General features: G+C 48.6%; 124 protein-coding genes and 4 pseudogenes (1 of these 128 cut by a window edge). 11 read left to right on the forward strand and 117 right to left on the reverse strand.

Annotation, left to right across the window (positions count from 1 at the left end; genetic code table 11):
* Positions 1–121: 121 nt before the first annotated feature.
* The 11 genes and pseudogenes from NE473_RS11140 to NE473_RS11190 form a co-directional block, all read right to left on the reverse strand.
* Positions 122–1,702: pseudogene (locus NE473_RS11140) on the reverse strand (LPD28 domain-containing protein); the annotation flags it as partial.
* Between the two features lie 6 nt (positions 1,703–1,708).
* Positions 1,709–1,987, reverse strand: a complete 279-nt coding sequence (locus NE473_RS11145) for an immunoglobulin (protein WP_256265250.1) — start codon at positions 1,985–1,987, stop codon at positions 1,709–1,711.
* Positions 1,984–4,092: a type IA DNA topoisomerase gene (locus NE473_RS11150; protein WP_256265252.1), complete on the reverse strand. Its 2,109-nt coding sequence runs from the start codon at positions 4,090–4,092 to the stop codon at positions 1,984–1,986. The genes NE473_RS11145 and NE473_RS11150 overlap by 4 nt, the downstream gene beginning before the upstream one ends.
* A complete protein-coding gene (locus tag NE473_RS11155) occupies positions 4,079–4,282 on the reverse strand; it encodes a hypothetical protein (RefSeq protein WP_081453903.1) in 204 nt (67 codons plus the stop codon). The genes NE473_RS11150 and NE473_RS11155 overlap by 14 nt, the downstream gene beginning before the upstream one ends.
* Positions 4,279–5,043: a DUF4366 domain-containing protein gene (locus tag NE473_RS11160; protein ID WP_256265253.1), complete on the reverse strand. Its 765-nt coding sequence runs from the start codon at positions 5,041–5,043 to the stop codon at positions 4,279–4,281. Before NE473_RS11160 ends, NE473_RS11155 begins: the two co-directional genes overlap by 4 nt.
* The gene (locus NE473_RS11165) at positions 5,033–5,290 is read right to left on the reverse strand and encodes a DUF4315 family protein (protein WP_002576231.1); all 258 of its coding nucleotides are present in this window, start codon (positions 5,288–5,290) and stop codon (positions 5,033–5,035) included. Before NE473_RS11165 ends, NE473_RS11160 begins: the two co-directional genes overlap by 11 nt.
* A gap of 28 nt (positions 5,291–5,318) precedes the next feature.
* Entirely contained in the window at positions 5,319–7,055 is a 1,737-nt protein-coding gene (locus NE473_RS11170) for a C40 family peptidase (RefSeq protein WP_256265254.1), read from the reverse strand.
* Positions 7,048–7,431: a DUF3851 domain-containing protein gene (locus NE473_RS11175; protein WP_256265255.1), complete on the reverse strand. Its 384-nt coding sequence runs from the start codon at positions 7,429–7,431 to the stop codon at positions 7,048–7,050. The genes NE473_RS11170 and NE473_RS11175 overlap by 8 nt, the downstream gene beginning before the upstream one ends.
* Positions 7,428–9,827, reverse strand: a complete 2,400-nt coding sequence (locus NE473_RS11180; RefSeq protein WP_256265256.1) for a VirB4-like conjugal transfer ATPase, CD1110 family — start codon at positions 9,825–9,827, stop codon at positions 7,428–7,430. Before NE473_RS11180 ends, NE473_RS11175 begins: the two co-directional genes overlap by 4 nt.
* A complete protein-coding gene (locus NE473_RS11185; RefSeq protein WP_009322013.1) occupies positions 9,784–10,239 on the reverse strand; it encodes a PrgI family protein in 456 nt (151 codons plus the stop codon). The genes NE473_RS11180 and NE473_RS11185 overlap by 44 nt, the downstream gene beginning before the upstream one ends.
* Positions 10,240–10,259: 20 nt before the next feature.
* Positions 10,260–11,129, reverse strand: a complete 870-nt coding sequence (locus tag NE473_RS11190; protein WP_002576236.1) for a VirB6/TrbL-like conjugal transfer protein, CD1112 family — start codon at positions 11,127–11,129, stop codon at positions 10,260–10,262.
* Positions 11,130–11,132: 3 nt separating this feature from the next.
* Between NE473_RS11190 and NE473_RS33125 the strand changes: the two genes are divergently transcribed.
* Positions 11,133–11,387: a hypothetical protein gene (locus NE473_RS33125; RefSeq protein ID WP_502802825.1), complete on the forward strand. Its 255-nt coding sequence runs from the start codon at positions 11,133–11,135 to the stop codon at positions 11,385–11,387.
* On the opposite strand, the gene NE473_RS11200 is transcribed toward NE473_RS33125, so the two are convergent.
* The 10 genes from NE473_RS11200 to NE473_RS11245 form a co-directional block, all read right to left on the reverse strand.
* The gene (locus NE473_RS11200) at positions 11,377–13,047 is read right to left on the reverse strand and encodes a recombinase family protein (RefSeq protein WP_005335872.1); all 1,671 of its coding nucleotides are present in this window, start codon (positions 13,045–13,047) and stop codon (positions 11,377–11,379) included. The two genes, NE473_RS33125 and NE473_RS11200, sit on opposite strands and share 11 nt — an antisense overlap.
* A complete protein-coding gene (locus tag NE473_RS11205; protein ID WP_002595102.1) occupies positions 13,048–13,245 on the reverse strand; it encodes a hypothetical protein in 198 nt (65 codons plus the stop codon).
* 241 nt (positions 13,246–13,486) lie between these two features.
* Positions 13,487–14,824: a virulence-associated E family protein gene (locus NE473_RS11210; RefSeq protein WP_007047420.1), complete on the reverse strand. Its 1,338-nt coding sequence runs from the start codon at positions 14,822–14,824 to the stop codon at positions 13,487–13,489.
* On the reverse strand, positions 14,793–15,437 hold the full coding sequence (locus tag NE473_RS11215) for a CHC2 zinc finger domain-containing protein (protein ID WP_002595104.1): 645 nt from the start codon (positions 15,435–15,437) through the stop codon (positions 14,793–14,795). Before NE473_RS11215 ends, NE473_RS11210 begins: the two co-directional genes overlap by 32 nt.
* 66 nt (positions 15,438–15,503) lie before the next feature.
* Positions 15,504–17,078: a MobQ family relaxase gene (gene mobQ / locus NE473_RS11220; RefSeq protein WP_002595105.1), complete on the reverse strand. Its 1,575-nt coding sequence runs from the start codon at positions 17,076–17,078 to the stop codon at positions 15,504–15,506.
* Between the two features lie 103 nt (positions 17,079–17,181).
* The gene (locus NE473_RS11225; protein WP_256265257.1) at positions 17,182–17,598 is read right to left on the reverse strand and encodes a hypothetical protein; all 417 of its coding nucleotides are present in this window, start codon (positions 17,596–17,598) and stop codon (positions 17,182–17,184) included.
* Between the two features lie 2 nt (positions 17,599–17,600).
* Positions 17,601–17,798: a helix-turn-helix transcriptional regulator gene (locus NE473_RS11230; RefSeq protein ID WP_002595107.1), complete on the reverse strand. Its 198-nt coding sequence runs from the start codon at positions 17,796–17,798 to the stop codon at positions 17,601–17,603.
* Positions 17,799–18,115: 317 nt separating this feature from the next.
* Complete coding sequence (locus NE473_RS11235) at positions 18,116–18,412, reverse strand: DUF3847 domain-containing protein (protein ID WP_002592121.1); 297 nt, start codon at positions 18,410–18,412, stop codon at positions 18,116–18,118.
* Positions 18,405–18,746: a replication initiator protein A gene (locus NE473_RS11240; RefSeq protein WP_002595108.1), complete on the reverse strand. Its 342-nt coding sequence runs from the start codon at positions 18,744–18,746 to the stop codon at positions 18,405–18,407. Before NE473_RS11240 ends, NE473_RS11235 begins: the two co-directional genes overlap by 8 nt.
* Positions 18,743–18,931, reverse strand: a complete 189-nt coding sequence (locus NE473_RS11245) for a hypothetical protein (RefSeq protein WP_002592123.1) — start codon at positions 18,929–18,931, stop codon at positions 18,743–18,745. Before NE473_RS11245 ends, NE473_RS11240 begins: the two co-directional genes overlap by 4 nt.
* Positions 18,932–19,413: 482 nt before the next feature.
* Between NE473_RS11245 and NE473_RS11250 the strand changes: the two genes are divergently transcribed.
* On the forward strand, positions 19,414–20,220 hold the full coding sequence (locus NE473_RS11250; protein ID WP_008372835.1) for a helix-turn-helix domain-containing protein: 807 nt from the start codon (positions 19,414–19,416) through the stop codon (positions 20,218–20,220).
* A gap of 61 nt (positions 20,221–20,281) precedes the next feature.
* On the opposite strand, the gene NE473_RS11255 is transcribed toward NE473_RS11250, so the two are convergent.
* From NE473_RS11255 to NE473_RS11275, 5 genes and pseudogenes are all read right to left on the reverse strand, one after another.
* Positions 20,282–21,244, reverse strand: a complete 963-nt coding sequence (locus NE473_RS11255; RefSeq protein WP_005601707.1) for a DUF3658 domain-containing protein — start codon at positions 21,242–21,244, stop codon at positions 20,282–20,284.
* A gap of 29 nt (positions 21,245–21,273) precedes the next feature.
* Positions 21,274–21,651, reverse strand: a complete 378-nt coding sequence (locus tag NE473_RS11260; protein WP_256265258.1) for a TnpV protein — start codon at positions 21,649–21,651, stop codon at positions 21,274–21,276.
* A complete protein-coding gene (locus tag NE473_RS11265; protein ID WP_007047427.1) occupies positions 21,611–21,883 on the reverse strand; it encodes a helix-turn-helix domain-containing protein in 273 nt (90 codons plus the stop codon). The genes NE473_RS11260 and NE473_RS11265 overlap by 41 nt, the downstream gene beginning before the upstream one ends.
* Positions 21,884–22,044: 161 nt before the next feature.
* The gene (locus tag NE473_RS11270) at positions 22,045–22,203 is read right to left on the reverse strand and encodes a Maff2 family mobile element protein (protein WP_004798086.1); all 159 of its coding nucleotides are present in this window, start codon (positions 22,201–22,203) and stop codon (positions 22,045–22,047) included.
* Positions 22,204–22,420: 217 nt separating this feature from the next.
* A pseudogene (locus tag NE473_RS11275) lies at positions 22,421–22,666 on the reverse strand (VirD4-like conjugal transfer protein, CD1115 family); the annotation flags it as partial.
* Between the two features lie 735 nt (positions 22,667–23,401).
* Between NE473_RS11275 and NE473_RS33130 the strand changes: the two are divergent.
* Together NE473_RS33130 and NE473_RS11280 are read left to right on the forward strand one after the other, a co-directional pair.
* Positions 23,402–23,608 (forward strand): DUF6199 family natural product biosynthesis protein, encoded by a 207-nt coding sequence (locus NE473_RS33130; RefSeq protein WP_334291862.1) that lies wholly within the window; start codon positions 23,402–23,404, stop codon positions 23,606–23,608.
* Positions 23,609–23,751: 143 nt separating this feature from the next.
* Positions 23,752–24,648 (forward strand): hypothetical protein, encoded by an 897-nt coding sequence (locus NE473_RS11280; protein WP_256265259.1) that lies wholly within the window; start codon positions 23,752–23,754, stop codon positions 24,646–24,648.
* Between the two features lie 198 nt (positions 24,649–24,846).
* Here the strand turns inward: NE473_RS11280 and NE473_RS11285 are convergent, their stop codons facing one another.
* From NE473_RS11285 to NE473_RS11315, 7 genes are all read right to left on the reverse strand, one after another.
* Entirely contained in the window at positions 24,847–26,487 is a 1,641-nt protein-coding gene (locus NE473_RS11285; RefSeq protein WP_055221983.1) for a recombinase family protein, read from the reverse strand.
* Positions 26,488–26,559: 72 nt separating this feature from the next.
* On the reverse strand, positions 26,560–26,727 hold the full coding sequence (locus NE473_RS11290) for a hypothetical protein (protein ID WP_171027916.1): 168 nt from the start codon (positions 26,725–26,727) through the stop codon (positions 26,560–26,562).
* A 267-nt stretch (positions 26,728–26,994) separates the two neighbouring features.
* Complete coding sequence (locus tag NE473_RS11295) at positions 26,995–28,353, reverse strand: virulence-associated E family protein (protein ID WP_055221981.1); 1,359 nt, start codon at positions 28,351–28,353, stop codon at positions 26,995–26,997.
* Positions 28,313–29,017: a CHC2 zinc finger domain-containing protein gene (locus NE473_RS11300; protein ID WP_055266766.1), complete on the reverse strand. Its 705-nt coding sequence runs from the start codon at positions 29,015–29,017 to the stop codon at positions 28,313–28,315. The genes NE473_RS11295 and NE473_RS11300 overlap by 41 nt, the downstream gene beginning before the upstream one ends.
* On the reverse strand, positions 29,014–30,258 hold the full coding sequence (locus NE473_RS11305; protein WP_117760454.1) for a plasmid recombination protein: 1,245 nt from the start codon (positions 30,256–30,258) through the stop codon (positions 29,014–29,016). Before NE473_RS11305 ends, NE473_RS11300 begins: the two co-directional genes overlap by 4 nt.
* A 474-nt stretch (positions 30,259–30,732) precedes the next feature.
* Positions 30,733–31,038, reverse strand: coding sequence for a hypothetical protein (locus tag NE473_RS11310; RefSeq protein WP_055222220.1), 306 nt, complete (start codon positions 31,036–31,038; stop codon positions 30,733–30,735).
* On the reverse strand, positions 31,022–31,501 hold the full coding sequence (locus NE473_RS11315) for a hypothetical protein (RefSeq protein WP_226906287.1): 480 nt from the start codon (positions 31,499–31,501) through the stop codon (positions 31,022–31,024). Before NE473_RS11315 ends, NE473_RS11310 begins: the two co-directional genes overlap by 17 nt.
* A 175-nt stretch (positions 31,502–31,676) precedes the next feature.
* Here NE473_RS11315 and NE473_RS11320 point away from each other — a divergent pair, with 175 nt between their 5' ends.
* On the forward strand, positions 31,677–32,525 hold the full coding sequence (locus NE473_RS11320; protein WP_055266762.1) for a helix-turn-helix domain-containing protein: 849 nt from the start codon (positions 31,677–31,679) through the stop codon (positions 32,523–32,525).
* A gap of 80 nt (positions 32,526–32,605) precedes the next feature.
* Here NE473_RS11320 and NE473_RS11325 read toward each other — a convergent pair whose 3' ends face one another.
* From NE473_RS11325 to NE473_RS11590, 54 genes and pseudogenes are all read right to left on the reverse strand, one after another.
* Positions 32,606–32,908 (reverse strand): hypothetical protein, encoded by a 303-nt coding sequence (locus NE473_RS11325; RefSeq protein WP_055219875.1) that lies wholly within the window; start codon positions 32,906–32,908, stop codon positions 32,606–32,608.
* A gap of 12 nt (positions 32,909–32,920) precedes the next feature.
* Positions 32,921–33,103: a hypothetical protein gene (locus tag NE473_RS11330; RefSeq protein WP_055219873.1), complete on the reverse strand. Its 183-nt coding sequence runs from the start codon at positions 33,101–33,103 to the stop codon at positions 32,921–32,923.
* A gap of 14 nt (positions 33,104–33,117) precedes the next feature.
* Entirely contained in the window at positions 33,118–33,495 is a 378-nt protein-coding gene (locus NE473_RS11335) for a TnpV protein (protein ID WP_055219871.1), read from the reverse strand.
* 97 nt (positions 33,496–33,592) lie between these two features.
* Positions 33,593–35,188 (reverse strand): annotated as a pseudogene (locus NE473_RS11340) (VirD4-like conjugal transfer protein, CD1115 family); the annotation flags it as partial.
* Complete coding sequence (locus NE473_RS11345) at positions 35,185–35,685, reverse strand: PcfB family protein (RefSeq protein WP_007886614.1); 501 nt, start codon at positions 35,683–35,685, stop codon at positions 35,185–35,187. The pseudogene NE473_RS11340 and the gene NE473_RS11345, both read right to left, overlap by 4 nt.
* A gap of 98 nt (positions 35,686–35,783) precedes the next feature.
* Complete coding sequence (locus NE473_RS11350) at positions 35,784–36,095, reverse strand: DUF5720 family protein (protein WP_044024580.1); 312 nt, start codon at positions 36,093–36,095, stop codon at positions 35,784–35,786.
* A 50-nt stretch (positions 36,096–36,145) separates the two neighbouring features.
* A complete protein-coding gene (locus tag NE473_RS11355; protein WP_147571870.1) occupies positions 36,146–37,006 on the reverse strand; it encodes a DUF6017 domain-containing protein in 861 nt (286 codons plus the stop codon).
* A 67-nt stretch (positions 37,007–37,073) separates the two neighbouring features.
* A complete protein-coding gene (locus tag NE473_RS11360; RefSeq protein ID WP_005335946.1) occupies positions 37,074–37,265 on the reverse strand; it encodes a hypothetical protein in 192 nt (63 codons plus the stop codon).
* 23 nt (positions 37,266–37,288) lie between these two features.
* Positions 37,289–37,564: a DUF5720 family protein gene (locus NE473_RS11365; RefSeq protein ID WP_005335947.1), complete on the reverse strand. Its 276-nt coding sequence runs from the start codon at positions 37,562–37,564 to the stop codon at positions 37,289–37,291.
* A gap of 12 nt (positions 37,565–37,576) precedes the next feature.
* Positions 37,577–38,512: a ParB/RepB/Spo0J family partition protein gene (locus NE473_RS11370; RefSeq protein WP_147571871.1), complete on the reverse strand. Its 936-nt coding sequence runs from the start codon at positions 38,510–38,512 to the stop codon at positions 37,577–37,579.
* Positions 38,469–39,290, reverse strand: coding sequence for a ParA family protein (locus NE473_RS11375; RefSeq protein ID WP_005335951.1), 822 nt, complete (start codon positions 39,288–39,290; stop codon positions 38,469–38,471). The genes NE473_RS11370 and NE473_RS11375 overlap by 44 nt, the downstream gene beginning before the upstream one ends.
* 464 nt (positions 39,291–39,754) lie before the next feature.
* Positions 39,755–40,147 carry a 30S ribosomal protein S9 gene (gene rpsI, locus NE473_RS11380; RefSeq protein WP_006771840.1) on the reverse strand — a complete coding sequence of 131 codons (393 nt, stop codon included), beginning with the start codon at positions 40,145–40,147 and terminating at the stop codon, positions 39,755–39,757.
* 26 nt (positions 40,148–40,173) lie between these two features.
* Entirely contained in the window at positions 40,174–40,608 is a 435-nt protein-coding gene (gene rplM / locus NE473_RS11385; protein ID WP_006771841.1) for a 50S ribosomal protein L13, read from the reverse strand.
* A 501-nt stretch (positions 40,609–41,109) separates the two neighbouring features.
* Positions 41,110–41,844 (reverse strand): annotated as a pseudogene (gene truA, locus NE473_RS11390) (tRNA pseudouridine(38-40) synthase TruA); the annotation flags it as partial.
* 16 nt (positions 41,845–41,860) lie between these two features.
* A complete protein-coding gene (locus tag NE473_RS11395) occupies positions 41,861–42,661 on the reverse strand; it encodes an energy-coupling factor transporter transmembrane component T family protein (protein ID WP_022031117.1) in 801 nt (266 codons plus the stop codon).
* A complete protein-coding gene (locus NE473_RS11400) occupies positions 42,655–43,554 on the reverse strand; it encodes an energy-coupling factor transporter ATPase (protein ID WP_055650446.1) in 900 nt (299 codons plus the stop codon). The genes NE473_RS11395 and NE473_RS11400 overlap by 7 nt, the downstream gene beginning before the upstream one ends.
* The gene (locus NE473_RS11405; RefSeq protein WP_006771845.1) at positions 43,544–44,449 is read right to left on the reverse strand and encodes an energy-coupling factor transporter ATPase; all 906 of its coding nucleotides are present in this window, start codon (positions 44,447–44,449) and stop codon (positions 43,544–43,546) included. Before NE473_RS11405 ends, NE473_RS11400 begins: the two co-directional genes overlap by 11 nt.
* A gap of 234 nt (positions 44,450–44,683) precedes the next feature.
* The gene (locus tag NE473_RS11410; protein WP_055650445.1) at positions 44,684–45,703 is read right to left on the reverse strand and encodes an N-acetylmuramoyl-L-alanine amidase family protein; all 1,020 of its coding nucleotides are present in this window, start codon (positions 45,701–45,703) and stop codon (positions 44,684–44,686) included.
* Between the two features lie 26 nt (positions 45,704–45,729).
* Positions 45,730–46,962: a PspC-like choline-binding domain-containing protein gene (locus tag NE473_RS11415; RefSeq protein ID WP_022031114.1), complete on the reverse strand. Its 1,233-nt coding sequence runs from the start codon at positions 46,960–46,962 to the stop codon at positions 45,730–45,732.
* Between the two features lie 182 nt (positions 46,963–47,144).
* Positions 47,145–48,212, reverse strand: a complete 1,068-nt coding sequence (locus NE473_RS11420) for a 5'-3' exonuclease (RefSeq protein WP_055650444.1) — start codon at positions 48,210–48,212, stop codon at positions 47,145–47,147.
* Between the two features lie 42 nt (positions 48,213–48,254).
* Complete coding sequence (locus NE473_RS11425; RefSeq protein WP_022031112.1) at positions 48,255–48,749, reverse strand: macro domain-containing protein; 495 nt, start codon at positions 48,747–48,749, stop codon at positions 48,255–48,257.
* 309 nt (positions 48,750–49,058) lie between these two features.
* Positions 49,059–49,595, reverse strand: coding sequence for a bL17 family ribosomal protein (locus tag NE473_RS11430; RefSeq protein WP_006771852.1), 537 nt, complete (start codon positions 49,593–49,595; stop codon positions 49,059–49,061).
* 94 nt (positions 49,596–49,689) lie between these two features.
* Entirely contained in the window at positions 49,690–50,658 is a 969-nt protein-coding gene (locus NE473_RS11435; RefSeq protein WP_022031111.1) for a DNA-directed RNA polymerase subunit alpha, read from the reverse strand.
* A 117-nt stretch (positions 50,659–50,775) separates the two neighbouring features.
* Positions 50,776–51,369, reverse strand: coding sequence for a 30S ribosomal protein S4 (gene rpsD, locus NE473_RS11440; protein ID WP_006771854.1), 594 nt, complete (start codon positions 51,367–51,369; stop codon positions 50,776–50,778).
* 16 nt (positions 51,370–51,385) lie between these two features.
* Positions 51,386–51,787, reverse strand: a complete 402-nt coding sequence (gene rpsK / locus NE473_RS11445) for a 30S ribosomal protein S11 (RefSeq protein ID WP_006771855.1) — start codon at positions 51,785–51,787, stop codon at positions 51,386–51,388.
* A gap of 119 nt (positions 51,788–51,906) precedes the next feature.
* On the reverse strand, positions 51,907–52,275 hold the full coding sequence (rpsM, locus tag NE473_RS11450) for a 30S ribosomal protein S13 (RefSeq protein ID WP_006771856.1): 369 nt from the start codon (positions 52,273–52,275) through the stop codon (positions 51,907–51,909).
* Positions 52,276–52,303: 28 nt separating this feature from the next.
* Positions 52,304–52,417: a 50S ribosomal protein L36 gene (rpmJ, locus tag NE473_RS11455; RefSeq protein WP_003497809.1), complete on the reverse strand. Its 114-nt coding sequence runs from the start codon at positions 52,415–52,417 to the stop codon at positions 52,304–52,306.
* 184 nt (positions 52,418–52,601) lie between these two features.
* Positions 52,602–52,820: a translation initiation factor IF-1 gene (gene infA / locus NE473_RS11460; protein ID WP_002604680.1), complete on the reverse strand. Its 219-nt coding sequence runs from the start codon at positions 52,818–52,820 to the stop codon at positions 52,602–52,604.
* A gap of 29 nt (positions 52,821–52,849) precedes the next feature.
* Positions 52,850–53,119 carry a KOW domain-containing RNA-binding protein gene (locus tag NE473_RS11465; protein WP_055650443.1) on the reverse strand — a complete coding sequence of 90 codons (270 nt, stop codon included), beginning with the start codon at positions 53,117–53,119 and terminating at the stop codon, positions 52,850–52,852.
* Between the two features lie 20 nt (positions 53,120–53,139).
* Positions 53,140–53,904 (reverse strand): type I methionyl aminopeptidase, encoded by a 765-nt coding sequence (gene map, locus NE473_RS11470; protein WP_006771858.1) that lies wholly within the window; start codon positions 53,902–53,904, stop codon positions 53,140–53,142.
* Between the two features lie 3 nt (positions 53,905–53,907).
* On the reverse strand, positions 53,908–54,552 hold the full coding sequence (locus NE473_RS11475; RefSeq protein ID WP_006771859.1) for an adenylate kinase: 645 nt from the start codon (positions 54,550–54,552) through the stop codon (positions 53,908–53,910).
* A gap of 83 nt (positions 54,553–54,635) precedes the next feature.
* Positions 54,636–55,958: a preprotein translocase subunit SecY gene (gene secY, locus NE473_RS11480; protein WP_006771860.1), complete on the reverse strand. Its 1,323-nt coding sequence runs from the start codon at positions 55,956–55,958 to the stop codon at positions 54,636–54,638.
* A 1-nt stretch (position 55,959) separates the two neighbouring features.
* A complete protein-coding gene (gene rplO, locus NE473_RS11485; protein WP_022031109.1) occupies positions 55,960–56,400 on the reverse strand; it encodes a 50S ribosomal protein L15 in 441 nt (146 codons plus the stop codon).
* Between the two features lie 25 nt (positions 56,401–56,425).
* Complete coding sequence (gene rpmD / locus NE473_RS11490; protein ID WP_006771862.1) at positions 56,426–56,608, reverse strand: 50S ribosomal protein L30; 183 nt, start codon at positions 56,606–56,608, stop codon at positions 56,426–56,428.
* Between the two features lie 13 nt (positions 56,609–56,621).
* Positions 56,622–57,131 (reverse strand): 30S ribosomal protein S5, encoded by a 510-nt coding sequence (rpsE, locus tag NE473_RS11495; RefSeq protein WP_006771863.1) that lies wholly within the window; start codon positions 57,129–57,131, stop codon positions 56,622–56,624.
* 19 nt (positions 57,132–57,150) lie between these two features.
* Positions 57,151–57,519, reverse strand: coding sequence for a 50S ribosomal protein L18 (gene rplR / locus NE473_RS11500; RefSeq protein WP_006771864.1), 369 nt, complete (start codon positions 57,517–57,519; stop codon positions 57,151–57,153).
* 18 nt (positions 57,520–57,537) lie between these two features.
* Entirely contained in the window at positions 57,538–58,080 is a 543-nt protein-coding gene (rplF, locus tag NE473_RS11505; RefSeq protein WP_022031108.1) for a 50S ribosomal protein L6, read from the reverse strand.
* Between the two features lie 66 nt (positions 58,081–58,146).
* On the reverse strand, positions 58,147–58,548 hold the full coding sequence (gene rpsH, locus NE473_RS11510) for a 30S ribosomal protein S8 (RefSeq protein WP_022031107.1): 402 nt from the start codon (positions 58,546–58,548) through the stop codon (positions 58,147–58,149).
* Positions 58,549–58,571: 23 nt separating this feature from the next.
* Positions 58,572–58,757, reverse strand: a complete 186-nt coding sequence (locus NE473_RS11515; protein ID WP_002566501.1) for a type Z 30S ribosomal protein S14 — start codon at positions 58,755–58,757, stop codon at positions 58,572–58,574.
* Between the two features lie 15 nt (positions 58,758–58,772).
* The gene (gene rplE, locus NE473_RS11520; protein WP_006771868.1) at positions 58,773–59,312 is read right to left on the reverse strand and encodes a 50S ribosomal protein L5; all 540 of its coding nucleotides are present in this window, start codon (positions 59,310–59,312) and stop codon (positions 58,773–58,775) included.
* A gap of 21 nt (positions 59,313–59,333) precedes the next feature.
* The gene (gene rplX / locus NE473_RS11525; protein ID WP_006771869.1) at positions 59,334–59,639 is read right to left on the reverse strand and encodes a 50S ribosomal protein L24; all 306 of its coding nucleotides are present in this window, start codon (positions 59,637–59,639) and stop codon (positions 59,334–59,336) included.
* Positions 59,640–59,652: 13 nt separating this feature from the next.
* Complete coding sequence (gene rplN / locus NE473_RS11530) at positions 59,653–60,021, reverse strand: 50S ribosomal protein L14 (protein ID WP_006771871.1); 369 nt, start codon at positions 60,019–60,021, stop codon at positions 59,653–59,655.
* Between the two features lie 26 nt (positions 60,022–60,047).
* Positions 60,048–60,302, reverse strand: a complete 255-nt coding sequence (rpsQ, locus tag NE473_RS11535) for a 30S ribosomal protein S17 (RefSeq protein ID WP_002604695.1) — start codon at positions 60,300–60,302, stop codon at positions 60,048–60,050.
* Between the two features lie 122 nt (positions 60,303–60,424).
* Complete coding sequence (gene rpmC, locus NE473_RS11540) at positions 60,425–60,631, reverse strand: 50S ribosomal protein L29 (RefSeq protein WP_006771873.1); 207 nt, start codon at positions 60,629–60,631, stop codon at positions 60,425–60,427.
* On the reverse strand, positions 60,621–61,058 hold the full coding sequence (rplP, locus tag NE473_RS11545) for a 50S ribosomal protein L16 (RefSeq protein WP_006771874.1): 438 nt from the start codon (positions 61,056–61,058) through the stop codon (positions 60,621–60,623). Before rplP ends, rpmC begins: the two co-directional genes overlap by 11 nt.
* Entirely contained in the window at positions 61,058–61,714 is a 657-nt protein-coding gene (gene rpsC / locus NE473_RS11550; RefSeq protein ID WP_006771875.1) for a 30S ribosomal protein S3, read from the reverse strand. Before rpsC ends, rplP begins: the two co-directional genes overlap by 1 nt.
* 11 nt (positions 61,715–61,725) lie before the next feature.
* On the reverse strand, positions 61,726–62,112 hold the full coding sequence (gene rplV, locus NE473_RS11555; RefSeq protein WP_006771876.1) for a 50S ribosomal protein L22: 387 nt from the start codon (positions 62,110–62,112) through the stop codon (positions 61,726–61,728).
* A 31-nt stretch (positions 62,113–62,143) separates the two neighbouring features.
* Complete coding sequence (gene rpsS, locus NE473_RS11560; protein ID WP_002604700.1) at positions 62,144–62,425, reverse strand: 30S ribosomal protein S19; 282 nt, start codon at positions 62,423–62,425, stop codon at positions 62,144–62,146.
* Between the two features lie 19 nt (positions 62,426–62,444).
* Complete coding sequence (gene rplB, locus NE473_RS11565; RefSeq protein WP_022031106.1) at positions 62,445–63,293, reverse strand: 50S ribosomal protein L2; 849 nt, start codon at positions 63,291–63,293, stop codon at positions 62,445–62,447.
* A gap of 124 nt (positions 63,294–63,417) precedes the next feature.
* Complete coding sequence (rplW, locus tag NE473_RS11570; protein WP_006771878.1) at positions 63,418–63,717, reverse strand: 50S ribosomal protein L23; 300 nt, start codon at positions 63,715–63,717, stop codon at positions 63,418–63,420.
* Entirely contained in the window at positions 63,717–64,337 is a 621-nt protein-coding gene (gene rplD, locus NE473_RS11575; protein WP_256265260.1) for a 50S ribosomal protein L4, read from the reverse strand. Before rplD ends, rplW begins: the two co-directional genes overlap by 1 nt.
* A gap of 29 nt (positions 64,338–64,366) precedes the next feature.
* The gene (rplC, locus tag NE473_RS11580; protein WP_006771880.1) at positions 64,367–65,002 is read right to left on the reverse strand and encodes a 50S ribosomal protein L3; all 636 of its coding nucleotides are present in this window, start codon (positions 65,000–65,002) and stop codon (positions 64,367–64,369) included.
* A 266-nt stretch (positions 65,003–65,268) separates the two neighbouring features.
* Positions 65,269–65,586: a 30S ribosomal protein S10 gene (rpsJ, locus tag NE473_RS11585; protein ID WP_002604705.1), complete on the reverse strand. Its 318-nt coding sequence runs from the start codon at positions 65,584–65,586 to the stop codon at positions 65,269–65,271.
* Positions 65,587–66,181: 595 nt separating this feature from the next.
* The gene (locus NE473_RS11590; protein WP_022031104.1) at positions 66,182–67,540 is read right to left on the reverse strand and encodes a cell wall-binding repeat domain protein; all 1,359 of its coding nucleotides are present in this window, start codon (positions 67,538–67,540) and stop codon (positions 66,182–66,184) included.
* 257 nt (positions 67,541–67,797) lie between these two features.
* Between NE473_RS11590 and NE473_RS11595 the strand changes: the two genes are divergently transcribed.
* A complete protein-coding gene (locus NE473_RS11595) occupies positions 67,798–68,667 on the forward strand; it encodes a class I SAM-dependent methyltransferase (RefSeq protein ID WP_055650441.1) in 870 nt (289 codons plus the stop codon).
* On the opposite strand, the gene NE473_RS11600 is transcribed toward NE473_RS11595, so the two are convergent.
* The 13 genes from NE473_RS11600 to NE473_RS11660 all read right to left on the reverse strand — a co-directional run bounded on the left by NE473_RS11600 (position 68,650) and on the right by NE473_RS11660 (position 83,757).
* Complete coding sequence (locus tag NE473_RS11600) at positions 68,650–69,687, reverse strand: acyltransferase family protein (protein ID WP_055650440.1); 1,038 nt, start codon at positions 69,685–69,687, stop codon at positions 68,650–68,652. The genes NE473_RS11595 and NE473_RS11600 overlap by 18 nt on opposite strands.
* A gap of 227 nt (positions 69,688–69,914) precedes the next feature.
* Positions 69,915–70,799 carry a carbohydrate ABC transporter permease gene (locus NE473_RS11605; protein WP_006771888.1) on the reverse strand — a complete coding sequence of 295 codons (885 nt, stop codon included), beginning with the start codon at positions 70,797–70,799 and terminating at the stop codon, positions 69,915–69,917.
* Positions 70,800–70,813: 14 nt separating this feature from the next.
* Positions 70,814–71,770, reverse strand: a complete 957-nt coding sequence (locus NE473_RS11610; RefSeq protein ID WP_006771889.1) for a carbohydrate ABC transporter permease — start codon at positions 71,768–71,770, stop codon at positions 70,814–70,816.
* 96 nt (positions 71,771–71,866) lie between these two features.
* A complete protein-coding gene (locus NE473_RS11615) occupies positions 71,867–73,201 on the reverse strand; it encodes an ABC transporter substrate-binding protein (protein ID WP_006771890.1) in 1,335 nt (444 codons plus the stop codon).
* A gap of 177 nt (positions 73,202–73,378) precedes the next feature.
* Positions 73,379–74,233, reverse strand: coding sequence for a MurR/RpiR family transcriptional regulator (locus NE473_RS11620; RefSeq protein WP_055650439.1), 855 nt, complete (start codon positions 74,231–74,233; stop codon positions 73,379–73,381).
* A 255-nt stretch (positions 74,234–74,488) separates the two neighbouring features.
* Positions 74,489–76,117, reverse strand: a complete 1,629-nt coding sequence (locus NE473_RS11625; RefSeq protein ID WP_055650438.1) for an FAD-binding protein — start codon at positions 76,115–76,117, stop codon at positions 74,489–74,491.
* Positions 76,089–77,141, reverse strand: a complete 1,053-nt coding sequence (locus NE473_RS11630; protein WP_055650471.1) for an ABC transporter ATP-binding protein — start codon at positions 77,139–77,141, stop codon at positions 76,089–76,091. Before NE473_RS11630 ends, NE473_RS11625 begins: the two co-directional genes overlap by 29 nt.
* The gene (locus NE473_RS11635) at positions 77,131–78,150 is read right to left on the reverse strand and encodes an ABC transporter ATP-binding protein (RefSeq protein ID WP_006771896.1); all 1,020 of its coding nucleotides are present in this window, start codon (positions 78,148–78,150) and stop codon (positions 77,131–77,133) included. The genes NE473_RS11630 and NE473_RS11635 overlap by 11 nt, the downstream gene beginning before the upstream one ends.
* Before the next feature lie 10 nt (positions 78,151–78,160).
* A complete protein-coding gene (locus tag NE473_RS11640) occupies positions 78,161–79,090 on the reverse strand; it encodes an ABC transporter permease (protein WP_006771897.1) in 930 nt (309 codons plus the stop codon).
* A 12-nt stretch (positions 79,091–79,102) separates the two neighbouring features.
* On the reverse strand, positions 79,103–80,065 hold the full coding sequence (locus NE473_RS11645) for an ABC transporter permease (protein ID WP_006771898.1): 963 nt from the start codon (positions 80,063–80,065) through the stop codon (positions 79,103–79,105).
* A 90-nt stretch (positions 80,066–80,155) separates the two neighbouring features.
* A complete protein-coding gene (locus tag NE473_RS11650) occupies positions 80,156–81,862 on the reverse strand; it encodes an ABC transporter substrate-binding protein (RefSeq protein ID WP_055650437.1) in 1,707 nt (568 codons plus the stop codon).
* 240 nt (positions 81,863–82,102) lie between these two features.
* Positions 82,103–82,996, reverse strand: a complete 894-nt coding sequence (locus tag NE473_RS11655) for an ROK family protein (protein WP_022031097.1) — start codon at positions 82,994–82,996, stop codon at positions 82,103–82,105.
* A gap of 77 nt (positions 82,997–83,073) precedes the next feature.
* Positions 83,074–83,757 carry an N-acetylmannosamine-6-phosphate 2-epimerase gene (locus tag NE473_RS11660; protein ID WP_055650436.1) on the reverse strand — a complete coding sequence of 228 codons (684 nt, stop codon included), beginning with the start codon at positions 83,755–83,757 and terminating at the stop codon, positions 83,074–83,076.
* A 199-nt stretch (positions 83,758–83,956) separates the two neighbouring features.
* On the opposite strand from NE473_RS11660, the gene NE473_RS11665 reads away from it, so the two are divergent.
* From NE473_RS11665 to NE473_RS11675, 3 genes are all read left to right on the forward strand, one after another.
* Complete coding sequence (locus NE473_RS11665) at positions 83,957–84,874, forward strand: dihydrodipicolinate synthase family protein (RefSeq protein WP_055650435.1); 918 nt, start codon at positions 83,957–83,959, stop codon at positions 84,872–84,874.
* Positions 84,875–84,948: 74 nt separating this feature from the next.
* Complete coding sequence (locus NE473_RS11670) at positions 84,949–85,587, forward strand: SGNH/GDSL hydrolase family protein (protein WP_172682267.1); 639 nt, start codon at positions 84,949–84,951, stop codon at positions 85,585–85,587.
* 149 nt (positions 85,588–85,736) lie between these two features.
* Positions 85,737–87,059 carry a S8 family peptidase gene (locus NE473_RS11675; protein ID WP_055650433.1) on the forward strand — a complete coding sequence of 441 codons (1,323 nt, stop codon included), beginning with the start codon at positions 85,737–85,739 and terminating at the stop codon, positions 87,057–87,059.
* Between the two features lie 54 nt (positions 87,060–87,113).
* On the opposite strand, the gene NE473_RS11680 is transcribed toward NE473_RS11675, so the two are convergent.
* The 11 genes from NE473_RS11680 to rpoB form a co-directional block, all read right to left on the reverse strand.
* Entirely contained in the window at positions 87,114–87,659 is a 546-nt protein-coding gene (locus NE473_RS11680) for a GNAT family N-acetyltransferase (protein WP_242866149.1), read from the reverse strand.
* Between the two features lie 201 nt (positions 87,660–87,860).
* Positions 87,861–89,567 carry a DUF5722 domain-containing protein gene (locus NE473_RS11685; RefSeq protein WP_055650432.1) on the reverse strand — a complete coding sequence of 569 codons (1,707 nt, stop codon included), beginning with the start codon at positions 89,565–89,567 and terminating at the stop codon, positions 87,861–87,863.
* A 124-nt stretch (positions 89,568–89,691) separates the two neighbouring features.
* Positions 89,692–90,498, reverse strand: a complete 807-nt coding sequence (locus NE473_RS11690; RefSeq protein ID WP_055650431.1) for a M55 family metallopeptidase — start codon at positions 90,496–90,498, stop codon at positions 89,692–89,694.
* A gap of 177 nt (positions 90,499–90,675) precedes the next feature.
* A complete protein-coding gene (gene tuf, locus NE473_RS11695; protein ID WP_055650430.1) occupies positions 90,676–91,869 on the reverse strand; it encodes an elongation factor Tu in 1,194 nt (397 codons plus the stop codon).
* A gap of 188 nt (positions 91,870–92,057) precedes the next feature.
* The gene (gene fusA, locus NE473_RS11700; protein ID WP_055650429.1) at positions 92,058–94,178 is read right to left on the reverse strand and encodes an elongation factor G; all 2,121 of its coding nucleotides are present in this window, start codon (positions 94,176–94,178) and stop codon (positions 92,058–92,060) included.
* 15 nt (positions 94,179–94,193) lie between these two features.
* On the reverse strand, positions 94,194–94,664 hold the full coding sequence (gene rpsG / locus NE473_RS11705; RefSeq protein ID WP_006771912.1) for a 30S ribosomal protein S7: 471 nt from the start codon (positions 94,662–94,664) through the stop codon (positions 94,194–94,196).
* Positions 94,665–94,852: 188 nt separating this feature from the next.
* A complete protein-coding gene (gene rpsL / locus NE473_RS11710; RefSeq protein ID WP_002604732.1) occupies positions 94,853–95,272 on the reverse strand; it encodes a 30S ribosomal protein S12 in 420 nt (139 codons plus the stop codon).
* A gap of 289 nt (positions 95,273–95,561) precedes the next feature.
* Positions 95,562–95,921 carry a hypothetical protein gene (locus tag NE473_RS11715; RefSeq protein WP_055650428.1) on the reverse strand — a complete coding sequence of 120 codons (360 nt, stop codon included), beginning with the start codon at positions 95,919–95,921 and terminating at the stop codon, positions 95,562–95,564.
* Between the two features lie 253 nt (positions 95,922–96,174).
* A complete protein-coding gene (locus NE473_RS11720; RefSeq protein WP_055650427.1) occupies positions 96,175–96,357 on the reverse strand; it encodes a FeoB-associated Cys-rich membrane protein in 183 nt (60 codons plus the stop codon).
* Positions 96,358–96,553: 196 nt separating this feature from the next.
* Positions 96,554–100,213 (reverse strand): DNA-directed RNA polymerase subunit beta', encoded by a 3,660-nt coding sequence (rpoC, locus tag NE473_RS11725; protein ID WP_006771731.1) that lies wholly within the window; start codon positions 100,211–100,213, stop codon positions 96,554–96,556.
* A gap of 28 nt (positions 100,214–100,241) precedes the next feature.
* Positions 100,242–104,108 (reverse strand): DNA-directed RNA polymerase subunit beta, encoded by a 3,867-nt coding sequence (gene rpoB, locus NE473_RS11730; RefSeq protein WP_006771730.1) that lies wholly within the window; start codon positions 104,106–104,108, stop codon positions 100,242–100,244.
* 207 nt (positions 104,109–104,315) lie between these two features.
* On the opposite strand from rpoB, the gene NE473_RS11735 reads away from it, so the two are divergent.
* A complete protein-coding gene (locus NE473_RS11735; protein ID WP_002604737.1) occupies positions 104,316–104,783 on the forward strand; it encodes a hypothetical protein in 468 nt (155 codons plus the stop codon).
* Between the two features lie 803 nt (positions 104,784–105,586).
* Here the strand turns inward: NE473_RS11735 and NE473_RS11740 are convergent.
* From NE473_RS11740 to NE473_RS11750, 3 genes are read right to left on the reverse strand one after another with little or no spacing between them, the layout of a single operon-like run.
* Positions 105,587–106,027, reverse strand: a complete 441-nt coding sequence (locus NE473_RS11740; protein WP_006771727.1) for a YwiB family protein — start codon at positions 106,025–106,027, stop codon at positions 105,587–105,589.
* 1 nt (position 106,028) lies between these two features.
* Positions 106,029–106,847, reverse strand: a complete 819-nt coding sequence (gene murI / locus NE473_RS11745) for a glutamate racemase (RefSeq protein ID WP_055650426.1) — start codon at positions 106,845–106,847, stop codon at positions 106,029–106,031.
* A gap of 30 nt (positions 106,848–106,877) precedes the next feature.
* Complete coding sequence (locus NE473_RS11750; RefSeq protein WP_055650425.1) at positions 106,878–107,942, reverse strand: D-alanine--D-alanine ligase family protein; 1,065 nt, start codon at positions 107,940–107,942, stop codon at positions 106,878–106,880.
* Between the two features lie 156 nt (positions 107,943–108,098).
* On the opposite strand from NE473_RS11750, the gene spoIIR reads away from it, so the two are divergent.
* Positions 108,099–108,764 (forward strand): stage II sporulation protein R, encoded by a 666-nt coding sequence (gene spoIIR, locus NE473_RS11755; protein WP_006771723.1) that lies wholly within the window; start codon positions 108,099–108,101, stop codon positions 108,762–108,764.
* 65 nt (positions 108,765–108,829) lie between these two features.
* Here the strand turns inward: spoIIR and NE473_RS11760 are convergent, their stop codons facing one another.
* From NE473_RS11760 to NE473_RS11770, 3 genes are all read right to left on the reverse strand, one after another.
* Entirely contained in the window at positions 108,830–110,026 is a 1,197-nt protein-coding gene (locus tag NE473_RS11760; RefSeq protein ID WP_006771722.1) for a TolC family protein, read from the reverse strand.
* A gap of 42 nt (positions 110,027–110,068) precedes the next feature.
* The gene (locus tag NE473_RS11765) at positions 110,069–111,226 is read right to left on the reverse strand and encodes a TolC family protein (RefSeq protein WP_055650424.1); all 1,158 of its coding nucleotides are present in this window, start codon (positions 111,224–111,226) and stop codon (positions 110,069–110,071) included.
* Between the two features lie 166 nt (positions 111,227–111,392).
* Positions 111,393–114,139 carry the 3' portion of an efflux RND transporter permease subunit gene (locus NE473_RS11770; protein WP_055650423.1) on the reverse strand. It continues 292 nt past the right edge of the window, so 2,747 of the gene's 3,039 nt are visible here — the last part of the coding sequence; its start codon lies beyond the right edge, outside the window; it ends in the stop codon at positions 111,393–111,395.

Here is a 114,139-nt window from a genome sequence, read left to right on the forward strand (position 1 = left end):
TTTCCCATTCGAGGGGAAAACCTGATAATAGCGTATCTGATAATGCTCATCTTTTTTACAAGAAAGTGAGGATTTATGGAAAATAATTTAAAAAATCAACATTATAAAAATATGAGTATAAAGCCTCCACTTCCTCCGTGTGGCGATCTTTCCTCTGTTTCTGCAAAAACTGGGAGAGGGTAGAAAAGCCACCGGTAAAATTCAGCCCTTTTTCCTCGGTCAGCATCAAGCGTCCATCTTCCGTCAGTTCCAACGGCTCTGTCATCAGAACGGAGCCTGCATGGTTTACAACCACTCGTTCTTCCACACAGACCGGATCTCCAGGATCGTAGTCAGAACCGCGCAGGTCATAGCAATAAACGCCCTCTGGCAGATTATCGCGAGCAATCCGTCCGTTGGAGAACAGACCAAGTTTATCAAACAGCTCGATCTCCTGATATTGCTCGTCATTGGCAATCTGGATCTTTTCCTGATTGTGGAGCTTGCTGTGAGCAATCTCGTGAACCGTGGCCGAAACCGTCTGCACCTCGCTCATGCCCTGACGAATGGCAATTTTCTGATGATCGGCAGAAAAATAGCCGTCCGTATCGGCGGCCATTGCTTCAAAAGTAATCGGCACCGGTGCGCTGCGGCGCAGGGCCTCCATGAATGCCTCATAATTTGGCACATTGCCGGAAAGGGAGGAAGCAAGCTCCGGCAAAGGTTTACCGTCGGTCTGACTCACATCAAAGACCTTGACAGGGCGAAACATGGGAATCTCGATTTCTTTTTCCTCTGTGACGATCTTTCCGTCTTTATCCAGAATCGGAGCCTTGGTATCTGGGTCCAGCTTCTGCTCCTCGATTTTCTTCTTATACGGTGTGGGAGCGATGATGGTAATGCCATGCTCGCCTTTTTTTACATGACGCTCAAACTGGTCTTTCCACTTATTGTATCCGGCTACCAATGTGGCGTCCGGCTTCTGCATATAGATGAGCATGGTGTTGTTTACCGAATAGCGGTGGAAGCGGGACATGACGGACAGATAGCGCATATACTTTTCACTCTCAAACAGTTCTTTGATGCCCTGCTCGATGCCATCTGTGATTTCCCTTAGCCGTTCTCGGTTGGTGGGTTTGTTCTCAGCCATGATTTTCAATCTCCTTTCCAAGTGTGTGATTTCTGCTGTGTGTTCTGCAATCCATGCCTTTTGTTCTTCTTCACTTTCATAAAGAAAAAGGTCCAGCAGGTACTCTACATAGGATTTCTTCTGGATTGCTTCCACAAAGCGGGGGTGCGGTTCTTCCTCCGGTGTCCTTGGAGAACGGTCGGCTTCCCATTTTTTCAGCAGATAGTAGTAATCGGACAGTACGCGGTAACAGCGCTGTCGATCCTCCCGAAACTTCTGTGCCTCAGTTTTTTGCCGGACATATCTCCTGCGGGGCGGGGCCTGACTGTCATAGATCAGGCCAAAGTCCTGTGCCAGTTTCTCCGCCGCTTCTTTTGGGGAGAGGTTAAAGAGCTTTGCGGTAAAGTCGATCACATCCCCATCTTCACCGCAGCCAAAGCAGTGGAATCGCTGGTCTACCTTCATGCTGGGGTTCTTATCATCGTGGAAGGGACAGCAGGCCATGCCATTTCGTTTGACCTCGATCCCATAAAACTCTGCCGCTTCTCTGGTGCTGACCGACTGCTTGACTGCTTCAAATACATTCTCTGCCATGTGCCTTTAACTGCCGGACTTTCGCATAGGAGGCTGGTATCCGGCGGCTTTCGCCCGTTCACTGGCAGCTTTGCGACGCTCGGCGCTGTATGGCTCCCGGACTAATACACACCGCTTTGGAACGGTAAAGTTATGGGCATCCTTTCGGGTGATCTGGTCGGGGTGCTTTTTTGCCAGCAGTTCCAGCTTCTCCATCAGACGGGGATCGTGGGTGTAGACCTCAGCCATTGGTTCTGCCTGGTTATAGAGGAGAATGGTTTCCCGTTCCACTAAAGAGAGCTTCATCGGCTGCCTCCTTTCCGCTGGTCAAATTCCAGCTTGAAGTTGGCATACTGTCCATCGTCCTCCAAAACCACAGTGGCATCGTAGGTCTTGCCGGTTTTCTCCGAATATAGCCCCGTCACACGGACACAGCCATCGTTCAGCAGCGCAGACACCACAGCTTTGGTCGGCTGTTTTTTCTTGGCAGCCCACCATTTGTTGTTTTTCCAGATTGCAAATTTACAAGAATCATTCTGACAGAAGAAACCTTTTTGCAGTTCTGCAACTTCACCGCCGCAGCGAGGGCATTTGCCCACCACCTCACGGGGCGGAGTAAACAGGTACTCGGTTCCCTTGATGACCTGATAAGTTCCCACCAGATCTTTCAGCATGGTGCTGATCCCGTCCAGAAACTCCTCTGGTGCAAGCTGCCCGCGCTCGATCTCGCCCAGGCGATACTCCCACTCGGCAGTCAGAAGCGGCGATTGCAGCTGTTCCGGCAGGACGGTGATCAGGGAAACTGCATCGTGGGAAGGAAGAAGCTGCACCGTTTTCCTGCTCTTTTTTCGTTCCAGAAAGCCGGCAGATACCAGCTTTTCCAAAATACCGGCACGGGTGGCCGGTGTCCCCAGACCTTTTCGCTCGGCGTCCTCCGGCATATTCTCTTTTCCGGCAGTCTCCATTGCGGACAACAAGGTATCCTCCGTAAAGTGCTGAGGCGGACTGCTTTTGCCTTCTTTGACGATTGCCGCAGAAACCGAAAGGGTCTGTCCTTCGGTCAGCTCCGGCAGGGCTTTCTCTGCGCCCTCTTTTTTCGGCTCTGCATCCTTCATTTTGGCACGGTAAGTGTCCTCCAGTGCTTTCCATCCGAGGTGCTTCACCGTTTTTCCTTTGGCGGTAAACTCCCCATCGGCACACGCTGCAATCACAACGGTTTCCGAATAGATATAGGGCTGGGCTACGGCGCACAGCAGACGCAGGGCCACCAGCTCCAGCACCGCTTTTTCTCCCGCTGGAAGTGCAGAAAGATCTGCATCCTTGAGGTTTCTGGTAGGGATTACTGCGTGGTGGTCAGTTACTTTCTTATCGTTGATGACCGTATGCGGATCACAGGTAATGGCGATCCCTTTGCGAAACGGCATAGCACTGGCAACCAGATTCACCAGCACCGGCAGGCTGTCTGCCATATCACCAGTCAGATAGCGGCTGTCAGTACGGGGATAGGTGCAGAGCTTCTTTTCATACAGGCTTTGTAGATAGTCCAGGGTCTGCTGGGCTGTAAATCCAAGCAGGCGGTTGGCATCTCTTTGCAGGGTAGTCAGGTCATAGAGGGAAGGCGGCTTTTCGGACTTTTCCTTGCACTCCACCTTTTTGATTGTGACATTTGCACCCTGACAGGCTTCTTTCAGCTGCTCGGCAGCGGCCTTATTCGCCATGCGCTCCCCGGATACGGTAAGACCGGGCAGCTCCAGCGCCACGGTATAAAAGGGAACCGGCTGAAAGGTGTCGATCTCAGCTTCTCGCTGAACAATAAGCGCCAGCGTCGGGGACATCACGCGCCCGATGTTGAGGGTTCGGTGATACAGCACGGAAAAAAGCCTTGTCGCATTGATCCCCACCAGCCAGTCGGCCTTGGCACGGCAGAGGGCAGCATCTCGAAGTCCGTCATAGTCCGCACTGGGGCGCAGGTTTGCAAAGCCTTCCCTTATGGCGGAGTCTTCCATCGAAGAAATCCAGAGCCTTTTCATCGGCTTCTTGCAACCTGCCAGCTCATAGACGCTACGGAAGATCAACTCGCCCTCGCGTCCGGCATCGCAGGCATTTACCACCTCCGAAACATCCGGGGCATTCATCAGCTTTTTGAGAATATCAAACTGCTTTTTCTTATCCTTTCCCACCACCATCTGCCAATGCTCCGGCAGAATAGGCAGGTCATCATATCGCCACTTGGCATACTTGGGGTCATAACTGTCTGCATCCGCAAGACCGGCCAGATGGCCCACACACCAGCTGACACGCCAGCCATTACCCTCCAGATACCCGTCCTTACGAACGGTTGCGCCGATCACCGCCGACAAACTCTGGGCAACCGATGGTTTTTCGGCAATTACCAATTTATGTTGAGCCATGATGGTTCCTCCTCTCTTTGAGCCATCGGGACATTTCCCGGTGACAGATACCTACGCAGGGTCTTCCATAATTCCCGCAACCATAGCAGGGGTGGCTGTTGGGTAAAGAAGGAGGACGGGAAGTTTCCTTCCCGCCCTCCGGCCTGCGTGTCATCATGCGTTCATAGGGACTGTCTGTGAAACGGGTCATTTCACACTGTCCTCATCATCTTCTTCTGTGCTGCCCCCGTCAGCATCCGGTTCTTCCGACTCCTCATCCTCGGTTTCCCATTCCTCGGAATCTTCCTCGCCATAATCATAATCGTCCAGACTGTCATTGCCCTTGGTCTTAGGCTTGTTCTTAACGAGCTTCAAGTAGGCAAATACGCCACCGCCTCCCAGCAGAGCCAGCAAAAGGACTATCGCAGCCGGGTTTAATACGGCAGCCTTCTCTTTTTCCGGCTCCGATGTTTCTGCCGGAGGTTCCGGTGCTTTGCCCGTACATTTACTCTTATCAGTTGCGCAGACCAGGCAGGCCGTATTGACTGCCCCTGCTTCACATTTTGTTGAACAGCTGCATACCGCAGGCATCTCCTCTTTGGGTTTTCCATCTTCCATCAGCGCCGCAAGGTCTGCATCGTCCACCTGATTCAGAAAGTGAACAGCAGTCTCCTTGTCCTCATTAGCCCTGTCGATCAAAATGTAAAAATAGTTGCCAGCCTTGGTGGTAACGGTAATGAGCTGCTTATTGCCACCAAAATCATCCACCAGAGCGGCATTGCCATCTGGTGTAAGTGCCGGTGCCGGTTCTGCTTCTTCCACAATCACATTGCTGTCATTGGTAGAATCCTCTACCGGTGCCGCCGGAGCCTGTTCTGCCCCCTGTGCGAAAGCAGGGATCGTAAAGCCAAATGCCACAACCATTGTCAGGCAAAGGGCGGAAAGTGTTTTGCAAATCCTTTTATTCTTCATAAGCGGTAGCCTCCTGATTATTTGATTCCGACAGTGCTGTATCTCTGCCGTGGTTCATTCCACCGGAAAGCATAGCGTTCAGCTGTGCTGGAGTCATGCGTAACGCACGAACCATCTGAACGATTTCCAGATTCTCTGCCTCCGTTTTCTGTGCTTCCAGGGTCTTGAGCTTTTCCTGATATTCCGCAATCTTCTCACGGGTTTTCTCAATTTCCTGGTCGATACGTTCAATTTTGTTTTTTGCCATAACCGTTCACTCCTTTCCACAAAGTCTGTTACCAGTTCATCAGGCCGTAGCCCTTAATACTTTGATAATTCAGGTCATAACTTTTGATCTTGCAGGCATCGCCGGAATTTCCCTCCACCGTATAAACACGGCTGCCATCCGTACCGATCACGATACCCACATGGTCTGCTGTCCCATCCAAATCCCAATCAAAGAAAATTGCATCTCCGGGAGCCAGATTGTTATAGCCTCTTGCACCCCATTGTCCATGAGACTGGAACCACGGAACGCCCTGCCACTCACAGCCTGCAAAGCGCGGTTCACTTTTTCCAGCCTGGTTATAACACCAGGATACAAAGCAGGCGCACCACTCCACGCGGCTGTCAAAGCCATACCAGCTCCAATAAGGATAGCCGCCCACATTGCCCACCTGACGCTTGGCCAGTTCCACCAGCTGAGGATTGCCGGGGCGGGTACCGTTAATGAACTGCACACCGGACAGATCTTCCGAGCCGCTGGTATCAGGGGAACCGCCGCCAAACAACAGCGGCTTATTGCCCATGGTCTGCCGGTAAACCTGATACATTTCCATCTGCTCCGGGGTCAGAATCTCCGACGCCACAGCGGAAATGGGCTTGCTGGTGAGTTTCACATTCAAAATGTAATACTCATAGGGGACTTCTTCTGAGGTGGTCTCGCCGGTCTCCGGGTCGGTGGAGGTCTCCGTGCGGTAGCGAATCTCCACTTCCTCAGTAAGCGTCAGCTGATACTGTGCTGCAAACACACGCGCCAGCTCTGCCTGAGCGCTCTGCCGGGTGTAGCCTTGCAAAACGGCAGACAGAAATGCTGCCAGCTCATGAGGGTCATGACCGATCATACCAAGGTCATAGCGATACTCGTCATACCCTGGGTGGCTGCTTTCTATGTTGTCGATTTCCTCCTGCAACTGGGCTTCTCTGGCTGCATAATCTGCCTCCACCGCCAGCATTTCCGGGTCATCCGACGGATAGGTGGTGCCGGAGAGAACGGAACCGATGCTCTGCGCCATCATGGAGCAGGAGGACATGGTATTCATCAGCATACAGGTAATGAGGAACAAAACCCCTGCCATCAGGAAACCCTTCTTGTGGCGCATGACGAATGCCCCTGCCTGCTGTACCTTTTCTTTTACCGTCCTTGCGGCTTTTCCGGTTTTGGATGCAGCCTGGGCGGTATTTCCGGCAGTCTGACCGGCGTGTTTGGCGGCGGCATACTGCTTTTTAATGGCCTGCTTTTGCTGCCAGCGGGAAAACGGATTGCTGGCAAACTGGGGATTTTCCTGCAAAGATTTCTGGTACAGAACATTTATATTTGCCTTTTCCAGTTGGCGCTCTGCTTGGGCTGCTTTGCGATACGGCTTCAGCTTGTGGCTGCGATAGCCCTCCCGCACCAGATAAGCGCCGGTCTCCACCGCCTCCTCGGACTTGTGGGCGCTTTCCACGCCCACATTGTCCTGCTCTGTTTCCTGGATCTCTTTGTGGAGCTTGCCCGCAACCAGATGGACGGGAGCTTCCCTGACTCCTTGAGAAACTTTGGAAGGTGGCTTTTTCTTGTCCTCAAAGGTCAGCTTCGAGGTCTTTTTTCCGGTATCCGGGTCAATGACCCTCTGCCTGACCTTTTTCTTTGGGATATTGGCCTGCGCCTTATCTGCTCTGGCCGCAGCTTTCTCCGCTTTACGGATCGGCTTTTCCAGTGCAGGGTCAGACCGTTCCTCATCAGTAAAGCGCAGGCGCGGTTCCTTATTCAAACCATTCTCCCAGCATGAGGGAGGACATCATGTAGTGCAGCTCTGCATAAATGGCCATTCCCACCGGATCGTTGAACATACAGCCGGACAGGTAGGCATAAAACTGTGCCACCACATCGGACAGAATCTTCGCTTCGGTTCCTTCCAGAACCAGACCCCCCATACCTTCTTTGGCACGGATGGTGCTCCACACCTCTGCCAAACGGAGCAGCCCCACCTGACCGGTCTCATTCAGTTCGACTGCCTGATCTGCCGCCGTGCGGCACTCACTTACCGCATCAGCCATGACCGTAAGCAGCTGGCTGCGCTGGGCATTTACCGCCCTGTCAAAAAACATCAGCGGATTTTTATTCAAAATGTTGAGATTCATAATCATTCATCCTCCTTTTTCAATTCTTGAGGTTTGGTGGTCATAATGCGGTAAAGCTCGGTGTTCTTCGGGAAGTGATCCACGAAAGGCAGGATCGTGGAGCCATAGAACAGCAGGCCCTCGCCCTCACCGGAGTGGGTCACATAGCTAAGCTGGTGCGTGGAAATCCCCAGTTGCTTCGCCAAAATCTGGCGGTCTCCGCCTGCCTGGTTAAGCATATACACGAAGTCCGAGTTTTCAAAGATGTTCTCTACCTCGCGGCTGCTCAAAAGGTCTTTGACATTCTGGGTGATACCTGTCGGAATACCGCCCCATTTTCTGAATCGCTTCCAGATTTCCACCGTATAGGCGGCGGTCTGCTCCTCCTTCAAAAGCAGGTGCATCTCGTCGATGTAGTAGCGGGTAGACTTGTGAGCGGCACGGTTGATGGTAACGCGGTTCCACACCTGATCCTGTACCACCAGCATACCGATTTTCTTGAGCTGCTTGCCCAGTTCCTTGATGTCATAGCAGACAATCCGGTTATCAATGTCCACATTGCTCTGATGATTGAACACATTCAAAGAACCCGTTACATAGATTTCCAATGCCGTTGCAATGTATTGAGCTTCTTTTTCTTCCTGCTCCCGCAGCAAGTTATAAAGGTCCTCCAAAATCGGCATATTCTCCGGCTTTGGGTCATTGAGATATTCGTTGTAAACCAGCCGTACACAACGGTCAATAATGGTTTTCTGCACCGGCTGCAAGCCCTCCTTACCGCCCACGATCAGCTCACACAAGCTGAGGATAAAGTCAGACTTGAGTGACAGCGGGCTTTCATCATCCGAATAGTCCAGATTCAGATCCATCGGATTGATATAGTTGGTTGAAGTAGGTGAGATCTTGATGACCTGCCCATGCAGACGCTCAACAAGAGGTGCGTACTCCGCTTCCGGGTCACAGATAATAACATCATCACTGGTAAGCAAAAAGCAGTTGGCAATTTCTCGTTTTGCGCTGAAGGACTTACCGGAACCCGGCGTACCCAGAATCAGGCCGTTGGGGTTTTTCAGCAGCTTTCTGTCCACCATGATGAGGTTGTTGGACAGAGCATTGATGCCGTAGTACAGGGCTTCTTTCCCGTTCTGGAACAGTTCCTGCGTAGTGAAGGGCACAAAGATAGCTGTGGAACTGGTGGTCAGTCCTCGCTGGATCTCAATCTGATTAAGACCCAGAGGCAGACAGCTCATCAGCCCTTCTTCCTGCTGGAAGTCCAGCCTGGTCAGCTGACAGTTATACTTCTGGGCAATAGAGCCTGCCTGAAAGATGTTGTTGCCAAGCTGACGGGGATTGTCCGCTGTGTTCAGCACCAGAAAGGTCAAAAGGAACATTCTCTCGTTGCGGCTCTGCAAATCCTGCAAGAGTTTTTTCGCTTCACTGCCGTAGGTGGCAAGGTCAGATGGAATGATGTCCATGTCGTATCCGGCACGGACTGCTTTTTTCTGTTCCTCGATCTTGCTGCGGTCCAGGTCGGTAATCTTCCGCTTTACCGTTTTGATGGCTTTCACCTGATCCACCGACTGAATGTGCATACTCACAATAAGCGAGCTTTCCATATCCAGAAAATCAGCCAGCAAACGGTCATTCAGCTCCGGTGCGAGAATCTGCAAAAAAGAAACAGTCCCGTATTTCTTACCCATACGGAACTGCTTGCCGGTGCGGAACTCAAAGGAGCTTGGTGCAATAAAATCCTTTGTGGACAGACCGGAAGGAGCCAGCCAGTCCCATTCAAACTGAAACGGGAGTTGTTCATCCATGTGGAATACCGCATGAAGCTGAAAAAGCCTTTCTTTACCGTCCAGCGTTCTGGCAGCTACACCAAGACGCTTGAAGTTATTAAGTATATCGGTCTCAATACGCTCCAGACGGGGCTTGGCGGCTTTGATGCTGTCCGCGTCGATACCAAAGGTCAGGTATTTGGTCTTGATAAGACCGTTGTTACCTCTGGCCAGCTGATTTTGCAGCATTGTGGTGTATTCCTCGCGGATACTGTCAAAGGCGTCCCTCTGGGGCGGGATGGAAATGGAGTTAGCAAAGGTCTCCTCCGATGCCGCAAGGTTCAAAAAAGACAGCTGGAAATGAATCGAGCTGTCAAAATAATTGAGGAAATCACACCACCCCTCAAAGATTGCCGTCTTATCTTCGTTTTGGGAGAGCTGATAGTTGATGTCCTGAAACTGGATGGTCTTTGTGTAGTGGCTGTCCGATATGCGACAGATTCCGTCCGGCCACATCCGTTCATAAGGGATACTGTCCTGCGCAGATTTTCCTTTTTTGTCCGTGCGGTTAGCGCGGGCAATGGCCGCTTCGATCTGCTTCTTATCGGTGCGGGACAGTTTTTTCTTTGTCTTTACCGGCTGCACAGTTTTTTCCTCGGTTTTTCCGAACATCCGATGCAGCCATTTTTTTATTGCGGTGAACAATGTCATACACCTCCTTATCGAGCATTTCCTGCCGCTTTAATACGGCATAAAAGTTGTTGGTCTGGTAAGGTCGCTGCTTTGGACGGATCACAGCTACTTTGAGAATGTTGCCCACGATCTTTTCCAGAGGCTGTCCATGCTTTTCGTACATAGCCAGCATAAAGAAGGGCAGCATAACCAGCATCATACACATAGCCGCTACACTGTTTCCGGTAGGTTTTCTGAGCAAAAAGAAAAGCGGTACGCCAATAAGCGCTCCGCCCGTGAAGCAGATAAGCTGCCGCTTGGTCAGATTGAACATGACCTTTGTTTTGACTTTTGTTAAGTCCTTGGGTACGGGTACATAAGCCAATGTAGAAACCTCCTTCCGTTTTAGTGTGCCTGAAAGACTGATTTGGCGAGACTGCCGGTTTTGAACAGCGTAAAACATAGCAGTACGGTGTAGCCCACGCAGCTCCAGATTGCCATGATGATGTCATCTTCCAGAGCGATGTTCTGCACCAGCACAGCATAAATTGCCACGCAGACGATAATGAGAAACGCCTGAAAGCCCAGTGCCAGCAGAGATCGGAGGTAATTCTGTCCCATACCGCCCCATTCCTTGCCCATCATTGCAGCCATTGGAACGGGAGCCACCGAAGTTACAAGGTAGATCTCGATCATACGGCCATAAATAACGATAAAGATACAGATATACAACGCCCACATGGTAATGCCAATAAAGAGGGATTGGAACCACAGTCCGAACAGCGGTCCCAAATCCATTTCCATCAGCCTCGGTTCCAGATCGGTCATAACTGAGGAAATGTCAATGGACGCATCCGAATTGATAATCCCTGCCGCCTGCGCCACCACGCTCTGCGCCATATCAAAGACGCCCATCACGATATTCCATGTGTTTGTGACAATGAGGATGGCGGCAGCTGATTTGAACACCCACTTGAAAATCATCCAGGTATCCACATCATGCAGGTTGTTCTTGTCTGCAATCATCTGGATCAGGTCTACGGTCATCACGATAGCCAGGATCACACCTGCAATCGGCACCATGATGGAGTTTGACAGATTCTCAATCATATTGAAAATACTGCCATTCCATCCCTGTGGGGTCTGTCCTACCTGTACGGATATATCCGCGACCTGTTGGTTTACGCTGTCAAACATCCCCGAAAGGTTGCTCATAATACCGCCCACCAGCATTTCTTTCAGCCAATTTGTCAGGGCTTCAAGTAAGAAATCCATACGGTGTCAACCTCCTTTCCGCCGCCCCCGCAGAACTGCGGGAGCGGCAAGGATTTCATACAGGAACGCTTAGACAGAGAACAGCCCGGAGAGCAGAGGTACAAGGACCATGCCAACTACGGCTACACCAGCGCCGGCCATGAGCTGTTTTATCCCCAATTAGGTGTAAAACTCTGCTCGATGGCGGGCGGCGGCGTACAAAAAATCTATATGGTATTTTTTAAGAGAACCGTCCCGGCGGGACAGGTCAGGCAGTGACCTGTTCCACCTCCGGGATGGGTTTGAGATTAAAATGAATTTCGATAGAAATGTGTCTTGTTTTATCTTCGTCAATGCGCTCATGCACGACGATTTCTTTGATTAAGCGGTTGAGGGTGGCTGCGTCCAGCTCTGTGATGTTGGCGTATTCCTGAATGGCTTCCACCCATTGTTTTGCGTCATTGGCAAGCTGGACTTCATCGGACAGCCGCTTTCTGCCCTCGGACACTTTTGTTTTAAGCTCCGTCTGCTCGGTCTGTGTCTTTTCCAGCATGGTGTTGAAATTCTGCTCACTGATACGCCCTGCAATCATATCCTCATAAAGCCGCATGACCATTTTGTCCAGAACCTCAATCCGTTCCTCGTCCCTTGTAAGGGAGCGTTCCATTGCTTCCCGCTGTTCCCGCTGCTCGGCTTCACAGGTATTGGTCAGGCGGTCAGCAACCGCTTCCCCGTCCATCAGGGCAGCTCTGGCACATTCCCGGATTTTCCGCAGCACATGGCTGTAAAGGGTGTCATAGTCAATCCGGTGCTGGGTGCAGTGGTTCTTTCCAAAGGCATTGTAGGTCTTGCAGGAGTAAATCCGCTGGGGATGTTTTGCGTTTGTGTAGCGTATCGTCAGCGACTTCCCACACTCGCCGCATTTTATCAGTCCGGCAAACAGGCTGATTTCATTGGTCTGCCCCGGACGCTGGCGGGATTTCAGCTTGTTCTGCACAATATCAAAGCTCATGCGGTCAATCAGCGGTTCGTGCTGTCCCTCAACCACAACCCAGTCCTCCGGTTTCTTTTCCCCAATCGTGCCGATTTTGAAGCGGTAGTCTTTTTTCTGGGAAGCAATCGCCCCGGTGTAGACGGGATTCATCAAAAGGTCTTTGATAACGGAGAAGTCCCACATATACCGCCCGTTTTCCGGGTCTTTCTTTTCCCATTTGGTGCGGGTATTGCGAAGCCCCCGTTCCCGGTTCCACCATGTGGGGCAGGGGATTTTTTCTTCCTCCAGCCGTCTGCGGATATAGTTCGGACCATGACCGTTTAGGGCATATCCGAAAATCAGCCGCACAATCGGGGCGGTTTCCTCGTCAATGAGCAGATGGTTTTTGTCCTCCGGGTCTTTCCGATACCCAAACGGGGCAAGACACCCGGTAAACTGTCCTTTCTGCGCTTTCAGAAGATAAGAGGAATGGACTTTCTTGGAAATATCCTTGCTGTACATCTCGTTCAGGATATTCTTGAACGGGGCAATGTCGTTGTTATCCCGTAAGGTGTCGATACCGTCATTCATGGCGATATAGCGCACCCCGTTTCTTGGGAAAAAGTCCTCAATCAAATGCCCGGTTTGCAGATAGTTACGCCCCAGTCGGCTGAGGTCTTTCGTGATAACAAGGTTGATTTGCCTGCGCTCAATGGATCTCAACATTCTCTGTAAATCAGGACGCTCCATATTAAGACCTGTGAAGCCATCGTCCTGATAGACTGCCACAACCTCCCATCCCTGCTTTTCGCAGTATTTTTCCAGCATATCACGCTGGTTTGCGATACTGGCACTTTCGCCTTGCAGGTCATCGTCCTTTGACAGTCTGCAATAGACCGCTGCACGATAGCCCCCGGCAAGTGCCGAACCGATTGTTCTGTATTCCATTTCGTTCATCATAGCCATTTACCCACACAATCCAGACGGTATCCGGCTCTTTTGAACCTCATCTTCATTATACTTCAATTCTTTCTTTTTAGCAAGATATTCTTTTGTATTTGTCTTGCCGTATTTCTGGGAAATCAGGCTGACGAACACATCGGTGGCGTCCAGCTCCCCGTCAAATACAGTGGTCACATGAATCTCTGTTTTGTTTTTTGCCATAGGCAGTTATCCTCCATACATGAAAATAGCCAGACAGAGGGTGTCGGCAACGAAGTCCGGCAACGGGCTTCAAAAGACCTTGCAAACAATCTCAATCTGGCGGTGGTTACTATTTATACTTTTCTTTTATTTTTCTGTTGTTTTGGTTGTCATAGGGGAGAAAAGCCCGCAGTTATGGGTTTTTCCCCGGCAACCGGCTCGGCAACGGGATAGCAACGAAGTCGGCAACGGGCTGTCATTTTCAGAATGGAAGCTCCATCTGCTCCGTGACCTCCACAAAACCGTCCATAGATTTTTCGGGCGGGTTGTCGGTGTCCGTTGCCGGGATTTCACGCTCCCAGCCCTTTTGTCTGCCATATTCCGCAAACATTCTTGGATTGGAAAAGTAGTTCCACCCGGTAATGCACTGGTTCATTATCTCGTTGATTTCCCGGATTTCCCATTGCTTCGGCTCGTCAAAGGTGTGATTTAAGGCTTCCTTGTAGAGCTGCTTGGAACAGACCGTTTCCCCGGTGTACTTATCAAGGTAAGCCTGTATCATCCCGGCTTTGGTGTCCTCCGGCATAAAATCCCGCTGGTGTTCTTTGAGATACCGCTGCATGGCTGGGCTGAATGACAGCTTGTACCTGCCGCTTCGGTAAATCTCCATTGCTTCCGCCCACATCTGGCTGATATAGGCTCTGGAAGCGGCTTCGTCCTCCAAAATGTGAACCTCGGCTTGCTCCGGGTACACCATGACCGGGATAAATCGGCGGTTGCCGGAACGGTCAAGGGGGAGAAAGTCAAGGGCGTTGGAAGTACCGCCGAACACGCACTGACGGGGACGGTCTGCCGGGTGGGTTTCATAGGGTATCTTATAAACCTCTTTCTGTCGGCTTAGAAAAGACTTGATTTCCTCAATGCTCTTGGCATTGGCGGTTGCCATCATTTCCGACATTTCAATTATCCAGTGACCTTGCAGCTTGCGGTACACGTTATCATCGTCCAGCTTCCGCAAATCATCGGAAAACCACTCGTCCCGGACTGCCAGCAGACGGAAGAAGGTGGACTTGCCAGCCCCCTGACCGCCTACCAGACACAGCATGATTTCAAACTTGCTTCCGGGCTTAAATGCCCTTGTAATCGCCCCCAAAAGAAACAGCTTTAGGGCTTCATAGGTGTAATCGTCCACATCCGCCCCCAGAAAGTGCCGCAGACAGAAGCGGATGCGCTCCGTCCCGTCCCATGCAAGGCTGTTCAGAAAATCCCGGATGGGGTGGTACTTATTCTCATTCGCCACAATCCCGATGGCAGTTTCAATCTTTTTCTCACTGGTCAGCCCGTAGGTTTCCTCCAGATAGAGAAGCAGATACTTCATGTCTGTATCGGTCAGGGCTGTGCTTTCTCTGTGAAAACCGATGGGCTTTATGATGTCCTTTCGGTCGGTCAGGATGTTATAGGCGATTGCCCCGGCAAGCACCGGGTCACGCTGGAATACGGTCAGGCAGTTCCGTATGCTCTGGCGGACACCGCCTTTCTCGGTGGTTTCCAGAGTTGCCTTTACTTCCTCAACGCTCTGGGGCGGCTGCATGGCGTTCATGGTGTTTTTTAGTTCTTGCTGCGTCTGCGGCGGCAAGCTCTGCCATTCGCTGTTCAAGCTGTATCACATCCTTTCCATGTTCCGTAATCAGTGAAGCGATTTCCTCCGTATCCCCAAACAGCAGCACATCCAGCAGATATTCCACATGGGCTTGCTTCTGCAAGGCTTCCACGAACCGGGGATGAAACGCTTCCTCCGGGGAGTGCGGGGCATAGTCGGTTTTCCATACCCGTAAGAGGTGTAGATAATCGGCAAGGACACGGAAGCAATGTGCCTTTGCTTCCCGGAACTGTTCTTCCGGGGATTTCTGCCGGGGCTTGGGCTTCCTTGCCCTGCCCGGTGGCTTCCAGTCCTCATAGGCAAGCCCGAAGTCACTCGCCAACTGTGCGGCGGCTTCCTTTTTCCCCAGCCCGTACAGGGCAGCTACAAAATCAATCACATCCCCATCTGCACCACATCCGAAGCAGTGGAAACGCTTGTCCAGCTTCATGCTGGGGGTCTTATCGTTGTGGAACGGGCAGCAAGCCATCCCGTTTCTGTTTACCCGGATTCCGTAATGCTCCGCAGCCTGTCTTGTCGTAACGGACTGCTTCACAGCTTCAAATACATTCAAATCAATTCCTCCTTGTAAAAAAGAAAAGGCACTTATCATTCTCAATCTGAAAATGGCAAGTGCCTGTTAAAGTTCCATATCCTGTTGTTTGTGTTTCGTCTGCGCCGGGGCGTTTTTCTGTGCTCTCTTCTCGTCAGCCTTATCCTGCAAGACTTCTTTGAGGGGCTGCTTCTTGGGCGGCTCTTTGCTTTCCTCTGTGCCGGGTGTGGCTTTCCGTACCCAGTAGCGGATGTCCCACAGCTTCTTCAAATCTTCCTGCACCTCGGTCAACGGTACTTTCAAGTCTGCGATTTCGTCCACAAGCTTCGCCTGTTCCTGCAAAAGCTCCTTTTTCGTGCTGTCCTTATCGTCCGGGTGCTTGGCAAGGTAGGCACTGGCTTTCTCAAACCGGGCAACCTCCGGGTGTTCCAGCTTGAATTTTTCCTTAGTTTTCTTGAAAAATATCTTCTGGTATTTCTCATAAACGGGCTTACATTCCTTACAGTCCGTCCGGGCGGCAAGGATAGCGTCAATCACGTTGCTGCGGGTTTCCTTTGGCTTCATCTGCTTTCGGTAGTCGGCGGCAGATTTCCCGGACGTTTCTATAAAGTTTTCCAAATCCTCCACGGTGGAAAGTCCCTTTCTCTGGAGATAGGACAGGGCTTCGCTGACTGCCTTTAAGTCTTTGGAAGTCCCCCGGCTTTGTCCCGCCCGTGTCCAGCTGCTCCGTTCTGCCTTTCGTATCTCCATATACTTCATCAGCAGATTGGGAAGAAAGACCGCTTCCTCCGCAGCTTTTTGGGCAAGCAGTTCATTCCGCTTTTCGCTAAGCTCCGCAATCCAGCCTTTGAGATTTTTAATAAGCTGCCGGATGGACTTCATCAAACTATTGGCGGCTTTGATTTCTCGGTTCAGGTTGCCGATGTTCGTCTGAATCCCACGCTTTTCCATCTGCCGGACAGCAGCCCCTTCATGGACGGTAGGGATAATATCAAGCCCCTGTCTTTCGTAAGAACGGAGATCTACTCGTTCCGGGCGGTTGTTGGCTTCCAGATAGCGGTTTTGGATGACCTCCCATTCATGCCGCCAGATTTCGCCATATTTGCGGTCGTTCCAGTCAACCGTATCTTCCTTGTGGCTTTTCCACCTGCCGGACGGGAGCTTGATTCGTTCCCCGTTCTTATCAAGTTCATAGACCTTGCGGCTCTTGGGAAGCCATTTCCCACGCTCATCCATTGCCCGCATGGTCAGCATGACATGGGCGTGTGGGTTTCCGTCCCCTTTGTCATGGATGGCAAAATCCACGCACATTCCTTTGGAAACAAACTGCTGGCGGCAGAAATCCCGTACAAGGGCGGCGTACTGGTCGGGCGGTATCTCTCTGGGAATGGAAAGCACCCACCGCCTTGCAAGCTGGGAGTTCCATTGCTTCTCAACAGCTTCGGCAGCGTTCCAGAGGGTGTTGCGGTCTGTGTACTCCAGGGGAGCGTTTGCCGGGAGCAGGATTTCATTGTGGACGATACCACGCTTTTCCGGGTAGTGTTTTACTTCCTGGTCATATTCACAGAACAGCTTTTCGCCGCTCTGGTAAGCAGCGGCGGCAACCGCAGACTGGCGGTGGCTGCGCTGCACAATAGAGATTTCGTTGTGTGGACAGGGCATTTTGTGTTCCTCCTTTCCGTTTTTGGACATAGAAAAAGCAGGATACCTTTTCAGATTTCCTGCTTGTTGTGCCGCTGGGGGCGGCGGGTATTTAGTAATACATTTACATAGTTTTGTGCAAGTACCAAAGTCGCACAATAAATACAATTTGTCCAATAGCATAAGCCCCAATAATAGTGAAACATGGGACTACTGTCATATATCCGGTGAAAATCAAAGCAAAAATAGAAACAGCAATCGTAACATTCATTACCTTGAAGCCACTTGCCATAGCAGCATTACTAAGCGAAATATTTCTCTCGTCATTTTCCTCTATTTCCATTTCTTTGGTTTTCTTAACGAACAAGTCGCACACACCAGATACAATCAGCAAAATTTCAATGAGAGATGTACCTACTACTATTAAGTCGGGACGTGGCACAGGTATTATTTCATGTACTCCCAAACCGTATGTTAGCAATCCTCCCAGTAGAATAATCATTCCTGTAACTGTCATTAAAATCAACAACCTTTTTTTCATAATCAATCCTCCTCGTAAATAAAAATTTCTTCAATACTCATGTTGAAATATCTGGCAATCTTAAATGCCAACTGAATAGATGGGTTATAGCGTCCGTTTTCCAAAGAGCCGATGGTCTGTCGTGATACTTCCAATGCATTTGCTAAATCTTCTTGCTTTATGCCTCGTTGCTTTCGTAATTCTTCCAGGCGATTTTTCATGTCATCCTCCTCTCTTATGGAAAGTTAACTTTCCATGCTTCCATTATATCACATAGTTCTTTTATGTCAAGTTAGCTTTCCATTTGCATTATATTTTATGAAACTTATCGGCTGGGAACAGCTTGCAACGCAAGGTGTCCCCAGATGGCAAGTCCACAAAAGGGTAGCTGGCGGCAGCCAGCGCAGGGGAAGCGTAGCGTCCCCTGTATGATTTGGAGCAGACCTTGACTGCGGAAAATCACAGCCCTCCGGCAAGGAGCCTTCGGAGAACGCAATGCACCAACCTCTGGGTGGTGTATAATTGCGCCCTTAGTAAACTAAGGGGTTTCCGGCTTCTCCCGTTCCAGCAGTTTTTTCAATAGTTCCTGCGTGTCCTGCCTGTGAAAAATGAGTTTCAACAACAGCATGACATCATCATCTGTCAGGCGTTCCGGCTCTTGCAGAAAACTTTCCAGCATACCGCCACGGGTACAGAGCCGGTGCGTTCGTTCCTTTCGGGTAAGCTGCTTTAACTGGTACTGCAATGCCTTTTCATCATTGATGGCTTTCCGCAGTTTCTTTTCGCTTTTCTCCAGCTCCCAGTTGAGTTTTTCCAGCTTTGAGGTCTCAGGCAAGGGCAGCGTCCTCCTTTCCCGGTATCAGCACATAAATCCGGTTTGGTTCTCCCACGCCCTGACGCACCCGCATGATAAGCCCAGCGGTTTCCAGTTCATTCAGAGAACGCTTGACCGTCATGGAGTTGCGGGACAGGACTGTAGCAATGGCTGTGACAGGGAAGCAGACAAACAGGATTCCGTTTTCGTCCTCCTGCCCTTTGGATAGCATAGCGTCCAGCATCCGGCAGTACATGACCTTTGCGGTGCTGCTGACTGGAAATCCTGTCAACGCTATGGGAAATGGCATACACGGCGGCAATGGTGTGTCTATCGTCATAAATTCAAAATTCATTCGGTGTGTTCCTCCTTTTTCTTTGCTCGTTTGGATAAATAACGGGGGCAGTCAACCACAACCGCCCGGAAGCTCTGCCTGCACCCATGCTGGCATTTCCGGCATAATTCGTTGTAAGTGACACGCCCCCGGTCATTGAGGTAAAAGGAAAGCTCATGCTTCCTCTTTTTGCTCATTCTCGGCATATTGCGCTTCCTCCCATTTTTGTGTATGGTTTCGGGGCGATTTTCGGCAAAATTACGGTCATAGAGCCGCTTAAAATCTCCCGAAGTATCAGCGATAGGGTAGACTATCCCCCTATCAGATTGTCGTGTTTCGGTATCATTTCGGTGTCAGTTCGCCAGTTCTCCCCGGTGTCGTTCCTCCCCTGAATCTCACAGCGGCGTATCGCTCCCTTTGGTACGCTCGTTTCGGTCAGGGTTCCTCCATATCCCTGCCAAAAGTCATGGCGCTACATCGCCGGGGAAGCATATCCCACACAGGCTGGTCATTCGATTGGAATAATCCATCGATGAACTACCTGTATCATAGAACATTTTTGTGCCCTGTGCCGTATATCCACAAAGTAGGAATCAGGGGGAAAATCAGAAATTTCCACGATTGCGGAAAGTGTGATATAATCCAGTTAAACGGCAGAAATAAAACCACCGGAAAGGAGCGTGCGCCCATGAAAGTTGCAACAAGCATACAGGAACGCCTTTGGGAACTCCGCAAAGACAAAGGCTTAAATCTGGAAGAACTATCAAAGCTGACGGGCATTTCTAAATCAGCCCTTGGCAGTTATGAAAAAGAGGATTATAAGGAAATCAATCATGGCAACCTTATCACGCTGGCAGACTTCTATGGGGTTTCCGTCGATTATCTGCTGTGCCGGACAGAGAACAGGGAGCAGATCAACACGCCACTGACGGAGCTGCATTTGAACGATGAGATGGTGGCACTGCTGAAAAGCGGTCGGATTAACAACCGTCTGCTCTGCGAACTTGCCACCCATAAGGACTTTATCAAGTTTCTTGCGGACATTGAGATTTATGTGGACGGGATTGCCACCATGCAAATCCAAAATCTCAACTCCCTTGTTGATACCGTCCGGCATGAAATTATTGAACGGTATCGCCCCGGCGAAGATGACCCGCATTTGAAGGTGCTGCAAGCCGCACATATCAGTGATGATGAGTATTTCAGTCACATGGTTCTGGATGACCTCAACCTGATTATCCGGGATATTCGGGAATTCCACAAAAAGGACAGCGAGAGTGCGCCCCAAACTACCGTTGCCGATGAACTGAAAGAAAATCTGGAAGCGGTCGAAAATTTCAAGGGCAGTCGAGATGAAAAACTGGTTATCCTTTACTGCAAGCAGCTTGGTATCAACTATAAAAACCTGTCAGAAGAAGAATTTCGCTGGTTCATTCGTATTCTCAAAAAATCAAAGAAAATGGGAACGCCTATCAGCCAGAGGAAAAAACGGTAAAGGAAAACCGCTGTTGCATGGTTTGTTGGATTCCATGTAGCAGCGGTTTGTGCTGTGGTTATTATTTCATTCGTTTTCTTAATATTCGGCGATAATTTGTTTCTCCCTTTGGTGCGTCCTGTATAATTTCCAACACACCATCTTCAAGCATTTTATCAATGCGATTGGAAATCCATACATCACTAATTCCAAGTTGATATTTTCCTAAAACATTACCTATGACAATAGCCATTTTGAATTGCTCTGGCTGTTCCGCAATTTCACGAAGAATGAAACTATCATATATATCTTCTGAAACGCTTTGCAATTTACCATTTAACATTGCACGCAAAGGTGCATTTTCATTTTGAAGTTGATTCCATTTCATAGTACAAGCTGAAAGAAATACAGGATTAGCTTTCTCTTGTAGAGTTATATAGTTTCCCCATTCGCCAGGAGACACCTCGCCCCATGCTATTTTGGATGTCATAGTATTTTCTTTTCCATATTCCCATGTAGGTAACTTAACCAAATAAATTGTTGTCTGGCAGTTTAATGGTTGAAGTTGTTTCATAAGCCAATACATACCACAAAGCTCATCTGGATTATAGCTATACCAAATGCGAATTTCTTCCCCAGCTACATATCGTTCAATCACTGAGGTCAATGTAGTTTTAATTTTCTGTATTTTTTCTTCAACCTGATAATCTAAATCCTCTACAAAGCAGACAGACAGCATTTTCTTGAAAATATTTTTCCGCTGTTCGCCAATTCCATTATCAGAAATATCTCCCACACTAAGAACCATATCAAAACAATAAACATCACTGCTCTTGCCTCCCAATGGAATAGCATTCTCCCAAGCAATGCGTTCTTGTTCCTGTGCTTGAAGCTGTGCCTTTTTCATTTCATCTGAAGATGGAACACTCCCGTCTTCGTGCCTCATAAATATTGAAACAGCACTTCCTCTATACTTTCCCTTGCCGTAAGTTTGGGCAATTTTCAAACTTCCACAGGCACTTTCACCAAATACAATTTCAATCATCTTATATACCTCCGATTTAATTGCTCCCGTTATGAATAAATCATCTCATACAAAACAATTTCTTCTGCCCTGTTGTGAATGTTATTGCAACGCTGCACCCATTCCATTTGTCGGGTACACTTCAATTCCTCTGTCACGCCCTCGGTAGCTTTCATCTGCTCCATGATAGTGTCTAACCGTTTTTGTGCCTGTTCATTCAGGTCTGCAAGATATGTCAACAATTCTCCGGTCAGTATCAATGTATTCAATCTGGATGGGTGGACTTCTCTTAAATATTCCCGGTGCATTCGTCCGTACTTTCCGATAGGGCGGTGTTCCTCCGGCAGTTTCAAGCCTGGAATGTAGTAATCTCCGACAAGGATATAATCAATTCCGTTTTCCGTTATTCTTGGTTTCAATTCGCTCATGTTCCTTACCTCCTGTGGAAGTAGGCTCGTCTGGTACTAACTCAATCACATCAGTAATCTCACAATTCAGAGTTTCACAGATACGGGCTAATGTATCCATGCTGATGTGCTTTCCCTCTTTGCTCATGTTGGCAATCATATTTGTTGTCATACCAGCAGCAAGCCTTAAATCCTCTTTTCTCATATCACGCTCTAACAGTGTGTGCCAGAGTGGTTTATAGCTGATGTGCATATTGTTTTCCTGCCTTTCTATCCATACCACCGGGGCGGTTGCCCCGGCAGGAACTTTTCTCTTATTATAATTATAACACCAATCTTGTGAAATCACAATTTATTCTTGTAGCCTGCCGCTGATACCATCTGGATTGCGCATTCCCTTTCTTTTTGTTCCCTTTAATTAGCCATGAACTGCTTCATGCCCTGAGATTTTGCGCCAGGGTTGTCGTTGCCGTAACCTTCCAGCAGGTTGATGACGCCCCAGATACCAAGACCGGCACCGAGCGCGATAACGAGAGTCTGAAGAACGGTAATTGCCTGTTCAAAAAATGCCATATAGTTTGTTAGCCGGAATCTGATTAAAAAATAGGTTTGTCATGTTTCATAGGCATACAAAAGCCGGAACAATCTGCCGCCCGGTTTCCGGGAGCATGATTCCGGCTGTCCTCCTTTTTCATTATTTTTCTTGCGATTGTCCGCTTTGTACGCCAATGGCCCATAGAGGGCAGGTGCGGCAAATAGATAAGATCACTCCCTTCTAAAGCGGAACAAATTAAGCGCCCTTTGTGTCTACTTCATATACATCGCAGACCTCATCAGGCTTGAGTTTTAGTCTGGCAGACAAAAATGCTTCAATATCAAAGGTATTTCGCTTGTCTGCATCAGCTGTGTATTTGAAATTAGGGTGTCTGGTAATGTCATACTTGTCTGAAAGAAACGGACGCACACCGCGCAACTGCAAGATGCACTTGCCGCCATCCATAACTGCCAGCTCGTCCTGGCTCATCAGCTCTTTGCCACATTGTCAAGTGATGAATTCAAGAAAACGGCAGCCGCAAAGAAAAATCTTTGTGGCTGCCGTTCTAATTGGCGGCTTGAAGCAAAAAAATCCCCGGTTGTACCAGGGAAATAAAAACTTTAGTATAGCCTAAAAGAGAAAGCTAGCGCCTTGAGGCGCGGCCAAGTAGAGTGGGCTTAAAGCCTGCGTCCCGAGCCACCCGTTTTACGGGTGGCAGCGACTCCTTGTCTGTTTATCTTATACTTGTCAATTTATATTATCCAATAATGTGAATTATAATATGACAGTACGGATGCATATTATAGAAACATAACTTTGAAAGAATCAAGCATAACCTGTGGAGTGACTCTTCAACGGATAAACTATTTTCACTTCATACAGTTCCGACATATGGAATAAGGAACACCAATCGCCCTCAATACAACTTTCTTTCTATTAGTTAAAAATGCACATAATCAAAAAAGAAAATCGACTTATTTTAGACAAATTCATTGACAAGTTCTGCTTTAGGTGATAAAATAAAAGTGAAAAGTCGAAATTTATATTGTTGGGAGGTAAGACCGATGATTTGTTTTAAGGTTAAGTTGCCTAACTTAATAATGGAGCATTTTTACCGACGCTGCCAGCTTTGGAGGCTTAGAATTAAAATTGTTTCTATTTGCGCATAAGTTAGGCATGATTATTTGTCTACTTATGCGCTTTTTTATTTGAATTTTCAGTATTAGCAGAAAGGAAGTGTTATACATAGATAACATATGGCTTATCCTTTTGCTTCTATTAAGTTTTTTTATGATTTTTAAGCCGGAACTTTTATGGAAAATTGAACACTTCTTTTCTGTAAAAGGCGGTGAACCTACAGATTTATATCTTGGTTTGATGCGGGTTGCTGGAGTATTCTTTTTTATTGCATCCATCATTTGCATTATTGTTTTGGTTTTATAAGAGAAGGGGGGCTTTTAATGAAAAAGCTAACACGTTAGATTGTTGCACTTACTCTTTCCTTGGTTATGTGCATAAGTTTTTCTAACACTACTTTTGCTTATGCCGACAACGAGAATATCAGTTCTTCTGCTGAAGCAAGCAAAGTGAATTGGTGGAAGATTGGCTGGATTATCCTTTCAGATTATGTGGAAAAGCTTATCGATCTCGATGGACAGAGTGAAAAGGATAGTAGTTGGGCCTATCTTGTTTCACCTAGCATAGAATATAACACGGGTGATATGGGGCCTGAGGTTTATTTTCGTCCAGAAGTAGATAACAGCGTTGGTTCTATCCGTATGCATGGACATAGGATTATCTTTGTCGATATTTTTACACAGATTGCACTCATCTTGTCAGATGCCTCTGGTGATACGGTAAGTCAAGCAACTACTGGTACAAATCAGTATATGTTTTATACAAAGAAAGCAGGAGACAGTTCTGGTACATGGAAAGCACAGTTTGTTTCAACTGAGACATACAAATGGCAGTTGTATTATGCCCATTATTACAATGCCAATGCTCGTTCAAGTGTTCCTATGACGGAAGATGGATTTTACTTTGGGGATAATAACAGAGTTTATCAATTCTCTGTTGCAGAATCTTACAGACTTAATTCTCTTCCTCCAGAGGTTGTTGATATGACACAACTTAATGCTCAATTTATTAATCCTGCTGATGGAAAAACTGTAGATTATCTCAAAGACTTTAATGCTGGAGATCAAGTTCATTTCTCTGATATAATTATTGACATTAGTTATGATGCGACTGAGGATGCGACTACATTTTATTTTACCGAGGATACTTATGAGGAAAACATAGGATGGAAATTTGCAGGAAATCTTCTTGACCAATATTCCGCTGGTGATGTTCTGAATCTAACTTTTGATGTGTTGAATGTCGGAAACTATCAGGGCATTACTTTTGAAAGCCTCGACTACTTTGAAGCAGCTTACGCGCATAATAACGGTGCCGCTTATCCCAATATTCAAGATTACCAATAATTTGATTTTGACATAAGGACTTATAGAAGAGGGCGTGTTGCGGATAATTTTCTGCAACGCGCCCTTTTTAGTATGCTTTAGCAAAATAAAGTTATCCCTTTTACTCTGGCCAAAGGAATAACTTTATTGCCTGATAGCATTAAAAGAAAATTGTTGTATCACTTTTGATATAAATTAAAAGTATTTAGCGTCTAAATTCTACCTTGACATTTCCCCAACAAAATTGTAAATAATCTTAACCTCCTGTGTCCTCTGACCATCAATCTTCTTGATTTCTCCAATCAGAATCCGGCTAATGAGCCGGTTCAGCACCGCCTCGTCCAGTTCCTCGATGGCGGCATAGCGCCGGATTTCCTTGATAAAAGTGCGGACTTCGCTTTCTTGCGCATCGGCACGACCTTGCATCATTGCCAGGTCATGCAGGCGTTTCTGGTTGGATTCCTGCTCCTGTTCCAGCGCCGCCGTCAGCTTCACAAACCGCTGCTCGGTCAGGATGCCTTTGGCCTTATCGGTGTACAGGCTCAGGAACATCCCGTCAATTTCCTGATTTCGGGCTTCCAGCCGCAGGCGTTCCTTTTCTGTCTGGGAGGCGTCCACCAGATACCGGTGCTCCATCCGGCGGCTGAGCCGCTGGTAGAACGCATCGGCATCCTTCATAGCCTGCGCCGCCAGTTCCTGAATGTCTTTCAGCACCAGATTGTATAAATCCCTGGCCTCGATCTTGTGGCTGGAACAGACCTTGCAGCCCATGCGGTTGTAGGTCTGGCAGATATAGTACGCCTTGTCAATCGGCTCCCGCATTTCGCCGGTGAAGCGGTTCTTCCCGGTTCGGCCCACTTTCTCATACCGCACCTGCATGGACTTCCCGCAGGTGGCGCAGTAGACCAGACCGTGGAACAGATTATAAAAGGGGCAGGAATTCCCCTGAATGGTCGGCCTGCGGTCAATGAGTTCCTGCACCTGTTCCCATTCCTCCGGCGTCACAATGGCCTCATGGCAGCCCTCGATCACTTCCCACTGGTCACGGGGAATAATGTCATAGGTGTTGGAGCGGATGCCTTTCTGATGCGTCCGAAAGACCAAATGTGCGCCCTTATAGAATGGATTTCTCAGGATGTGACTGATTCTGGCTCCGCCCCAGAAATAATAGTTGGCGTCAAACTCCGTGTTGGCTTTGACATGGGTGATTGGGATTTTTTCTTCCATCAGACGTTTGGAAATCCTCATGCAGCCCAGCCCGTCAAGGGCATAGTCATAGATTTTGCGGATGATTGGCGCTGTCTCAGGGTCAATGATGAGATGCCCCTTGTCCTCCGGGTCACGCATCAGGCCGAAGGGCGGCGTCCCTCCGCAGAACTTCCCCTGCCGGGAGCGGGTGGTGATGCCTGCCAGCACCTTTTTAGAAATATCCCGGCTGTACATATCGTTCAGGATATTCTTAAAGGGCGTAATGTCCATCTCCTGACGGGTCAGGCTGTCCACGCCGTCCGTGATGGCGATATAGCGTACATTGTGTTTGGGGAAAAAGATTTCGATATAGCTGCCAGCTTCAATATAGTTCCTACCAAGCCTGGATAGGTCTTTGGTGATGACGCAGCCGATCTTCCCCGCCTCAATGTCAGCGATCATGCGCTGGAAGGCAGGGCGGTTGAAATTGCGGCCCGTATAGCCGTCATCCACATAATATTCATACTGGAACATTCCATGCTTTTCAGCAAAGTCCCGAAGCATGATTTTCTGGTTGCTGATGCTCATACTCTCGTTGTCGCCGCCGTCATCCAGAGAGATGCGGCAGTAGAGAGCGGTGATTTTCTCATAGACTTGTTTTTTCCTGCTCATAGCGTTCTCCTTCTATGAACAGGGACACGATACCATTATAGTACCATGTCCCTGCCCCTGAATCAACCGTTTTTACGCAGCGTTTTCGGCCATTTCCCGCTGCTGACGCCATTCCTCGAAGTGTTCGCAGGTCTGACGCTCAATCAGCTGCTCAAAGGCTTCCCGCATGGACTTCTCCCCGGAGAACTCCCGCACCACCACAAAACGGACTTTATTTTTCTGCTGTTTGCTTTTTTCCATAGGCTACCTCCATAGAGTAGCAGGCCAGACGGCAGCACTGGCAACGAAGTCCGGCAACGAACCTCTGAAAACCTGTAAACTACCGTCTGACCTGCAAATCTTACTTTATCAATTTTCTTGAAAAATCTCGTTGTTTTCGTTGCCGGAGATAGAGATAGATATTAGAAAATACCTTATTTACAGGCTTTTTCCGTATCCAGACCGGAGAATCCCCGGCAACAAACCCGGCAACCAAGTGGCAACCATCCCGGCAACAGACCGCTAATTTTATGCGATCCACTCCTTCGGCAGTTCCAGCTGGCAGCATTCTTCCTCGGTCAGCTCCACAAATCCATCTTCGTTGCCGGGCAGTTCGTTGCCGGAAACGTCCCGTTCCCAGCCCCTCTGCCTGCCATATCCGGTGAACATCCGGGGATTGGAGAATGGTTTCCAGCCCGTCACCACCGTGTTCATGATCTCGTTGATATTGTGCAGCTGCCACCGCTTCGGCTCATCGTAGGTGTGGCCCAGCGCCTCCTTGAACAGCTGTTTGGAGCAGACCATGCTGCCGGTGTAGTGTTCCAGAAAGCCCTGTATCTGTCCGGCCTCGGTGTCCTCCGGCATGAAATCCTTCTGCACCTCCACCAGCTGGCGCTGGATGGACTTGCTGAACTTCATAGAGTAGTGGCCGCTGCGGTAAATCGTCATGGCCTCCGCCCAGACCTGTAAAAGATAGGCTCTGGAGGCGTCCTCGTCCTCCAAAATGTGAACCTCTGCATTCTCCGGGTAAATCATGATCGGCAAAAAGCGCCGATTTCCGGCCCGGTCAAGGGGCAGGAAGTCCAGTGTGTTGGACGAACCGCCGAACACACACTGCCGCAGCCGGTCTTTGGGCTGGGCCTCGTAGGGCGTCCGGTAGGTTTCCTTCTGGCGGCTGATAAAGGAGCGGATTTCTTCAATGCTTTTGGCGCTGCTGGTAGCCAGCATCTCCGACATTTCGATAATCCAGTGTCCTTGCAGCTTCAGATACACCCTGTCATCGTCCAGTTTTTTCAGGTCGTCACTGAACCACTCGTCCCGGATCGCCAGCAAGCGGAAGAAGCTGGACTTGCCAGCCCCCTGACCGCCCACCAGACAGAGCATTTCCTCATATTTGGAGCCGGGGCGGAATACCCGCCGGATAGCCCCCAGCAAAAAGTGTTTCAGCATTTCCTCCACATAGTCGCTCTCGTCCGCACCTAAGAAATGATGGAGACAGGAGCGGATGCGGGGCGTCCCGTCCCAGACAAGGCCGTTTAGCACGTCCTGTATGGGATGGTAGCAGTTCTCATTCGCCACGATGGAGAGCGCCGCCGTCATCTTTTTCTCACTGGTCAGGCCATAGGTCTGCTCAAAATAGAGAAGCAGATATTTCACGTCCGTATCCGTCAGGGCACTGGTATTCCTGCGCCAGCCTAAATCCTGTACAATGTCCACCCGGTCAGTCAAAAGGTTCAGGCGGATCGCCCCACGCAGGAGAGGGTCATGGCAGAACACCGTCCGGCAGTTGCCGATGGTGTTGGCGGGCTGGCCCTTCTCGGTGACGGACAGGCTTTCCCGCACCTCATCAACGCTCCGCTCCGGCGCTAAGGCTTCGGCTGCGCTCATGGCGGCCTGCCGGGTGGCTAGCGGTAAACTCTGATATTCGCTGCTCAATCTTCCTCACCTCTTTTCCATACTCAGCGACCACGGAAGCACGTTCCTCCATGCTGCCGGACAAGAGAATATCCAGCAGATATTCCGTGTACGGTTTCTTTTGCAGGGCCTCCACGAACAGCGGATTCCACGCTTCATCCGGCGTCTGCGGGGCGTATTCCTTCTCCCAGCGTTCCAGCAGATGCAGGTAATTGCACAGCACCCGGAAACATTTCTGCTCCGCCTGCCGGTAACGCAGTTCCTCGCTGATTTTTCGCTTGACCGGCCTCCTGCGGGGCGGGTCATGGCCTTTGGCGTCATAGTGGACAGAGAAATCCTCCGCCAGCTTCAGCGCCGCCTCCTTACTGCTCAGACTAAACAGACGGGCGGTAAAATCAATCACATCCCCATCTGCCTGACAGCCAAAGCAGTGGAACCGATGGTCAATCTTCATACTGGGATGTTTGTCATCATGGAAGGGACAGCAGGCCATGCCATTCCTGCCAACCTGCACCCCGTAATATTCCGCAGCCTGCCTTGTGGTGACAGACTCCTTCACCGCTTCAAATATATTCGATTTTCTCACCTCCAGGCAGAGAAAAAAGCACCCGTTTCCGCAGAAAATCAGGTGCCTCATAACTCCATATCGTGTTTCTTTTTCGGAGCAATCCGCCCCTCACGTTCCCAGCGTTCCCGGTTATCTCGGTCAGCGTTCAGCCTGCCTTTCGCCAGCTTCTCCCGGATGGATTCTCTGGCCTTCTCCTTAATCTGCTCCTTACCGGCCTTCTTGACCTCCGGCTGCATGAGAGTTTTCTGGATTTTTGCCAGGGCGTTCTGCATGACCCGTTTGATTTTGGTAATCACTCCATCCAGACGGGCGGCAGCGTAGTCACGCTCCTTCTTCGGGGCCTTGCGCTCCGGCGAAAGCACCCATTTTTTCGATTCTTCCACCAGACGAATATCTTCCTTGTGTGTCTCCTGCCGGACGGTATCGGTCACCACCTCCACCGCCTTGTCATAGGCCGCATCGGAAACATCATCTAACAGCGTCTCCACGTCCTCGATTTTGAGCGTCAGTTCTTCCAGCTTCTGCTCCTGCGCCGCAAGCTGCTCCTTCTGCTTCATCAGGATATAATCCTGTTTTTCCAGATAGTCCCGCCCGCCGTAGGACGGCTCCTGATCCAGATGCAGCCCATGCCGTCTGGCGATGTCAAACAGGATCGTCCGGCAGACCGCATCAAAGGTCTGCTTGCGGTTGTTGTTCCGGCCTTTGGGCTTCTCCGGGTTGGGGAGAGGGATGCCAAGTTCTTCCAGCGCCTTTTCCTGCTGGGGGCACAGTTCCCCATAGCGGTTCTCACAGTCAAAGACGTGCCGCTCATGGATGTGGGGCGTCCCCTCGTCCAGATGGAGCGCCCAGTCCAGGATGTGGATATGGGAACCGAAGCGGCGCTCAAATTCCTGATAAAACTCATTGACGATGGAAAAGAGCGTATCCGGCGAGACGGATTCTCCCATCGTGCCGATCTGGTAGATACTTTCCTCCGGGCAGGTCTTGTTGTTTTTCAGCAAGTCCTCCACAGTGCGGTTGCGCTCGGTGTGCCGGGTTTTCTCATTCCGGGCGTTCTGAGCTTCCACATAGCCGCCGTAATGCTCGTAGTAATACATCCGCTCGATTTCCTCAAAGCTGAAATCCGGCTGCTCCGGGTTCTCCCGGAACTCATGGGTGGTAAAGCCCCGGTAGCAGTCCCAGTAGACATTTTGCCTTGCCCGTTCTGCGTCAATGTGTTCGCTGTTCTCCACATCGAACCGGCGGTCATTGTGGCGGGGATTATAGGTGCCATGCTTGCCGGAGCGTCCATTGTGTCGTGTCAGTTTCAAACAGATTTCCTCCTTCCTGCGAAGATGTTCTGGGGCCGGGGAAGGGGCGGCGAAGCCGCAAATCCTGCGAATTTTGCGTCAGGTAATACCCAATACAAGTTGACGCAGGCATCAACTTTCCCTGGGCAAGGCGTTTCACCCTTGACCCGATGGGGCGGCTGCCCTCAACCTGCCAAGGCACTTCGTCCTTGACCCGATAATGGCTGCCGCCCTTAACCTGCCAATGGGCGTTGCCCCTTGACCCCAGCAGTGCGCTGCCGCCCCTGCACCCCGCCACAAAGGGCTGGCCGCCCTCTGTACTTCCGCACCGGCGAAGCTGGCTTCCACCGCAGGAACGGTGTTTGCCAGTTTCACCGGCTCCGTATCCACACATTTGCGCCCATAGGCGGGGAGTGGATACGGAATACGCCTGCGGGGATTGCCGGTCAAAACATCGGGTGCAGACCCGTCATTTTTCCCGTAAACACCCCGATTTTAGGCGATTTTTTCTTCCGTTACCACCACCTGAAAGCCATGCTCCTTTGCGTACTCCCTTGCGGCGGCTTTCCGTTCTTCGCTGTACGGAGGCACCAGCCGGATCGACAGCCGGGACTTGTCCAGCACATAGGTCACGCTGCCCTCCGGCGTGCTGCGCTCCAACCGGCACAACAGTGGGTACTTCCGGCTGAAATCAGCCAGCCTGCGCTTCAAGCTGGCGTTGAAGGTGTAGACGCTGGCAAGGTTCTCCGCCTCGTTCCAGTTGATGATGGTTTCTTTCTCATACTTAGACAGCTTCTTCATACAGATCCTCCTCATAATCGGTGTAAGATTTCAGCACACGCAGGTTGCGCTTGAGACGGCGGTACTCGTCCATCTCCATGCGCAGATGGTGATAAAAATCCTCGTACCAGCTTTCGTTCATCTCCGTCTCCACCTTCCGGGCCAGCCCCAGCATCCGGCGTTTGGCCTCCGGGTCAACCGTCAGAGCCGTCAGCCATTTCAGCCGTGTCACCGTATTGTGGTGGCTGAGACAGCCGTAAGCGTAGAGAATCTTCTTTTCTTTCATACTCAGTGTCATAATGATTTCCTCCATTTCTTTGCTGCGGAGCCATGCGCCCCGCATGATAAACTTGTTTCCTGTCCGCCGGTCTGCCTGCAAGCCGCTCCTGCCCGGAATTTCTCCCGGCGTATCGGCCTCTTTGGTGTGCTCGATTTCTGTCCTGGCGTCACTTCCCCGGAGGCCATACCCCTTGCAGCCGGTCATTCGATTTTCAAGGTTCTGTGCCTGTCTGCAAGAACCAGTTTACCGAAAAAAGAGGCCCTTTCCCGTATATCCAAAACGTCGGAAAAACGCTCGAAATCCGCATATTTCCACGCTTATGGAATCGTGCTATAATGGGTGTAATCACTGAAAAAGATAACGAGAGAGGGGGCTTTGGATGTACGCAAAGCTGACAATCCCGGAGCGGCTCAAAGACCTGCGGGTGGTGGACAAGCACCTGACGCTGGAACAACTGGCGGAGCAGACCGGCCTGTCTAAATCCGCGCTGGGAAAATACGAAACCGATGACTACAAGGACATCAGCCCGTTTGCGATTGCAACGCTGGCGGACTTTTACGGCGTGTCCACCGACTATCTGATGGGGCTGACGGAAAATAAAAATCACCCAAACACAGAACTTCAATCTCTGCATCTGAGTGATGATATGGTGGAACTTTTGAGCAGCGGCAAAATCAACAACCGGCTTCTCTGCGAACTGGCTGCCCACCCGAATTTCCGGCGGCTGATGATAGATATGGAAATCTGCATCGACCAGATCGCCAATATGCGGGTGGAGCAGATGAATCTGGTGTTGGAGGCCACCCGGCAGACCGTCATGAGCAAGTATGCGCCCGGAGAAGATGACCTCTATATGCGGACGCTGGAACTGGGGCAGGTGCAGGAAAGCGATTTTTACAGCCATGTCATGCACGATGATCTGGACAGCATCGTCCGGGACATCCGGGAAGCACACCGCAAGGACAAGACCACCGCCGACCCGCAGCCCACGCTGGATGACGTCAAGGAAAAGTTTGAACAGGCGCTCGAACAGGGCAGCCAAGAGGAAGTGGTAATCCACGAATTTTGCGACAGAATGCAGATACCCTTCGAGAAGATTTCCTCAGAGGACTTCTCTGCATTTTTGCGGATACTGAGCCTGTCCAAAATGCTCAAAAATCCCAACAACATGAGAGGAAAGGCCAAGCCGCAGCCGTACTATGCGCCCAAGCGGAAGAAACGCAGATAACAGGAAAGCCGCCCAATCTGTACCGTTGGACGGCTTTCGACCCGTTTGTGGGCGGAATAAAATATGTGGTTATACATCCGTTAGCTGACCGTTTTCATCAGCTTTTTCATAAACTTCCAGAGACGGATGCCATCTTTGAGGCCCAGCCGGTAAAAGAAGCACTCGCTTTCTGCACCAGAATCGAAAATAGAATCACAGTAGTGTCTTACAGCGTCCTTCTGTTCCTCAGACAATGCGCTGATTGCTTTTTCATACTCGTTTTCCAAGCGAAGGCAGTCCTCTTTTTTCTCCGTGCCGGTTTCTGCCTCCCGCCACTTAGCAAACTGGCTCTGCATCCGCTCCTGAATCATCAAATCAACCAATTTTTCTATATCTGTACCCATAAGCGCCCCTCCTTATGCTGGGCGGATATAATTCCGGTATGTTTCCAGGACGGAATCTGACACACCGCTTTTATATACTTTGCGGATGTCGGAGATTTCCTCTTGCTTCAGCAGTTTCAGCCATTTCAGCAGCTCAGCCCTGCCGTTGGCAAAGTTACAATAACGCCCATCGGCGTATTCGATACGGTATCTCATAGACAGGCACCTCCTTAAACAAAAATCATCTCAGAGAGGATGATTTCCTCTGCTCGGCTGCGAATGCTGTTCATGCCCCCGACCCACGCAAGCTGGTCACGGGCTTTCAGTTCCTCGGTGACACCCTCCGCCTCCTGCATCTGCGAGACGATACACGCCAGCCGGTCAGCGGCCTGTTCGTTCAGGTCAGCAAGATATGTCCAGAGTTTTCCCGACAGAAGCAGGGCATTGTACTGGCCGGGCCGGTGTTCTTGCAGAAACGCTTTGTGCATCCGGCCCCACCGCCCAATGGGGCGGCTTTCCTCCGGTAGCTCCAGATCGGGGATGTAGTAGTCTCCCACCAGCGTGTAGCTGATTCCGTTTTGATGGATTTTCTTTGGTAAATGCTCCATGTTCGACCTCCTGTATTCAGTTATTTCAGAATCCAGTTGATCGTGTCCCTGTTCATGATAAATTCAAGGCAACTGAACTCTTCACGAACAAGTATGGCATATCTTTTCCCAATTTCTGATAGTTGAGCGAGTGGGAGGTCTCCCGTCCCCGGCTCTCTCCGGTGTTGTAAGTGTCTATGGTCTCCTTTCCCAGAACAGCCGCCAGCTCTTTCAGCGTTGTTGGCTCTTTGCCACCCAGGAAGATGGAAGTATCCATATTGCCGATGATGGTATCGGCATTATCTTTGTAAATTGCCTTGAGCTGGCTCTGTGCCTGCAACACCAGACAGGCAGAGATTTCACGGCTTCGGATGGTGGCCACCAGCTTTTCCAGCTTCGGAATCTGCCCGATGTTAGCACACTCATCAATCAAACAGCGCACATGAACCGGAAGCCTGCCGCCATACACATCATCGGCCTTTTCACAAAGCAGGTTGAATAACTGGGTGTAGCACATGGAAATGAGAAAGTTAAAACTGTCATCCGTATCACTCATAATGAGGAACAGGGCAGTTTTCCGGTCTCCCAGAGTATCCAGCTCCAGCTCGTCATAAGCTGTGACCTCGCGCAACTCTGCAATGTCAAATACGGCAAGGCGCGCACCACAGGAAATAAGAATCGACTTGGCTGTTTTTCCGGCGGCCAGCTTATATTTCTTATACTGACGCACCGCAAAGTGGTTTGGCTTCTCGGCTTCCAGTGCATCAAACATCAGGTCTACGGGATTTTTGAACTCCTCGTCATCCTCCCGGACTTCCATGGCGTTGATGAACTCGATGAGGGTGGAGAAGTTTTGCTCCTCCACCGGAGCTTCATAGTGGATATAGCCAATAAGCGCGCAGTACAACAAGGTTTCTGCTTTTACCCAGAAATCGTCTCCGGCCTTGCCTTCGCCTTTGGTATTGGCGATCAGCGTTGTTACCAGCTTCAAAATATCCTTTTCGCTGTGAATATACGCAAAGGGATTATAGTGCATGGATTTTTTGAAGTTGATGGTATTTAGGACCTTGATTCGGTACGGCTCATAAATGACCTTGCCGTGCTTATCCTTCATGGGCTTTCCGTCCTTCCCCAGCTTGGGCGCACCCCTTTGGAGCATTTTTCCGCACTCCACCAAAATGGTTCCCTTCGGGTCCGTCACAACATAGGAGCTGTGCATCTGCATCAGGTTGGGTTTCAGCCAGAATCGGGTCTTACCGGAACCGGAGCCGCCAATCACCAGTACATTTTTGTTTCTGGCAGTCTTGGGGTCCTTGGGGCGGCTGTTCATGGTCAGGCTCTCCGTTTTCGTCAGAATCACATTGTTCTGAAATACAGGATCAACGTAAGGTGCAATATCCTCACGGGTTCCCCAGCGGGCCGAACCATATTCCAAACCATGTCGATATTTCTTGGCGTTCTTGCTTTTAAGATACACCGCCAGCCTCAGACCAACACCGCAGCACAGCCCTACCAACAAGTCCAATGGATGCAGGCTTGGCCAGAAACTTTGCAACGCCCCAGGCAGAACCGCAACCAGCGAAAGAAACTTTTCTGAAGCATCCGCCCCTTGTGCCATTCGCCATGCCTCTCCAAAATTGGTAGCAAACAGCCCCAGCAGGATATACGGCATATTCAGCAAAATGAGCTTTTTGATGTCCAATGTCTTTTTCATCGTTCCAGCTCCTTTCGCTTGGTGCGATCCACCACAGCATTTTTAACCATCTCTTTGAACTGGTTAAGTTTTGCCAGTACGGACGGGCGCTCTGTTTTCGTTGCCTTTTTGACCTTTTTGTTGGTGTACTCTGTAAAAGCTGCTGTCAGAGCATCTGCATCACGGCCTTTGAAAAAAATCAGGTACTTTGGCGGAGAACTGCTGCGGTCCTTTTTCACCGCATAATCCACACCATATTTCCGGGCGATTTTCTCAAACTCCTTGATAGAGGGGTCTGTGATCTCAATGTTGGATATTCCCTGATTCTGCCCGACAAGCTGCTTCACAGTCTGTTTTCCATGCGGAACAACCGGCGCATCACGGCTTCTCTGTTTTTCCAGCTTCTTTTCCTTTCGATGTGCCATGTACTTGCTTATGGCAGCCTTAAACATTCTGCCGGTAAACTTTGTTCCACTGACAACCAGCGTCAAAGTTCTGTTTTCCACTTCTTCCTGCATTTTCTCGCCTCCTTTCCACGAAGTTTGCAGGGAATCTCTTTTTTTGCTAAGGCGGAACCACCAGCCGCCGCAGAAGATAACGCTTCATACCGCCCTCCTTAGCGTAACTGGTCAGAATGGTCATAGTGCAGATTGCCCTGGCGTACCTTTGCGTGGCTCAAAATCTTAATCTGCCCCTTTTCCTGACTATCCAGTGCTTTTTCATAACCGGTATCCGACAGGAACAGGCGGGTTCGTTCGCCTTTCCAGCCAACAGGGGAATCGTTCGTCAGCACATCAAAAATAATCATGTGCCGGGTGTCCTCCGCAAAACGCTGGAGATCCATATATCCATGACCGTGATAATTCTGCGCTCCTGCCTTTGCCCGCATTTCTTCCATCAGCTGCCCTATGGTCTTTCCCTCAGACATCATGCTTGCTCCTTTCTCCCGGCAGTTCCGGGCAATAAAAAAGCGACCATTTACCAGCCGCCATACAGATCGTGATTTACTTGTGAGGTGTAATGATTGCTTATCGTGGTCGGTGCATTGAACAGAACGGTCAGAAGATACTGCTTCATGTTGCGAATTTCCGTGGTGTTCTTCTGTAAACAGTCCATGACAAACTCAATGTGCGAGTTATCCAGCTTCAAGAACCTGGAACGAACGATTTCATGCGGAAAATCGCTTCCTGCAATACGGGTGGTCTTTCGCTTTGCACAGACCGTTTCCACGATCAGCTCCACAATCTCATCCAAATCCTCCCGATAAGTTTCATACTGCTGACACAGGTATTCATACCCGATATTCTCCTGAATCAATTCCCGATAACTCTCTATCTCTGTGAGTGACATCGCATCCCTTCCTTTCCGTTCCGGCAGACAATCTGCCGCACAATCCCGGAAGGGAATGGAATCGGTACTTGATCCATAAATATTTTGTTTTTGAGTATTTGATTTCTCTATATTTAATTCTGCGGGCTTTTCCGTATCCGGTTTATCCATATCCGGGTTTTCCGTATCTGGTGAATCCGTATCCGGTTTTCTAAGCTGTGGCTGCTCGTATATGACATACTCTGTATCGCTGATGCGCCCCTGCCGGTCACGCATCTTGTGCCGCACAATGTAACCGGCAGCCTCCAATTCCCGCAACGCAGCGCCTATGGCATCCACGCCCTCCTTACAGATCTTTGCAAGACCACGGGTGGTGTAATTCCAGTCCTCTGGCAAAGACAGCATCATGGAAAGCAGCCCCTTGGCTTTTAACGACAGGTTTGCATTTCGTAAATGATGATTGCTCATCACGGTATAATCACGGGTCCGTTCAATGCGAAAAACGGCCATCGACCTCACTCCTTCCGAATTTTGGGTACAAAAAAACCGCAATCCTCATTCCAAAGAATTGCGGTGTTCAACACTTTTCAAATTTTCTTGCATAGAACCAAAACAGCGGCTTTCGAGGACGCGCCTCTGTAAATGGCTCCTCCTGGGCGAAAGGAAGTGTTTGCATCACTCGGTCAATATCCGTTGAATCCATGTCATGCTGAGATTTGCAATCTTCCCGGATTGCTTCTTGAATTTCCTTTACCGTACACATAGTCATTCCTTTCCTGTCGTTGTATGGGTTTATGAGCGGCGGCGTTTTCCCGGTTTGAAATCGAGGATATGTCCCTCAATCACACGAGCATAACGCTTGATCTTGATCTCCCGGCGCTGCTGGCTTTGCAGGGCAGCCTGATACCCATCCTCGGTCAAAAACAGCCGCATTTCCTCTCCGGGGCTGCCGTAAGCTGTGCTGGGACGCAGGACGGAAAACTCAATCATCCAGCGTGTGTTATCCCAAAACCTCTCTACGGCGAGAATGTTGTGTCCTTTCAGCTCACGGGCTGAAATATCCATCATAGGCGGCTCCTTTCATCGTTCCTGGTCTCTCTGACGCTTTTTCTGCCATGCCTCCAGCAGCTTGATGATGGTTTCCTGCATCCGCTGGGGCGTATAGCTTTTAGGAAAATACTTCCGCAAGGTGTCAGAGGTAAATGTCACTCGGTCCAGATCGCTTTTCTTTTCCTCACCCATGATGACACGCATCATATCGAGGGTCAGATGCCCCTCCTGACTGTATTTTTTGAGCCGCTGGGCTTGAGAAAGAGAAGGGGTAGCCTGTTCGCTGTCCATCGCGTCCAACAGGTCTACCTGCTCCTCCTTTTTGAGAAAGGACAGCTCATAGGCAGGGTTCAGGGCAACCTTCTTCTCATCCACCATATCCATCAATTCAGGAATCAGCTCTGTCAGACGGATATAGCGAAAAATCTGGTTTTTACTCTGACCTACTTGCTCTGCCAAAATCTCACTGGACTTCTTGCCCTCTAACTTGTTCCCAACTTGGGAACAAGTTAAATCAACTCGCTCTCCCTGATGTTTCATAGCATCCAGTTTCATTTTATAAGCAAATGCTCTTTCACTGGGGAGGAGACTTTCTCGTTGCAGGTTGCTGTCAACCATAATGATCGTGGCGGCATCATCATCCAAATCCCGAACAATGACCGGCATGGTCTCCTTTTCTGCCAGCTCACTGGCTCTGTGCCGCCTGTGTCCGGCTACCAGCTCATAACCGCCCTCCGGGTCCGGTCGAGCAATCGCCGGAACCAGAACGCCATACTGCTTGATACTGTCAGCGGTCTCCATCATGGCTTCGTCATCCTTGACTTTGAATGGGTGGTTCTTAAAGGGATGCAGTTCAGACAGCGGAATCTCCTGAATCTTTTCCAGCTTTGCATCCTGACGGCCTTCTTCGGTGGAGAACAGATCATCTACCGAGGCCAGCTCTATTTTTTTCGCGCTGCTTTTCAAGTTTCAACACCTCCTTCGTCAGATTTCGATACCCCTCTGCCACCTTGCCGCCAGGGTCATGGGCGAAAATACTTTTTCCCTCTGCGCTGATTTCCTTTGCACGGACAGAGTGTGGAATCTCCGTTCCAAAGATTTTGATTTTACTTCCATAGGTGTCCCGCAGCAAAGCAGCAATCTCTTTTGCAAAGTTGGTGCGGTTATCCACCATCGTCAGCAGGATACCGTCAATCTGGAGCTTTGGATTGATCTGCCGTTTCACCTTACTGACCGTAGATAGAAGCTGTTCCAGTCCTTTGGCGGGCAGATACTCTGCCTGAACGGGAATTATGATCCTGTTAGCAGCCGCCAGCGCATTGACCGTAAGCATCCCCAACGAGGGCTGACAGTCAATCAGGATATGGGAATATTGTCCCTTCAGTGTGTCCAGATATTGCCGTAAAATCGTTTCACGGCTCATGGCGTTTACCAAAGAAACCTCCATACCGGAAAGCTGAATATCCGCAGGCATCAGGTCAACGCCTTCTGCATGATGCAGAATACCTTCTCCGGGGCGTATAGGCTGATCCATCAGAATTTTGCCCATTGCATCCGACAGTGTAAATGGCAGCTTGTCTGGTTGCGGATTTCCCAAGCTGATTGTCAGGCTTCCTTGCGGGTCCCCGTCGATCAGAAGCACTTTCTTTCCGGCCTGTGCCAGACCTATTCCCAAGTTCGCACAGGTTGTTGTTTTGCCAACGCCGCCTTTCTGGTTGGCGATGGCGATGATTTGTGTGTTCATGACTTCACCTCATTTCTGATTGTTGCTGTTGTTTCTGGAAATAGAAAAAGCCGCCACTTCAAAATTAACAGTGAAGTGACGGCTCTTTCTATCGCCGGAATACGAGTTCCTGAAATGAAAAAAGCACCCAGCATTTATACTGTGTGCTACATCAAATTCATATTCAATTATTCAAATTAGCTCAAACTATGCCAAACTGCCACAGCCAAAAAACGAGGGGAAGGAGGGCTGAAAAGCACCCCAAAAATCGGCTCTCGGTTAACCACTTTGGGAACCACTTCCCCCTCTTTTTGCCCTCTTTTTAGCCAGTTAACCACTTGCGGACCACTAAAAATTGGATGAAATCGGCTCTCGTTTTGCCAAATTTGGTCAAACCATATCAGCCCGTTTAGATATAGCAAAAGCCCGGAAAACCTTGATTTTCCGGGCTTTTTGAACCATTTTGATATAGTCTGAGCAGTCGATTATCGCTTGCTGAACTGCGGAGCGCGACGAGCTGCTTTGAGACCGTACTTCTTTCTTTCTTTCATTCTCGGATCTCTTGTCAGATAACCTGCTTTCTTAAGGATCGGACGGTAATCAGCGTCTGCCTGAAGAAGAGCTCTTGCAATACCGTGTCTTACAGCACCTGCCTGTCCTGTAAAACCACCACCGTGAACGTTAACCAGTACGTCAAACTTATCATTAGTCTCTGTAGCAACTAACGGCTGACGAACAACAACTTTTAATGTTTCAAGACCGAAGTACTCATCGATGTCTCTCTTATTAACTGTGATCTTACCTGTACCCGGTACTAAATATACTCTGGCGATAGATTTTTTTCTTCTGCCTGTTCCGTAAAATTTTGCATTAGCCATGATAACTTCCTCCTTTCAGTACCTTATTAAAATTTGATTTCTAAAACTTCTGGTTTCTGAGCCGCATGATCATGTTCCGGACCAGCGTAAACGTGAAGTTTTGTCATCATGCTTCTTCCTAAAGGTCCTTTTGGAAGCATACCCTTAACTGCTAATTCCATAACCTTCTCCGGCTTCTTAGCCATCATTTCTCTTAAGGTTGTTTCCTTCATTCCGCCTACATAATCGGAGTGATTGTAGTAAATCTTCTGGTCTAACTTCTTGCCAGTTACATTCACCTTATCTGCATTTACGATAATTACGTAATCGCCGCAATCCATGTGTGGTGTGAAGATCGGTTTATTTTTTCCTCTTAATACTTTAGCTACTTCTGAAGCCAAGCGTCCTAATGTATGTCCTGTAGCGTCAACTACGTACCATTTTCTCTCAATTGTTGCTGGACTAGCCATAAAAGTTTTCATTGGTTAACCTCCTGTTAAATTGCTGTTATTATTCATAACTATATCGTAAAATGCTCACTCCGGGGCTTTGGCCTAAGCATTTTCGTCTAACGTCACAGTTATACATTATATTACATTCAGCCGGGTGTGTCAACCTCTTTTTCCCATAAAATCAAGGTTTTTTCGATGTTTTTATTCTTTCGGGCTGCCCTTCCCGGCGCCTCTGCGATATTCGTCGTGTGTCACATACCACCCGGTTCTTTCTTCCGAAGGCTGGAATACGTAATAGCCGTATGGTTTTCCCGCCTCGATCCGTTCCCCGGATTCACAGTCATTTACATAAACCGTTTCCGCTCCGTTCCTGACTGCCTGATGCACCACCCGGAACAGGAGGCGGTCAAATTCTTTCGGGATACACCGCTCTATGGTCAGAAACGACTGTTTCTCAGCCGCTGTCCCCGACTGGTCGAGAGAGTATTTCCACTCTTTATTTTCAGCCGCGATAACAGGACGAAGCTCCGTCTCTTCCTCCAGGCTGATCAGGGTCAGTCCCCTGGCTACCGCGGTAGGGCCTGCCGCCGCACGGCTTCTGGCACCCAGAATCTCCTCTACATGCTCCGGCGGCCAGACTCCCAGTCCCACCTTCATAAGTGTTCCTGCAATGATTCGAACCATATTGTACAGAAATCCGCTTCCACTGACCCGAATGGTAATCATATCGCCCGTCTTCCCGACATCCAGGCTGTAAATGGTGCGAACCATATCCTCCGCCTGGGTCCTCGGTGCGCAGAAGCTGGTAAAATCGTGTTCTCCCACCAGATACTCCGCCGCCTGCTTCATCTTTTCCACATCGAGTGGATAATAACAGAAATAGGCGTACAGCCGCAGCGTCGGAACCTCAATCCTCCGATTCAAAATCCTGTATTCATACGTCTTCACGCAATTGCATTTTCTGGGATGCCAGGTGAGGGGAACCTCCTCCGACTTTAACACTCTGATGTCCTCCGGAAGCCTCTGATTAAGCGCAAAGCAGATCTTATCCGCCGGCATCCGGTTCTCCGTGTCGAATACCGCTACATTTCCCTCCGCGTGCACACCGGAATCAGTCCGGCTGGCACCGATCACCGCCACCTTCTCATGAAGCAGGGCCGTCAGCGCCTCGTTTAAGACCTCTTCTATGGTCCGTCCGTTGTTCTGAATCTGCCATCCGCAGTAGTTTGTGCCATCGTAGGCCACTATCAGCTTAATCCGTTTCATCTTCTTCCAAACCGCCTTATATCAGGATTCTCAAAACAATGATCACGGCCAGATAAGCGATGTAAACCAGATATGTCACGCCATCCCGCTTTGCATAATGAAGCGGCTTCATCTTCGTTCTTCCCTCACCGCCGCGGTAGCACCTCGCCTCCATGGCCATAGCCAGATCCGTAGCACGCCGGAATGCCGAGATAAACAGCGGGACAAGGAGAGGAATCATGTTCTTCGCCCTCTGAATGATATTTCCGCTTTCAAAATCAGCACCTCTCGCCATCTGCGCCTTCATGATTTTATCCGTCTCCTCCACCAGTATCGGGATAAACCGCAGTGCAATGGACATCATCATGGATACCTCATGGACCGGCAAACCGATCTTTTTTAAGAATCCAAGACTCTTCTCCAGTCCGTCTGTCAGCTCATTGGGGGTAGTCGTCAGGGTCATAACAGACGATCCCACAACCAGATAGATCAGTCTGACCCCCATAAAACCGGCCGTCTTCAGCCCTTCCTTCGTCACCTTTAAAAACCACAGCTGAAAGAGTACTTCCCCCTGGGTCAGAAATAAGTTAAAGCTGACACTGATTAAGAGCAGAAAAATAATGGCCTTTAATCCCCGCACCATAAACCGGAAGGGTACGTGGCTTATCTTTATGGCAGCGGCCAGAAAGACCGTGGCAGCCAGGTAAGCCCAGATACTGTCCGCAACAAACAGGGAAATGATAAATACCATGGTACCAAACAGCTTTGTCCTCGGGTCCAGCCGGTGAAGTACGGAATCCACCGGATAGTACTGCCCCAGTGTAATATCTCTTAACATATTGTCTCCTGTCCGCGGCTTCCATTCCCGCGGGCCGCCTGTCCTTCCTTTTTTAACAGCGCAAGGATCTCATCTCTCGCTTCCTCTACCGTCGTAATATTGTTGTCAATCGGAACCCCATGATCCCGCAGCGTATGCACCACATAGGTGATCTGCGGCGCGGCCAGACCGATGGCCTCCAGTTCCCTGTAATGTTTGAATACCTCCCTTGGGGTGTCATCAAACACCTTCTCCCCGTGATTCATCACGAGAATCCGGTCTACATACTTTGCTATGTCCTCCATACTGTGGGAAACCAGTATGATTGTCATCTTCTTCTCCCGGTGCAGACGCTCTATCTGATCCAGGATCTCATCGCGCCCTCTCGGGTCCAGACCTGCCGTGGGCTCGTCCAGAATCAGCACCTCCGGTTCCATGGCCAGCACACCGGCAATGGCTACCCGGCGCTTCTGACCGCCCGACAGTTCAAACGGCGACTGCTTATAAAAGCTCTCGTCAAGCCCAACCATAGTAAGCGCTTCTCTTGCCCTGCTTTCGATCTCCCCCTTCGGCAGTCCCTGGTTCTTCGGCCCGAAGCAGACATCCGTAAACACATCAATCTCAAACAGCTGATGCTCCGGATACTGGAACACCAGACCTACATGGCTTCGCAGCGCTCTCATATCGTAGCCGTCACTGTAGATATTCTCTCCATTATAATAGATTGCACCGCTTGTCGCCTTAATTAGTCCGTTTAAATGCTGGATCAGTGTGGATTTACCAGAACCGGTATGGCCGATCAGCCCGATAAACTGGCCATCCTGAATCTCCAGATTTACCTCCTTTAACGCCTGCTGCTCAAACGCAGTGCCCTGCCCGTAAATGTAATTCAAATGTTCAATCTTAATTGCCATAACTGCCTCCATCTCCCAGAGTCACTCTGCCCGGATAACGCTCCGCAAATATAGGAAGCAGATATTTCATCAGCTCATTCAGTGTCAGAATTCCATCCGGTAACTCTACCCCGTTCTTCTGAAGCTCATAAGCCAGCTCGGTCACCTGCGGTACATCCAGCCGGTAGGATTTGAGTTCCTCCACCCTGGAGAAAATCTCCCTGGGCGTTCCATCCATAACCACTCTGCCGTCATCCATAACGATAACCCGGTCGGCATTGATTACTTCTTCCATATAATGAGTGATGAGCACCACCGTGATGCCCTCCTGACGGTTTAACTCATGGACGGTCTTTACCACTTCCCTGCGCCCGTTGGGGTCCAGCATGGCCGTAGGCTCGTCCAGAACGATACACTGCGGTCTCATGGCCATGACGCCTGCGATGGCGACCCGCTGCTTCTGACCACCGGAAAGCTTGTTGGGAGACTTCATACGGTAGGCTGTCATGCCCACCGCTTCCAGGCTCTCATCCACCCGCTTCCAGATCTCATCGGTGGGAATCCCCATATTCTCCGGACCAAAGCCCACATCCTCCTCCACGACATTACCGATAATCTGGTTATCCGGATTCTGGAAGACCATCCCCGTCTTCTTTCGAACCTCCCACAGATTCTCCTCCTTGGAGGTATCCAGTCCCTGAATCCACACCGTGCCGTCCGTCGGAAGCAGGATCGCATCCAACTGCTTGGCAAAGGTGGATTTTCCGGAACCATTGTGTCCTAAGACCGCCACAAACTGGCCTTCCTTAATCTCGATGCTGACATCATCGATGGCGCGGTTTACTTCTTCTATATTTTCTTCTTCATCTCTTCTGATATAATCAAAAATCAGCTTCGATGTCTTTATAATTCCCATGGCTTACCTTTCTGCGATAAACGCGGACAAAAATCAGGTCAAAGACTTCCGGCAAAAATCCAAAAAAACGAAAATCCCCATAAAATAAGAAGTCTTATATGTCACATAATTTTAGTTGAATTTTACGCAACAGTCAAGCCAGATTTCATAATCAGACCAATTCTTCTTAGTCAGACCGGAAAAAAAGAAAGACACAGCGCCTTCCGCCATGTCTTTCCCGAATAACAAATTCCCTTACGGCACCCACTGTCCCGACTCATTCACCTTGTACGTTCCGTCAATGACAGTATTCGCCGCCATGCTTCCGTCCTCATATAAGTAATACCATTTCCCCGGCTCTGCCTGAAGCCAACCGGTCACCATGTCGCCATTCACATTGAAATAGTACCATTTTCCGCCGATCTGCTGCCATCCGGTCACCATCTCAGCGTTTTCATTCATATAATACCACTTGCTGTTCAGATACTGCCAACCAGTCAGTGCGTAGCCGTCCTGATTAAAATAATACCACTTGCCGCTTATCATCTTCCAGCAGTTCGCCGCATAATTTCCATCCTCGTCACGGTACCGTTTGCCGGCCTGGGTGTTGGCCCATCGTCCCGATGTATCTCCCAGTTCCTGGACCTCAGAATCAGTGGAAACCGTAAATTCACCGTCTTTTAAATACTTCTCCTCGGAACTGTCCTTCGCAATGGCTCTCACCTCGTAGTAATAGCTGTAGCCATCCTGTAAATATTCCAGTAAATCGATGGAGGTGGAACCGGTCGTCAGCGTCTTAATCCACTGATCCTCCCGGTAAAGGCGAAGCTGATACTTCGAAGCGTAAGGAACTCGTTTCCAGGATGCCTTCGTCTTTGCCGCATCACTCCAGCCAGCGGTCTCCGGCGCTCCAAGCTGTGCCACCGGTACGTAAGTAGCTTTAATTGTCGTCTCGCCGTCTGCAGCCTTGGCTGAAACCAGTTCTCCGCCGTATACGCTGCAGCTGCTCTTCACATAGTCCCCGGCGATTGTAAAGGTAGCAGTCACCTTTTTTCCAGGAACCCAGTCCTCCGGAGTCTTACTCCACTCCGGTGATACCTCGTCGTAATTTACTGTAACCTTTGGTACCTTGATATCTTCCGTCCATTCACTTCTCACATCGTTTTCAAACCGAATCTTAACACTTTTCGCAGCCATGGACGTCATGGCGGTACCGAGCGTCATTACCGCTCCCAGAAGTATCAGCCATCTGCCCTTTCCCTTTATTCCTCGCATCGTGTCATCTTCCTTTCCTGATGATTTTACTTATGCCACACGCCGTTGCCGTCAACCGGGAAACCATCAATGGTAGTATTCACCGCCTTGGAGCCCTCACCAGGATAGAAGTAGTACCAGCTTCCGTCAACCTGGCGCCAGCCCTCAAGCATTGCGCCGGAAGCGTCGGTACAGTACCACTTATTATTATAGGCGATCCAGCCCGTAAGCATCGCACCCTCTACGCCTGTAGTCGTGGAAGGATTCAAATAATACCACTTATTATTGGATAACACCCATCCGGTTACCATAGCTCCCTGATCGTTTAAAAAGTACCACAGATTATTTCTCTGCTGCCATCCGGTGAGCATCACACCGTTGGAATCAAATAAATACCATTTCTCATTGATCTTGGCCCAGTTGTTCTTCTGGTAACTTCCATCCGGATATCTAAAATACCAGTTGTTCCCGTCCTTGATCCAGCCAACCTGACTGGTACTGCCGGGCGTTCCGTTGTCCTGTCCGGAGCCGTCAGACACCTTCTCCTCCGGCAGATAAACCTCGTCGGATTCCGTCCAGTCGCTCTTCTTCCCGTACTTCTTCTCACTCTCGGTATATGGAACTGTGCGAACCTTAAAGGAATATGTGCCGGCTTTCGTCATATAAGGATAAAAATTATAGGACGTGGCCTTAAGGCCCTCAACCTTCTTTACAACAGAACTGCCGCGGTATAAATACACGTCATAGGCATCAGACGAATTATCAACCTTACTCCAGCGGGCACCGCCGTAACCGTTTTCTCTCCAGTAGGCATCATCGGGAGAACTGTATGTGCCCTTAATCGGTTTAAACTTAAAAGTCACATACAACGTATCACTGCCGGAACGGCTGGCTGACACATACGTTCCGCCTTTTACCGTCACGTTACTGGACTGATATCCCCCTTTAAATGCATACTCATCGGAATCGGTGGCATGCAGTTCCACTCTCATCTTAGGTTCATATCCGATGGTCATCTCTTTCGATCCGGAGGTAATCCATTCGATTCCGTTGACCTCATATCTGCTGTTGTTTGTATACACATAATTCCCTGTTGAATTCTCCTTAAGCTCGAAGGACGTTTCCTCCGGAAGAGTCCCCCCGGATTCCATTTCCTCTAATCCTGCATAGATCGTCACAGATGAAATCGTCTTTGACGCAGCGAATGCCTGAAATGGAATACTCACCCCAAGAACACTCACAATGGCGGTCAAAGCCAATAGTTTTCCAAACCGTTTCATAAAAATACCTCCCACTCTTTATAGTTACTCCGCATTTTTCCTACTATTATTATAGCCCCTGGGGCAATTCACCGTCAACTTAAGATATTCTTTCTTTATTCTTGCGTTTAGGAAAAATTGAGTAATAAATTTGCAAGAATGGTATTCTTTACCAGAAATCCATGCCGAATCAGAGCCAGACTTTAGCCAAACACGGAAGCTTCCTTGATATCCAGTTTTTTACACCATTTCCGGAGAACCTTTTCCTGATATTTCTCCACAGAAAAATCAGCAAGCTCCAGATCCAGCGGAATATCTGTCTTAATGGCAGCCAGACGCTTGGACAGCAGGGCTGCGGCTTCCCCGCACAGTTCCCTGTCCTCCCCGGTCTTCGTCAGCGCTTTGTAGGGAGTTCTGGTGATTCCCAGCTTCTCCTTCCAGAAATCCTGGAGTTCCTTTAACTGTTTTTTATCCGTCTCCGCGTCATGGATCGCCTCGTACATCGCCTCCACGGTTCCATATTCAGCCAGGAGAGGCGGCACCGCACTGCTGACCCCCTTTACTCCCGGGATGTTATCCGAGGTGTCGCCCTGAATCCCTTTTAAATCGGTGATCTGCTCCGGCCATACGCCTTCCTCTGCAAACACATGCTCCGCTGTAAATTCAAATGTCTTCTCCGGAAGATTGACATCTTTTTTCGTCAGGCCATAGGGGCCGTAGTACTTTTCGTACAGTTCATCCGCCTTCTCCTGCTTCGCCTGCACCATCCAGGCCCTGACGTTGTATTCGTCATTCACCAGCTGCAGGTAATCGTGATCCTTTGTCATGACCACCACAGGCACCTGGCTGCGAAACTTCATGACCAGTGAGCCCGCATAGTCGTCAGCCTCGTAGTCATCGCTGTAGAGCACTCTGAAACCGGCTTCCTCCAGGATCGATTCAATCAGGACAAACTGCTGCTTCAGCGGTTCGGGAGTCGCCCCTCTTGTACCCTTGTACTCCGCGTACAGCTCCCGCCGGAACGTATCCCTCGTCTTATCAAACACGAAGGCAATGTATCCGGGTTCCTGCTTCTTGAGGAGAGAGGCAATGGTCTTTAGCATGCCAAAAATCGCGTTGGTGTATGTCCCGTCTCCTGCATGCAGAATTTTCCCGTAATGCTTCTGCTTTTCTTCCTCCGTTTTCGCAAACATAATTTCTCGTGGAAGTACAGCATAGTAACAGGTGGACAGCATGGAAGAGCCGTCTACAATCACAAACTTGTCTTTCATTCAATATCCTTTCTAAAGCTGCTTATTGGTATCTCATTCCATTTATTTTCCGTCATACTTCCAGATCTGTACCTCTCCCGGGTAATCTTCGAATACACGCTTAATGATGGCTTCTACAACGTCCCAGTCACCGCCTCCAAATCCACATCCCATTCCCTGCGGGAACGCGGCTGTCTCGTTCCTTCCCCGCACGGTTAAAAACTCACAGATCTCTTCCAACGCTTTTTCCAGGGCTTCATAGTCGGTGTAGACACCGGTTTTCCCGTAGTCGTCCTGGCCGTAAAGATTGGCAATCAGAAACCAGCGGCCGTCCTTTTCAACCGGCTGGGCTGATACCCGGCCTAACAGCTTCGCCGTCTTGCCGCCCACTTCCTCTGTCCACTGCTTTGTCAGAATTTTATAGGATTTTTCTACTTCCGGGAACAGCTTCTTTACCTGGCCCGCCATGCCGCGCCCAAACACTCCCTGGCAGTTTACCTGATGGCAGATTAAGTCTGCATTGGAGCTAAATATGTCGCCTTCGTAGTATTTTATCATTGTAACCGCCCTCTCTTTCTTTTTCTCTTCCTTTTACTTATTTTCTATTTTCTATATCGCTCTTTTGTATCATAACACATTTGAGGGGGTGGGGAAATATGTAAGGACGAAATTCGACAACTCGCTTGCGCATCGTCGGATAAACATGCCTTTTTCTGGTATCCCGCTGCCCCGCAGTGCACACCTCACTTCCGCTGCGCTCCAGTTCGGTGTGGGGCGTTCGCCCTACAAAAAACGCCAGGAGAAAATTTTCTTATGTGCTAGCACAACGAAAATTTTCTCCTGGCGTTTTTTGACACTGCTCAGTGCTTAGACAAGCTCCAGCAGTACTTCCATAGCCCCGTCACCCTTACGCTGGCCAATCTTTACGATTCTTGTGTAGCCACCATTGCGGGATACGTACTTGGGAGCGATCTCCTCAAATAACTTCTTCGGAAGATCTACACTCTTTGTATTTTTCTTTCTGCCTGCAGCTTCCTGCGGTACTTCTGTTACATCGTACAGTACCTTTAACATCTGTCTTCTGGCATGAAGTCTGGAAGGAAGATCCTTCTTGATCTCTTTTTCTACTTCGTCGTATACGGTAACTTTCTTGCCGTTCACCACTTCTTTGACTCTCTTGCCGTCTTTGTCCTTGCGGGCAACCTTAGCGGTTACTTTAACGGTTTCGAAATTGTCTTTCTCTTTCACGGCCAGAGCAATCAGTCCTTCTGCTACTTTACGGATTTCTTTTGCTCTTGCTTCTGTTGTAACGATCTTGCCATTGTGTAATAATGCTGTTACCTGGCTTCTGATCAGTGCTTTTCTCTGACTGGAAGTTCTTCCCAGCTTTCTATATCCTGCCATGTCTTATTTCCCTCCATTTGTGGAACGCCGGCGCATGCTTCTTCGGTCTTACTGCATCCCGCGCTTAATCTCCATAAATTCCTGTAACGAGCGATCAGCTGTTCGCGTCATCACTCGGGTTAAGCTGTAAGCCTAACTCCTTTAACTTTGCCAGCACCTCTTCTAAAGACTTGCGGCCTAAGTTACGAACCTTCATCATATCCTCAGAAGTTCTGTTGCACAGCTCTTCCACCGTATTGATTCCGGCTCTCTTTAAACAGTTGTATGAACGGACGGAAAGTTCCAGTTCGTCGATATTCATCTCCAGAACCTTCTCTTTCTCATTATCCTCTTTCTCTACCATGACTTCTGCAGTCTTGGCATTCTCGGATAAATCGATGAACAGATTCAAATGTTCACTTAACACCTTTGCAGCAAGGCTGACTGCCTCGTCTGGCGCCAGTGTTCCGTCTGTGTATACATCTAATGTCAGCTTATCGAAATCGGTAACCTGACCTACTCGGGTGTTCTGTACCGTCATGTTGACGCGCTCTACTGGTGTATAGATGGAATCAACGGCAATCACGCCAATCGGTAAATCTTCACTCTTGTTTTTGTCTGCGCTTACATAGCCGCGGCCCTTTGTGATCGTCAGTTCCATGTAGAACTTACTGTCTGTGCCGCCGCTGAGTGTCGCGATCACCTGATCCGGATTCATGATTTCAATATCCGGGTCCGCCTGAATATCAGCAGCCGTTACCACACCTTCGCCTTCAAACTCGATGTAGGCAACCTTTGCCTCATTGGTGTCGCTGTTATTTTTGATTGCTAAGCTTTTGATGTTCATAATGATCTCAGTCACATCCTCTTTAACGCCTGGGATAGAACTGAATTCATGCAAAACGCCGTCGATTTTTACCTGACTGACTGCGGCTCCCGGTAAAGAAGAAAGCATGATTCTTCTCAAGGAATTGCCTAAAGTCGTACCGTAACCTCTTTCAAGCGGTTCAACTACAAACTTGCCATATTTCTTGTCCTCAGAGATTTCAGCAATCTCAATGTTTGGTTTTTCAAAATCGAACACTAATAGCCCCTCCTTTTGGGTAATTTGTATCGAGGGTCTTATACTCAAATCCTTGCCCGGAGTACAGTTTCCCATACTCCGGGCGAAAGTTGTTGTTTCTCTTTAACAGACTTTCAATTATTTGGAGTACAACTCGACGATAAGCATTTCATTCACTGGAACATCAATCTCATCTCTTGTTGGTAACTCTTTAACAGTACCACGTAAATTCTCATGGTCAACATCAACCCAGGCCGGAGTTAAACGTCCTGCTGTGGTCTCTACAACATCTTTAAATCTGGCGTTTCCTTTGCATTTCTCTTTTACTTCGATTACGTCGCCAGCTTTTACTAAGTAAGACGGAATGTTTACACACTTGCCGTTTACCAGGATGCTCTTATGGTCAACCATCTGTCTGGTCTCTCTTCTTGTTCTTCCAAAGCCCATACGGAATACTACGTTGTCAAGTCTTCTCTCCAGAAGGATCATCAGGTTTTCACCGACCATACCATTCATTCTGGAAGCCTTTGCGTAATAGTTACGGAATGGTTTCTCAAGAACGCCGTAGATGAATTTGGCTTTCTGCTTTTCTCTTAACTGAAGGCCGTACTCACTCATCTTTCTGTTAGCTCTTTTTAATTCTCTGTTGGATTTTTTATCTATTCCTAAATAGATTGGATCAAGACCAAGGGATCTACATCTTTTAAGAACAGGAACTCTATCTACTGCCACTGTAATTACCTCCTAATTAGACTCTTCTACGTTTTGGCGGACGACATCCGTTATGTGGAACCGGAGTAACATCCTTGATACTGGTTACTTCTAAACCGCATGCCTGAAGTGCACGAATAGCTGCTTCACGGCCTGAACCAGGACCCTTTACCATAACGTCTACTGATTTTAAACCATGTACAAGAGCTGCCTTAGTAGCAGTTTCTGCCGCCATCTGAGCTGCATATGGAGTAGATTTTCTTGAACCTCTAAATCCCAGACCACCAGCACTTGCCCATGATAAGGCATTACCCTGAGTATCTGTTAATGTCACGATTGTGTTATTAAAAGATGACTGGATATGTGCTTGTCCGCGTTCAACGTTTTTCTTTACGCGCTTTTTTGTCACTTTTTTAGTAGTGGACACTTTTTTAGCCATTTTAAACTAACCTACTTTCTTCATTTCTTGAATCCTGTTATTCCTGTTTTTAAAACATGTAACGTGATTCACTGTTTTAGTTTCATTCATCGTGAGTAATCTCACGAAATGTTCAATGCTTATTTCTTCTTGTTTGCTACGGTTTTTCTCGGGCCCTTGCGAGTTCTTGCATTGGTCTTTGTCTTCTGACCACGAACCGGCAGGCTCTTTCTGTGACGAATTCCACGATAGCAGCCAATTTCCTGAAGTCTCTTGATGTTCATAGCGATCTCTCTGCGTAAATCACCTTCCACCATCTGACTGTCAGCGATAACAGCTGAAATTCTCTTTACTTCGTCGTCGGTTAAGTCCTTAACACGAGTGTCAGGATTAACGCCAGCTTCTGTAAGAATGCGGTTTGAACTTGTTCTACCGATACCGTAGATATAAGTTAATCCGATCTCAACACGTTTTTCTCTTGGTAAATCAACACCTGAAATACGAGCCATGTGTGTAGTACACCTCCATTAATAATTTTTAACCTTGTCTCTGCTTATGCTTAGGATTTTCACAGATTACTCTGATACTGCCTTTTCTCTTGATGATTTTGCATTTTTCGCAAATCGGTTTGACTGATGATCTAACCTTCACAGCAATTCTCCTTTCCGTTATGCGTCCCCGAAAGAGGACATCCAGGTATACCCGCAATGTGTTTTATCTAAAATAAACCAGTGCTGCCGTTTGGGCATAATACACCCGGTATTTCAACAAAGTCGCTATAGCATTATAACACTTTCCATATGGGAATGCAAGCATTTTTTCCTTGTTTTTACTTTTATTTATCTCTCCAGATGATTCTTCCCTTGGACAAATCGTAAGGGGACAACTCAATGGTTACCTTATCACCCGGCAGAATACGGATATAGTTCATACGAAGTTTGCCGCTGATGTGTGCAAGCACCTGATGGCCGTTCTCCAGTTCCACCTGGAACATGGCATTCGGAAGCTTTTCAACAACGGTTCCTTCAATTTCAATAACATCTGCTTTCGACATAAAATCTTACCTCCTGACAACCTGTGTCTTTACTCACTGCTTTTTTTGAAACATTTGATAAAACGAGCGATCTCTTCATTGGTGACTCTCTGGTTTTCTCTGATCTTTTTACCCGGACAGTCCGCTTCACAGGAAACGGCTTCCACATGCTTTCTGTTTTTCCTCTTCGGTCCGGCAAGCGTACGATACTTTCCGTCCACCAGATAAACATATTCGCCCTCTTCCTTTAATATGAAGAAAACTTCATCTTTATCGTGTCCGGCCAGACTTTTTACCAGACTTCCTATTGTGATCTCCATACTGTCCTCACTTAAACTCCCTAATGGGCTTCCGAAACCAGGCTTAAAAGCTCCGGTTCGCCTTCTGTAATCAGGACCGTATTCTCATAATGGGCTGATAATGCTCCATCCTCTGTTACAACCGTCCAGTCATCATCGAGCCACACGACCTCCGGTGTCCCCTCGTTGATCATCGGTTCGATGGCGAGAGTCATACCCGGCCTCAGTTTCAGGCCGCGTCGCCTTCCTGCGAAATTGGGCACCTCCGGATCTTCATGGAGATGACTTCCGATTCCGTGCCCCACCAGATCCCGGACCACACCGTAGCCGAAGCTTTCCGCATAGGTCTGGATTGCAGAAGATATATCATTCAGATGATTGCCAGCTTTTGCAAATTTAATCCCTTCAAAGAAACTTTGTTTTGTCACCTCGATGAGTCTGCCTGCTTCGGGGGAGATTTCGCCGATCCCGTACGTCCTTGCCGCATCGGAATGGTATCCCTTGTAGATCACGCCGGCATCCAGGCTCACAATATCGCCTTCCTCTATGAAATGCTTCTTACTGGGAATTCCGTGAACCACCTCGTCGTTCACAGATACGCAGATTGAAGCCGGATAGCCGTTGTAATTCTTGAAGGAAGGGATGCAGCCGTAGCTTCTGATGATCTCCTCTCCCAAATGGTCGATATCCCAGGTTGTCATACCGGGCTTTAAGGCTTTCGCCAGCTCCTCGTGGGTCTTCGCGAGGATTCTCCCGGCCTCTCTCATAAGTTCTATTTCTCTTGCAGATTTAATTGTAACTGACATACATTACGCTCCCAGAACAGCGACGATATCGGAGAACACTTTTTCCATATCCTGTGTTCCGTCAACATTCGCCAGTACGCCGGCTTCCTTATAATAGTCAATCAGAGGCTGTGTCTGATCATGGTACACGGACAGACGCTTCTTAACGGTTTCCGGCTTATCGTCATCTCTTAAGACAAGCTTGTCACCGCAGACATCACAGATGCCTTCCACCTTGCTGGGTTTATAGACAATATGATATGTAGCACCGCAGCTTAAGCAGGCACGGCGTCCTGACATACGATTCACGATGTTCTCATCCGGAACATCCACATTAACGGCATAATCGATCTTCTGGTTTCTCTCGTTAAGAGCATTCGTAAGGCTTTCCGCCTGCGGAATCGTTCTTGGGAAACCGTCTAACACGTAGCCGTTCTTACAGTCATCCTTCTGAATGCGGTCCATCAGCATGCCGATCGTCAGCTCATCCGGTACTAAGCCTCCCTGATCCATATATGCCTTTGCCTTCATTCCAAGTTCTGTTCCTTCTTTGATGTTGGAACGGAAAATATCGCCTGTGGAAATGTGTGGAATCTGATACTTTTCAGCAATCTTCTTTGCCTGGGTCCCTTTACCGGCACCTGGGGCACCTAACATGATAATCTTCATCAGCAGTCCCTCCCTGCAATATGTTCATATAGCACAAAGACCAAGAGAAACACGCCATTATGTGTTCCTCTTGGATTTGTCCATTAGTCATTCAAAAATCCCTTATAATAACGTACAAGCATCTGAGATTCAATTGCCTTGATTGTCTCTAAGACAACGCTGACAATGATGATTAAGGATGTACCACCAAATGACAGGCGGCTTACATTAAAGAGGCCGGATACCATAATCGGGATGATACATACAATCGTCAGACCACATGCACCGATAAATACTACGTAGTTCAAAATGGAATTGAGGTAATCGCTGGTTGGCTTGCCTGGGCGGATACCCGGGATAAAGCCGCCTGATTTCTTCATGTTGTTAGCCACTTCCAACGGATTAAAGGTAATCGATGTATAGAAGTAGGCAAACACGATAATCAGGGCGATATAAATCACCATACCAATCGAGTAGACCGGACGTTCCGGCTTGAACCAGTTAGAAGAATTCAGCATCAGAAGGATATGTCCGCCAATGCTGTCATAGTTAATCCGGCTGCCGAAGAACTGGGCAATTACTACCGGGAATGACATGATGGAGGAAGCAAAGATAACCGGGATAACACCGGCTGTATTTACTTTTAACGGGATGTTGGAGGACTGGCCGCCAACCATCTTGCGTCCCTGCATCTTTTTGGAATACTGGACTGGAATTCTTCTCTCGCCATCCTGAAGGACAACGACAAATACCACGATCGCAATCACAATTGCCACAATGATAATGGCGGCTACTGCGGAAACTGCAACCGATTTCCCAGACATAAATCTGGTATAAAGTGTTGATGCGTCAGAGGGCAGACTGGAAATGATGTTAAACAGCAGGACGATGGAGATACCATTTCCCACACCATTTTCCGTGATACGCTCACCAATCCACATCAGAAGCGCACTACCTGCAGTCATCGTAACAACTGCGATAATTACGCTGATCGCGTTAAACTCGCTTAACAGTCCCTGGCCGCCGAATCCGATTGCCATAGCAATGGATTCAATTAACGCCAGTGCAACTGTTACGTAACGGGTGTATTCTGCAATCTTTTTTCTTCCGTCTTCCCCATCTCTCTGCATCTCTTCCAGCTTCGGAATCGCAATGGTCAAAAGCTGCATGATGATGGAAGATGTGATGTACGGGGTAATGCTCAGTGCAAACACAGACATATTGGTAAAGGAACTGCCTGTCATTGCGTTAAAAAAGCCGAACGCATCGTTATTCTGCTGAGCAAAAAAATCTTTGAAAAATGCTGTTTCTACTCCAGGAATCGGTAACTGAGAACCGATTCTAATAACCACCAGCATCGCGAACGTGTACAGAAGTTTCTTTCTGATGTCCTTGATCTTGAATGCATTACGGAGCGTTTTTAACATATTAGTTCACCTCGCAGGTTCCACCTAAAGCCTCGATTTTGGTCTTAGCGCCTTCGCTGAAAGCATCTACCTTTACTGTAAGCTTTTTGGTTAATTCTCCGTTTCCAAGGATCTTAACACCATCGCGCGGATTCTTAACAATGCCGCTCTCCAGCAGAGTCTCAACTGTCACAACAGTATCGTTTTCGAACTGCTCTAAAGCACTAACATTGATGCCAATGATAGTCTTGCTGTTTCTGTTTGTAAAGCCTCTCTTAGGAAGACGTCTGTATAAAGGCATCTGGCCGCCTTCAAATCCTGGTCTCGGAGCACCTGAACGAGCTTTCTGTCCTTTATGGCCCTTACCTGCAGTCTTACCGTTTCCAGAACCATGGCCACGGCCTCTTCTGAAACTGTCGCTGTGTTTGGATCCTAATGCAGGCTGTAAATTTGATAATTCCATCGTTTGCACCTCCTTACTGTTCTGCTTAAATTTCTTCAACTTTTACTAAATGTCTTACGCTCTGGATCATGCCTCTGACTGCACCGTTATCCGGCATTTCAACTGTCTTATGAAGCTTCTTTAAACCTAAAGCTTCAACGGTTGCTTTCTGCTTCGGAACTGCGCCGATCGGGGATTTCACCAATGTGATTTTTAATTTATCTGCCATTATCCTATCCTCCTTAGCCTAAAATCTCTTCTACAGATTTGCCGCGAAGCTTTGCAACTTCCTCAGGAGTCTTTAACTGAGTCAATCCTTCGATTGTAGCCAAAACTACGTTTGTCTTGTTGTTGGAACCTAAAGATTTTGTACGGATGTTCTTAATTCCTGCAAGCTCAACTACCGCACGTGCAGGACCGCCTGCGATGATACCGGTACCTTCCGGAGCTCTCTTAAGAAGAACTGCTGCGCTTCCGAATTTTCCGATTAAATCATGAGGAATACTGCTGTTCTCATCTACCGGTACAGTTACCATGTTCTTAACAGCAGCCTCTTTACCCTTGCGGATTGCTTCCGGAACTTCGCCTGCTTTGCCAAGGCCTGCACCTACGTGGCCATTGCCATCGCCTACGACTACTAAAGCAGAGAATCTCATAGTACGTCCGCCTTTTACGGTTTTCGATACTCGCTTGATAGCAACTACTTTGTCGTTTAATTCTAACTGACTTGCATCAATAATTGTATGTTTCAACGCCCTATTCTCCTCTCTACTAGAATTCCAGACCAGCTTCTCTGGCTGCGTCTGCTAATGCCTGAATCTTGCCCTGATATATGAAGCCGCCTCTGTCAAATACAACTTCCTTGATTCCCTTTTCGAGAGCCCTCTTGGCAATTACGGTACCTACATATGCTGCAGCATCAACGTTGTTAGTTTTCTCTAATTCAGCCTTTACTTCTTTTTCAACTGTAGAAGCTGAGACTAAAGTTTTACCAACTGTATCGTCAATAATTTGAGCATACATATGATTATTACTTCTGAACACAGCTAAACGCGGTCTTTCTGCAGTGCCTGCAAAACGATTACGTAATCTGGTGTGCTTTTTCACGCGAACTTCGCTTCTTGACTGTTTGCTAACCATTTTTACACTCTCCTTAAATTATTTCTTACCAGTCTTACCAACTTTACGTCTGATAACTTCATCAGCATATTTGATACCTTTGCCCTTATACGGCTCAGGTCTTCTCTTGTCTCTGATTTCAGCAGCGTACTGGCCTACTTTTTCTTTATCGATACCCTTTACAATGATGACGTTCTGGCCTTCCATTGTGGACTCCAGACCTTCCGGATCTTCCATCTCAACCGGATGAGAATAGCCGAGGGAAAGAACAAGCTTCTTGCCCTGCTTCTGAGCTCTGTAACCTACACCATTGATTTCCAGTTTCTTCTCGTAACCAGCGGTTACGCCGACGATCATGTTGTTGATCAGTGTTCTTGTCAGACCGTGTAAAGATTTCATCTTCTTTAAATCGCTGGGTCTGCTAACGATGATCTGGCCATCTTCTTCTTTGATGGACATTTCAGCCGGTAATACTCTTTCCAGAGTTCCCTTTGGACCTTTTACAGTCACTTTATTATTTTCTGCGATTGTGACAGTAACACCTGCCGGAATCGCGATAGGCATTCTTCCTATACGTGACATGCCGTGTACCTCCTTAAATTTTCGGAAAAAGCGTCTGCGCTTTCTCTGTTTTCAGTAGTTCTTAAATTACCAAACAAATGCCAGCACTTCTCCGCCTACGCCGAGTTCACGTGCTTCCTTATCGGTTACAACGCCCTGGTTTGTGGAGATGATAGCTGTTCCTAAACCACCCAGAACCTTCGGTAACTCTTCCTTGTTTGCGTATACACGTAAACCAGGTTTGGAGATTCTCTTGATTCCTGTGATGATTTTTTCATTTTTATCTTTGCCGTACTTTAAGGTGATTCTGATGGTCTGGAAAGCACCGTCTTCTACGAGATCATATTTCTTAATGTAGCCCTCTTTTACAAGGATATCAGCAATAGCTAATTTCATCTTGGATGAAGGTACATCTACTGTATCATGTTTGGCAGTATTTGCATTACGAATTCTTGTAAGCATATCTGCGATTGGATCGCTCATTGTCATTTTGAATTGCCTCCTTCCTTATTTTACCAGCTTGCTTTCTTAACGCCTGGGATCTGACCCTTGTATGCTAATTCACGGAAGCAGATTCTGCAGATACCGTATTTTCTTAAATAAGCATGTGGACGTCCACAGATTCTGCAGCGATTGTATTCTCTTGTGGAGAACTTTGCAGGTCTCTGCTGTTTAATCTTCATTGAAGTCTTTGCCATGGAATATTCCTCCTGTTATTTTGCAAATGGCATATTGAATAATGTCAAAAGTTCACGGGCTTCTTCATCGGTCTTAGCGGTAGTAACAAAAATAATGTCCATACCTCTTACCTTGTCAACTTTATCGTACTCAATTTCAGGGAAAATAAGCTGCTCTTTGATACCAAGGGCATAGTTTCCTCTGCCGTCAAATGCGTTAGGATTCACACCCCTGAAGTCACGTACACGAGGTAATGCAAGGTTGATCAGACGATCTGCAAACTCATACATTCTCTCGCCGCGTAATGTTACCTTACAGCCGATTGGCATGCCTTCTCTGAGCTTGAAGTTAGCAATTGATTTTTTAGCCTTTGTTAAGACTGCCTTCTGTCCGGAGATGATTTCTAAGTCTCTGACCGCAGAGTCTAAAACCTTGGCATTTTCCTTTGCTTCACCAACGCCCATGTTGATAACGATCTTATCTAACTTCGGCACTTCCATAATATTCTTATATCCGAATTTCTTAATCATAGCTTCTACGATTTCGTTCTGATATGTTTCTTTTAATCTAGCCAATTTTTATTCCTCCTCTCCGAATTAGTCAATCGCTTTTCCGGTCGCCTTGGCAACACGGACTTTTTTACCGTCTTTTACTTCGAAGCCGACTCTGGTAGCTTTTCCGTCTACAACGAGCATTACGTTGGAGATGTCAAGCGCAGCTTCCTTCTGAACAATACCACCCTGTGGATTGCCAGGGCCCGGCTTTACATGCTTGGTGATCATGTTGCAGCCTTCCACCAGGACTTTGTTGTTCTTTGTATCTACATGAAGAACTTTGCCCTGTTTATCTCTATCTTTTCCTGCGATAACCTTTACCAGGTCATCTCTCTTAATTTTATGCACAGTCGACACCTCCCTATAATACTTCTGGAGCTAAGGAAACAATCTTCATGAACTGTTTCTCTCTTAATTCTCTTGCAACCGGTCCAAAGATACGAGTTCCTCTCGGAGTCTTGTCATCTTTGATTATTACTGCAGCGTTCTCATCGAACTTGATATAAGAACCGTCTTTGCGGCGGGCACCTTTTACAGTACGCACAACAACGGCCTTTACTACGTCACCTTTCTTTACAACACCGCCTGGTGTTGCATCCTTAACGGTAGCGACGATAATATCACCAATATTAGCATATCTTCTTGTAGAGCCGCCCATAACACGGATACACAGTAATTCTTTCGCACCGGTATTGTCGGCAACCTTTAATCTGGTCTCCTGCTGAATCATGCCTGTTACTCCTTCCTGGAAATAATTTATTTCGCTTTCTCGATAATCTCAACAAGTCTCCATCTCTTGTCCTTGGACAGCGGTCTTGTTTCCATTACTTTTACTGTATCGCCCATGTTGCATTCGTTGTTTTCGTCATGAGCTTTTAATTTATACGTTCTCTTTACGATCTTGCCGTATAAAGGATGTTTTACATGGTCTACGATAGCTACAACGATGGTCTTATCCATCTTATTGCTGACTACCTTGCCCGTACGGGTTTTTCTTAAATTTCTTTCCACGTTACGTTACTCCTTTCAATGATTGTATCCGTTTCCTGGATACAGAGTACACTCAAAAGTGTTTCTATCACTCACAAGTTTCCACACGGTCGTGTGTGTCATACTGAGATGAAAATATCTGCTTAAGCCAGTTTAGCCTTCTCTGTCATAACAGTCTGGATTCTGGCAATGTTCTTACGAACTTCTTTGATTCTGCTGGTGTTATCCAACTGATTCGTTGCGTTCTGGAATCTTAAGTTAAAGAGTTCCTTCTTCGCAGCTACTAATTCTTCGTTCAGTTCTGTGACTGATTTTGCCTTTAATTCTTCTACATATTTATTAATTTTCACTGTTATCACCGCCTTCTAAATCCGCTTTAGCAGCAATCTTACATCTGCATGGTAACTTGTGCATAGCAAGACGTAAAGCTTCACGAGCTGTTTCTTCAGGTACTCCAGCGATTTCAAATAATACACGGCCTGGTTTCACTACTGCTACCCAGTATTCCAGAGCGCCCTTACCGGAACCCATACGGGTTTCTGCTGGCTTTGCTGTTACAGGTTTATCCGGGAAAATCTTAATCCAGACTTTACCACCACGCTTGATATAACGGGTCATGGCAACACGGGCTGCCTCGATCTGGTTTGATTTGATCCAACATGGCTCTAAAGCGACTAAACCGTATTCACCATTGCTGATTGTGTTGCCTCTTAAAGCCTTACCAGCCATGGAACCACGGAACTGTTTACGACGTTTAACTCTCTTAGGCATTAACATTATTTATCGCTCCCTTCCCTATTTCCTTTAGTTGGAAGTATCTCGCCTTTGTAGATCCATACCTTAACGCCAACTTTGCCGTAGGTTGTATCTGCTTCAGCGAAACCATAGTCAATATCTGCTCGTAATGTCTGTAACGGAATTGTTCCCTCGCTGTAAAACTCTGTACGAGCCATATCAGCGCCGCCAAGACGTCCTGCAACTGCAGTCTTGATACCCTTAACGCCAGCCTTCATGGAACGGCCCATGGTGGACTTCATGGCACGACGGAAGGAAACACGGTTCTCTAACTGCTGTGCGATGGATTCAGCTACTAACTGAGCGTCTTTGTCTGGTCTCTTGATTTCTTTGATATCAACAAATAATTTCTTATCTGTCATCTTCTGAACTTCTGCTTTTAACTTCTCAATTTCAGAACCACCCTTACCGATGACTACGCCCGGTTTTGCAGTGTGGATAATAATTTTAACACGGTCAGACGCTCTTTCGATCTCGATATCAGATACGCCGGCACTGTATAATCTCTTCTTCAAGTATGTTCTGAGCTTGTAGTCTTCAACTAAATTGTCTGCAAAGTCAGCTTCTGCATACCACTTGGAATCCCAGTCTTTAATAACACCGACTCTTAAGCCGTGTGGATTAACTTTCTGTCCCATTATTTGCCTCCTTATCTTTCATTAAGCACGATGGTGATGTGGCTCATTCTCTTCTCGATTCTATAAGCGCGGCCCTGTGCCCTCGGTTTTACTCTCTTCATTGTCGGTCCTTTGTTTGCGTAGCATTCCTCTACGTAAAGTTTGGACGGATCCATACCGTTGTTATTCTCAGCATTTGCGATCGCTGATTTTAATAACTTTTCTATTAAAGTAGAAGCATATCTGGGATTGTAGGTTACAATACCAAGTGCTGTCTGTGCGTCTTTGCCTCTGATGGCGTCTAATACGAAGCATGCCTTCTGAACAGAAACTCTGGCATAAGATAACTTTGCTGACGGTCTCGTGTCCTTCTGAGCATTTCTTTCTCTCTTAATTTGGGTTCTATGTCCCTTAGCCATTGGTGAAGCCTCCTTTCAATTAATCAATCTATTACTTACGTCCGGATTTCTTCTCGTCCTTGCCATGACCTCTGTAGGTTCTGGTTGCAACGAATTCACCGAGTTTATGTCCAACCATATCTTCTGTAACATATACCGGAACGTGCTTTCTTCCATCATGAACTGCAATTGTATGTCCAACCATCTGTGGGAAGATGGTAGAACGACGGGACCAGGTCTTAATTACCTGATGCTGTCCTGCTGTGTTCATAGCATCAATTTTTTTCAGTAAAGACGCATCCGCGAATGGTCCTTTTTTCAGTGAGCGAGCCATAGGTTCTAACCTCCTTCAATTATTTAATGGTCTTTCCATCTCTTCTTCTAACGATTAACTTGTTAGACTGCTTGTTTTTCTTTCTGGTCTTTAAACCAAGAGCAGGTTTGCCCCATGGTGTACATGGACCCGGGCGGCCGATACCGGTCTTTCCTTCACCACCACCGTGCGGATGGTCGTTCGGGTTCATAACGGAACCGCGTACAGTAGGTCTGATACCCATATGACGTTTTCTACCAGCTTTACCGATGTTGATAAGGGAGTGATCTCCGTTACCTACAACGCCAATGGTAGCTCTGCAGCCTATCGGAACCATTCTCATCTCACCTGAAGGTAATCTTAAGGTTGCATATTTGCCTTCTTTTGCCATTAACTGAGCAGAGTTTCCAGCGGAACGGACCAACTGACCGCCCTTGCCCGGATAAAGTTCGATGTTGTGTACCTGTGTACCAACCGGGATCTGGCCTAATGGTAAGCAGTTACCAATTCTGGCCTCTGCATTCTCACCGCTCATGATCTTCATACCGTCTGTTAAACCAGCCGGAGCAAGGATATAAGACTTGGTACCGTCTGCGTAGCAGATTAAAGCGATGTTGGCAGTTCTGTTCGGATCGTATTCGATACCGATAACGGTTGCCGGAATGCCATCTTTGGAGTTTCTCTTGAAATCGATGATTCTATATTTTCTCTTAGCACCGCCTCCGCGATGTCTAACAGTGATTTTACCCTGATTATTACGACCAGCCTGCTTGTTCATGGTAGCGCTGATTAAGGACTTTTCAGGAGTCTTCTTTGTAATCTCGCTGAAATCAGAACCAGTCATATGTCTTCTGGAAGGGGTATATGGGTTATACTTTTTGATTCCCATGTTGTAACTCTCCTTTCTAACAAAAGCACCTATACATGAGCCTCACGGGCCCGCAAGTGCTTCAACGCCTCCAGGCGTTTCATTTTATCGTGATATAGTGTTCATCACATAGATGAAGGGCTGCTTACAGTCCTTCGAAGATTTCGATATCTTTGCTGTCAGCGGTGAGCTGAACGATCGCTTTCTTCGTCTTTGCTGTCTTGCCGAAGGTCATTCCTCTTCTTTTGGTCTTTCCTTCTAAGTTCATGGTGTTCACGCTGGCAACCTTGGTTCCCGGGAACATCTTCTCAACAGCTTCTTTGATCATAGCCTTGTTTGCTTCCGGATGAACAATGAATGTATACTTCTTGGACGCCATAGCGTTCATGCTCTTCTCAGTAACGATCGGCTTCTGGATTACGTCAAAATATTTAATATCTGCCATTATGCGTACACCTCCTCGATTGCTGCAACAGCAGTCTTGGTAGCAACAACTGTGTTATACTTTAAGATATCGTATACATTGATCGTGTTAACAAAAGCAGTCTTAACAGCCGGAATGTTTCTTGCGGACTTCACTGCATTTGTGCTGTCATCGCCAACAACTACAAGTGCTTTGGATACCTTTAAGTTATTTAAAACGTTCTGGAACTTCTTTGTCTTGATTTCGTCAAACTTTAACTCGTCAACAACGATGAACTTATTCTCGTTCACTCTGCTTGTAAGAGCGGATTTAAGCGCAAGCTTTCTTTCCTTCTTGTTCAGTTTGATCGTGCAGTCTCTTGGTGTTGGAGCAAATACAACTCCGCCGCCTGTCCACTGTGGAGATCTTGTTGAACCCTGTCTTGCATGACCGGTTCCTTTCTGCTTCCACGGTTTTCTTCCACCGCCGGATACTTCAGCGCGAGTTTTCGCTTTCTGTGTGCCCTGGCGCTTATTCGCAAGCTGGCTGACAACTGCTAAGTGTACAAGATGCTCATTTACATTCACACCAAACACAGCATCGTTTAACTCTAATGTGCCAACTTCATTACCTTCCATATTGTAAACAGATACGTTTGCCATCTGTGTGTTCCTCCTTTCTTATAAAAGCATTAAACTGCTGCTTTTACTGTTTCCTTGATTGTTACTAAGGACTTCTTCGGTCCTGGTACAGCGCCCTTAACCAGAATTAAGTTGTTCTCTGCATCGACCTTAACGATCTCAAGATTCTGGATTGTTACACGCTTGTTACCCATCTGTCCAGGCATCTTTTTGCCCTTGAATACCTTGCTCGGGTCAGAACAGGAACCGTTGGAACCTGCATGACGATGGAACTTGGAACCGTGAGCCATAGGTCCTCTGGACTGTCCGTGTCTCTTAATAGCACCCTGGAAACCTTTACCTTTGGAGATTGCGGTTGCATCAATCTTATCGCCTGCAGCGAAGATGTCTGCCTTGATTTCGTCCTTTACGGAATACTCGGAAGCATTCTCGAACTTGAACTCTCTTACGTATCTCTTGTAAGATACACCGGCCTTGTCAAAGTGGCCTTTCACTGGCTTGCTCACAAGTTTTGCTCTCTTGTCAACAAAACCAACCTGTACTGCATCGTAACCGTCGTTCTCAGCTGTCTTAACCTGTGTTACTACACACGGGCCGGCTAAAAGAACTGTTACTGGAGTTAATACTCCGTCCTCATTGAAGATCTGTGTCATTCCGACTTTGGTAGCTAATATACCCTTCTTCATGTTTTTACCTCCTGTTTGTTAATTCTACAGCGGATTGCCGGGATTATAAATCCCTTCTGCAATCATCCTAGAACAGTCCAATATAAGTGGAACACTATGACTCCGTCTGAAGCTCCCTCTGGTGCTTACACAGCGGGCTTTTCGGGAGATGTTGATTCCTTTGGAGGAACTGGAGAGTTCCCCTCACCGAGGTTCGGCGGAATGGTGTGTTGCTTCTATATCTAAACCCTTCAGGATATTACCTTAATTGATGTGATGAAGAATGCTTATTTGTTCTTCATCTTGATATCAATGTATACACCGGCCGGCATTTCCAGTCTGGATAATGCGTCCACAGTCTTCTGACTTGGTGTAATGATATCGATGAGTCTCTTGTGCGTTCTCTGCTCGAACTGCTCTCTGGAATCTTTGTACTTGTGAACTGCACGTAAGATGGTTACCACTTCCTTCTTCGTTGGTAACGGCACCGGTCCGCTCACCTGTGATCCTGTTTTTTTCACAGTGTCGATGATTTTGCTTGCAGACTGATCAACTAACTGATGATCGTACGCCTTTAATGTGATTCTCATTACTTGACTTGCCATAAAAAAAGTCGCCTCCTTTTCGCACTTAATAGAAGTACGACAAGCGGTGACTGTACACGTTCCCGTGTGTGTCCTCCAGGACCCCACACTGACTTTCCGTTTTTTCGAAACAGAATTCTTTAATTGTACAGTGACTTGTCGCCAGTTTCCTAACTTGACATTCGCTCCACGGAAAACCTGCCTTTGCTTCCCTCACTTTCGTTCGGTGAATTCAGACAGCAACCTCACGCTTCACAGCTATCATGCCACAGCCTTTACAGAATAGCACACTTTTTTTTACATTGCAAGCATTTTTTTCTTTATTTTATAATTTTTTTTGATTTTTTCCCATCCGCTGCAAATCCGCTGTTTTCGTGGCATCTTTCGCTGTTTCTTCTTAGTTTCTTCTTATTAATAATAACTGTAAAGAACTGGTGCAGCCCACCTGTCCATGTCTCGGTCCGGGAAACGCAGCCAGCTGCAGTGCCGGACCGGCGAAGGGCAGATAAGCCGGATCAGCCAGACAAAAAACAGGATCAGAGCCGTCTTTTCTGCTCCAATCCTGCATTCCTGTCATGTCTATGATATTCCTTCTGAATCTCTCTTACACGGATTCTTATTCTTTCCAAACCGGTTCGGTCGGCTCACGATAGCTTCCGGAGGCATTCTCGTCATCCACCTTTAAAAGGGAACCGCTGCTGCTCGTCTTGTACTTCACCCCATCCGCATTCTTAACCGTCGTGTTCTTGGCGACTTTGCCCGAGGAGTTTACTACATAGGTCGTGTAGCTGTTTCCAGCCGGAATCGTAATCGGCTCATATCTGACACCGTCCTCCGCTCTCTGCAGCCTGCCCATATAATAGAGATACCCGTCCTTTACTCCGGTATAGCCACGGCCGCTGTCGCTGAAGTAATACGTCTCTTCACCGCCGTCTCCCTCGCTGACCTTGATCTTCCCCTTCTGCATGGTACTCGTCTTCTTGTCACCGAAATAGTAAGCGGTATACTCCGTGCTGCTTCCAATCCTGACCTTCTGAAGGCCGTAGACCGGATTCCCCTTGTCGTTAAACAGATACGTCTTTCCGTTAATCTTGGTTAAATTCTGTGTCGTGGCCTCCCCTTCCTTCGGCCCCGCCTTTGGCGTTCCGTTGGTAGAGAAATAGAACCATTCCACCTCATCTTCATATCCCGTTAAATCCTCCGGCGGTTCTACCGAATACCATCCGGTTCTTAGCTTACCGCTGGAATCGTAATACTTGTAATTCTGGATATCGTAATCCGCATTATCCACTCCGACATTCTTCCAGCCTGTCTGAAGGGCTCCGTCAGAATCGAAGCAGTACGCTACACCGTCAATCTTATAGGTACCATAGTCTCCGCTGGTATCCTTCGGCATATACTTCTTGCCGCTGTCACTGAAATAGTACCAGTGCTTGCCGTCGTCGCCCTCATCTCCGGGAGACACGCGGTCCGGATCGTAATCGCTGTCCGGCGGAAACAGCTTCTGCCAGCCTGTCCTCATGGCTCCGTCTGTACCGCAGTAATACATGTTGTCCAGAACCCAGCCAGTCTGCATCTCACCGTTAGAATCAAAATAATACCATTTATTATTAATCTTGGACCAGTTATCCATAATCGCTTTTCCGCTGCTTCCGAAGTAATACCACTTATACTCGGAGCTGCCGGTCTCCTGAAACTTCATCCACTTATCCGTTACCAGAATCCCGTTAGAATCCATATAATAAGTATTATCTACCCATGTATTCACGGCCATCTCGCCATTGCCGTTCAAATATCTCCATAAGTTGTCCGCGCCTTTTTTCCACACATTGGTCACTTTATATCCGTTGGAATCATAGTAAACCCATGTATTTCCAGACTGCGCCCATCCCTCCGCTGCCCATGCGCTCATGGTGGCAGTTCCTAATGCCAGTACTGCAGCAACCGCCAGCACAACGAAACCTTTTCTCTTCATATTGTCACTCCTTACAGGATTCTCCTTTTTACACTATTCATTGTAGCAATTTATCTGAAATTATTCAACTATTATTATCTTTCAATTCTATTACAATTTTTACGCAGATTACGGATCATATACAGTTTCGTAACAATGCAACTGTATCGTCTGCAGTTCAGTCCCCGCTTCCCTTGACGCTTTTCGCCTTATCCAGTATAATCATAGAATCATGAAATGAATTTACGGTGAATACAGAAAGGTCAGGGATAAACGGCATGTGGATTGCAGACGGTTGGAAGGATTATGAAGTAATAGACTGTTCAGAAGGAGAAAAACTGGAGCGGTGGGGGAACTACACACTGGTTCGCCCGGACCCTCAGGTAATCTGGTCCACCCCGAAGACAGAGAAAGGCTGGAAGCATAGAAACGGACATTACCACCGCAGCGCAAAGGGCGGCGGAGAATGGGAATTCTTCGATCTGCCTCAGCAGTGGAGTATTCAATACAGGGAGCTCACATTTCAGCTGAAGCCCTTCAGTTTTAAGCATACCGGACTGTTTCCGGAACAGGCGGCCAACTGGGACTGGTTCGGCGCTAAAATCAGAGAGGCCGGACGCCCGGTCAAGGTCTTAAATCTGTTTGCCTACACCGGAGGAGCAACGTTAGCCGCTGCCGCTGCCGGAGCATCGGTCACTCACGTGGACGCCTCTAAGGGCATGGTGGGATGGGCGAAGGAAAACGCCCGTTCCTCAGGTCTTGAATCGGCTCCGATCCGCTGGATCGTAGACGACTGCGTCAAGTTCGTGGAACGGGAAATCCGGCGCGGGAATCATTATGACGGAATCATCATGGATCCTCCCTCCTATGGCCGCGGCCCCAAGGGAGAGATCTGGAAGATCGAAGAATCCATTCATCCGCTGGTAAAGCTCTGTGCCCAGCTTCTCTCGGATGATCCGCTCTTCTATCTTATCAACTCCTATACCACGGGCCTGGCCCCCGCCGTCTTAACCTACATGCTTTCCATCGAAGTGGGAAAGAAACACGGCGGTTTCGTCCGGTCGGAGGAGGTCGGTCTTCCGGTTACCCGGACGGGCCTCGTACTTCCATGCGGTGCCTCAGGCCGCTGGTCATCGACCCCCGTTTAACAGTCTCCACACGGCAGGCATCAAACGCCGGATCAGGCCGCCGGCCAGCCAGCTTAACACAACTGCAAACAGCGGCATAAAAAAGAACAGAAGAAATGCAAGAACCGGTACAGGCGGGAGCAGCAATGCTCCCGTTTTGTTGATCAGCCGTACGAGTGCAAAGTGAACCGCATACAAAAAGAAATTATTCTTCATAAAATCCCTGGCCTCGAAAAGGCTCTCCTCCGGGACCGTGAGCCATAAGCCCACCGGAACCAGAAGCCGGTAAACCACGGTGACAGATGCCGCCTCTCCCAGACTGCTGCCGGGCAGATCCGTTCCCAGGGAGATGCAGCCGGCAATCATGAGCGCGATTCCTGCAAGCAGACGCTTCCGCGTCCAGACGCCTTCCACCACCGCTTTTCCGTGCACGGCTGCAAAGGCAGCGAAGGAATAGTAAAACAGTGCGTCCAGGTTCAGCAGCGGCAGATCAATTCCCAGGTAGACGCCAGCCAGCAAAACTGCCAGAAACGCGATTCCGGGCCAAACCCGTTTTACCGCCAGGTAAATAAGGGGAGCAAGAAGAATGAGAAGAATCAGCTGGTACAGATACCAGAATACATAATTATAGGTATAATTCAGAATTGCATCAACCGTTTCCGGAAGGCCGAACGGAATCTTCCCCTTACCGATCACATCAGAAATATAAGGAAGTCTGCTTCCGATCACATAGCCAAAATAGTACAGACTGTTCCACACGATATACGGAACCAGAACGCTCCTGATCCGGGAGTTCCACTTTCGCATTAAGATCTCCGGTCTGTATCCGCGGAAAAAGAGGTAGGAGGAGATCATAAAAAAGCCGGGAACGGCGATCTGGGCGATTCTGTCTCCAAAAAAACGTTCCAGACGCACCAGGGAAGCCGCCGATTTGGTATTTCCCAGAAACAGCACGGCATTATAGGAGTGCACCCAGATAACCAGCACACTGAACAGGAAGGTAAACCAGTATATTTTGTTTCTGAATGTTTTTTCTGCCATGGTCACGGTACCTCCCCTCTCATTCTGATATCTATTTTATTCTATCACATCAGGAAAAGAACAGGCAATACATTTAGTCAAATCCGCAGGAGCCAGAGCGGGCTGTTGGGGCCGCGGACACCAGGTACACTGTAACAACTCTCAAAAAAAGAAGAGACGGACGGATTCATTCCAGTCAGTCTCTTCCTATATTATATGGAGATGCGCAGCCTTCCGTTTTCGTGCTCTTAACCCTTTACCGCACCCATCGTAATTCCCTGCGTAAAGTATCTCTGGAAACAGAGGAATACTATGATGATCGGGACAGATGCCAGGGCCGCACCGGCCATGATCAGTCCAAAGTCGTTGGACATCTCACTCAGCTTACTGGCAATACCTAAAGCAATCGTCTTTGATTCATTCTGAGTCAGCATAACCAGCTGCAGCGGATATTCATTCCAGGAGTTAATGAATGTAAAGATAGCCAGCGCACCAAATCCCGGTTTGATGATTGGAAATGCCACATTCACGAAGGTGGTCAGTTCTCCCGCTCCGTCAATCCGGCATGCCTCCAGAAGGGACGTCGGAATATTCTCAGAGAACTGCTTCATCATAAATACGCCGAACGGCCAGCCTACTACCGGGAAGATTACCGCAAACATGGAGCCCCATACGGATTTTAAAAATCCCATCGCGGACATCTGTCTCATCAAAGGAATCAGAATAACCTGTTTCGGAAGCGCCATAGCGCATACGAACAGTCCGAAGATCACACTCTTACCCCAGAAACGTTTCTTTGCCAGTGCATATCCCGCCAGAGAAGAGGTGATACAGGTAAGCCCCATCGCCACAACGGAGATAAACACGCTGTTAAACAGCCATCGGATTGCCATCGGCATACCAATGCCGAACAGTTTCGTTCCACTCTTGAACAGCCGGTTATAGTTATCCCATGTAATTGTTGTGGGGAACCACTTTACCATTTCGCCGGACTTGATAATAATATCGCTTTTCTCTTTTACGGAACCGGTAATAATCCAGTACAGCGGAAAGAGGAAGAAAACTGCGAGAACTGCCAGCAGGATGAGTGAAACAATATAATACGGACTGATTGTTTTCTTTTTATTTTCCATATCTTTCGCTCCTCCTATTCCGATGTGCCGCCGTTCATGACCTTAAACTGCAGGGCACTGAACAGAGCAATTACAATCGCCAGAACCACACCCATGGCATTGGCATATCCAAACTCCTTGGTGGTCTTAAATGCAATCTCATACAGCAGGTACATTACCGTACTGGTGCTGTAATTCGGGCCGCCGGAGGTCAGAAGCTGGATCAGCGCGAAACACTGGAAACTGTTGATGGTGGTAATTACCGCCACATACAGCGTCGTCGGCATGATAGACGGCCACTTGATGTTCCAGAACACCTGGAAATTATTGGCTCCATCCACCTTGGCGGCTTCCTCCATGGAGGCGTCCACATTGCCTAACGCCGCCACGTAAAGAACGATTGGCTGGCCGATGGAGGTCGTAAACAGAATCAGAATAATACACCAGAGGGCCATGGACTCACCGGAGGTCCATGGAAGCGGCTGCCCGCCAAAGCTCCTGATGATATAGTTAAAAAGGCCGTCATACTTATCAAACATCCATTTCCATACAACAACAACCGCTACGGAACCGGTAACAACCGGCAGATAGAAAACACAGCGGAAGAAGGAGCGGATACCGGAGCGCATCTTATAAATGGCTGTTCCAACCCACAGAGAGAATGCGGTTACGACAGGAACCGATACGACCACGATAATCACGGTATTGACCGCCGATTTTAAGAAAATCTTATCCTGAAAAAGCCGGATATAGTTGGCAAATCCTACGGCAGTCCCCTTAGGATCCTGAAAACTGGCATTGGTAAAACTGGTGATCACGCCCGACGCCATCGGAAAAATAACGAACCCTACAAAGAAGATCAGCGCCGGCAGCAGAAACATGTAAGAAACGAACGTCTCTCTTCGCTGGAGCACTTTGCTGCGTGCAGGCATCTTTTCTTTTTTCTTTTTTGAATGCCCGGGTTTTTGTGTGGAAACAGTTGTATTTGCCATGTGTTTACACTTCCTCCCTAAAGATTGGCTTCCTCCCTCTGCGCTCTGCAGAAGAAGGAAGCCATGTATATGTTGCCGTTCATAATCAGTTATTTATTAATTGCTGTTTGCACTCGTATTGAACTCATCAGCAGCAGCCTGCGGATCGGTACCGTTGAATACCTGCTGAAGCATGTTGAACCACAGCGGACGCATTGCTGCAAATCCTGCACGTGTGTTGTAATATGGGCCATAGTACTGGCTCCAGGAAGCCAGCATTGCTTTATGCTCATCTCCAGGATACAGATCGCCGAAGGAAGTACGTACCGGGAATGCATTGGTCTTAACAACACTCTTCGGACCCCATTCAGGATCATCACAGATAAATTTCACAAATTTTTTCGATGCCTCAGCGCGAGCCTCATCTTTATTATCAAAGATAGCAAAACCGTTTACCAGATACTCTAAGGAAGGTTTGCCGTTCTCAGACGGGAACGGAACGGAAAGCTGCGTAAAGTCATCCGATGCATAGGTAATCTCACTGGAAGTACCAAAGCAGAATGTCATCGCTGCAGTCTCCTGCTGGAACTTCTGAAGTTCGTCAGCCGCTGCCATATCAAAGCCTGCGTCGAGAGCCTTGCTGTCATACATGCTCTTTAACAGAGTGAGGGCCTTTACACCGTTTTCGCTGATATTCCACTTGCCGTCATCGCCAACAATGGAAGCTCCGTATAAATTATTTACCAGAGCACGGGTACCCTGATCGCCGCCCTGTCCTCCGCAGTATACAATACCCGGAACCTGTGTGGGAGCTGCATCACGAAGCGCTTCACACATCTTTACGAAATTCTCGGTCGTCCATGTACGGTCGCCTTCCAGGTTTACATACTGGAGTGCATCCGCCTTTTCCAGAGCCTCTTTGTTCAGCCCCATATAGAATGGAGAAGAAGAAATCGGATACATCCAGGCAGTTCCGTCTGCACCTACGCAGGTCTCAACCAGAGACTGGCTGGTTAAATCACTCTTCAGTTCGTCTAACATGTCATCCAGAGGAACCAGATAGCCGGCTTCTCCAAACTCGATGATACGGCCTGGCGCATCGAAAAGAATATCAGGTGCTGTACCGGAAGTCAGAGCTGCCGTCAGCTTATCCGGGCCGGATGTAAAGTCGATATACTCTACCTTGACGTTAATGTCAGGATTCTTCGCAGTAAATGCGTCAACGACTTCCTGCTCATATCCGGTATCCACGCCAAATGTCGGGAATGCCCACCATACGATATTCGTGGTTTCACCCTCTGCAGTTGTCTCCGGTGCCTTCGCTGCATCTGTTGCCGCTGCTGTCGTCGTCTCTGGAGCTGCCGCTGTCTCTGCCGGTTTATTCCCGCCGCATCCTGCCAGAGTACCAACTACCATAGCCGTTGCCAAACCAAGAGATAAAATTTTCTTCATTACTACTCCTCCTTATAATAAGTCAAATTAACGCCAAAGGCATTTGGTCAATCTGTATACTTTTATCAATTTTGCGCCTTTCTCGTTTATGAATTTATTATATATCGGAATTTTCTTTTTGTCAATCTGAAATAAAAAAATTTTTCTTTTTTTATTTTTTTTAGGAATAATCTTTAGTTAGTAGAGTTTTTCAATGACCGAAGAAGAAGTCTTTTCGTTATTTTTACTGCATTTTTCGAAGTATCGCCTGTAGTATTCTGTATACATTAGATCAATCAAAAACAACTGGCTGATCTCCGCCGATGTGGAACCTCCCTGAAGGGGTCCTTCGTTGGCCCCGCACAGCAGCGTGACATCAGAAAAAGAAGTCAGAGGCGATTTGACGAATCTGGTCACGCAGATTACCGTCGCGCCTGCACGCTTGGCCAGTTCCGCCACATGGATCGTATCCTTTGTGGCTCCGGAATAGGAAAATACCACCGCCACCTCATTCTCTTTCATCATGGATGCCACCATGGCCTGCATATGAGAATCCTGAACGCAGTACACCTTCGGTTCAATGCGCAGAAACTTGTTGGCCGCCTTCATGGCCGTAAGCATACTGGCGCCCACTCCATAGAAACAGATCCGTTCCGCATCATGAAGATATCTGATTACCTTATCAAAGTTGTCCTCGTTCAGAAGCGAAAATGTCTCTTTCAGCGCGTTTACATTCGTGTTCAGCACCTTTTGAGCCATCTCCGGGAAGCTGTCCTCCTGGCTGATGTCACCATCCAGCTGCCCAAGCCCCGGCTTTCCATCGTGAAGGCTTAAGGACAGCATCATCTTAAACTCCTGATATCCTTTCAAATTCATTGTCTTGCAAAAGCGGAATACACTCGTATCGCCAACCTCACATACCTCTGCCAGATCCGTGATTGACATAAACAGTACCTCTCTCGGATTCTGCAGAATATAATCGGCTACCTTTTTCTCTGCTTTTGTAAATTGGTTGTACTCTGCCCTGATTTTTGTTAAAAAGTCTCCCTGCATGTTTGATCCCCCTTTATGTTTCCACCGGCATGAGTATAGTCAGTCGTATTTACCGCATGGACTGCCATAATCTTTGTGTAATAAAAACGGATTGCTATTACAAAAAAGCGCGGCGGAAACGGCACCGCATCATGCCGTTTCCGTCGCGCCTACGCCGCCTCTGCTAATAGCATATACCAGAGAACAGTCGTTTGTCAATTAATAAAAAAAAGTTTTTTTATTATATAATTTAAAATTTTCTTTTCAACTGACAAATTATTCCCAGCCGGTTTTCACCCCATCATCCCATACTGATAAAATTCGTTTGGAAAATTTTTCTTTTTTCTCCGGGTAATCCCAGCGGTAATGCGAACCACGGCTTTCCTTTCGCAGCAGAACCGCTTTCATCAGGCACTCCGACAGATACAGAGCCGCCGTCAGGCGGCAGGACACATCAAGTCCCGCCACGTCATCCCCTTCTCTGAATTCCTTTGCTTCACGCCTGCAAAATACTTTCAGCCGTTCCAGCTTATTTAAGGCAAGTTCCGCCCGCGCGCCATTGCGAATCACCATGGCGCACTCGAAATTCATTTCCTGAATCTGCTTCAGACAGGTACCGGCATCCGGTATAACCGAAAGCGATACGTCTGACCATTCCGGCCCCGGTCTGCTGATGCCGCTAAAGGCGGCTGCGGATTTTCCCGCAATCTCTCCGAACACCAGGCCATTGGCTGTCGATAAACCGCCCAGCCGGTCCGCACCATGCATTCCGCCCGTCGCCTCCCCGCAGGCATACAGACCGGGAACCCCTGTGCTTCCATCTGGTCCGATCTTAATTCCCCCGTTGGAAGCGTGGGCAAATATCCCCAGCTGAATGGGATCGTCGATCGTCAAATGCTTCTCCTCTTTCAGCCATTCAAAATAGGTTCTGACAAATTCCGGCTGATTCTGCTTTAAAGAATCCTGGTATGTCACCGTAACGCCCTTTGGATTCCTTAAAAATTCCGTGAACAGTCTGATGTCTACCGGTGCAGATGAAAGTCTGGACGTAAAAGGACCATGGGTGGAGCGGACGTTCATCCGCTCTTCTAAGTCTTCTTTCCGCCAGTCCTCAAAGACAGACCGCCCCGTATCCTGACGGCAGAAATTACTGTACTTGAATACCTTTTCATTGTAGATCGTCTTCGGCGCCGGCGACAGATATCCTGGCATCATCTGCATAAATTCGATATTTACCAGCTTTGCCCCGGACCGGAGGGCCAGATACTGACCGAGGCCGGTCACGTCATCCGTATTCAGCCGGTACTGAAATAGTCCTCCCAGACCTCCGGAAGCTACCACCAGACTTTTACAGGAGAACGCAGTGAGACCATTCTTTTCCGCAATCGCCACCGCGCCGGTCACCCGTCCTTCCGTCATAATAAACTGCAAAATCCGGGTACCCGGAAAGCTTCTGACTCCCAGCTTCTCCAAACGCGTCTGGAAAACCTTCCGTGCACTGTCTTTCACGATCCCGTGCCAGTCTCTGTTTTTATAATCAAAACAGGGGATGAATTCTTTCTCCCCTTTCTGTTCAGCTTCCTTCAGCTGGATTCCAAATGCTTTTAACCGCTCTGTGCCCCTGTGGATATGGCTGACCAGGACAGAGACCAGCTCCGGATCCGCCATGCCTTCACCGACTTTTAAAATCACGGATTCCAAGTCTTCTTCGTCCGCTTCACTCTCGGGCCCGACAAGCCCCAGCCCCCATGTCCCCGGATAAAAGCTGGAACCGGAGCAGATGCATGTACCGCTTGCAATACAGACATCCGCCCCCGCTTCGGCGGCTGAAATCGCAGCCATAATGCCCGCGATCCCGGCCCCCATGACAAGCACATCACATGTTATTTCGTTTTTCAGCCGCATGTTTCATATTTTCCTCTGCAAAATGGCAGGCGACGTAATGCTCACGCCCGTCAATCTCATACTTCTTAAGTTCCGGTCTCTGGTTCTTACAGATTTCCTGGCACTGGCTGCACCTTCCATGGAAATGGCAGCCCGATGGCGGATTCATCGGAGAAGGTACATCCCCCTCCAGAATTATCCTCTTTTTCTTATGATGGATATCCGCTACCGGAATCGCAGACAGAAGAGCCTGGGTATAGGGATGGATCGTATTGCGGTACAGTTCATCCGCATCGGCCAGCTCTACAATTCTTCCGAGATACATCACTGCAATTCTGTCGCTGATATACTCCACCACGCTCAAATCATGCGTGATAAAGATATAGGTCAGATTACGCTCTTCCTTCAGTTTCTTTAACAGGTTTAATACCTGAGCCTGGATCGACACATCCAGCGCACTGACCGCCTCGTCGCAGATTACCAGCTCCGGATTGATGCACAGTGCCCTGGCGATCCCGATTCGCTGTCTCTGTCCGCCTGAAAATTCATGAGGAAAGCGGTCCATATATTCCCGTCTCATATTTACAGCCTCCAGAAGATCGCCGATGATCTTTCGTCTCTCCTCTTTCGTCCTGACTCCGAATTTCTTCAGAGGATCGGACAGGGACTGATAGATTGTGAAGGAGGGATTTAAGGAGGACTGGGGATCCTGAAATACAATCTGAATCTTTTTTCTGGCCTCATCCATCTCTGAGCTGGTTAACTTCTCCAGATTGCGGGGGCCATTCTCAAATTCATAGATCATCTCCCCCTCCGTCGGCTTGTAGAGCTGAAGGATTGTTTTTCCCAGCGTCGTCTTTCCGCATCCGGACTCGCCCACCAGGCCCAGGGTCTCCCCTTTGTAAATCGTTAAGTCTATGTCATTAACGGCCTGGACGTAGTTCTGGGTCTTTCCCATAAAGCCGCCTTTCACGGGAAAATACGTTTTTAATCCTTTAATTGTAAGCAGCGCTTCTTTATTCTTTTCTTTACTCTTATCTGCCATCATTTGTCACCTCCTGATACCGTGCGCATCGTACCATGTGAGTTCCGCCAAGCTGTACCTCCTCCGGCATGCATTTATCGCATTCCGGACAGGCATAGTCGCACCGCGGCGCGAACTGGCATCCGGCCGGCCTGTTGTATGGATCCGGCGTGGAACCCTTAATCGGGTTGATGTCCTGAGCCGCGCCTCTTCCCAGAACCGGGATGGACTTTAATAACGCCCTCGTATACGGATGGGTCGGATGATCCAGCACTTCCTCCGCAGAGCCGCTTTCAATGATGTTGCCCATATACATGACGGCCACATCGTCGGCCAGTTCACAGACCACGCCCATATCATGGGTAATCAGCATAATCGCCGTGTTGTAGTTCTTCTTTAAGTGATCCATCAGCTCGAAAATCTGAGCCTGAATGGTCACGTCGAGAGCTGTGGTAGGCTCGTCGGCAATCAGAACCTTCGGATTGCAGCTCATGGCCATGGCAATCATGGCGCGCTGCCGCATACCGCCTGAGAATTCGTGAGGGTACTGGTCGATTCTCTTCTGGGGATTCGGAATTCCCATGTCGGTCAGAAGCTTTAAGGCGGTTTCCCTGGCCTCCTTCTTCGTCACATTCTTGTTGTGGGAACGGATCATCTCTTCAATCTGCCAGCCGATCGTATAGACCGGGTTCAGCGCAGTCATGGGATCCTGGAAGATCATGGCGATATCCTTTCCGCGGATATCTCTCATTTCTTTTCCATTTCTCTCCAGTTCATGGATCTTAATATCTCCCCGCTTATCCCCGCTGTGATAGATAATTTCCCCTTCCTCAATCCTGGAAAGCTTGGGAAGCAGCTGCATGATGGAAGTAGCCGTCACACTCTTGCCGCAGCCGGACTCTCCTACAATGCAGAGTGTCTTGCCGCTTTTAATGTCCATGGAAACACCATTGATCGCCCGGTTGCAGCGCTCATTCGTATAGAAATACGTCTTTAAATTTTTAACAGAAATTACTACATTATCGCTCATATCCTGCCTCCTAGCCCTGCTGTGTCGGATCTGTGGTATCTCTGATGCCGTCGCCCATGAAGTTGATGCTCATGACGAATAAGGAAACCACAATACCGGTTGGGAGCCACATCCACCAGTTATTCTGAAGGGTAAACATATCCTGAGCCGCGTTCAATATATTGCCCCAGGTCGGGACTTCCAGCGGTACGCCCAGGCCTAAGAAGCTTAACGAAGCCTCTTCCAGGATAAACATGGCTGTACTCAGTGTAACATTGACAATAATCGGGCTTAAGGCGTTCGGCAGTATATGCTTATAACAAATGATAAACGGATTGAGTCCGAACACCTTTAAGGACTGTACGTATTCCTCCTCCCGGATGGATAAAACCTGTGATCTGGCCATTCGGAAACAGGAGCCCCAGCCGCAGATGATAAAGATAATCACAATATTTTTCGCGCTCTGTCCCATAATTGCTACCAGCATCATAACGAGAATCAGCTGCGGAATAGACATGAACACTTCGGAGATACGGACCATCAGCCTGTCGAACCAGCCGCCGCGGTAGCCGCTGTAGCATCCCAGCAGAACGCCGATGAACGCACAGCCCAGGGCGCTTCCGAATCCGATCGCGATGGACATGCGGCCGCCGTATAAGACACGTGCAAATACATCCCGGCCGATCTTGTCCGTTCCAAACCAGTGCTCGCCGGACGGCGGCTTTAAAATGGATTTCATATCCACAGCCTTCGGCGAATAGCCGGTTAAAAGCGGAGCAAAGATACAGGCCAGAAGGATTATCAGAAATATCACGCCTCCCACAATGGCGAGACGGTTGTTCAATAGCTTTCGCAGCGCCCGGTTGCCGGATTTCCTGTTCTTCAGCTCCCCGGCTTCCTCCATCTGCCGGATCTGGTCAAACTTTCGGTTTAAATGTAACTGTTTTGATTTTATACTCATCTTCCGTCCCTCCTATCGTTCCAGCTTAATACGCGGGTCTAAAGCGGCAGTCAGGATGTCCACCAGCGTACTGGCAAACAGTGTCATGAAGACGAATAACAGCGCCAGCATCATGACCAGATTATAGTTCTGCGAACGAACCGCCGTATTGAATGCACTTCCGATTCCAGGCCACTGGAATACGGTCTCGATAACTACGGAACCTGCGATCAGAGTCGGAAGACGGAAGCCCACCAGGACGATAACAGGTGTTAAGGATACGCGGAAACCGTGTACCAAATTGACCCGGAATTCAGAGAGCCCCTTGCTCCGGGCCGTTTTTATGTAATCCTTGTTCATGGTATCCAGCATGCTGCTTCTGGCATACCGCATAACGCCGGCAGTCATGGAGATTCCCAGAACCAGGGCCGGCATCACGAGATACTTGATTCGCCCTGCAAAATTGACCACGGTCGGATCGGTTCGTCCTCCAACCGGAAGCCAGCCTAAGTTTAATGCGAAAATTAAGATTGCACAGACACCGAAGAAGAACTGAGGAATAGAAACGCCGATCATACCGGCTACGGTCAGAACGTTGTCGCCGATGGTTCCTTTGTAGACCGCGCCCAGAACACCGAGAATACTTCCTAATACGGTTGAGATACAAAGTGCCGCTACCGCCAGCTCGAGGGTTGCCGGAAGCCGTTCCGCCATGATCTGGATTACAGGCACTCCGCTGGAAGAACTGTAGCCGAAGTCGCCGGTCAGCAGGCGGCCCAGCCATTTAAAATAACGGATAAAAAATGGATCATCCAGTCCATACTGCGCGCGCAGCGCCGCCACCTGCTCGGCAGTCAGCCTCGCAAGCGCCTCCGGATCCATCAGGTACGACACGGGATCGCCCGGTGTTAAATCCAGAAGCCAGTAGATAATAAACGTAATGATCAACAGCATGGGAATCATACCAAGAATTTTTTTAATTGTGTATTTAGCCATTTTATCACCTTTCTTAAAAGTTAAGGGACTGTACCTGATACATACAATCCCTTAACAGCACCTCCTGAATGTGACCATTCAATGTATATGTTACTTGATTTCCCAGTTCTGAATATCCCAGTTGTAGTTAAACTGCGGGTTGCCAAGTTTCGCACCTTTTACAATCTTATCGCTCTGCAGCAGGAAGATTGGCTGATAGTAAAGCGGAAGTTCGAATAATGTTTCATTCTCATACTTCTGTAATTCGAAGAATGCCTTTCTCTGAACTTCAGCATCTACAGAAGAATTGGTAGCCGCGATGAGCTCGTCCAGCTTCGGATCACTCGGTGTATGGGAGTTGATGGAATAACCGGTCTGGTATCTGTCGTAGTACTCATGTAAGGATAATGCCGCATTGGCTGCATAGCACATATCCCAGTCAACTGCACTCGGTCCGTTAACCGGATCTTCCGGAGCTTTCCAGAGGATGGTGGCCAGATCGCCTTCCACCAGTCTTGCGTTCATCTTAATGCCTACTTCTGCAAGGTACTGCTGAATGATCGCCATAAGATCCTGTGTCATCTGATCTGTATAGTAATAAACGACATCAAGCTCTGTATTCGGATCCCAGTTTGCTTCCTTTAACAGTTCCTTTGCTTTTTCCGGATTGTAATCGTAATTGTTCAGTCCGTCCACCTTGTCTGCTCCGTCTGGTGTCAGGCTGTTTGCAGGAAGTGCAGCCCCCTCGAAAACGCCGTCTAAGATCGACTTCATGTCCAGTGCGTAAGCGATGGCCTGGCGCACTCTCTCATCGGCCAGAGGAGCTTTTTTCCCATCCTTTTTATCAAACTTGTTTAAATACAGAAGACGGGTATAACGTACGTTTACGGTGTCGATGGTCAGTCCCGGTGTTCCTTCCAGTGCCTTGACATCGGCGATGTTCTTCGTATAAGCGTAATCCAGCTTGCCTGCCTTCGCATTCGTTACGAAGTTCGCGTCGCTGTCGCCTGCACTCGGATTTAAGTGGATGGTGAAGTTTGCCGTTCCGCCGTAGTACTTGTCAAACGGCTTTAACGTGGTGTAGTTGTTCATCTGAACCTCATCCACCATGAATGGGCCGGAACCGATGGGGCTCTGGAAGTACTTGGCCTGCTGTAAGGAAATCGGATCCGTATCGGCCAGATATTTCTTAGGCAGAGGAGCAAACTGCGTAAATGTCAGCAGTGCGTCCGGTGCAACCTTCTCAAAGGTCAGCGTAATCTTGTTTCCGTCAACGGCAATTCCTTCGATGTGTTCGGCACTTCCGTCTTCATAAGCCGCCGCACCCTTTAACGCTTCAAAGGTGGAACGGAATACGGAGTTTAATACCGTTGTTTTCAGTGCATACTCGATACTCCACTGAATATCGTCGGCAGTAATCGCTTCGCCGTCATGCCAGAAAATATTATCTCTCAGTTCAAAGGCCAGCGTCATTCCGTCGTCCGACATCTCATAGGACTTGGCCAAATCGCCCTCGCCGCTTACAGGCGCCAGGTTCTCATCAGCAAAAATCAGATGTGCATAGAGAGTCTTGTTGTACATATAGGTGCCGGGATTCAGCCACGGTGTCTCAAAGAACTCCGTAGGACCGCCGTTGCTGTAAAGAACACCAGAGTCCCCTGCTGCTGCCGGCTCTGCCGGTGCGGCTGTCGTCTCTGCCTGTCCCCCCGTAGCGGCAGCTGTGGTCGAACTCGCCGGGTTACCGGATCCACACCCTGCCAGTAAAGATGCTGTCATTGCTGCTGCCAGTCCCAAAGAAAAGATTTTTTTCAATTTCATGCAATACTTCCTCCTTTTTCGAAATAAAAAGGCGTAATGGATCATTGGTCCTTCATCCGTCACGCCCTCGTTGTTGATAAACTCATTATATTACTGAAAATTTATTTTGTCAACATTGAATAGAAAAAAATTTTTTCCTTTTTATGATTTATGTATTTTTTATCCGATTTACAAATAACCCTTGCAGGCACTTGTAATATTGTATACATTTTTATTTTATTGTGTTCATTAATAAAACAATTACACCTGTGCCTCCTGATCCAATCGAATGCCTGCCAGATAAGCCGCCCCCATCAGGCCGGCACGGTTGCCAAGCTGTGCCTGACACAGCTCTGCATTGCGGAAGCTGCTCATAATCCTGGCTGCCGCCTTCTGCTTCACCTCATTTAAAATATAAGGCTGTGCCATGACGCCGCCGCCTAAAACGATGCAGGCCGGATTGAAAATATGGATAACGGTAATCAGTCCATACACAATCTCATCGATCCAGCTGTTCACAATGTCTCTCACTTTCGGATCATCCAGTCTGGCAAATATCTTTCTCCCATTGTCCAGATCCCGGTTGTAAGCCATGGCCTTCCTCACCAGCGCTGTAGTCGACGCATATTTTTCGTAACATCCGCAGAAAGGTTCTCCATACACACTGTCCTCAGGATGAATCATAATCCCGCCGAATTCTCCCGCCGAGCCATCGTTTCCGGTATAGATCTGCTTATTCATGACAATCGCTCCGCCAACTCCGGTTCCATAGGTGATGCAGAGAAAATCTTTAAATGCCCTTCCCGCTCCGAACTGGCCTTCTCCGATGGCTGCCGCGTTAACATCATTCTCCACAGCGGCAGGCACATGGAACTCTCTCTCCATAATCTCCCGAACCTTCATCCCGGTATATCCGGGAATGTTTTCATTTGCATAACGGATGCATCCTTCTGCGGAATTTACCTGTCCGGCGGTGCTGATTCCAATGGCTTCAAAATCATCGTACTGACGGAGTATCTCCACTGCGCGCTCCATTACATACCGTCCCCCATTTTTTGCATTGGTGGCATGCTCCTTCACTCCCACCATGTCCTGTCCATTCCAGATTCCAGACTTGATGGAGGTTCCTCCGATATCCAGTGCCGCAATCCTCATAACAATCTCCTCCTGATAGAAAAAGGACAAAGAAACTAACTTTTCTGGCCTCTTTGTCCGTCTTACACACCTATTCTTTACTGTATTGCCGCTACAAAATGTCTTGTAATATCTCTCGGCCTCGTGATTGCGGTACCTACGACTGCAGCCAGTACTCCGGTGTCGAGAGCCGCCTTTAACTGCTCCGGTGTCCAGATCCCGCCCTCCGCGATCACCGGCTTGCCGCAGGTCTCGACAAGACGCTTCATCAGATCAAAATCAGGGAGAACTGCTCCCTTCGTATACTCCGTGTAGCCGTTCATCGTCGTTCCGACCAGATCGAGTCCGATCTGTGCGGCATGAAGGCCTTCCTCATAACAGGAACAGTCCGCCATAAAGAGCTGATCCGGGTATTTGGCGCGTACTTCCGCGAAGAACTCGTCCAGAGTCTTCCCATCCGGCCTGATACGGTCGGTACAGTCTGTCGCAATAATATCCACTCCACACTCGACAAGTGCGTCCACCTCTTTCATGGTAGGCGTAATATAGACGTCACAGTCTCCATAAACTTTTTTAATAATTCCAATTACCGGAAGATCCACTGTCTTTTTAATTTCCACAATATCTGCCACGGTGTTGGCCCTGATGCCAACTGCGCCGCCCTCTTTCGCCGCATATGCCATTCTGGACATAATGTAGGAGCTGTGCAGCGGTTCCTCCTCTAATGCCTGACAGGATACGATCAGACCACCTCTGATTCGTTCCAGTACTGAATAATCCATATTAGATACCCCCTCTTATATTTTTTACTGATTTTGGGATTTTTAACTGTTTTAATCATAGCACGTATAAAAAATATTTTCAATACAAACATTAAATAAAAAAAAGTTTTTATTTTTATTGATTTCTGCCAGTAATGATGATATGATACACACAGATACTGTTGAATTATTATAATAATTGAAAAGGCAGGTATGTATTATGTCAAAGTATGACATCAACAAATTCAAACACGTTACTGTTGCCCTCAACACACCTTTTAATAAGAATGGTGATGTTGATTTGGAAGCGACTAAAGCCGTTGTTAACTATTTCTGCAGCAAGGGTATCAAGCAGATGTATGTCTGCGGCAGTACCGGCGAAGGCTTCCTTCTCGATTCGGAAGAAAGAAAGGCTGTGACGGAAACTGTTGTAAAGGAAGCGGCAGGACGCATGAATATCATCGTCCATGTAGGCTGTCCTGATACGAGACATTCCGCCGAACTCGCAAAGCATGCAGAGGCTGCAGGCGCCGACGCTACTTCTGCAGTTCCCTGTGTATATTACCACATGAGCGAGGAAAGTGTATACCAGCACTGGACAAAAATTACCGAGGCTGCCGATCTTCCTTTCTTCATTTATAACATCCCGCAGCTGACCGGATTCAATCTGTCCATGGGGCTGTTCGGACGCATGCTGGAGAACGAGCGTGTGGCCGGAGTGAAATGTTCCTCCGATCCGGCACAGGATATCCTGCGCTTTAAGCTGGCCGGAGGCAGGGATTTCATCGTATTTAACGGACCGGACGAGCAGTTCATCGCCGGACGTCTGATGGGAGCCGACGCCGGGATCGGAGGTACATACGGAGCCATGCCGGAATTATACTTAAAGATGGATGAACTGGTTAACCGCGGCGAATGGGAAAAGGCCAGAGAGGTTCAGAATCTCGTTACCCCGCTCATTTACCGTCTCTGTTCCTTCCCGTCCATGCATGGTGCAGTAAAAGGCATCATCTCCCTCGACGGCTGCCCGATGGGCGATCCCAGACTTCCATTCCTTCCGGTTGCCCTGGATGACCCGAAGCTGGTGGAACTCTACCGGGATATCAGAAAAGCAGTTGAGGATACAAAAGATTTATAAAAGACTTAAAAAACAGTCTGAGAGGATGTACCTGCTTGCAGGCTGCATCCTCTCTTTTATTTTAGGAGGATATCATGAAAAAACACATTGTATGCTATGGAGATTCCAATACCCACGGTTACTGTGCCGCAGATGACGGCCGTTTTAACGAGAATGAGCGCTGGCCGCGGCTTCTTGAAAAGAAGCTGGGAGACGATTATCTCGTATTCGAGGAAGGATTATCCGGCCGCACCACCTGCTTTGACGATCCGATCCACGAGGGGCTTTCCGGGCTGGATTATATTTATCCATGCCTTATGAGCCATGAACCCGTAGATTTACTGATCATCATGCTGGGAACCAACGATACCAAGGAACGATTCGGCGCATCTGCCGCCTGTATTGCGCTGGGCCTCAAACGTCTGATTGCAAAGGCCATCTCTACGACAGACTGCTGGCGTGATAAACGGCCCAATATTCTGGTGGTGGTTCCAAAAAATATCGAGAAAGAGTATGAAACTACGGCTGTAGGCGCCACCATGGGACATGGCTGTGCAGAAAAATCGGAAGGTCTTTCCAGTGAATACAAAAAGATCGCAGAGCTTATGGGCTGTCACTTCTTTGACGCCAACACTGTCGTGAAAGAAAACAATAAAATCGATTATATGCACTTGACAAAAGAAGGGCATGAGGCGCTGGCCTCGGCTCTGGCCAGTCTGGTGAGAAAATATTAAGGGAATTTTCACATATTTTTCCACTCCTTTGCCTGGGGATTATGGTATACTAAAGAAAAATGTTCCCGGGGTGTGTTTGAACGCAGCTTCCGCTCAGCTGTGCGGGAATGAATTTTCAAACAGGCCCTGGCATAAGGAGAATCATCAGAATGAAGAAAAGAATGTGTGCAGTCAGTCTTTCTTTCGCCCTTGCTATCACCGCATATGCCGTGAACCCATGGATTCCAGCTTCCGGTTCCATGTCCGGTTCGGCCAGTGATGTGACGGCTTCCGGGAAGACGGCACAGGAAGATATGCTGTCCATCAGCCAGAGCGGCCAGCCCCTGCAGGCCTTTGCGCTGGGTCCGGGAGTTGTAAACTTATCCCCGGCAGATCAGTTTTCCACCTATCAGTGGGGACTTAAAAATGACGGTGAATTTCAGCTCGTTGAGATAAAAGCGAAATTTCAGGCCGCTGACAATATTTACTCCCGCGGCAAAGGCGGTTTCGGTCTTCCCGGGCTGGGCCCCGGAGACTTTGAGTCGACGGTTACCGATGCAGTTACCGGCGTCGATATTAACATTCGTCCCGCCTGGGACCTCTATGACCAGTCCGAACATAAGCGTTCCGTCGTCGTTGCCATCATTGACACAGGGATCGATTATAATCATCAGGAATTCTCCAATGCCATGTGGACGAACCCCGGTGAAATCCCCGGTGACGGAATCGACAATGACGGAAACGGTTACGTGGATGATATTCACGGCTGGAACTTTTATTCCGGCAACAGCCAGATATTTGTTGGAGAGGAAGACAGCCACGGCACTCACGCCGCCGGTACCATCGCTGCGGTCCGGGGCTCCTATGGAATCGCCGGCATCACGGATAACAGTTACGTAAAGATCATGTCGCTGAAGGCCTTGGGCGGCAGTGACGGAACCGGTTCCCCGGACTCCGTAATCGAGGCGATCCACTATGCGGAAGCCAATGGCGCCTCCATCTGCAACCTGAGTATGGGAACCTCCTCTTATAACGAAGCGCTGGCCCAGACCATGCAGAATTCAAAGATGCTGTTCATCGTCGCCTGCGGCAACGGCGGTTTCGCCGGGAAGGGATATGACACCGATCTCTATCCCGTTTATCCCGCATCGTTTCCATTTGACAACGTCATTTCCGTTGCCAACTTACTGTTTGACGGGAACTTAAGCCGTGACTCCAATTATGGCGCCGCCAGCGTGGATATTGCAGCTCCCGGAACCTATATCGTCAGCACGCTGCCCGGCAATGATTACGGTTTCATGAGCGGCACCTCCATGGCGGCCCCCATGGTAACCGGAGTCGCCGCGATGCTCTATTCTTACCGCCCCGAGCTTTCTCTTCAGGATGTGAAAAATATTCTGCTGAATTCCAGCCGGAAATCAGACCAGTTAAGCGGAAAGATGGTAAGCGGCGGAATACTTGATGCGTATGCCGCACTCAGTTATCAGCAGTAACAGAGGATTGGATCAGGCTCCTGGGAGCCGTTAAAAGGACGTACCTGTCGAAGATTAAACAGGTACATCCTTTCTCTCACTCAGATGCATATACAGCAGCGGATAAGGATTTCCCTGTTCATCCGTATCCGTCCTTTTGTAACAGGTAAACCCCATATGTTCATAGAAGCCTTTCGCCTGCGGGTTTTGTTCATTTACACACAGTTCCCGTATTCCAAGCTTCTCAATCCCATAGGCAAGAAGCCGACCGCCCAGCCCCTTTCCCCGTTCCTCCGGTTCTATAAACAGCATTTCAAGCCGCCCGCCATCCGCCCCCATAAAGGCGGCCGGCTCATTCTCTGCATTGACAGCAATGATCAGTACAGGAACCTCAAGAAGCGCCTCCGGAACATACGCTTCTATTTTTCTGATCTCCTGATCATTGAGAAAAAGATGGGTCTCCTTTACAGAGCGCCGCCAGATTCCGGTCAGACAGGCAATCAGTTCACTGCTTCTTTTTTCCAGTATGACAAGATTATACGGATCATCCCTTTTCTGGCTATTTTTCTTTCCATTCTTTCCCTGCATCTCTCTCTTCTTCCCTGTTCTCTCTTCTATCATATTCGGTTTCCCCCATTTCATCAGGCCATTTCCTGAACTATCCAGTCAGGCCTCCGGTCTTACTATAAAAATAAACGTGACCGGCCGACACATACGTTTTGTGTCATACAATCACGTTCATTTTCGATAAAGGGCATGGAGTCCGGCTGTCACAGGAGATCCACGTCTCCGGTGAAGTTTCAGACTCCTCCCGCCCGTTCTCTACTGTTCCATGGCTCTCCATCTGAAATTCGGAATGATATCGGACCATTTGTTAATGCCTACAATTGGTTTTGCAAAATCTGTGGCTTCCAGCGTATATTTTTTCTTGTCAATATCCCGGAATACCTGCCATATCTTACGGCGTCTTGTGGCCACAATGGTATCACCCTTATTCATATCGCATTCCCACAGGCCGAAAGCCAGCCCGCTCCGCACCTCCAGCGGTGCATCTACCTGACGGCTTAAAATATAAGCGTCAATGTAGGGATTACTGTCCACCAGATAATAAGAATAGGCAAATGCTGCCGCCTGAATCTGTGGAATGTCTCCTCTTGTCGGACTCTTGGCCGTAAAGCCTTCTTCCGTAAGGATAATATGGCGTACATCTCCGGTCGGTGAGCGGAATGCAGACTGTGCCATGTAATCCGTCAAAACATTTAAGTTGGCAAAGTTGATGACAGGGGAATTAAAATCACTGGTAATCCATCCGGTCTGAGCATCATCCCAGAACTCCGGTTCTGTCATCGGCGCCGGATATGGATGGTAAGACAGTCCCCAGTCCATCTGGCCCTGAACCGCCGCGATGGAATTAAACGTATCTACAATATTCTTTCCGCCATACTTTAACTTATTGTCAATCTCATTGTTCCAGTTGTAATCCAGAGAGAAATACACCCTGTCATTGGCGCTGACGCTCTTGATTGCCGTATAGAACACGCGGAACGCATCCTGATACGCCTGAACGTAGCTGTTCAAATCCCATGCGCCGGTATAGTTCCACTGTTGGTTATTGATCTCATTGCCGATAATCCAGTTGGATATCTTGCCCTGATCCGGATTGGAACCATCATAGCGCTCTGCAAGGAAGGAGGCAATCGCCTTTGTCTGCTCGAAACCGGCCTCTGTCGCTGCATTAAACAGATAATAAAATGCATTGGAGGACTTTTTGGTACCGGGATAGATCAGGTCCGGTGTAGCATCATTCCAGCCATTTAAAATAATAGCCGTAACCGTCATGCCTTTCCCGGAAAGTGCGCTTATGGTCCTGTCGTAATCCTCGATGACACGCTTATCAAAGTGATACGTCTTCCCATCGTACTGGTAATCAATTCCCTGTCCCAGAATCTGATGGAACGCAATGTTGGTACCTACGTGCTTGACACCCAGTTCAAACGCATCCGCAAGCATATTAAGTTCGATATTAAGCCCTTTTTTCGTCAGCGGATCATTAAATTCAGCCGTGTTGGACGCTACCGCCTCGGGATTTGTTATATAATGCGGCTCGCTGACTTCGATATATTTTGTTCCATCCCAGACCGCTGCCACGAACCGGCTGTATAACCGGTCATCCGCAGTTCCCTTGTTAAGCGGAAACTGATAGGTAACTTCTGTTCCGAACGCCGCAGCTCCCGCATAATCGAGGCGTCCCTCTAAATCCTTCTGATACGGCTTCTGCTCCACCAGATAGAGAACTCCATCCGTACCGGTCATGTCTCCGCTGCTGGTGACCTTTACCGTCACACTCTTCTTATCGGGATTGATCAGGCAGGAGGTGATTGACGACTCCACCTTTGGCCCCTGTGTCTCAGCTTCCGCTGCGTCCGCAGTTTCCTCCGTACTGGCAAATGAAGCAAACACACCGGTAAAACACAAGAGCACTGTAATCAGTATGCCTGCCGCTCCTTTTCGTATCAACTTACTATCCATTCCTGTTCCCTCCGTGATGTCTGACTATATGTACCCTACCATGATACCCAATTGCCCTGCCATTTGCAATAACGTTTTTATTACGGAATTCTAAATTTACTTACAATATTGGTACAGACATGCTCTAGTAAACGACGAAGCTGTGTGCTGTGACAATCTCCATCCAGTGTTCGGTTTTCAGGCGGTTCGTAAAACGGTCCACACGCTCCGTGCCCGGGTAAAAGGACATCTGATAAGCCTTTTTCCAGTCTTTGTACGTTACTTCATAAATAAATTCGTCAGGAAGTGCGACTGCCGGTATTAGGGATCCCTTTAAGTTTTCCACAGCGGTTCCGGCCGCTTCCCGGAGACGCCTGTCCACTACGGACTGCGGGACACAGAACGTAGCGCCGCCTGTGCCGTGTTTTATTCCGGCAGCAGCGATATGTGGTGCCAGTTCTCTGGCATCCCGGCACACAGCTTCGTCGCCGGACAGAAACAAAACGGGAATTCCCAGTGAATAAGCCGTGTAGGTGTTTAGCATAAATTCACTCATGTAACGGCCGTTTAGACGGATGTACTGGCTGTTTCCCGTAGACGTATGGCTGACTGCAAATTCCGGACTGCCGGCGGCCGCATGGTATCCAAGGAAAAAGACTCCGTCAAAGGTTTCGTCAAGTCCGAACATCATGTTGTATGGATGACCACTCTTTCCTCGGATCAGCGTAACGTACTCCGGCATCGCAAGAGGGTTTATATTGGAGGCATCTCCGTGGCCGTCTTTTACTACAATGGTGTCTGCTCCGGCGGCATGGGCCGCCTCACATACTAACACGACTTCTCTTGTCATTTCTTCGGCGTATCTTTGATATACAGCTTCATTTTTGTGTGTTTCTTCGGTAAAGCTTAGACCGGCACAGCCTTCGATGTCGGCACTGATAAATAGTTTCATGGGTATTCCTCCTTTGGCCTCCCGCCAGTCCGCAGTGCATCTTCTTGTCCGCAAAGTCGGCGGACAAGAAGATCCGGGCTTTCGCCCTATAAAAATAAATGCAAAAACACCCGGCGAAGAGCGAGCTCTCCTCCGGGTGTTTCCGCATTTATTTTTGCACTGCTCATTGCTTACGCATTATTCAATAATTGTAGCAACCTTTCCTGATCCAACGGTTCTGCCGCCTTCACGGATAGCGAAACGAAGACCCTGCTCCATAGCTACTGGGTGGATTAACTCTACAGTCATCTCTACGTTATCGCCAGGCATACACATCTCTACGCCTTCTGGAAGATCACATACGCCAGTTACGTCAGTTGTTCTGAAGTAGAACTGAGGTCTGTAGTTGTTGAAGAAAGGAGTATGACGTCCACCTTCATCTTTTGTTAAAACGTAAACCTGAGCTGTAAATTTCTTGTGGCACTTTACAGAACCTGGTTTAACAAGACACTGTCCTCTTTCGATTTCAGTTCTCTGAACACCACGAAGTAATGCACCGATGTTATCACCAGCCTGAGCCTCGTCTAACAGCTTACGGAACATCTCGATACCTGTAACAACAACCTTACGGGTCTCTTCATGGATACCAACGATTTCAACTTCATCAGATACGTGTAATGTACCACGCTCTACTCTACCTGTAGCAACAGTACCACGGCCTGTGATAGAGAATACGTCCTCTACTGGCATTAAGAATGGCTTGTCTGTTTCACGAACCGGATCTGGAACCCACTCGTCTACAGCGTTCATTAATTCAAGAATCTTGTCGCCCCACTCACTGGTCGGATCTTCAAGAGCCTTTAATGCAGAACCCTGGATGATTGGTGTATCATCGCCCGGGAATTCATACTCGTTTAAGAGTTCACGGATTTCCATGTCTACTAATTCAAGTAACTCGGCATCGTCAACCATATCGCACTTATTCATGAATACTACGATATAAGGAACGCCTACCTGACGGGAAAGCAGGATGTGCTCTCTTGTCTGAGCCATAACACCATCGGTAGCAGCAACAACAAGGATAGCGCCGTCCATCTGAGCAGCACCAGTGATCATGTTCTTTACATAGTCAGCATGGCCTGGGCAGTCAACGTGTGCATAGTGTCTCTTCTCTGTCTCGTACTCAACGTGAGCAGTAGAGATTGTGATACCACGCTCTCTCTCTTCCGGAGCCTTATCGATGTTCTCGAAAGCAACAGCCTCACCAGTACCTAATCTCTCATGAAGAGTCTTTGTGATAGCAGCTGTTAAAGTTGTTTTACCATGGTCAACGTGACCAATGGTACCGATGTTACAATGCGGTTTGGTTCTTTCAAATTTAGCTTTGCCCATTTTATAACGTCCTCCTTAATTTGTGCTCTTTTGAGCTTTCATTTTTATGTTAGGCTGTCTTTTATTATATGCTATTTATGCACTATTTTCAAGCCTATTTGATGGATTCCGGGCGGTTTTAAGCCGCTCGGAGTCCATTTAGTACCCGGATTTTCCGGCCTGCTGAAGTCCTTTTGGGGATCAACGGATTATTTACCGTTTTTCTCAGCAAGCACCTTCTCCTGTACAGATTTTGGTACTGGCTCATACTTCTCGAAGAACATAGAGTAGTTACCACGTCCCTGTGTTTTGGAACGTAAATCTGTGGAGTAGCCAAACATCTCTGCCAGCGGAACGAATGCTCTGACAATCTTACCGCCGCCTAAGTCATCCATACCTTCGATACGTCCACGACGGGAGTTGATATCACCGATAACATCACCCATGTATTCTTCCGGCATGGTTACTTCAACCTTCATGATCGGCTCAAGTAAGATAGCTCCTGCTTTGTGCATCGCATCCTTGAACGCCATGGAACCGGCGATGTGGAATGCCATTTCACTGGAGTCTACCTCATGGTAGGAACCGTCATATACGGTTGCATGAACACCCAGTACAGGGAATCCGCCAAGAATACCGCACTTGGAAGCTTCCTCAATACCTTCACCGACTGCCGGGATATATTCCTTCGGAATAGCACCGCCGACAACGGAGGAATCAAACTTAAACAGTTCTTCTGCGTTGGCATCCATCGGCTCAAAGTGAACCTTACAGTGTCCGTACTGTCCACGTCCACCGGACTGCTTCGCATACTTGCTGTCTACGTCAACAGCCTTTGTAAATGTCTCCTTGTAAGCAACCTGAGGAGCACCTACGTTAGCTTCTACGTTGAACTCACGCAGCAGACGGTCTACAATGATCTCCAGATGAAGCTCGCCCATACCGGAAATAATAACCTGACCGGTCTCCTGGTTTGTCTTCGCTCTGAAGGTCGGGTCCTCTTCTGCAAGCTTTGCAAGCGCCTCGCCCATCTTGCCCTGACCAGCTTTGGTCTTTGGCTCGATTGCGATATCGATAACAGGCTCCGGGAATTCCATGGATTCCAGGATAACCGGATGCTGGTCGTCACAGATAGTATCGCCAGTTGTTGTGGTCTTGAAACCTACAGCAGCAGCAATATCTCCTGCATAAACCTTATCTAACTCCTGTCTCTTGTTGGCATGCATCTGAAGGATACGTCCAACACGCTCTTTCTTGCCCTTCGTGGCATTGAGAACGTAAGAACCGGAATTCATACTTCCGGAGTATACACGGAAGAATGCTAACTTACCCACAAACGGGTCTGTCATAATCTTAAATGCCAGTGCTGAGAACGGCTCGTCATCGGAAGAATGTCTCTCGATTTCATTGCCATCCATATCCACACCCTTGATGGACGGGATATCGGTCGGAGCAGGCATAAATTCTACGATTGCATCAAGAAGCTTCTGAACACCTTTGTTTCTGTAAGCAGTACCGCAGCATACCGGAATCGCTGTACATTCACATGTCGCTTTTCTCAGTGCTTTCTTCAGTTCCTCTACAGAAGGCTCTTCCCCTTCCAAATACTGCATCATCAGATCATCATCAAGCTCGCAGATTTTCTCTACTAATTCGGTATGATAAAGCTCGGCATCGACTTGCATATCCTCAGGGATCTCAACGATGGAAATATCCTCACCCTTCTCGTCATTGTAGATATATGCCTGCATCTCGAACAGATCGATAATACCTTTAAATTCATCTTCTGCGCCGATCGGCAGCTGAAGACAGATTGCGTTTTTGCCAAGTCTGGTTCTGATCTGATCAACGGCACCGTAGAAGTTCGCACCCATGATATCCATCTTGTTGATGAATGCCATACGCGGTACATTGTAGGTATCCGCCTGACGCCATACGTTCTCAGACTGCGGCTCAACTCCACCCTTTGCACAGAACACGCCTACGGCGCCATCCAGTACACGAAGGGAACGCTCAACCTCTACTGTAAAGTCAACGTGGCCTGGAGTATCGATAATATTGATACGATGCTCTAAAGCGCCTGGTTTCACCTTGCAGTGTTCCTGCAGAGTCCAGTGGCAGGTTGTAGCAGCTGAAGTGATTGTGATACCTCTTTCCTGCTCCTGCTCCATCCAGTCCATGGTAGCAGTACCCTCATGAGTATCACCGATTTTATAGTTTACACCAGTATAATAGAGGATACGCTCTGTCAATGTTGTTTTACCAGCATCGATATGGGCCATAATACCAATATTTCTGGTTCTTTCCAATGGATATTCTCTTCCAGCCAAAGCTTTTTCCTCCTATTAGAATCTGTAATGAGCAAATGCCTTGTTTGCCTCTGCCATCTTGTGCATGTCTTCTTTCTTCTTTACAGAAGCACCAGTGTTGTTGGCAGCATCCATAATCTCATTAGCCAGTCTTTCTTCCTGGGTCTTCTCGCCTCTCTTACGGGAGTACAGAGTGATCCATCTGAGTGCTAAAGCCTGTCTTCTCTCAGCCTTAACTTCGATCGGCACCTGATAGGTGGCACCACCGATACGTTTTGCCTTTACTTCCAGTACAGGCATGATGTTGTTCATCGCTTCTTCGAATACTTCAACGGCAGGTTTGCCTGTCTTTTCTTCTACTCGGCCGAATGCGCCGTATACAATCTTCTGAGCAACGCCCTTTTTACCATCTAACATGATGTTGTTGATTAACTTGGTAACAACCTTGTTATTGTAAAGCGGGTCTGCTAATACGTCTCTCTTCTGAGTATGTCCTTTACGTGGCACGTTACTTCCCTCCTTAATATCGCCGCCAGAGCCTGCTTTGTGCAGGTTCCACAGCTCTTCATTAGATCTTAGGTACTCACAAACATTGAAGTTGCGTTCGCGCTCGGTTCTCTTATATATAATCCTGCAACCTACAGGTTCAATATCTAAAGTCCGGCACTAGAAATTCAATCATGTGGTTCTAATTATTATTTTTTGTCTTTCGGTCTCTTAGCACCGTATTTGGAACGAGCCTGCTTTCTGTTGGCTACGCCGGCAGTATCCAGTGTACCTCTGACGATATGATATCTGGTACCTGGTAAGTCCTTTACTCTTCCGCCACGGATTAAAACAACGCTATGCTCCTGTAAGTTATGACCCTCACCTGGAATGTAGCTTGTTACTTCGATACCGTTAGAAAGACGTACTCTGGCGATCTTTCTGAGTGCTGAGTTAGGCTTCTTAGGTGTGGCAGTCTTAACTGCTGTGCAGACACCTCTCTTCTGAGGAGCGGAAACATCAGTAGCTCTCTTCTGTAAGGAGTTGTAACCCTTCTGCAGAGCCGGAGCTGTGGATTTCTTTACGGATGTCTGTCTTCCCTTTCTAACTAACTGGTTAAATGTTGGCATTCTTTTCACCTCCTGTGATATTGTCTGTGGTTGCTGTATTTCGTTCAGCCTGGTTGCGCGCACAAAAACATGACGCGTTTGTGCACGCCTAATAATTATATACACTTTGCTTTTTTCTGTCAAGGAAAATTTTTTAAACATTCAAAAATCGTTTTACCACTGATCTCAGCATTCCACACTCTCCCTGCCGGAAAACCGACTCTGCCGGGGTTAGAAAGTGAAAACAAAATAAAAAGAGGCACATCCGGCCCGGACTTTGCCTCTTTTTCTCTGTTTTTCTATCCCCGTTCTATTGAACGAGTCTCGGTTTATCCATTTTCCCTTCCACTACCGTCTGCAGTTCCCGTATGGCTGCGTAATTGTCAATAATTCTGTCGTAATTGTACACAGTCTGTTTCTTAACGGTATCCATATCTTTCCGAAGTTCGTAAATATTATCCCGCACATCGGCCATCTCATTCTTCAGTCCATGCACTTCGCCATACAGCGTTAATATATCGGTGCGAATCGGTTTTAATTTTTCTTCTAATTTCTCTTCCAGTTTTTCTTCTAACTTTTCTTCCAGCTTCTGGTCGAATTTCTGATCCAGCCGCCTTTCCAGTCCATCAAGCATGACGGCAATCGCATCTAATGTTTCCTGATCTGCCATAGTATCATCTCCTCTTCTGCAAAGTGACAGGCAAGTTTCTTTCCCTATCATAACATGAAAAACAGGCAAAGTCCAACAATATACAGTTATCATGGTACTGTTTTCTTCTGGGACATCTGTCGAAATGACCGGACAACGGCAAATCAGCAGAACTGCTGTTTTTGATACCGTATACTAAAGATATCACATTTTCACCCAGGACGCAATCTCTGTTTTTTCATCTCGCTTTATATAGCGTTCATTTCTGCAGCTGTCATTTCGCGTCGCGGCGTTTGACCGCCTCATCTTCCTTGCCGTTTCTCTGATGGCACTCTATCCCACAGCTGCCGCAGCATCCTCCGCATCCTGACTTTCCCATCTTTTTGTCCCGTCTCTTCTTCCATATTACTGCAGCAACAGCAGCGATCAGAATGATTCCGATTATAAGATCCGCCATGAACCCACCTCCGGTTTGTTATTTCATCGGATTTTAGCATTGTTACATAAAATCTGACATTTGCATATAAAATACAGCCTTTCCCACCGTACATCATCCACAGCGCACGGTAATAAGAAACCCGGCGAACAGGCCGGCTGAGCTTACACCCAACCGGCGCTCTCCACCGGGACTTATGATTATTTCTCAGACTTCTTTATACGTCCTCTTCATCGATTTCATCAATATCAAGAACTTCCTCAGCCTCTGCATACTCTTCTGTTACGGGAATTACAAGATCATCACCAAGGATAATCTCATCCTCATTCATCTCTTCCCCGTCTGTACTCAGCTTAACAGTACGGTAACGCTTCATTCCGGTACCTGCCGGAATCGGTTTACCGATGATGACGTTCTCCTTTAAACCGATTAAGTGGTCTACCTTGCCGTTGATCGCGGCTTCGGTCAGAACCTTGGTCGTCTCCTGGAAGGAGGCCGCTGATAAGAAGGAATCGGTAGCCAGGGATGCCTTGGTAATACCCAGCATAACCTGCTTTCCTTCCGCCGGTTCCTTGCCTTCTGCAAGAAGCGCCTCATTCATATCATTGTAATCAAGAACGTCCATGGAGGTTCCCGGAAGCACATCGCTGTCTCCGCTCTCCTCGATCTTGATCTTCTTAAGCATCTGTCTTACGATCATCTCAACGTGCTTATCATTGATCTCAACACCCTGCAGACGGTATACACGCTGTACTTCCTGAATCATGTAATCCTGTACCGCGCGGACGCCCTTGATCTTTAAGATATCATGCGGGTTGATACTACCTTCTGTAAGCTCGTCGCCGGCCTCTAAATAGACGCCATCCTGAATCTTGATTCTGGAACCGTAAGGAATCAGATACGTCTTGGAATTGCCGGTCTCATTATCTGTAATAATAATCTCACGTTTCTTCTTCGTATCCTTGATCGTGGCTACGCCGCCGAACTCTGCGATAATCGCAAGTCCCTTTGGCTTACGTGCCTCAAAAAGCTCCTCGACACGGGGAAGACCCTGTGTGATATCGCCGCCGGCAACGCCGCCGGTATGGAACGTACGCATGGTAAGCTGTGTACCTGGTTCACCGATGGACTGAGCGGCAATAATACCGACTGCCTCACCGACCTGTACCGGCTGTCCCGTAGCCATGTTGGCACCGTAACATTTTGCACAGACACCCAGATGGGATTTACAGGTGAGAACGGTACGGATCTTGACAGAATCGCGTCCCAGCTTCTGTAATACCTTCATAACCGCAGCTGCACGCTTCGGAGTACACATATGGTTAGCCTTCACAACCACTTCCCCTGTATCCGGATCCGTGATGGTTTCAGCAATATATCTGCCTGTCAGTCTCTCCTCCAGCCCCTCGATCGTCTCCTGGCCATCCATGAATGCCTTAATCTCCATAAACGGAATTGACTTGCCTTCGCAACAGTCTACCTCACGGATAATCAGGTCCTGGGAAACGTCTACAAGACGTCTCGTTAAATAACCGGAGTCGGCTGTACGCAGCGCCGTATCGGAAAGTCCTTTACGCGCACCGTGCGCAGAGATAAAGTACTCCAGTACGTCCAGACCTTCACGGAAGTTGGACTTAATCGGAAGTTCAATGGTATGACCGGTTGTATCGGCCATAAGTCCACGCATACCGGCCAGCTGTTTGATCTGCTTATCGGAACCTCGGGCACCGGAGTCCGCCATCATGTAGATGTTGTTGTACTTGTCAAGACCGGTTAACAGATCGTGAGTCAGCTGATCATCCGTTTCCTTCCAGGTATCAATAACCTCTTTATAACGTTCTTCTTCCGTGATAAGGCCACGTCTGAAGTTCTTGGCAATCTGGTCAACCGTCGCCTGAGCGTCGGCAATCAGCTTCGGCTTGCTCTCCGGCACGGTCATATCGGAAATGGAAACGGTCATTGCCGCTCTCGTGGAATACTTGTAACCGATCGCCTTAATATCGTCTAACGTCTCAGCGGTCTGAACTGCCCCGTGAACGTTGATAACTTTTTCCAGAATCTGCTTTAACTGCTTCTTTCCAACGTGGAAATCCACCTCCATCAGAAGCTCGTTGCCCGGAATGCTTCTGTCAACGAAGCCAAGATCCTGAGGAACGATCTCATTGAAAATGAAACGGCCTACCGTGGACTCAACAATGCCTGTCTTTACGGTGCCATCCGCCATCTTCTTGGTCACTCTCGCCTTGATTCTGGAGTGTAAGGTTACAGCTCCGTTCTCATACGCAAGAATCGCCTCGTTCACATTGCGGAATACCATGCCCTCGCCCTTGGCGCCAGGTCTTTCCTGGGTCAGGTAATAGATACCGAGAACCATATCCTGAGACGGAACGGCCACCGGACCACCGTCGGAAGGTTTCAGTAAGTTGTTTGGCGAAAGCAGTAAGAAGCGGCACTCCGCCTGTGCTTCTACGGACAAAGGCAGATGAACAGCCATCTGGTCGCCATCGAAGTCGGCGTTAAATGCAGTACACACCAACGGATGCAGCTTGATCGCCTTACCTTCCACCAGAATCGGCTCGAACGCCTGGATGCCAAGTCTGTGCAGAGTGGGGGCACGGTTTAACATAACCGGGTGCTCCTTGATTACATCTTCCAGCACATCCCAGACCTCGGTCTGAAGTCTCTCAACCATCTTCTTGGCATTCTTTATATTGTGAGCGGTGCCGTTGGCAACCAGCTCCTTCATAACAAACGGCTTGAATAACTCGATCGCCATCTCTTTCGGAAGACCACACTGGTAAATCTTCAGTTCCGGTCCTACAACGATAACGGAACGTCCGGAATAGTCAACTCGCTTTCCTAACAGGTTCTGACGGAAACGTCCCTGCTTACCCTTTAACATATCAGAAAGAGATTTAAGAGCACGGTTTCCCGGTCCGGTAACCGGTCTGCCTCTTCTTCCGTTATCGATCAGCGCGTCAACAGCTTCCTGAAGCATACGCTTCTCATTGCGGACAATGATATCCGGCGCGCCCAGCTCCAGAAGGCGGGCAAGACGGTTATTTCTATTGATAATTCTTCTGTATAAATCATTTAAATCGGAGGTGGCAAAACGTCCGCCATCCAACTGTACCATCGGGCGGATATCCGGAGGGATAACCGGGATTGCAGTCATGATCATCCATTCCGGTTTGTTGCCGGAGTTGCGGAATGCCTCTACAACTTCCAGTCTCTTAATAATTCTGGCACGCTTCTGGCCGGTCGCATCCTTCAGTCCTTTTCTCAGTTCCTCGGAATCCTTCTCCAGATCGATGGCCTGCAACAGCTCAAGGATGGCCTCTGCACCCATTCCAACACGGAATGCGCCGTAGCCGTATTTATCAACCTCTTCACGGTATTCCTTCTCAGATAATACCTGCTTATACTGAAGTCCCGTATCCGCAGCGTCCAGCACGATATAGGATGCAAAGTACAGTACCTTTTCAAGGGTTCTCGGTGAGATATCGAGAATCAGGCCCATACGGCTCGGGATTCCCTTAAAATACCAGATATGGGAAACCGGAGCGGCAAGGGCGATATGGCCCATGCGCTCTCTTCGAACACTGGCCTTTGTGACTTCGACACCGCATCGGTCACAGATAACGCCTTTGTATCTGATCTTTTTGTATTTACCGCAGTGACACTCCCAGTCCTTACTCGGTCCGAAGATTCTCTCGCAGAAAAGACCGTCTTTTTCCGGTTTTAAGGTTCTGTAGTTGATCGTCTCAGGCTTTTTAACCTCGCCATGGGACCATTCAAGAATCTTTTCCGGAGACGCTAACCCAATTTTGATAGCGTCGAACGTCATTGGGTGATAAGTTTCATTATTCTCAGGCATGAGCGGTTCTCCTTCCTAACATACACAACTATTCTTCGTCTGATTCGTCTAAATCGGCGTCATCGAAATCCTCGTAAGAATCGTCGATACCGTCTACATCCTCTTCTTCTTCAACACTCACCAGTTCATCATCCTGGAATTCCTGCTTCTGGAAGCCGTAATCTGCAAGCGGCTCCTCTTCCCTGAATCTTCTGTCGCCCTCGATGATGGATCGTAAATCTGTCTCTTCATAATCCATGGACTCTGCAATCTGTACTTCGGTATTATCGTCACGAAGCACGCGCACATCCAGCGCCAGTGACTGAAGCTCTTTCAACAGTACCTTGAAGGATTCCGGAATACCCGGTTCAGGGATGTTCTCGCCCTTGATAATCGCTTCATACGTCTTCACACGGCCTACCACATCATCCGACTTCACTGTCATGATCTCCTGCAGTGTGTAGGATGCGCCATACGCCTCGAGAGCCCAAACCTCCATCTCTCCGAAACGCTGGCCGCCGAACTGGGCTTTACCACCCAGAGGCTGCTGGGTAACCAGGGAGTATGGGCCTGTGGAACGCGCATGAATCTTATCGTCAACCAGATGATGCAGCTTCAGATAATGCATGTGTCCGATCGTAACCGGGCTGTCGAAATATTCGCCGGTACGTCCGTCGCGAAGCCTTACTTTACCGTCGCGGCTGAGCGGAACTCCCTTCCACAGTTCTCTGTGGTCCAGATGTTCTCCCAGATATTCGATTACTTCCGGTTTCAGGGTGTCATTGTATTTATCCTGGAATTCTTCCCAGGTCATGTTAACGTAATCATTGGCAACATCGAGCGTATCCATGATATCGATCTCGTTTGCACCATCGAATACAGGAGTCGCAATGTTAAATCCAAGGGCTCTGGCTGCAAGGCTTAAGTGAATCTCCAGCACCTGCCCGATATTCATACGGGAAGGTACGCCCAACGGGTTCAGTACGATATCCAGCGGGCGGCCATTCGGAAGGAACGGCATATCCTCAACCGGAAGCACACGGGAGACAACACCCTTGTTTCCGTGACGGCCGGCCATCTTATCACCAACGGAGATCTTTCTCTTCTGGGCAATGTAAATACGTACCGTCTGGTTCACGCCAGGAGACAGCTCGTCGCCGTTCTCCCTTGTAAATACCTTGGCATCCACGATAATACCGTAGGCGCCGTGCGGTACCTTTAAGGAAGTATCACGGACTTCTCTTGCCTTCTCACCGAAGATCGCACGAAGCAGTCTCTCCTCGGCCGTCAGCTCGGTCTCTCCCTTCGGAGTTACCTTTCCGACCAGAATATCGCCGGCACGGACCTCCGCACCGATTCGGATGATACCTCTCTCATCCAGATCCTTTAACGCGTCTTCACCGACACCTGGGACGTCACGGGTGATCTCTTCCGGTCCCAGCTTGGTATCACGGGCTTCCGCCTCGTATTCCTCAATATGAACGGAGGTATAAACGTCCTCCTGAACAAGTCTTTCACTGAGCAGAACGGCATCCTCGTAGTTATAACCTTCCCATGTCATGAATCCGATAAGCGGGTTCTTACCAAGGGCGATTTCACCATTCTGTGTGGACGGGCCGTCTGCGATGACCTCGCCCTTCTCCACGTGGTTATTCTTATATACAATCGGCTTCTGATTATAACAGTTGCTCTGGTTGCTTCTCTTAAATTTTGTCAGATGGTAAACGTCTCTTCCGCCGTCGGCATCTCTCTTGATGATGATCTCGTTGGAAGCGGAACGCTCTACCACGCCGGCATTTCTCGCCACAACGCAGACACCCGAGTCAACGGCTGCCTTGGCTTCCATACCGGTACCGACCACAGGCGCTTCCGTTGTCAAAAGCGGTACGGCCTGACGCTGCATGTTGGATCCCATCAGCGCACGGTTGGCATCGTCGTTCTCCAGGAAAGGAATCATGGCTGTCGCCACGGAGAATACCATCTTCGGGGAAACGTCCATCAGATCGATGCTCTTTCTCTGGAATTCGGATGTCTCCTCACGGAAACGTCCGGAAATATTCTTATGAATAAAGTGGCCTTCCTCGTCCAGCGGTTCGTTCGCCTGTGCGACTACGAAGTTATCTTCTTCGTCGGCAGTCAGATAAACGACCTCGTCGGTAACGATGGGGTTATTCGGGTCACTCTTGTCTACAAGACGGTAAGGCGCTTCCACAAATCCGTACTGGTTAACCCTCGCATACGTAGCCAGGGAGTTGATCAGACCGATGTTAGGACCTTCAGGGGTCTCAATCGGGCACATACGTCCGTAATGGGTGTAGTGTACGTCTCGAACCTCGAATCCGGCACGGTCTCTTGACAGACCGCCTGGTCCCAATGCGGATAAACGTCTCTTATGGGTCAGCTCAGCCAGAGGGTTGTTCTGATCCATGAACTGGGACAGCTGGGAACTTCCGAAGAATTCCTTCACAGCCGCAGTTACCGGTTTAATATTGATTAAGGACTGGGGAGTGATTCCCTCCATATCCTGTGTCGTCATTCTCTCACGAACCACACGTTCCATTCTGGAAAGGCCGATCCGGTACTGGTTCTGCAGCAGTTCGCCGACCGCACGGATTCTACGGTTTCCTAAATGGTCGATATCGTCGGCATTCCCCACCTGCTGCTCTAAATGCATATTGTAGTTGATGGATGCCAGGATATCTTCTTTTGTGACATGCTTCGGAATGAGTTCGCCTAAGCTTCTGTGAATCGCGCTCTTTAATACTTCCTCATCTTCCGTGCCAACATCTTCCAGAATTTTTTCAAGGACCGGATAGAATACTAACTCCGTAACACCTGCGTCCTTCGGATCGAAGGATACGTAAGCCCCTAAATCCACCATTAAGTTGGATAAGACCTTCTGCCTGCGCTCTAAGCCTTCCACCCATACGTAAGGTACGGCTGCATTCTGAATATCCACGGCAAGCTGCTTGTCTACAGTCGTACCGGCCGTCGCTAATATCTCGCCGGTAGTGGTATCCACCACATCCTCAGAGAGCACATGGCCCACGATACGGTTCTTGAAATGAAGCTTCTTATTAAATTTATATCTTCCGACCTTGGCAAGATCATATCTTCTCGGGTCAAAGAACATACTGTTTAATAAACTTTCTGCACTATCAACAGATAAAGGTTCACCTGGGCGGATCTTCTTATATAACTCTAATAAGCCATCCTGGTAATTATCGGACGTATCCTTACCGAAGCTGGCCAAAAGCTTTGGCTCCTCGCCAAACAGCTCTATGATCTCGGCATTCGTTCCGAAACCAAGGGCACGGATCAGCACGGTAACCGGGACCTTTCTGGTCCTGTCTACACGTACGTAGAAAATGTCGTTGGAGTCAGTCTCATACTCCAGCCACGCACCACGGTTTGGAATTACCGTACAGGTATAGAGTTCCTTACCTACCTTGTCATGTCCGATACCATAATAGATACCTGGGGAACGTACTAACTGGCTGACAATAACACGTTCGGCACCGTTAATCACAAAGGAACCGGTATCTGTCATAAGCGGAAGATCACCCATGAAGATCTCATGTTCATTAATCTCATCTTTATCTTTATTGCAAAGCCTTACCTTGACTTTTAAAGGAGCCGCGTAAGTCGCATCTCTTTCCTTGCATTCTTCTATGGTATACTTGATGTCGTCTTTACATAATGTAAAGTCAACAAATTCCAGACTCAAGTGACCCGCAAAGTCTGCGATCGGAGAGATATCTTCGAAGACTTCCTTCAATCCCTCATCAAGGAACCACTGATAGGAATTCTTCTGAATCTCGATCAGGTTAGGCATCTCAAGGACTTCTTTCTGTCTCGAGAAGCTCATTCTCAGGCTTTTACCGGCTGGGACCGGACGCATTCTGCTTTTTTCCATTGACGTTTCACCCCTGTTTTCTTTCTATTGGTTCTGTTTTTGGGCATAAATGTCCCTCAAGGCACATGATGCCACAATAGTGCACATTCCATAATATCATAGCGTTGTCAAGGTGTCAAGCATTTTTTACTTGCACTTTCCATAATAAAATGCTATACTATTACAGATAGACTTTATTTACAAAATGAACTATTGGAGGTATTCCCCGTGAGCACATTTTTAAACGTATTACTGGTGATTCTTCTCATCTTAGTCGTGGTACTGGCTGTTCTCTATTTTCTCGGAAGAAAGCTGGAAAAACGCCAGGTTGAACAGCAGCAGGCTCTGGAAGCGGCAGCACAGACCGTATCCATGCTGGTCATCGACAAGAAAAAGATGAAGCTGAAGGACGCCGGACTTCCAAAGATCGTTTACGAGCAGACGCCAAAGTACATGCGGCGTGCGAAGGTGCCGATTGTTAAGGCCAAGATTGGTCCGAAGGTCATGACGCTGATTGCAGATGCGAAGGTATTCGATGTTCTTCCAGTCAAGACGGAGGCTAAGGTCGTGGTGAGCGGTATCTACATAACCGAGATCAAGAGCATTCGCGGCGGAGCAGTTCCGGTTGCGCCGAAGAAGAAGAAATTTATGGACAGGTTCAAAAAAGGGAAAAAAGAAAAGAACGACAAAAAGTAAATTGGAGACCGCTTCATTGGCTGAGGGCTGATGGGGCGGTTTTTTGATGGGAGCTACGCCCCAGTACCTGGAGAGAGGCGGAGGGAGGAATGGGAAACAGCTTCTTGTTTCTTCGGTGGCAGGAACTAAAGCGGGAAGAGACGGAAAAGAGGGGGATCGCGAAAACTCCGCCGAACTCCTGAAGGACTTCGCCTCCGTGTTCACTTGAAAGCTGGCTTTGAGGCCAGCTTTCACCCCCTCTTTTCCGTCTCTTCCCACTTAAGTTCCTGCGAACCTCAGAAAAGGAAACTGTTTCCCATTCCTCCCTCCGCCTCTCTCCAGGTACTGGGGCTGTGTATTGGCTCCACTAAGAGATGTATATTCAAAGGTTATATCATTTATAAATAGAATTGGGTGAATCTACAGTAATATTCAGACAACAGTTACTTACTGATTGTTTAAAAAGCAGGTTTTAGGTTTTCGCTTTTTGCTCTTGTTTTTCTTACTCAGCCAGTACACAGCCCCATACCTGCCGGGCGGTTCGGGGAAGTGGGAGAGACGGGGGAAGAAACCGTTTCATTTTCTGAGGTTCGCAGGAACTTAAGCAGAACGGTGGGAAAAATGGGTGGTGAAAGTTGGCCTCAAAGCCAACTTTCAAGTGAACACGGAGGCGAAGTCCTTCAGGAGTTCGGCGGAGTTTTCGCGATCCGCCCATTTTTCCCGCCGTTCTGCTTTAGTTCCTGCCACCGAAGAAACAAGAAACGGTTTGTTCCCCCGTCCCTCCCGCTTCCCCGGACCGCCCGGCAGGTATGGGGCGTTCCCTTTTACAAATGAATATTCGCCGTAGACTTCGAGTGAATATCCAGATTAATATTACATTCCGACACATGCTGATAATTAATATCCAAAGAATACGATACCCTTACCTTTAAACTGTCCTCGTCCTCGGCAATCATGATATCGTTCGTGTTAATTCCGATCATCATCTCCCCGAAAGGCGTGGCATAACAGGAAAGGTTTTTCTTATCCTTTTCAAACGTCATATGGACATTAGAAGATCCCCGCTTTATGATATCCAGCCCCTGGGGACGGATTTTTATCGTATTTCTTATAATGTCGTTCTGACCTTCCATGACCTCGTCATACAAAATATAATGGCTGCCGTTTTTCTGAAAATAATCGCCGGCTGTGATCATCTCGACCTCATTGCTGTCACCTTCTGCAAGCTGAATGCCGCTTATGGTAATCAGTACATCTCTTGTCATATCAAAACTCCTCTATGTTGATCTGCCTGGTTTCCTTCACCGCGCCGGGAAGAATCGACGTCGCAAAGCTGGTAAATTTCTCCGCCAAATCGCTTACGTAAAACAGATACTGCTCCTGGCCTACTGCCGGGCCGCTGCACAGCAAATCTGCTTCCGTAAGGACGGATTTCAGTTCCAGAGCCGTCTCATACGCCGGATTCACCAGAGTCACCTCCGGCCCCATCAGGCGGCCCACCGTAGAACGTAAGAGCGGATAATGGGTACAGCCCAGAACCAGCGTATCAATATATTTGCCTTTCAGCTCACTTAAGTACCGGGAGGCGATCTCATCCGTAACGGAATCGTGCAGAAGCCCCTCCTCCACCAGCGGTACCAGGAGCGGACAGGGCTTTCCGGTTACCTCGATATCAGGGCGCATTTCCATCATTACCTTTGTATAGACGCCGCTTCGTATCGTTCCCTCCGTGCCGATGATCCCGATCTTTCCGTTTTTCGTCGCCTGGGTCGCCGTCCTGGCGCCTGCGTGGATTACACCGATGATGGGAATATCCAGTTCTCCCTCCACCGCCTCCAGCGCATAGGCCGTCGCAGTGTTGCACGCGATAACAATCGCCTTTACATCCTGTGTCAGGAGAAAGCGGATAATCTGTCTCGTAAAACGGATCACCGTATTGCCGGACTTATTGCCGTACGGAACTCTGGCCGTATCACCGAAATAGACGATCCGCTCTTCCGGCATCTGCCTCATAATCTCCCGCGCGACAGTCAGACCACCGACACCGGAATCAAATACCCCTATGGGTGAATTTCTGTCTGCCATACTGTCTCTCCTCAGGTTTTGGTCCGTCGTTTAAAGCTTATAGCGGTCAAACGCATGATCAACCAAACGGTCAACCAGCTGATCCTTGCTGACTCCGGCAGCTTCCCACAGCATGGGATACATGCTGATGGCCGTGAATCCCGGCAGCGTGTTGATCTCGTTAAACACCACGGTTCCGTCATCCTTTACAAAGAAATCCACACGGGCAAGACCGTAGCCGTCCACGGCCCGGAAGATGGCCTTTGCCGCTTCCCGTACCGTATTGGCCGCATCTCCCGGGAGCTCCGGATTGACAACGGTTCTGGAGTCGGAATTATAGTATTTGGCATCAAAATCGTAAAATTCAGCGGCAGCCAGAATCTCACCCACACCGGATGCCTCCACCGGAACCAGGCCGCCTCCGAATACGGCGCATTCGATCTCCCGCCCCTTAATCATCTCTTCCACCAGAATCTTCCTGTCATGCTTTGCCGCCTCATAAAGTGCAGCTTCCAGTTCCTCTCTGCTGTCCGCGCGGGCCACTCCCTTGGACGAACCGGCATTGGACGGTTTCACAAATACAGGGTAAGTAAACTTCGCTTCGACTCTGCCAGCCACAGCCTCCATGTCACCCAGATCAGACCGCATCACCGGAACGTAGGCGGCCTGACGCACACCCAAATCGTCAACAACAATTTTTGTATACAGTTTATCCATGGATACGGCGGAAGCAAGGACACCGCAGCCTACATACGGAATTCTCGCCAGCTCTAAGAGGCCCTGAACGGTTCCGTCCTCCCCAAACAGGCCGTGAAGCACCGGAAATACGACATCCACTTTCACAAACTCTGCCCGGTCTCCTTCCGTCAGGATGACGCACTGCTTCGTAGCATCCGGGGAAATGACTGCACTCGTCTTCCCTTCCCTCCATCTGCCCGATTCAATATCCTCTGCCGATTCCGTTTTGATCCAGTGCCCGTCTTCTGTAATTCCGATCAGAAGAAGGTCGTATTTTTCTCTATTCATATGATTGATGACGTTGACCACAGACATGCAGGACACCACATGCTCAGATGACTGGCCGCCGAATAAGACGACCGCTGTTTTCCTGTTCATTTTGCTTTCTCCTCATACTTTCCATCCCCTGCGGCATTCTGTCTCCACAGGAATTTCCTTTTTACAGTGTTTATATTATAGCACATATGGTTACAATTACAACTGATAGATTGTTTCGTTTTCTCAATACAGATATTACAGACAGGAGGTACTTTGATGAACTATAAACGTGACCTGTTCCTATGCATAACCTGCCTTTTACTGGCATTTCTTCTTACCATGGCTTCCGGACGCCGGAATGAAGAAGCCATGGCCGCCCGGATCGCACCGGAAATCCTGCGGTTCCACGTCCTGGCCAACAGCGATTCCGATGAAGACCAGCAGTTAAAGCTGCGCGTGAGAACCCTGCTCCTTGATTCAATATATGAGGGACTGGGAGAAAATGCCTCCCTGAACGATACAAAAGAATACGTTCTTTCCAATAAAAACAGCCTGGAACAGCAGGCGGAAGATTACATGAAAGCCCAGGGATACGATTATCCCGCACATATGGAAGTGACCAGATGCTATTTCCCCACAAAAACCTACGGCGACATGGTGTTCCCCTGCGGCACCTATGACGCGGTACGGGTGGAAATAGGCAGCGGAAAAGGACACAACTGGTGGTGTGTCCTCTATCCTCCGCTCTGTTTTGTTGATTCGACCTATGCGGTCGTTCCCGATTCCTCCAAAGAAGTTTTAAGACAGTCCCTGGATGCCGCTGATTACCAGGCGCTGCTCATCAGGCAGCCGGAGGTTCACGTGCGGATACGCTCAAAGTTTCTCGATCTGCTGAAAAAAGACAGCAGTGTAACAGAAGGACGGGAACAGCCTGACCGCTGATCCCATCCCTGTCTGTTACACTGCTGTTTCACCGTGCTCTATTCACTCAATGAATTGCTTCCGTTTTACTGGGGAACAGATACGAATCCCTGGACAGCCCAGTCGTAATCAAGCATGGCCTGAAGAAGCGCCGTGTCGGCGGACTTTCTGGCGCCTTCCGCCTGATAGTACTGAACCTCGGCTCCAAGGTACTGAAGCTTACTCAGCATGTTTAACTGATACTGGCGCTCTGCTGCCCCTTTGGCGAGAAGCGCCTTCTGATACGCGGTTTCTGCCGCATCATTTAATATCTTCTTCTGCTGCATGACCTGATATAAACGCTGCATTTCAACCGTCAGCTGCTGCTCCGATACGTCTATGTTTTTCAGACGGTTATCAATCGCCGCAGTAGACTTGGTCGATGACGCATGACGCTGTGAAATCAGAGTCTGATTGTTTCCTATGGCTTTCTGTATGTCAGCCGTAAGGTCAATGGAGGCAATTTTAGATGGATCCGCCGCAGGGACAGAACCGATCTCCGGCACAGAGTCAGCCTTCCAGCCCGTCAAAAGGCAGAGCTGAGTGCGCAGGTTACCGGCCAGATTGCGGAGATTATCGAGCTGGGACTGAGAGGACAGCAAGTCGCTCTGAGCCTGTAAAACGCCGGTGTCCGTAGCCATGCCGAGTCCGGCCTGAAGCTTTGCGGCTTCCAGCGCCTCTTTCTGTAGTTCCACCACCTTTTCCAGCGTCTGCACCTGGGCGCGGAGATTATCATAGGAAATCATCAGAGTCTGCGTTCCCTTTAAGGCGGATTTCACGCCTGTATCCAGCTGCTTCCTGGCCTTTTCCAGCTGTTTGTCTGTGGCTTTTGTCGTGGAAGCCGGAGCGGAAATCAGTCCCTCCAGCCCTTTGATCGTGGTATTCAGTTCCAGCAGCGCCTTCGCTTTTTCTTCTGAATCAGGCATTGCCTCCAGCTGCTTTTTCTGCTGTTTTAACGTCTTTACCAAGTCTTTATAATCATTGTCTTCAATATCGTTCCTTACTGCCCTGACCGTCGACGCTGTATCATCCTCATTGAACTCAAGCTGGCTGTATGCATAACTGATCTCCGGGTTATACTCACGGATCAGATTTTCCAGTTCATCATACTCCAGATTGTTATCCTGCAGTCTGGCCGCGGTCTCCGCATCGTAGTCCGACAGCTTTGCCCACGCGGCGGACGGGCCTGTAAATGTAAGTGCACCGGCCAGAGCCATGCACAGCATTATCTTCCATTTTCTCATGTTTTACTCCTTCCGGCTGGTGTAAGCTTTCCTGTCTGCCGGCTACATGCCTGCGCTGGCACTTGCCAGACCATTTACGTTCCAGTCATACGATTCCATAGCCTGGAATAAGTCCATGTCCGCGTTCTTCATGGCAGTCTGTGCCTGTAGATACGCATACTGCTGGGACAGATAATCCAGACGGCTGATCGTCCCGATCGTCATCTTCCGCTCAGCCGCTTCCATATTCTTCGAAGCCGCGTCAAGAGCCACTGACGCCTGCTGATAGGCGGTCTGCGCCTGAATTACATTCTTATATGCAGAATCCACTGAGGCGCCGATTCTCTGAATGTTGTCGTCTATGGTCATCTGAAGGCTCTCTTTTTTAGAATTGCTGGAAGAGTTGGCCAGTTTTTTCCGGTTGATGCGGAGCGTATAATTGTTCTCCAACGCCTTTTCCTTATCTGCCGACGGATCCATGGCTGTAATCCGGTTCAGGTCAGCGGACGGTATCCCCATGATCTCCGGAGAAGCATCGTATCTCCAGCCCAGCATAACGCAGAGCTTCTGCCGCGTGTTCTCTAAATCGGACTGGGCGGTTAAAATAGCGGCGTCTGCATTCTGTAAGTTTTCCCGGGCTGTCAGCAGATCCATCTGCGTGGCCATGCCATTGTTCATCTTAAGCGCCACGGAATCATAGGTCGCTGCCAGAAGCTCTCTGTTTTTCTGTTTCAATTCCAGATCCAGAACCTTCTGATGGTATAAAATCATGTTGGCCTGGGCGTTGGACACCAGCGTCTTCTCCGTCTGATCATACGTCATTTTAAATATCTCACTGTCTTCCACGCTGTCATCAGCCTGCTGCTCAAGCGTCAGCGCCTGGGCTTCGGACATCGCATCGGAAAGAATCGATCCCGCGTCATCCTCTCCTGACATGCTGCTCCTGATCGCGTCGGCCGCGTCACGGTAGTCCTGTGCGATTTCATCGCTTGTTTTATTCTTTTTCTCGTTAAAATCACGCTGATTATTCTGTACCGTCACATTGTATTCATGTATCAGCCCCGCCAGTTCGTCATACTCCATGACATTGTCGCGAAGCTTTGCCCACTCCTCGGCGCTTCTGGCAAATTCCGGGCTGCCGGCCCAGGCAGTCCCTGTCGGAACGGCAGCCGCCAGAACTGCTGCCATACAGCAGGCACTTATCTGTTTCCATTTTTTCATCAATTGGTCCTCCTAACCTCGTACCGGATGGATTTCATGTTACAGTCTGAATCATCTGCTCTTTTTGTATCCTTATCTTACCATATAACTGCCATAAGTTCAAAGACACATTATTCCAATTTTTTAGTCCGGAGTTCGCCTGCTGCTCCCTCCGGACACGACTTCCTTAATCAGGCATCGGTGTGGTATCTACTTTTCCGCTCATAATTGAGTAATAAACCGGAAGCATCAGGAGCGAAAGGACAGTGGAAGCCGTCAGGCCGCCGACATTGACAAGGGCAAGCCCCTGCATCAGTTCTCCATTGCTGCCGTATCCAATCGCCAGCGGAATCATGGACACGATGGTCGTCAGGGTAGTCATGAGGATGGGACGTAATCTCGTCGCTCCGGCCTCAATCATTGCCGTCCTCTTATCCATCGTGGAACGGTACTGGTTGACGGTATCGACATAAAGGATACCGGCATTGACAACCGTACCAATCAGCATTAAGAATCCCAGTAAAGACGGCATTGAAATTTCCACATCCATGGCCGCCAGCAGTCCAAAGGAACCGATCAGGCTGAACGGAATCGTCGTCATAACCATCAGGGAGAACTTCGGTGACTCAAACTGAGCCGCCATCACTACAAATACCAGGAAAATGGCAATGGCGATGGCCTTAAACAGAGAGCCGAACTCCTCGTACATGGACTCGTCTATGCTGTTTTGTGCTCTCGTAACCGTACCGTTTAAGTACTTGCTTACCACCTGCTCATTAATATCTTTTAACACTGCCGCCTGCTGCTCTTTGGTACTCACTTCATCGGTAAATGATCCTGTGATCGTCACCTGGTACTGCTTATTTTTACGCGTTATTCCGGCCGGGCTGTCTGCATATACAATATCCGCAATATCCGTAAGCGCTACAGAACCACCGGTCTGTGTAGGAATCGTGATTCCCTTTACTTTATCCAGCGTATCGTATTCACCATCCGGGTACTCGACCTTAACGTCCACATTGTTACCGTCTACGTCCATGGTCATCGCCTTTACACCGCTTAACATATTGTTGAGAAGCCCGCCCACAGATGCCGGCGCAACTCCTTCCGCTGCAGCTTCGATCGGATCCACGTGAACCTTGATAACCGGCGCGGCATTTTCCAGATCGGAATGTACCTTGATGAGGCCCGGATACTGAGTCAGCTCATTCACCAGACTGTCGGAAGCCTCTTTCAGTTCATCTAACTGAGAGCTCTGTAAAATAACCTGCAGATCGTTGGAGGCGCTGAAGGCACTCATCATGGAGCTGGCTGCCACGGTTATGTTGCAGTCCGGAATATCACGCATCTCTTTCTTCCATTTATCCACAACTTCTTTCGTGGTAAGCTCCCTGTCGCTCTTCAAATATGCGGTCAGAGAAGCGCTGCTTCCGCCAAGGCTTAAGCCGCTGCCTCCGTATGTAACCATGCAGGATTTTCTGTCAGGCTCATCCATGATGATCTTCTCTACCCTGCTTATAATCTTATCGACTTCTTCAATCTGCAGTCCCGGCCGTACTTCCACCGTTACTGCAATGGTTCCCTGATCTACGTCAGGCATAAGGGCAAATCCAAGTCTTCCCGCAATCAGGAAGGATAACACCAGGAGCAGGATGGATACGCCCATAACTGTTTTTCTTTTGTTTAAAAGCCTTCCAATAATCTTTCGATAGCCGTTCTGCATCATGCGCACCAGACCGGAAGCCGGAGAATTTTTCTTCTCGACCGGCCGGAACCGGCTGTAGCACAGAGGTACGATCGTCATGGCAGAAATCAGAGACGCTGCCATACAGAATACAATCGTAAATCCGAGGGGTGCGAACATCTGTCCCGACATGCCCTTTAAGAGTGCCAGCGGGATAAATACAACACAGGTGGTAACCGTTCCGCCGAAGATCGACTGGATTACCTTGCCGGTTCCCTCCAGCGCCGCTTCCATATATTCCCGGAAGCCCTGCCCCTTGTGGGAGCGGAAACAGCTTTCCAGAACAACGATGGAGTTATCCACCATCATACCGACGCCGAGAACGAGACTCCCCATGGTGACAACGTTTAATGAAAATCCCATGACCGACATCAGGATCAGTGCCGCCAGAATGGATACCGGTATCGAGCTTCCGACGATCAGAGACGCTTTAATATCTCCGAAGAACAGGAAAATGATGATCATGGAAATGATAACGGCCATGACCATGGTAGTCGTCACGGATTTTAACGCCGATGTAATCTGGTCGCTGGTATCGTTTACCACAATGACCTCCAGCTGCGGATGTTCGGCCTTCAGCGTCTCAATAGTACGGTTTACCGACTTCGATACGTCCACCGCACTGCTCTTCTGCTGTTTGTTGATGGATAAGGACATGGTGTCCTCTCCATTGTAACGGCCGATACTCGTATCTTTTCCGGTCGTCTCGGATATGTCCGCGACGTCCTCCAGATATATGGTCTTTCCGCTCCCCGCTACAACCGGAATCCTTTTTAAGCTGTCCACCGTGTCAAATTTAACGGAAGTGCTGACCGATAAATCCTGTTTTCCGACTCCCGTGCTTCCGGCCGGATACGTGAAGTCCGCACTCTTGATCGCCTGGCTGATGGAGTTCATGGTCAGATGGTACTGGTTCATCTTCTCCGGAATCAGACGGACGCTGATGTAGCCTTCCTGACCGCCGCTTAAATCCACACTTGCCACGGAAGAGATCTTTTCAAATTCAGGAACAATCTCATCGTTCACGTAATTGTATAAATTGTCTGCCGAGGGATCATTGACAGAGAGTGTCATACTCGGCATATCGTTCATATTGAACTCGAAGATACTGGGTACCTCCACGTCATCCGGCATGGTGATATTATCCATCTTCTTCTTTAAATCAGAGTAAGCCTTATCCATGTCGGTTC

It is taken from the genome of Hungatella sp. SL.1.14 (assembly GCF_024460495.1).
Taxonomy (GTDB): domain Bacteria; phylum Bacillota; class Clostridia; order Lachnospirales; family Lachnospiraceae; genus Hungatella; species Hungatella hathewayi.

Excerpts from the sequence above, each read along its gene's own strand:
- NE473_RS11145 (WP_256265250.1), bottom strand. The coding sequence starts at position 1,987 with ATGAAGCTCTCTTTAGTGGAACGGGAAACCATTCTCCTCTATAACCAG.
- NE473_RS11150 (WP_256265252.1), bottom strand. The coding sequence starts at position 4,092 with ATGGCTCAACATAAATTGGTAATTGCCGAAAAACCATCGGTTGCCCAG.
- NE473_RS11155 (WP_081453903.1), bottom strand. The coding sequence starts at position 4,282 with ATGACCCGTTTCACAGACAGTCCCTATGAACGCATGATGACACGCAGG.
- NE473_RS11160 (WP_256265253.1), bottom strand. The coding sequence starts at position 5,043 with ATGAAGAATAAAAGGATTTGCAAAACACTTTCCGCCCTTTGCCTGACA.
- NE473_RS11165 (WP_002576231.1), bottom strand. The coding sequence starts at position 5,290 with ATGGCAAAAAACAAAATTGAACGTATCGACCAGGAAATTGAGAAAACC.
- NE473_RS11175 (WP_256265255.1), bottom strand. The coding sequence starts at position 7,431 with ATGATTATGAATCTCAACATTTTGAATAAAAATCCGCTGATGTTTTTT.
- NE473_RS11190 (WP_002576236.1), bottom strand. The coding sequence starts at position 11,129 with ATGGATTTCTTACTTGAAGCCCTGACAAATTGGCTGAAAGAAATGCTG.
- NE473_RS11200 (WP_005335872.1), bottom strand. The coding sequence starts at position 13,047 with ATGGCTATGATGAACGAAATGGAATACAGAACAATCGGTTCGGCACTT.
- NE473_RS11205 (WP_002595102.1), bottom strand. The coding sequence starts at position 13,245 with ATGGCAAAAAACAAAACAGAGATTCATGTGACCACTGTATTTGACGGG.
- NE473_RS11210 (WP_007047420.1), bottom strand. The coding sequence starts at position 14,824 with ATGAACGCCATGCAGCCGCCCCAGAGCGTTGAGGAAGTAAAGGCAACT.
- mobQ (WP_002595105.1), bottom strand. The coding sequence starts at position 17,078 with ATGCCCTGTCCACACAACGAAATCTCTATTGTGCAGCGCAGCCACCGC.
- NE473_RS11225 (WP_256265257.1), bottom strand. The coding sequence starts at position 17,598 with ATGAAAAAAAGGTTGTTGATTTTAATGACAGTTACAGGAATGATTATT.
- NE473_RS11230 (WP_002595107.1), bottom strand. The coding sequence starts at position 17,798 with ATGAAAAATCGCCTGGAAGAATTACGAAAGCAACGAGGCATAAAGCAA.
- NE473_RS11240 (WP_002595108.1), bottom strand. The coding sequence starts at position 18,746 with ATGAATTTTGAATTTATGACGATAGACACACCATTGCCGCCGTGTATG.
- NE473_RS11245 (WP_002592123.1), bottom strand. The coding sequence starts at position 18,931 with ATGCCGAGAATGAGCAAAAAGAGGAAGCATGAGCTTTCCTTTTACCTC.
- NE473_RS11250 (WP_008372835.1), top strand. The coding sequence starts at position 19,414 with ATGAAAGTTGCAACAAGCATACAGGAACGCCTTTGGGAACTCCGCAAA.
- NE473_RS11255 (WP_005601707.1), bottom strand. The coding sequence starts at position 21,244 with ATGATTGAAATTGTATTTGGTGAAAGTGCCTGTGGAAGTTTGAAAATT.
- NE473_RS11260 (WP_256265258.1), bottom strand. The coding sequence starts at position 21,651 with ATGAGCGAATTGAAACCAAGAATAACGGAAAACGGAATTGATTATATC.
- NE473_RS11265 (WP_007047427.1), bottom strand. The coding sequence starts at position 21,883 with ATGCACATCAGCTATAAACCACTCTGGCACACACTGTTAGAGCGTGAT.
- NE473_RS11270 (WP_004798086.1), bottom strand. The coding sequence starts at position 22,203 with ATGGCATTTTTTGAACAGGCAATTACCGTTCTTCAGACTCTCGTTATC.
- NE473_RS11285 (WP_055221983.1), bottom strand. The coding sequence starts at position 26,487 with ATGAGCAGGAAAAAACAAGTCTATGAGAAAATCACCGCTCTCTACTGC.
- NE473_RS11290 (WP_171027916.1), bottom strand. The coding sequence starts at position 26,727 with ATGGAAAAAAGCAAACAGCAGAAAAATAAAGTCCGTTTTGTGGTGGTG.
- NE473_RS11295 (WP_055221981.1), bottom strand. The coding sequence starts at position 28,353 with ATGAGCGCAGCCGAAGCCTTAGCGCCGGAGCGGAGCGTTGATGAGGTG.
- NE473_RS11300 (WP_055266766.1), bottom strand. The coding sequence starts at position 29,017 with ATGAGGCACCTGATTTTCTGCGGAAACGGGTGCTTTTTTCTCTGCCTG.
- NE473_RS11310 (WP_055222220.1), bottom strand. The coding sequence starts at position 31,038 with ATGAAGAAGCTGTCTAAGTATGAGAAAGAAACCATCATCAACTGGAAC.
- NE473_RS11315 (WP_226906287.1), bottom strand. The coding sequence starts at position 31,501 with ATGACCGGCTGCAAGGGGTATGGCCTCCGGGGAAGTGACGCCAGGACA.
- NE473_RS11320 (WP_055266762.1), top strand. The coding sequence starts at position 31,677 with ATGTACGCAAAGCTGACAATCCCGGAGCGGCTCAAAGACCTGCGGGTG.
- NE473_RS11325 (WP_055219875.1), bottom strand. The coding sequence starts at position 32,908 with ATGGGTACAGATATAGAAAAATTGGTTGATTTGATGATTCAGGAGCGG.
- NE473_RS11330 (WP_055219873.1), bottom strand. The coding sequence starts at position 33,103 with ATGAGATACCGTATCGAATACGCCGATGGGCGTTATTGTAACTTTGCC.
- NE473_RS11335 (WP_055219871.1), bottom strand. The coding sequence starts at position 33,495 with ATGGAGCATTTACCAAAGAAAATCCATCAAAACGGAATCAGCTACACG.
- NE473_RS11345 (WP_007886614.1), bottom strand. The coding sequence starts at position 35,685 with ATGCAGGAAGAAGTGGAAAACAGAACTTTGACGCTGGTTGTCAGTGGA.
- NE473_RS11350 (WP_044024580.1), bottom strand. The coding sequence starts at position 36,095 with ATGTCTGAGGGAAAGACCATAGGGCAGCTGATGGAAGAAATGCGGGCA.
- NE473_RS11355 (WP_147571870.1), bottom strand. The coding sequence starts at position 37,006 with ATGGCCGTTTTTCGCATTGAACGGACCCGTGATTATACCGTGATGAGC.
- NE473_RS11360 (WP_005335946.1), bottom strand. The coding sequence starts at position 37,265 with ATGACTATGTGTACGGTAAAGGAAATTCAAGAAGCAATCCGGGAAGAT.
- NE473_RS11365 (WP_005335947.1), bottom strand. The coding sequence starts at position 37,564 with ATGATGGATATTTCAGCCCGTGAGCTGAAAGGACACAACATTCTCGCC.
- NE473_RS11375 (WP_005335951.1), bottom strand. The coding sequence starts at position 39,290 with ATGAACACACAAATCATCGCCATCGCCAACCAGAAAGGCGGCGTTGGC.
- rpsI (WP_006771840.1), bottom strand. The coding sequence starts at position 40,147 with ATGGCTAATGCAAAATTTTACGGAACAGGCAGAAGAAAAAAATCTATC.
- rplM (WP_006771841.1), bottom strand. The coding sequence starts at position 40,608 with ATGAAAACTTTTATGGCTAGTCCAGCAACAATTGAGAGAAAATGGTAC.
- NE473_RS11395 (WP_022031117.1), bottom strand. The coding sequence starts at position 42,661 with ATGTTAAGAGATATTACACTGGGGCAGTACTATCCGGTGGATTCCGTA.
- NE473_RS11400 (WP_055650446.1), bottom strand. The coding sequence starts at position 43,554 with ATGGCAATTAAGATTGAACATTTGAATTACATTTACGGGCAGGGCACT.
- NE473_RS11405 (WP_006771845.1), bottom strand. The coding sequence starts at position 44,449 with ATGGGAATTATAAAGACATCGAAGCTGATTTTTGATTATATCAGAAGA.
- NE473_RS11410 (WP_055650445.1), bottom strand. The coding sequence starts at position 45,703 with ATGCGAGGAATAAAGGGAAAGGGCAGATGGCTGATACTTCTGGGAGCG.
- NE473_RS11415 (WP_022031114.1), bottom strand. The coding sequence starts at position 46,962 with ATGAAACGGTTTGGAAAACTATTGGCTTTGACCGCCATTGTGAGTGTT.
- NE473_RS11420 (WP_055650444.1), bottom strand. The coding sequence starts at position 48,212 with ATGAAAGACAAGTTTGTGATTGTAGACGGCTCTTCCATGCTGTCCACC.
- NE473_RS11425 (WP_022031112.1), bottom strand. The coding sequence starts at position 48,749 with ATGATAAAATACTACGAAGGCGACATATTTAGCTCCAATGCAGACTTA.
- NE473_RS11430 (WP_006771852.1), bottom strand. The coding sequence starts at position 49,595 with ATGGCAGGATATAGAAAGCTGGGAAGAACTTCCAGTCAGAGAAAAGCA.
- rpsK (WP_006771855.1), bottom strand. The coding sequence starts at position 51,787 with ATGGCTAAAAAAGTGTCCACTACTAAAAAAGTGACAAAAAAGCGCGTA.
- rpsM (WP_006771856.1), bottom strand. The coding sequence starts at position 52,275 with ATGGCTCGTATTTCAGGTGTTGATTTACCAAGAGAAAAACGTGTTGAG.
- infA (WP_002604680.1), bottom strand. The coding sequence starts at position 52,820 with ATGTCGAAAGCAGATGTTATTGAAATTGAAGGAACCGTTGTTGAAAAG.
- NE473_RS11465 (WP_055650443.1), bottom strand. The coding sequence starts at position 53,119 with ATGGAGATCACAATAGGAAGTCTGGTAAAAAGTCTGGCCGGACACGAT.
- map (WP_006771858.1), bottom strand. The coding sequence starts at position 53,904 with ATGTCAGTTACAATTAAATCTGCAAGAGAAATAGAACTTATGAGAGAG.
- NE473_RS11475 (WP_006771859.1), bottom strand. The coding sequence starts at position 54,552 with ATGAAGATTATCATGTTAGGTGCCCCAGGTGCCGGTAAAGGGACCCAG.
- secY (WP_006771860.1), bottom strand. The coding sequence starts at position 55,958 with ATGTTAAAAACGCTCCGTAATGCATTCAAGATCAAGGACATCAGAAAG.
- rplO (WP_022031109.1), bottom strand. The coding sequence starts at position 56,400 with ATGGAATTATCAAATTTACAGCCTGCATTAGGATCCAAACACAGCGAC.
- rpmD (WP_006771862.1), bottom strand. The coding sequence starts at position 56,608 with ATGGCAGATAAATTAAAAATCACATTGGTGAAATCCCCGATCGGCGCA.
- rplR (WP_006771864.1), bottom strand. The coding sequence starts at position 57,519 with ATGGTTAGCAAACAGTCAAGAAGCGAAGTTCGCGTGAAAAAGCACACC.
- rplF (WP_022031108.1), bottom strand. The coding sequence starts at position 58,080 with ATGTCACGTATAGGAAGAATGCCTATCGCGATTCCGGCAGGTGTTACT.
- rpsH (WP_022031107.1), bottom strand. The coding sequence starts at position 58,548 with ATGACAATGAGCGATCCAATCGCAGATATGCTTACAAGAATTCGTAAT.
- NE473_RS11515 (WP_002566501.1), bottom strand. The coding sequence starts at position 58,757 with ATGGCAAAGACTTCAATGAAGATTAAACAGCAGAGACCTGCAAAGTTC.
- rplN (WP_006771871.1), bottom strand. The coding sequence starts at position 60,021 with ATGATTCAGCAGGAGACCAGATTAAAGGTTGCCGACAATACCGGTGCG.
- rplP (WP_006771874.1), bottom strand. The coding sequence starts at position 61,058 with ATGTTAATGCCTAAGAGAGTTAAACGTCGTAAACAGTTCCGTGGTTCC.
- rpsC (WP_006771875.1), bottom strand. The coding sequence starts at position 61,714 with ATGGGACAGAAAGTTAATCCACACGGCTTAAGAGTCGGTGTTATTAAA.
- rplV (WP_006771876.1), bottom strand. The coding sequence starts at position 62,112 with ATGGCTAAGGGACATAGAACCCAAATTAAGAGAGAAAGAAATGCTCAG.
- rpsS (WP_002604700.1), bottom strand. The coding sequence starts at position 62,425 with ATGGCTCGCTCACTGAAAAAAGGACCATTCGCGGATGCGTCTTTACTG.
- rplB (WP_022031106.1), bottom strand. The coding sequence starts at position 63,293 with ATGGGAATCAAAAAGTATAACCCATATACCCCTTCCAGAAGACATATG.
- rplW (WP_006771878.1), bottom strand. The coding sequence starts at position 63,717 with ATGGCAGATATTAAATATTTTGACGTAATCCAGAAGCCGATCGTTACT.
- rplD (WP_256265260.1), bottom strand. The coding sequence starts at position 64,337 with ATGGCAAACGTATCTGTTTACAATATGGAAGGTAATGAAGTTGGCACA.
- rplC (WP_006771880.1), bottom strand. The coding sequence starts at position 65,002 with ATGAAGAAGGGTATATTAGCTACCAAAGTCGGAATGACACAGATCTTC.
- rpsJ (WP_002604705.1), bottom strand. The coding sequence starts at position 65,586 with ATGGCAAGTCAAGTAATGAGAATCACATTAAAGGCGTACGATCATCAG.
- NE473_RS11590 (WP_022031104.1), bottom strand. The coding sequence starts at position 67,540 with ATGAAGAGAAAAGGTTTCGTTGTGCTGGCGGTTGCTGCAGTACTGGCA.
- NE473_RS11595 (WP_055650441.1), top strand. The coding sequence starts at position 67,798 with ATGTGGATTGCAGACGGTTGGAAGGATTATGAAGTAATAGACTGTTCA.
- NE473_RS11600 (WP_055650440.1), bottom strand. The coding sequence starts at position 69,687 with ATGGCAGAAAAAACATTCAGAAACAAAATATACTGGTTTACCTTCCTG.
- NE473_RS11605 (WP_006771888.1), bottom strand. The coding sequence starts at position 70,799 with ATGGAAAATAAAAAGAAAACAATCAGTCCGTATTATATTGTTTCACTC.
- NE473_RS11610 (WP_006771889.1), bottom strand. The coding sequence starts at position 71,770 with ATGGCAAATACAACTGTTTCCACACAAAAACCCGGGCATTCAAAAAAG.
- NE473_RS11615 (WP_006771890.1), bottom strand. The coding sequence starts at position 73,201 with ATGAAGAAAATTTTATCTCTTGGTTTGGCAACGGCTATGGTAGTTGGT.
- NE473_RS11620 (WP_055650439.1), bottom strand. The coding sequence starts at position 74,233 with ATGCAGGGAGACTTTTTAACAAAAATCAGGGCAGAGTACAACCAATTT.
- NE473_RS11625 (WP_055650438.1), bottom strand. The coding sequence starts at position 76,117 with ATGCGGCTGAAAAACGAAATAACATGTGATGTGCTTGTCATGGGGGCC.
- NE473_RS11630 (WP_055650471.1), bottom strand. The coding sequence starts at position 77,141 with ATGGCAGATAAGAGTAAAGAAAAGAATAAAGAAGCGCTGCTTACAATT.
- NE473_RS11635 (WP_006771896.1), bottom strand. The coding sequence starts at position 78,150 with ATGAGCGATAATGTAGTAATTTCTGTTAAAAATTTAAAGACGTATTTC.
- NE473_RS11640 (WP_006771897.1), bottom strand. The coding sequence starts at position 79,090 with ATGAGTATAAAATCAAAACAGTTACATTTAAACCGAAAGTTTGACCAG.
- NE473_RS11645 (WP_006771898.1), bottom strand. The coding sequence starts at position 80,065 with ATGGCTAAATACACAATTAAAAAAATTCTTGGTATGATTCCCATGCTG.
- NE473_RS11650 (WP_055650437.1), bottom strand. The coding sequence starts at position 81,862 with ATGAAATTGAAAAAAATCTTTTCTTTGGGACTGGCAGCAGCAATGACA.
- NE473_RS11655 (WP_022031097.1), bottom strand. The coding sequence starts at position 82,996 with ATGAGGATTGCGGCACTGGATATCGGAGGAACCTCCATCAAGTCTGGA.
- NE473_RS11660 (WP_055650436.1), bottom strand. The coding sequence starts at position 83,757 with ATGGATTATTCAGTACTGGAACGAATCAGAGGTGGTCTGATCGTATCC.
- NE473_RS11665 (WP_055650435.1), top strand. The coding sequence starts at position 83,957 with ATGTCAAAGTATGACATCAACAAATTCAAACACGTTACTGTTGCCCTC.
- NE473_RS11670 (WP_172682267.1), top strand. The coding sequence starts at position 84,949 with ATGAAAAAACACATTGTATGCTATGGAGATTCCAATACCCACGGTTAC.
- NE473_RS11675 (WP_055650433.1), top strand. The coding sequence starts at position 85,737 with ATGAAGAAAAGAATGTGTGCAGTCAGTCTTTCTTTCGCCCTTGCTATC.
- NE473_RS11680 (WP_242866149.1), bottom strand. The coding sequence starts at position 87,659 with ATGATAGAAGAGAGAACAGGGAAGAAGAGAGAGATGCAGGGAAAGAAT.
- NE473_RS11685 (WP_055650432.1), bottom strand. The coding sequence starts at position 89,567 with ATGGATAGTAAGTTGATACGAAAAGGAGCGGCAGGCATACTGATTACA.
- NE473_RS11690 (WP_055650431.1), bottom strand. The coding sequence starts at position 90,498 with ATGAAACTATTTATCAGTGCCGACATCGAAGGCTGTGCCGGTCTAAGC.
- tuf (WP_055650430.1), bottom strand. The coding sequence starts at position 91,869 with ATGGGCAAAGCTAAATTTGAAAGAACCAAACCGCATTGTAACATCGGT.
- rpsL (WP_002604732.1), bottom strand. The coding sequence starts at position 95,272 with ATGCCAACATTTAACCAGTTAGTTAGAAAGGGAAGACAGACATCCGTA.
- NE473_RS11715 (WP_055650428.1), bottom strand. The coding sequence starts at position 95,921 with ATGGCAGATCAGGAAACATTAGATGCGATTGCCGTCATGCTTGATGGA.
- NE473_RS11720 (WP_055650427.1), bottom strand. The coding sequence starts at position 96,357 with ATGGCGGATCTTATAATCGGAATCATTCTGATCGCTGCTGTTGCTGCA.
- rpoC (WP_006771731.1), bottom strand. The coding sequence starts at position 100,213 with ATGCCTGAGAATAATGAAACTTATCACCCAATGACGTTCGACGCTATC.
- rpoB (WP_006771730.1), bottom strand. The coding sequence starts at position 104,108 with ATGGAAAAAAGCAGAATGCGTCCGGTCCCAGCCGGTAAAAGCCTGAGA.
- NE473_RS11740 (WP_006771727.1), bottom strand. The coding sequence starts at position 106,027 with ATGACAAGAGATGTACTGATTACCATAAGCGGCATTCAGCTTGCAGAA.
- murI (WP_055650426.1), bottom strand. The coding sequence starts at position 106,847 with ATGGCAGACAGAAATTCACCCATAGGGGTATTTGATTCCGGTGTCGGT.
- NE473_RS11750 (WP_055650425.1), bottom strand. The coding sequence starts at position 107,942 with ATGAACAGGAAAACAGCGGTCGTCTTATTCGGCGGCCAGTCATCTGAG.
- spoIIR (WP_006771723.1), top strand. The coding sequence starts at position 108,099 with ATGAACTATAAACGTGACCTGTTCCTATGCATAACCTGCCTTTTACTG.
- NE473_RS11760 (WP_006771722.1), bottom strand. The coding sequence starts at position 110,026 with ATGAGAAAATGGAAGATAATGCTGTGCATGGCTCTGGCCGGTGCACTT.
- NE473_RS11765 (WP_055650424.1), bottom strand. The coding sequence starts at position 111,226 with ATGAAAAAATGGAAACAGATAAGTGCCTGCTGTATGGCAGCAGTTCTG.